General features: G+C 64.8%; 107 protein-coding genes (2 of these 107 running past the window's edge). 63 read left to right on the top strand and 44 right to left on the bottom strand.

Annotated elements, in window-relative coordinates:
• From ACYCVF_RS09435 to ACYCVF_RS09445, 3 genes are all read left to right on the top strand, one after another.
• On the top strand, positions 1-372 hold the 3' portion of the coding sequence (locus ACYCVF_RS09435; protein ID WP_459601908.1) for a cupin domain-containing protein. 141 nt of this gene lie to the left of the window's left edge; the window shows 372 of its 513 coding nt (coding positions 142-513); the start codon falls outside the window, past its left edge; it ends in the stop codon at positions 370-372.
• Positions 373-500: 128 nt separating this feature from the next.
• Positions 501-929: a VOC family protein gene (locus ACYCVF_RS09440; RefSeq protein ID WP_459601910.1), complete on the top strand. Its 429-nt coding sequence runs from the start codon at positions 501-503 to the stop codon at positions 927-929.
• Between the two features lie 35 nt (positions 930-964).
• Positions 965-1453: a VOC family protein gene (locus ACYCVF_RS09445; protein WP_459601912.1), complete on the top strand. Its 489-nt coding sequence runs from the start codon at positions 965-967 to the stop codon at positions 1451-1453.
• Between the two features lie 88 nt (positions 1454-1541).
• Here the strand turns inward: ACYCVF_RS09445 and ACYCVF_RS09450 are convergent, their stop codons facing one another.
• Together ACYCVF_RS09450 and ACYCVF_RS09455 are read right to left on the bottom strand one after the other, a co-directional pair.
• Positions 1542-2693, bottom strand: coding sequence for a hypothetical protein (locus ACYCVF_RS09450; RefSeq protein ID WP_459601914.1), 1152 nt, complete (start codon positions 2691-2693; stop codon positions 1542-1544).
• A 2-nt stretch (positions 2694-2695) separates the two neighbouring features.
• Positions 2696-3397, bottom strand: coding sequence for a FecR family protein (locus ACYCVF_RS09455; protein ID WP_459601916.1), 702 nt, complete (start codon positions 3395-3397; stop codon positions 2696-2698).
• A 51-nt stretch (positions 3398-3448) separates the two neighbouring features.
• Between ACYCVF_RS09455 and ACYCVF_RS09460 the strand changes: the two genes are divergently transcribed.
• Entirely contained in the window at positions 3449-4879 is a 1431-nt protein-coding gene (locus ACYCVF_RS09460) for a phospholipid carrier-dependent glycosyltransferase (protein ID WP_459601918.1), read from the top strand.
• Between the two features lie 58 nt (positions 4880-4937).
• On the opposite strand, the gene ACYCVF_RS09465 is transcribed toward ACYCVF_RS09460, so the two are convergent.
• Positions 4938-5579: an OmpA family protein gene (locus ACYCVF_RS09465; RefSeq protein WP_459601920.1), complete on the bottom strand. Its 642-nt coding sequence runs from the start codon at positions 5577-5579 to the stop codon at positions 4938-4940.
• Between the two features lie 72 nt (positions 5580-5651).
• Here ACYCVF_RS09465 and ACYCVF_RS09470 point away from each other — a divergent pair, with 72 nt between their 5' ends.
• Together ACYCVF_RS09470 and ACYCVF_RS09475 are read left to right on the top strand one after the other, a co-directional pair.
• A complete protein-coding gene (locus ACYCVF_RS09470; protein WP_459601922.1) occupies positions 5652-5876 on the top strand; it encodes a hypothetical protein in 225 nt (74 codons plus the stop codon).
• A 104-nt stretch (positions 5877-5980) separates the two neighbouring features.
• A complete protein-coding gene (locus ACYCVF_RS09475; protein ID WP_459601924.1) occupies positions 5981-7147 on the top strand; it encodes a winged helix-turn-helix domain-containing protein in 1167 nt (388 codons plus the stop codon).
• Between the two features lie 88 nt (positions 7148-7235).
• On the opposite strand, the gene ACYCVF_RS09480 is transcribed toward ACYCVF_RS09475, so the two are convergent.
• The gene (locus tag ACYCVF_RS09480; RefSeq protein ID WP_459601926.1) at positions 7236-7682 is read right to left on the bottom strand and encodes a ribosomal maturation YjgA family protein; all 447 of its coding nucleotides are present in this window, start codon (positions 7680-7682) and stop codon (positions 7236-7238) included.
• Between the two features lie 80 nt (positions 7683-7762).
• On the opposite strand from ACYCVF_RS09480, the gene ACYCVF_RS09485 reads away from it, so the two are divergent.
• From ACYCVF_RS09485 to ACYCVF_RS09530, 10 genes are all read left to right on the top strand, one after another.
• The gene (locus ACYCVF_RS09485) at positions 7763-9109 is read left to right on the top strand and encodes an MFS transporter (protein WP_459601928.1); all 1347 of its coding nucleotides are present in this window, start codon (positions 7763-7765) and stop codon (positions 9107-9109) included.
• Positions 9110-9352: 243 nt separating this feature from the next.
• The gene (locus tag ACYCVF_RS09490) at positions 9353-10459 is read left to right on the top strand and encodes an efflux RND transporter periplasmic adaptor subunit (RefSeq protein WP_459602727.1); all 1107 of its coding nucleotides are present in this window, start codon (positions 9353-9355) and stop codon (positions 10457-10459) included.
• 179 nt (positions 10460-10638) lie between these two features.
• Entirely contained in the window at positions 10639-13776 is a 3138-nt protein-coding gene (locus ACYCVF_RS09495) for an efflux RND transporter permease subunit (protein ID WP_459601930.1), read from the top strand.
• Between the two features lie 34 nt (positions 13777-13810).
• A complete protein-coding gene (locus ACYCVF_RS09500; protein ID WP_459601932.1) occupies positions 13811-14410 on the top strand; it encodes a TetR/AcrR family transcriptional regulator in 600 nt (199 codons plus the stop codon).
• A 135-nt stretch (positions 14411-14545) separates the two neighbouring features.
• Positions 14546-15169: a flavin reductase family protein gene (locus ACYCVF_RS09505; RefSeq protein WP_459601934.1), complete on the top strand. Its 624-nt coding sequence runs from the start codon at positions 14546-14548 to the stop codon at positions 15167-15169.
• 299 nt (positions 15170-15468) lie between these two features.
• Entirely contained in the window at positions 15469-17736 is a 2268-nt protein-coding gene (locus ACYCVF_RS09510) for an acyl-CoA dehydrogenase (protein ID WP_459601936.1), read from the top strand.
• Positions 17736-19019 (top strand): acetyl-CoA C-acetyltransferase, encoded by a 1284-nt coding sequence (locus ACYCVF_RS09515; RefSeq protein WP_459601938.1) that lies wholly within the window; start codon positions 17736-17738, stop codon positions 19017-19019. The genes ACYCVF_RS09510 and ACYCVF_RS09515 overlap by 1 nt, the downstream gene beginning before the upstream one ends.
• 2 nt (positions 19020-19021) lie before the next feature.
• Complete coding sequence (locus ACYCVF_RS09520) at positions 19022-21118, top strand: 3-hydroxyacyl-CoA dehydrogenase NAD-binding domain-containing protein (RefSeq protein WP_459601940.1); 2097 nt, start codon at positions 19022-19024, stop codon at positions 21116-21118.
• Between the two features lie 7 nt (positions 21119-21125).
• Positions 21126-21536, top strand: coding sequence for an acyl-CoA thioesterase (locus ACYCVF_RS09525; protein ID WP_459601942.1), 411 nt, complete (start codon positions 21126-21128; stop codon positions 21534-21536).
• A 222-nt stretch (positions 21537-21758) separates the two neighbouring features.
• Positions 21759-21950: a hypothetical protein gene (locus tag ACYCVF_RS09530; protein WP_024341426.1), complete on the top strand. Its 192-nt coding sequence runs from the start codon at positions 21759-21761 to the stop codon at positions 21948-21950.
• A gap of 202 nt (positions 21951-22152) precedes the next feature.
• Here the strand turns inward: ACYCVF_RS09530 and ACYCVF_RS09535 are convergent, their stop codons facing one another.
• A complete protein-coding gene (locus ACYCVF_RS09535) occupies positions 22153-22596 on the bottom strand; it encodes a nuclear transport factor 2 family protein (RefSeq protein WP_459601944.1) in 444 nt (147 codons plus the stop codon).
• Positions 22597-22750: 154 nt separating this feature from the next.
• On the opposite strand from ACYCVF_RS09535, the gene ACYCVF_RS09540 reads away from it, so the two are divergent.
• Positions 22751-23437 (top strand): HAD family hydrolase, encoded by a 687-nt coding sequence (locus ACYCVF_RS09540; protein WP_459601946.1) that lies wholly within the window; start codon positions 22751-22753, stop codon positions 23435-23437.
• A 93-nt stretch (positions 23438-23530) separates the two neighbouring features.
• Positions 23531-24376: a DeoR/GlpR family DNA-binding transcription regulator gene (locus ACYCVF_RS09545; protein ID WP_459602729.1), complete on the top strand. Its 846-nt coding sequence runs from the start codon at positions 23531-23533 to the stop codon at positions 24374-24376.
• 2 nt (positions 24377-24378) lie between these two features.
• On the opposite strand, the gene ACYCVF_RS09550 is transcribed toward ACYCVF_RS09545, so the two are convergent.
• Positions 24379-24804: a DUF4411 family protein gene (locus tag ACYCVF_RS09550; protein WP_459601948.1), complete on the bottom strand. Its 426-nt coding sequence runs from the start codon at positions 24802-24804 to the stop codon at positions 24379-24381.
• Positions 24801-25082, bottom strand: a complete 282-nt coding sequence (locus tag ACYCVF_RS09555; protein WP_459601950.1) for a type II toxin-antitoxin system Phd/YefM family antitoxin — start codon at positions 25080-25082, stop codon at positions 24801-24803. The genes ACYCVF_RS09550 and ACYCVF_RS09555 overlap by 4 nt, the downstream gene beginning before the upstream one ends.
• Before the next feature lie 229 nt (positions 25083-25311).
• Between ACYCVF_RS09555 and glpD the strand changes: the two genes are divergently transcribed.
• From glpD to ACYCVF_RS09590, 7 genes are all read left to right on the top strand, one after another.
• Entirely contained in the window at positions 25312-26862 is a 1551-nt protein-coding gene (gene glpD / locus ACYCVF_RS09560; protein ID WP_459601952.1) for a glycerol-3-phosphate dehydrogenase, read from the top strand.
• On the top strand, positions 26859-27950 hold the full coding sequence (locus ACYCVF_RS09565; protein WP_459601954.1) for an ABC transporter ATP-binding protein: 1092 nt from the start codon (positions 26859-26861) through the stop codon (positions 27948-27950). The genes glpD and ACYCVF_RS09565 overlap by 4 nt, the downstream gene beginning before the upstream one ends.
• Positions 27951-27962: 12 nt before the next feature.
• On the top strand, positions 27963-29048 hold the full coding sequence (locus tag ACYCVF_RS09570) for an ABC transporter ATP-binding protein (RefSeq protein ID WP_459601956.1): 1086 nt from the start codon (positions 27963-27965) through the stop codon (positions 29046-29048).
• On the top strand, positions 29048-30022 hold the full coding sequence (locus ACYCVF_RS09575) for a carbohydrate ABC transporter permease (RefSeq protein ID WP_459601958.1): 975 nt from the start codon (positions 29048-29050) through the stop codon (positions 30020-30022). Before ACYCVF_RS09570 ends, ACYCVF_RS09575 begins: the two co-directional genes overlap by 1 nt.
• Positions 30022-30828, top strand: coding sequence for a carbohydrate ABC transporter permease (locus ACYCVF_RS09580; protein ID WP_459601960.1), 807 nt, complete (start codon positions 30022-30024; stop codon positions 30826-30828). Before ACYCVF_RS09575 ends, ACYCVF_RS09580 begins: the two co-directional genes overlap by 1 nt.
• 10 nt (positions 30829-30838) lie before the next feature.
• Complete coding sequence (locus ACYCVF_RS09585; RefSeq protein WP_061029026.1) at positions 30839-31168, top strand: DUF2160 domain-containing protein; 330 nt, start codon at positions 30839-30841, stop codon at positions 31166-31168.
• A gap of 130 nt (positions 31169-31298) precedes the next feature.
• Complete coding sequence (locus tag ACYCVF_RS09590) at positions 31299-33041, top strand: ABC transporter substrate-binding protein (RefSeq protein ID WP_459602731.1); 1743 nt, start codon at positions 31299-31301, stop codon at positions 33039-33041.
• A 126-nt stretch (positions 33042-33167) separates the two neighbouring features.
• Here ACYCVF_RS09590 and ACYCVF_RS09595 read toward each other — a convergent pair whose 3' ends face one another.
• The 5 genes from ACYCVF_RS09595 to ACYCVF_RS09615 all read right to left on the bottom strand — a co-directional run bounded on the left by ACYCVF_RS09595 (position 33168) and on the right by ACYCVF_RS09615 (position 39889).
• Positions 33168-34268, bottom strand: a complete 1101-nt coding sequence (locus tag ACYCVF_RS09595) for an alkene reductase (RefSeq protein WP_459601963.1) — start codon at positions 34266-34268, stop codon at positions 33168-33170.
• Between the two features lie 179 nt (positions 34269-34447).
• On the bottom strand, positions 34448-34951 hold the full coding sequence (locus ACYCVF_RS09600; protein ID WP_459601965.1) for a DUF1993 domain-containing protein: 504 nt from the start codon (positions 34949-34951) through the stop codon (positions 34448-34450).
• A gap of 241 nt (positions 34952-35192) precedes the next feature.
• Entirely contained in the window at positions 35193-36488 is a 1296-nt protein-coding gene (locus tag ACYCVF_RS09605) for a lytic murein transglycosylase (RefSeq protein WP_459601967.1), read from the bottom strand.
• Positions 36489-36608: 120 nt separating this feature from the next.
• On the bottom strand, positions 36609-38546 hold the full coding sequence (locus tag ACYCVF_RS09610) for a glycosyltransferase (protein ID WP_459602733.1): 1938 nt from the start codon (positions 38544-38546) through the stop codon (positions 36609-36611).
• Positions 38546-39889, bottom strand: a complete 1344-nt coding sequence (locus ACYCVF_RS09615; protein WP_459601969.1) for an HlyD family secretion protein — start codon at positions 39887-39889, stop codon at positions 38546-38548. The genes ACYCVF_RS09610 and ACYCVF_RS09615 overlap by 1 nt, the downstream gene beginning before the upstream one ends.
• A 286-nt stretch (positions 39890-40175) precedes the next feature.
• Here ACYCVF_RS09615 and htpX point away from each other — a divergent pair, with 286 nt between their 5' ends.
• Both htpX and ACYCVF_RS09625 read left to right on the top strand, forming a co-directional pair.
• A complete protein-coding gene (gene htpX / locus ACYCVF_RS09620; RefSeq protein WP_459601971.1) occupies positions 40176-41123 on the top strand; it encodes a zinc metalloprotease HtpX in 948 nt (315 codons plus the stop codon).
• Positions 41124-41258: 135 nt separating this feature from the next.
• Positions 41259-41900 (top strand): tetratricopeptide repeat protein, encoded by a 642-nt coding sequence (locus ACYCVF_RS09625; protein WP_459601973.1) that lies wholly within the window; start codon positions 41259-41261, stop codon positions 41898-41900.
• A 51-nt stretch (positions 41901-41951) separates the two neighbouring features.
• Here ACYCVF_RS09625 and ACYCVF_RS09630 read toward each other — a convergent pair whose 3' ends face one another.
• Both ACYCVF_RS09630 and ACYCVF_RS09635 read right to left on the bottom strand, forming a co-directional pair.
• Positions 41952-42302: a hypothetical protein gene (locus tag ACYCVF_RS09630; protein ID WP_459601975.1), complete on the bottom strand. Its 351-nt coding sequence runs from the start codon at positions 42300-42302 to the stop codon at positions 41952-41954.
• 164 nt (positions 42303-42466) lie between these two features.
• On the bottom strand, positions 42467-43273 hold the full coding sequence (locus ACYCVF_RS09635) for a hypothetical protein (RefSeq protein ID WP_459601977.1): 807 nt from the start codon (positions 43271-43273) through the stop codon (positions 42467-42469).
• Between the two features lie 228 nt (positions 43274-43501).
• Here ACYCVF_RS09635 and ACYCVF_RS09640 point away from each other — a divergent pair, with 228 nt between their 5' ends.
• Positions 43502-43795: an antibiotic biosynthesis monooxygenase gene (locus ACYCVF_RS09640; RefSeq protein WP_128955371.1), complete on the top strand. Its 294-nt coding sequence runs from the start codon at positions 43502-43504 to the stop codon at positions 43793-43795.
• Between the two features lie 145 nt (positions 43796-43940).
• Here the strand turns inward: ACYCVF_RS09640 and ACYCVF_RS09645 are convergent, their stop codons facing one another.
• Positions 43941-45386, bottom strand: coding sequence for a helix-turn-helix domain-containing protein (locus ACYCVF_RS09645; RefSeq protein ID WP_459601979.1), 1446 nt, complete (start codon positions 45384-45386; stop codon positions 43941-43943).
• Between the two features lie 224 nt (positions 45387-45610).
• Here ACYCVF_RS09645 and ACYCVF_RS09650 point away from each other — a divergent pair, with 224 nt between their 5' ends.
• The 3 genes from ACYCVF_RS09650 (at position 45611) to ACYCVF_RS09660 (ending at position 48229) form a co-directional block, all read left to right on the top strand.
• Positions 45611-47242: an isocitrate lyase gene (locus ACYCVF_RS09650; RefSeq protein WP_459601981.1), complete on the top strand. Its 1632-nt coding sequence runs from the start codon at positions 45611-45613 to the stop codon at positions 47240-47242.
• 30 nt (positions 47243-47272) lie between these two features.
• Positions 47273-47485: a DUF4170 domain-containing protein gene (locus tag ACYCVF_RS09655; RefSeq protein ID WP_027575539.1), complete on the top strand. Its 213-nt coding sequence runs from the start codon at positions 47273-47275 to the stop codon at positions 47483-47485.
• Between the two features lie 192 nt (positions 47486-47677).
• Complete coding sequence (locus ACYCVF_RS09660; RefSeq protein ID WP_459601983.1) at positions 47678-48229, top strand: hypothetical protein; 552 nt, start codon at positions 47678-47680, stop codon at positions 48227-48229.
• Between the two features lie 56 nt (positions 48230-48285).
• Here the strand turns inward: ACYCVF_RS09660 and ACYCVF_RS09665 are convergent, their stop codons facing one another.
• A complete protein-coding gene (locus tag ACYCVF_RS09665; protein WP_459601985.1) occupies positions 48286-49167 on the bottom strand; it encodes a metallophosphoesterase family protein in 882 nt (293 codons plus the stop codon).
• 91 nt (positions 49168-49258) lie between these two features.
• Between ACYCVF_RS09665 and ACYCVF_RS09670 the strand changes: the two genes are divergently transcribed.
• From ACYCVF_RS09670 to ACYCVF_RS09685, 4 genes are read left to right on the top strand one after another with little or no spacing between them, the layout of a single operon-like run.
• Positions 49259-49750 (top strand): NUDIX domain-containing protein, encoded by a 492-nt coding sequence (locus ACYCVF_RS09670; RefSeq protein WP_459601987.1) that lies wholly within the window; start codon positions 49259-49261, stop codon positions 49748-49750.
• Positions 49751-49798: 48 nt separating this feature from the next.
• Complete coding sequence (locus ACYCVF_RS09675; protein WP_459601989.1) at positions 49799-50950, top strand: hypothetical protein; 1152 nt, start codon at positions 49799-49801, stop codon at positions 50948-50950.
• Complete coding sequence (locus tag ACYCVF_RS09680) at positions 50947-51882, top strand: glycosyltransferase family 2 protein (protein WP_459601991.1); 936 nt, start codon at positions 50947-50949, stop codon at positions 51880-51882. Before ACYCVF_RS09675 ends, ACYCVF_RS09680 begins: the two co-directional genes overlap by 4 nt.
• Positions 51883-51939: 57 nt before the next feature.
• Entirely contained in the window at positions 51940-52455 is a 516-nt protein-coding gene (locus ACYCVF_RS09685; RefSeq protein ID WP_459601993.1) for a GNAT family N-acetyltransferase, read from the top strand.
• 53 nt (positions 52456-52508) lie between these two features.
• On the opposite strand, the gene ACYCVF_RS09690 is transcribed toward ACYCVF_RS09685, so the two are convergent.
• The 6 genes from ACYCVF_RS09690 to ACYCVF_RS09715 all read right to left on the bottom strand — a co-directional run bounded on the left by ACYCVF_RS09690 (position 52509) and on the right by ACYCVF_RS09715 (position 62577).
• A complete protein-coding gene (locus tag ACYCVF_RS09690; RefSeq protein ID WP_459601995.1) occupies positions 52509-54887 on the bottom strand; it encodes a TonB-dependent receptor in 2379 nt (792 codons plus the stop codon).
• A gap of 145 nt (positions 54888-55032) precedes the next feature.
• Positions 55033-55449 (bottom strand): DUF2946 family protein, encoded by a 417-nt coding sequence (locus ACYCVF_RS09695; RefSeq protein ID WP_459601997.1) that lies wholly within the window; start codon positions 55447-55449, stop codon positions 55033-55035.
• Between the two features lie 142 nt (positions 55450-55591).
• Positions 55592-57655 carry a hypothetical protein gene (locus ACYCVF_RS09700; RefSeq protein ID WP_459601999.1) on the bottom strand — a complete coding sequence of 688 codons (2064 nt, stop codon included), beginning with the start codon at positions 57653-57655 and terminating at the stop codon, positions 55592-55594.
• A 169-nt stretch (positions 57656-57824) separates the two neighbouring features.
• On the bottom strand, positions 57825-60638 hold the full coding sequence (locus ACYCVF_RS09705) for a DUF4159 domain-containing protein (protein WP_459602001.1): 2814 nt from the start codon (positions 60636-60638) through the stop codon (positions 57825-57827).
• A complete protein-coding gene (locus ACYCVF_RS09710) occupies positions 60635-61579 on the bottom strand; it encodes a DUF58 domain-containing protein (protein ID WP_459602003.1) in 945 nt (314 codons plus the stop codon). Before ACYCVF_RS09710 ends, ACYCVF_RS09705 begins: the two co-directional genes overlap by 4 nt.
• Positions 61579-62577, bottom strand: coding sequence for an AAA family ATPase (locus ACYCVF_RS09715; protein ID WP_459602005.1), 999 nt, complete (start codon positions 62575-62577; stop codon positions 61579-61581). The genes ACYCVF_RS09710 and ACYCVF_RS09715 overlap by 1 nt, the downstream gene beginning before the upstream one ends.
• Positions 62578-62848: 271 nt before the next feature.
• Here ACYCVF_RS09715 and ACYCVF_RS09720 point away from each other — a divergent pair, with 271 nt between their 5' ends.
• Genes ACYCVF_RS09720 through ACYCVF_RS09735 form a run of 4 tightly spaced genes read left to right on the top strand, consistent with a single transcriptional unit; the run spans position 62849 to position 65661 of the window.
• Positions 62849-63460: a DUF1285 domain-containing protein gene (locus tag ACYCVF_RS09720; protein WP_459602007.1), complete on the top strand. Its 612-nt coding sequence runs from the start codon at positions 62849-62851 to the stop codon at positions 63458-63460.
• Positions 63461-63462: 2 nt separating this feature from the next.
• Positions 63463-64134, top strand: coding sequence for a CoA pyrophosphatase (locus ACYCVF_RS09725; protein WP_459602009.1), 672 nt, complete (start codon positions 63463-63465; stop codon positions 64132-64134).
• Positions 64131-64394 (top strand): DUF6111 family protein, encoded by a 264-nt coding sequence (locus tag ACYCVF_RS09730; RefSeq protein ID WP_239621837.1) that lies wholly within the window; start codon positions 64131-64133, stop codon positions 64392-64394. Before ACYCVF_RS09725 ends, ACYCVF_RS09730 begins: the two co-directional genes overlap by 4 nt.
• A 10-nt stretch (positions 64395-64404) precedes the next feature.
• Complete coding sequence (locus ACYCVF_RS09735) at positions 64405-65661, top strand: CCA tRNA nucleotidyltransferase (protein WP_459602011.1); 1257 nt, start codon at positions 64405-64407, stop codon at positions 65659-65661.
• Positions 65662-65744: 83 nt separating this feature from the next.
• Here the strand turns inward: ACYCVF_RS09735 and ACYCVF_RS09740 are convergent, their stop codons facing one another.
• A complete protein-coding gene (locus ACYCVF_RS09740; RefSeq protein WP_459602013.1) occupies positions 65745-66701 on the bottom strand; it encodes a LysR family transcriptional regulator in 957 nt (318 codons plus the stop codon).
• A gap of 119 nt (positions 66702-66820) precedes the next feature.
• Here ACYCVF_RS09740 and ACYCVF_RS09745 point away from each other — a divergent pair, with 119 nt between their 5' ends.
• From ACYCVF_RS09745 to ACYCVF_RS09775, 7 genes are all read left to right on the top strand, one after another.
• Positions 66821-67123: a monooxygenase gene (locus tag ACYCVF_RS09745; RefSeq protein WP_459602015.1), complete on the top strand. Its 303-nt coding sequence runs from the start codon at positions 66821-66823 to the stop codon at positions 67121-67123.
• 11 nt (positions 67124-67134) lie between these two features.
• Positions 67135-67422, top strand: coding sequence for an antibiotic biosynthesis monooxygenase (locus ACYCVF_RS09750; RefSeq protein WP_459602017.1), 288 nt, complete (start codon positions 67135-67137; stop codon positions 67420-67422).
• A 103-nt stretch (positions 67423-67525) separates the two neighbouring features.
• Positions 67526-68296, top strand: a complete 771-nt coding sequence (locus ACYCVF_RS09755) for a TSUP family transporter (protein WP_459602019.1) — start codon at positions 67526-67528, stop codon at positions 68294-68296.
• A 266-nt stretch (positions 68297-68562) separates the two neighbouring features.
• Entirely contained in the window at positions 68563-68901 is a 339-nt protein-coding gene (locus ACYCVF_RS09760; protein WP_459602021.1) for a hypothetical protein, read from the top strand.
• Positions 68902-69556: 655 nt separating this feature from the next.
• Positions 69557-69826, top strand: a complete 270-nt coding sequence (locus ACYCVF_RS09765) for a hypothetical protein (protein WP_459602023.1) — start codon at positions 69557-69559, stop codon at positions 69824-69826.
• Positions 69827-71396: 1570 nt separating this feature from the next.
• The gene (locus ACYCVF_RS09770) at positions 71397-71618 is read left to right on the top strand and encodes a hypothetical protein (RefSeq protein WP_459602025.1); all 222 of its coding nucleotides are present in this window, start codon (positions 71397-71399) and stop codon (positions 71616-71618) included.
• 720 nt (positions 71619-72338) lie between these two features.
• On the top strand, positions 72339-73091 hold the full coding sequence (locus ACYCVF_RS09775; protein WP_459602027.1) for a Crp/Fnr family transcriptional regulator: 753 nt from the start codon (positions 72339-72341) through the stop codon (positions 73089-73091).
• A gap of 32 nt (positions 73092-73123) precedes the next feature.
• Here the strand turns inward: ACYCVF_RS09775 and ACYCVF_RS09780 are convergent, their stop codons facing one another.
• On the bottom strand, positions 73124-73486 hold the full coding sequence (locus ACYCVF_RS09780; protein WP_459602029.1) for a hypothetical protein: 363 nt from the start codon (positions 73484-73486) through the stop codon (positions 73124-73126).
• A gap of 793 nt (positions 73487-74279) precedes the next feature.
• Between ACYCVF_RS09780 and ACYCVF_RS09785 the strand changes: the two genes are divergently transcribed.
• Positions 74280-74993 carry a Crp/Fnr family transcriptional regulator gene (locus ACYCVF_RS09785; RefSeq protein ID WP_459602031.1) on the top strand — a complete coding sequence of 238 codons (714 nt, stop codon included), beginning with the start codon at positions 74280-74282 and terminating at the stop codon, positions 74991-74993.
• Between the two features lie 293 nt (positions 74994-75286).
• Here the strand turns inward: ACYCVF_RS09785 and ACYCVF_RS09790 are convergent, their stop codons facing one another.
• From ACYCVF_RS09790 to ACYCVF_RS09810, 5 genes are all read right to left on the bottom strand, one after another.
• On the bottom strand, positions 75287-75490 hold the full coding sequence (locus ACYCVF_RS09790) for a DUF2158 domain-containing protein (RefSeq protein ID WP_459602033.1): 204 nt from the start codon (positions 75488-75490) through the stop codon (positions 75287-75289).
• Positions 75491-75715: 225 nt separating this feature from the next.
• The gene (locus ACYCVF_RS09795; protein WP_459602035.1) at positions 75716-76582 is read right to left on the bottom strand and encodes an HAD family hydrolase; all 867 of its coding nucleotides are present in this window, start codon (positions 76580-76582) and stop codon (positions 75716-75718) included.
• Positions 76573-77460, bottom strand: a complete 888-nt coding sequence (gene hemF, locus ACYCVF_RS09800) for an oxygen-dependent coproporphyrinogen oxidase (protein WP_459602037.1) — start codon at positions 77458-77460, stop codon at positions 76573-76575. Before hemF ends, ACYCVF_RS09795 begins: the two co-directional genes overlap by 10 nt.
• Positions 77461-77528: 68 nt before the next feature.
• The gene (gene queE / locus ACYCVF_RS09805) at positions 77529-78161 is read right to left on the bottom strand and encodes a 7-carboxy-7-deazaguanine synthase (RefSeq protein ID WP_459602039.1); all 633 of its coding nucleotides are present in this window, start codon (positions 78159-78161) and stop codon (positions 77529-77531) included.
• 19 nt (positions 78162-78180) lie between these two features.
• Positions 78181-78639, bottom strand: a complete 459-nt coding sequence (locus ACYCVF_RS09810) for a tRNA (cytidine(34)-2'-O)-methyltransferase (RefSeq protein ID WP_459602041.1) — start codon at positions 78637-78639, stop codon at positions 78181-78183.
• Between the two features lie 280 nt (positions 78640-78919).
• Here ACYCVF_RS09810 and petA point away from each other — a divergent pair, with 280 nt between their 5' ends.
• The 6 genes from petA (at position 78920) to ACYCVF_RS09840 (ending at position 86081) form a co-directional block, all read left to right on the top strand.
• Positions 78920-79450: a ubiquinol-cytochrome c reductase iron-sulfur subunit gene (petA, locus tag ACYCVF_RS09815; protein ID WP_459602043.1), complete on the top strand. Its 531-nt coding sequence runs from the start codon at positions 78920-78922 to the stop codon at positions 79448-79450.
• Positions 79451-79512: 62 nt separating this feature from the next.
• Positions 79513-81585 carry a cytochrome b/c1 gene (gene fbcH / locus ACYCVF_RS09820; protein WP_459602045.1) on the top strand — a complete coding sequence of 691 codons (2073 nt, stop codon included), beginning with the start codon at positions 79513-79515 and terminating at the stop codon, positions 81583-81585.
• Positions 81586-81803: 218 nt separating this feature from the next.
• Positions 81804-82478, top strand: a complete 675-nt coding sequence (locus tag ACYCVF_RS09825) for a dienelactone hydrolase family protein (RefSeq protein ID WP_459602047.1) — start codon at positions 81804-81806, stop codon at positions 82476-82478.
• Positions 82479-82509: 31 nt separating this feature from the next.
• Positions 82510-83127: a hypothetical protein gene (locus tag ACYCVF_RS09830; RefSeq protein ID WP_459602049.1), complete on the top strand. Its 618-nt coding sequence runs from the start codon at positions 82510-82512 to the stop codon at positions 83125-83127.
• A 245-nt stretch (positions 83128-83372) separates the two neighbouring features.
• Complete coding sequence (locus ACYCVF_RS09835; RefSeq protein WP_459602051.1) at positions 83373-85538, top strand: anthranilate synthase component I; 2166 nt, start codon at positions 83373-83375, stop codon at positions 85536-85538.
• Positions 85539-85547: 9 nt separating this feature from the next.
• Positions 85548-86081: an adenine phosphoribosyltransferase gene (locus ACYCVF_RS09840; protein ID WP_459602053.1), complete on the top strand. Its 534-nt coding sequence runs from the start codon at positions 85548-85550 to the stop codon at positions 86079-86081.
• A 6-nt stretch (positions 86082-86087) separates the two neighbouring features.
• Here the strand turns inward: ACYCVF_RS09840 and ACYCVF_RS09845 are convergent, their stop codons facing one another.
• From ACYCVF_RS09845 to ACYCVF_RS09885, 9 genes are all read right to left on the bottom strand, one after another.
• A complete protein-coding gene (locus ACYCVF_RS09845) occupies positions 86088-86420 on the bottom strand; it encodes a GIY-YIG nuclease family protein (RefSeq protein ID WP_459602055.1) in 333 nt (110 codons plus the stop codon).
• A gap of 87 nt (positions 86421-86507) precedes the next feature.
• The gene (locus tag ACYCVF_RS09850) at positions 86508-87176 is read right to left on the bottom strand and encodes a hypothetical protein (RefSeq protein ID WP_459602057.1); all 669 of its coding nucleotides are present in this window, start codon (positions 87174-87176) and stop codon (positions 86508-86510) included.
• Positions 87177-87236: 60 nt separating this feature from the next.
• Positions 87237-87989 (bottom strand): P-loop NTPase family protein, encoded by a 753-nt coding sequence (locus ACYCVF_RS09855; protein WP_459602059.1) that lies wholly within the window; start codon positions 87987-87989, stop codon positions 87237-87239.
• A gap of 193 nt (positions 87990-88182) precedes the next feature.
• On the bottom strand, positions 88183-89373 hold the full coding sequence (locus ACYCVF_RS09860) for a M48 family metalloprotease (protein WP_459602061.1): 1191 nt from the start codon (positions 89371-89373) through the stop codon (positions 88183-88185).
• Between the two features lie 131 nt (positions 89374-89504).
• Positions 89505-90065, bottom strand: a complete 561-nt coding sequence (locus ACYCVF_RS09865) for a LemA family protein (protein WP_459602063.1) — start codon at positions 90063-90065, stop codon at positions 89505-89507.
• 139 nt (positions 90066-90204) lie between these two features.
• Positions 90205-91182 (bottom strand): small ribosomal subunit Rsm22 family protein, encoded by a 978-nt coding sequence (locus tag ACYCVF_RS09870; protein WP_459602065.1) that lies wholly within the window; start codon positions 91180-91182, stop codon positions 90205-90207.
• 113 nt (positions 91183-91295) lie between these two features.
• Entirely contained in the window at positions 91296-94760 is a 3465-nt protein-coding gene (gene smc, locus ACYCVF_RS09875) for a chromosome segregation protein SMC (RefSeq protein WP_459602067.1), read from the bottom strand.
• A 217-nt stretch (positions 94761-94977) separates the two neighbouring features.
• Positions 94978-95634 carry a DsbA family protein gene (locus ACYCVF_RS09880; RefSeq protein WP_459602069.1) on the bottom strand — a complete coding sequence of 219 codons (657 nt, stop codon included), beginning with the start codon at positions 95632-95634 and terminating at the stop codon, positions 94978-94980.
• A gap of 127 nt (positions 95635-95761) precedes the next feature.
• Positions 95762-96253, bottom strand: a complete 492-nt coding sequence (locus ACYCVF_RS09885) for a DUF721 domain-containing protein (RefSeq protein WP_459602071.1) — start codon at positions 96251-96253, stop codon at positions 95762-95764.
• 157 nt (positions 96254-96410) lie between these two features.
• Between ACYCVF_RS09885 and mutY the strand changes: the two genes are divergently transcribed.
• Together mutY and ACYCVF_RS09895 are read left to right on the top strand one after the other, a co-directional pair.
• Complete coding sequence (mutY, locus tag ACYCVF_RS09890) at positions 96411-97511, top strand: A/G-specific adenine glycosylase (protein ID WP_459602735.1); 1101 nt, start codon at positions 96411-96413, stop codon at positions 97509-97511.
• Between the two features lie 67 nt (positions 97512-97578).
• Positions 97579-97998, top strand: a complete 420-nt coding sequence (locus tag ACYCVF_RS09895; protein ID WP_459602073.1) for a PaaI family thioesterase — start codon at positions 97579-97581, stop codon at positions 97996-97998.
• Positions 97999-98215: 217 nt separating this feature from the next.
• Here ACYCVF_RS09895 and ACYCVF_RS09900 read toward each other — a convergent pair whose 3' ends face one another.
• On the bottom strand, positions 98216-99487 hold the full coding sequence (locus ACYCVF_RS09900) for a flavin-dependent oxidoreductase (protein ID WP_459602075.1): 1272 nt from the start codon (positions 99485-99487) through the stop codon (positions 98216-98218).
• A 128-nt stretch (positions 99488-99615) separates the two neighbouring features.
• Between ACYCVF_RS09900 and ACYCVF_RS09905 the strand changes: the two genes are divergently transcribed.
• A complete protein-coding gene (locus tag ACYCVF_RS09905) occupies positions 99616-100236 on the top strand; it encodes a glutathione S-transferase family protein (protein WP_459602077.1) in 621 nt (206 codons plus the stop codon).
• A gap of 197 nt (positions 100237-100433) precedes the next feature.
• Here ACYCVF_RS09905 and ACYCVF_RS09910 read toward each other — a convergent pair whose 3' ends face one another.
• Complete coding sequence (locus ACYCVF_RS09910) at positions 100434-101351, bottom strand: LysR family transcriptional regulator (protein WP_459602079.1); 918 nt, start codon at positions 101349-101351, stop codon at positions 100434-100436.
• 91 nt (positions 101352-101442) lie between these two features.
• Between ACYCVF_RS09910 and ACYCVF_RS09915 the strand changes: the two genes are divergently transcribed.
• The 5 genes from ACYCVF_RS09915 to ACYCVF_RS09935 all read left to right on the top strand — a co-directional run bounded on the left by ACYCVF_RS09915 (position 101443) and on the right by ACYCVF_RS09935 (position 107595).
• A complete protein-coding gene (locus ACYCVF_RS09915; protein WP_459602081.1) occupies positions 101443-101886 on the top strand; it encodes a nuclear transport factor 2 family protein in 444 nt (147 codons plus the stop codon).
• Between the two features lie 53 nt (positions 101887-101939).
• Positions 101940-102107 (top strand): DUF1127 domain-containing protein, encoded by a 168-nt coding sequence (locus ACYCVF_RS09920; RefSeq protein WP_459602083.1) that lies wholly within the window; start codon positions 101940-101942, stop codon positions 102105-102107.
• 162 nt (positions 102108-102269) lie between these two features.
• Positions 102270-102788 (top strand): biliverdin-producing heme oxygenase, encoded by a 519-nt coding sequence (locus tag ACYCVF_RS09925; RefSeq protein WP_459602737.1) that lies wholly within the window; start codon positions 102270-102272, stop codon positions 102786-102788.
• A complete protein-coding gene (locus tag ACYCVF_RS09930) occupies positions 102785-105331 on the top strand; it encodes an HWE histidine kinase domain-containing protein (RefSeq protein WP_459602085.1) in 2547 nt (848 codons plus the stop codon). Before ACYCVF_RS09925 ends, ACYCVF_RS09930 begins: the two co-directional genes overlap by 4 nt.
• Positions 105332-105585: 254 nt before the next feature.
• Complete coding sequence (locus tag ACYCVF_RS09935; RefSeq protein WP_459602088.1) at positions 105586-107595, top strand: methyl-accepting chemotaxis protein; 2010 nt, start codon at positions 105586-105588, stop codon at positions 107593-107595.
• Positions 107596-107646: 51 nt separating this feature from the next.
• Here ACYCVF_RS09935 and ACYCVF_RS09940 read toward each other — a convergent pair whose 3' ends face one another.
• The 3 genes from ACYCVF_RS09940 to ACYCVF_RS09950 all read right to left on the bottom strand — a co-directional run bounded on the left by ACYCVF_RS09940 (position 107647) and on the right by ACYCVF_RS09950 (position 110098).
• Entirely contained in the window at positions 107647-108327 is a 681-nt protein-coding gene (locus ACYCVF_RS09940) for a glutathione S-transferase family protein (protein WP_459602090.1), read from the bottom strand.
• A 127-nt stretch (positions 108328-108454) separates the two neighbouring features.
• On the bottom strand, positions 108455-108781 hold the full coding sequence (locus ACYCVF_RS09945) for a hypothetical protein (RefSeq protein ID WP_459602092.1): 327 nt from the start codon (positions 108779-108781) through the stop codon (positions 108455-108457).
• Between the two features lie 186 nt (positions 108782-108967).
• Positions 108968-110098, bottom strand: a complete 1131-nt coding sequence (locus ACYCVF_RS09950; protein ID WP_459602094.1) for a DNA methyltransferase — start codon at positions 110096-110098, stop codon at positions 108968-108970.
• Between the two features lie 414 nt (positions 110099-110512).
• On the opposite strand from ACYCVF_RS09950, the gene ypfJ reads away from it, so the two are divergent.
• On the top strand, positions 110513-111454 hold the full coding sequence (gene ypfJ, locus ACYCVF_RS09955) for a KPN_02809 family neutral zinc metallopeptidase (RefSeq protein ID WP_459602096.1): 942 nt from the start codon (positions 110513-110515) through the stop codon (positions 111452-111454).
• A 188-nt stretch (positions 111455-111642) separates the two neighbouring features.
• A complete protein-coding gene (gene moaB / locus ACYCVF_RS09960; protein ID WP_459602098.1) occupies positions 111643-112206 on the top strand; it encodes a molybdenum cofactor biosynthesis protein B in 564 nt (187 codons plus the stop codon).
• A gap of 198 nt (positions 112207-112404) precedes the next feature.
• Here the strand turns inward: moaB and ACYCVF_RS09965 are convergent, their stop codons facing one another.
• Positions 112405-112518 carry the end of a bifunctional helix-turn-helix transcriptional regulator/GNAT family N-acetyltransferase gene (locus tag ACYCVF_RS09965; RefSeq protein ID WP_459602100.1) on the bottom strand. It continues 846 nt past the right edge of the window, so only the last 114 of its 960 coding nucleotides appear in the window; the start codon falls outside the window, past its right edge; the stop codon is at positions 112405-112407.

Here is a 112518-nt window from a genome sequence, read left to right on the forward strand (position 1 = left end):
ATCAATTTCGCGCGCGTCGGCGCGCAGAAATTGTGGGCGGGCACGGTCAGCATCAGGCCGGACGCGAAGACCGGCGCGCATCACCACGGCCATCTCGAAAGCGTCATCTATGTGGTGAAGGGAAAAGCCCGGATGCGCTGGGGCGAGAGCCTGCAATTCACTGCGGAAGCCGGGCCCGGCGATTTCATTTTCGTCCCACCCTACGTGCCGCACCAGGAGATCAATGCCAGCCCCGACGAGGTGCTGGAATGTGTGCTGGTGCGCAGCGACGGCGAGGCGGTCGCGATCAATCTGGACATCGAGCCGGTCGAGAAGCCCGAGACCGTGCTGTGGATCGATCCGGTGCACCGCGATCCGAACGAGAAGAAGTAAGTCGTCGAGGGCACATCGGGGTCGGTGCGACAGAACCCCGCAGATCGGGGTCCAAAAATACTCGGAAGCGGTGTCGGATGGCGGCTTGGCCGTCCGTCCTTGGGCAGAACCCCGCCAAGGAGCTTCCGATGCCCAGGATGATCTTCGTCAATTTGCCGGTCACCGACCTCAAGCGCGCGACTGCCTTCTATGAGGCGATCGGCGCGGTCAAGAATCCGCAGTTCAGCGATGATACGGCGAGCTGCATGGTCTTTTCAGAGACCATTTTCGCCATGCTGCTGACCCACGACAAATTCCGCCAGTTCACGCCGAAGCCGATAGCGGATGCCAAGTCCTCCAACCAGGCGCTGTTCTGCCTGTCCGCGGAAAGTCGCAGCGAGGTCGACGATCTGGTCGGCAAGGCCGAGGCTGCGGGTGGGGTGGCCGATCCCAGCCCAAAGGACGAATACAGCTTCATGTACGGCCGCAGCTTCGAGGATCCCGATGGCCACATGTGGGGCGTAAACTGGATGGACCTCGCGGCCGCGCCTCTCCAGCCCGACATGGCAAACGCCTGATCCGAACCCAGAAGATCTGAAGAGGAGCATTCACGATGTCCAAGCTCGTGCCCTGCATGTGGTTCGACGGCGATGCCGAAGAGGCTGCAAAATTCTACGTCTCGCTGATGCCGAATTCGGAGATCACGCACGTCCAGCGCAACGTTTCCGACGGCCCCTCCGGCAAGGAAGGCTCTGTGCTCGTCGTCGAGTTCACGGTGGCCGGACAGCCGCTGGTCGCGCTCAATGGCGGCATGAAGATGGAGTACACGCATGCGATCTCGCTGATGATCCATTGCGACGACCAGGCGCAGGTCGACAGCGTCTGGAGCGCGTTTCTCGCCCATGGCGGCAAGGAAGAGCAGTGCGGGTGGCTCAGGGATCGCTGGGGCGTGGCCTGGCAGGTGGTGCCGAAAGTGATGTTCGAGTTCCTGTCGAGCCCGGACAAGGCAGCGGCGGCGCGCGCGGTGCAGGCCATGATGAAGATGGTCAAGCTCGACGTGGCCGTCCTGCGCCAGGCGTTCGAGGGCAAGTCGGCGGCGTGAGGCGGATGCTCTAGATTAGCCGTACGATCGGTGTCATCGCCCGGCTTGACCGGGGCATGACACCGGGATGTGAGGTGAGACCTCGCCGCTAATAGTTGATCCGCAGGCCGACGCCGCCGTGGATGGTGTTGCCGACCGGCTGCGGGCCCAGCGTGCCGTTGGCAAAGAGGTCCACGATCCAGCCCTTTTGCACGCGGAAGCCGAGGCGGCCGCCATATTCGAACCAGCCCTGGTTCCCCATGGTTGGCACCACCGTGCCGTTGCCGGTCACGGTCGCGACGATGCCGCTGTGACTGGCAAACGACTGCACCCAGCCGCCATTGATGTTGGTCTCGATGTTGCTGCCGAAGAGGTGTGTCCACTGGCCGCCGATCTTGACGAGGCTGGTGCGGTCGGTGCCGGTCGCGATGCTGGCATCGAATGGGTTGAAGGCTACTGCGCTGTCGGTGTAGCCCGACACGCGTTGCCAGAGCTGCCAGACTTCGATCGAGGCCGCGACCTCGTCGCGTGGCGAGAGGCGACTTATCCAGCCGGCGCGACCGTAGACGGCGTAGTTCGAGGCGTTGGTCGAACTGGTCACGCTCACAGGGCCGAGACTGGTGTCGTAGCTTCGCGTGTAGCGCGCCTTCTCCCATGGCGTCAGGATCGTGCCGACGTCGAAGAACGGGCGCGACGAGCCCCAATCGGTGAAGTCATAGCGTAGCGCGAAAGCGCCGATCGGTGCGCTGGTGATCTCGTAGCCACCGCCTTCGTAGTGCGTGTAGGCGATGCCGGCGAGCAGCGACAGATTGTTGGTCAGCGCCTTGCGGCCATGGATGCCGGCGGAGAACGAGCCGGCCGAGCCGAACGCACTGACGCAGTCGCCGCAATTGACCTGCTCGTTGACGCCGAGCAGCACCGTGCCGAGCACGCGGTTGGTGATCATCTGGTTGAAGCGCTGATTGGCGAGGCCGCCGATCGAATTGCCGCTGGAATCGGCGCCGGTTGGTCCCGCCGGCGGAGGATACGGGCTCGGTGAAGGCGACGGATAGGGGCTCGGCGACGGGGAGGGAGTCGGAGTGGGTGACGGATACGGTGACGGAGAATAGGTCGGGGACGGAGTGGGATTTGGCTCGCACTCGGATCCGCACTCCGACGTCTGTGCAGCCGCCGGGCCGGCATTGAGTGTGACAAGCGCAAACGCCGCAATGGCGGTCAGCGCAGTGGCGAGGATGAGGCGCCTGACGTTGAATTTCGCCATCGTCAACGCCCGCACAGCATGCCGTCGTCCTGGACGGCGGGCGTGATGGTCGGCGAGGCGCTGGCGTACTGGTTGACCGCGCACAGCCCGGCACTCGCGGCGCAGTTGGCGGCAAACGTCCACGGCGGTGTATTGGACTTGGTGATGCTGACCTTGCCGCCGGTCGAGGTGATGATTGCGCTGTCGCCGGGCTGGGTGAGCTGCACGCACTGAGCGCTCTTCGTGCAGACGCTGGCTGCGCCGTCCTGAAGCACTACCACCGAGCGTCCGCGTTGCGAGAGGATGTCGAGCGTGGTGCCGCGCACGCCGATGGTCGCGAGTGGCGTCGTGATCTTGTAGGCAGCCTTGTCGGAGTTGCCGGTGACGAAGCGGAACGCGCCTGTGGTCATCCGGATCGCGACGTCGCGATAGCTGTGCTCGTCGTTGAAGACGGTGCGGTCGAGCTTCAGTGTCGCGCTGGGCCCAAGCGACAGATTGGTGCTGTCGGCCATGACGAAGCGCGCCGCGCTATCGGCGCCGGTGCGCACGGTCTCGTCGCGCAGCATGCTGTCGCCGACGTTGATCGGCGTCGTGCTCGCGGCGACGCGCACCACTTCATTCTGGATCACGACGGCTTGGCCGACGCGTGTCTGCGCTTGCGCGCACGGTGCCGCGCAGAGCGCGGCCGACGACAGGATGGGGAGAAGCCAGAAACGCAAATTCATTTCGCAACCGATCGATGTGTCCCTGATCGTACCGGATCGCGCGCGCTTGCGATGTGGCGGAATTATCACAAGCGGCGCGGGACGTGCGTTATGCTTAGTGACAGTTGCGGCAGAATGCGTTCAATGAAAACGACGATCTTTGTTTTTGTCCGCGGTGACGCAAATTTGCCACGCAAAATATCCCCACAGCAGCCGCTTGAATCGATCGCAGTTCCAAAACTGTCGCGGAGCGCAGTGATCGCTGTCGCGATTTTCCTGGTCGGCCATCTGGCGCTGCTGATCGGCTTGGCGACGCCGGAGAAGTTCGTCTTCGACGAGGTGCATTACGTGCCGGCGGCGCGGCAGATGCTGACGCCTGCGATGTCGCAGCCGATGCTCAATCCGATGCATCCGCCGCTTGCCAAGGAACTGATCGCTGCGTCGATCGCGGCTTTCGGCGACAACGCGCTTGGCTGGCGTTATCCCGCGACATTGTTCGGCGCGCTTGCGGTCGTCGCGATCTATCTGTGCGGCCTCGCGCTGTTCTCCGCGCAAGGGCCGGCGATCGCCGCGGCGCTGATTGCGGCGTTCAACCAGATGCTGTACGTGCAGGCGCGCATCGCAATGCTCGACATTTTTGCGTTGGGCTTCGGCCTGCTTGCGACCGCCGCCTTCATGCATGGCTTTCGACGAGAGCGGCCGCACGCCTTGTTTGCCGCGGCAGGAGCTCTGTTCGGACTTGCTGCAGCCTGCAAATGGAGCGGCCTGTTTCCGCTCGGCGTCTGCATCGTCATCGTCGCGGTGATCCGCCTGATGCAGGGCTGGAACACGCTGTTTGCCGACGCCGCGCCGGACGACTGGTATCGGCCGGCGCTTTGGCCCGGGTTGAAGCTGCATCATATCGCGCTCTGCTTCGCCGTCTTGCCGGCAATGACGTATCTTGCCGCCTTCGTTCCGCTTCACGGAGTGTCGTTGCCGGATTTGATCGAAGCCCAGCGGCGCATCTTTGCCGACAACACCACGACGGCCATTGCCGGTCACACCTATATGAGCAGCTGGCCATCCTGGCCGCTGCTCGCGCGCCCGGTGTGGTTCCTGTTCGACAAGACGGCAGGGGACAACGTCGCTGCGATCGTCTTCCTCGGCAATCCGCTGGTGTTGTGGCCGGCGCTGCTCGCGATTGTCGTCGTGCTGCGCGATTTCATCGTGGCACGCCGCTGGGACGCGTTCCTGATCGCGGCGTTCTATTTCGGTCCGTGGCTCGCCTGGGCGTTGCTGCCGCGTACGCTCGGTTTCATCTACTACTATCTGCCCGCCGCCACCGCGGCGTCCCTTGCGCTGGTCTATGTGCTGCACCGGAAAGGGCTGCCGCGCTGGCTGCTGTGGGCCTATGTCGGGGTCGCCGCGGCCGGCTTTGGCGTCATGCTGCCGATCTCCGCGGCTTTCGTCGGCGTCTCGATGCAGACCTTCAACCGATTGATGCTGTTTCAGAGCTGGATATGACAACGCCGCCTGCCAGGGGAGGGCGGGCGGCGTCGTCTTGCGACGGAATGCCTTCGATCTATTTCGACGCGGTCTTGGTGTCCATGTTCACGACCTGGACGCGGCGGTTGATCGGGTCGGCACCCTTGGCGGCGTCCTTGAGCTTGGTCTCGCCGTATCCGACGGTCACGAGATCGGTGCCGTTGAGGCCGTAATTCTGCACCAGGTACTTCTTGATGGTGTCGGCGCGCCGTTCGGAGAGACCCTGATTGTACTCTTCGCCGCCGGTCGCATCGGTGTGGCCGGCAACCACGAAGGTCGATCCCTTCAGCGCCGGATCGGACAGGGCCTTGCCGAGAGCCTGCACCGAGGCCATCGAGCTCTTGGCGATGTCGGCCGAGTTGTAGTCGAACTGGATCTCCAGATCGATCTTCGGCTTGGTCGCCGCGAGCTCGGCGATCTGCTCGCGCTCGCCGATCGAGAGCGACCGGGTCGAGCGGTTGCGCACGGTGTTGAGGAAGGTCGATTCCTTGGCCTGGGCGGTGGTATCGGCCTGCGGCCCGACGGACAGGCCGCGGGTCAACGGCTTGGGTTTCAGCGCATCCAGGATCTTGTCGGTGGAGATGTTGTTGTCGCCTGCCAGAGCCAGGCCCGCCGTCATCGACAGCGCCGCGGAGAGAGTAATCGCCCTCAGTCCAAAAAACTTATCAAAACGGGTCATTGTCGTATCCTCGCTGTTACGCCTGATGGCGATTTGATGCTGCGAGCCTAGGGTAGGTTCAAAGACGTTGATGTGATCTTTGTCACATTCGGCGGCCTCGCGGCTTCAGCAGCAAAGATGCAGCCCTGTACAGGCGAGGCGATGGGTAAGTCGATGACCGCAATGGGAACCGTGGATTCGCCGGCCAAACAGGCGATGGCCAAGGAAACGGCTTCAGCCAACTCCGAGATGAGCAAAGGCAATATGCGTGACGCCTGCAAGCACTACATGAAGGTGCGGAACATGAGCGCGAAATAGTTTGAACCTTCGTTGACCGGCCGCGCTGTCAGCAGATGGCAGCGCGGTTTTCCTGGCCTTCTCTTGTTTGCCTCAGCGCGAATCCCGTTACATTGCCTCCTGCAATGTCCCGCGCGCCCCAACCAATTCCACTCACCACGACACAAGCCCGGCAGATCTGGCTGCATGCGCAGCGGCTGGACGAACGCACCCCGTTCGGCGATGGCGCGCAGGCCGTGGCCGATGCGGTCGCGCATCTCGGCTATGTGCAGATCGACACCATCAACGTCATCGAACGCTGCCACCACCACATCCTGTTCAGCCGCATTCCGTCCTACCGCCGCGCCGATCTGCGCCAGGCCCAAAGCGACGACAAGAGCGTTTTCGAGTATTGGACGCACGCGCTCTCCTACGTGCCGGCCGCCGACTTCCGCTTCTTCCTGCCCGCGATGCGCGAGCACCGCCGCGAAGGGCACAGATGGTTCGCCTCGGTGAAGCCGGCCGACATGCGCAAAGTGATGCGGCTGCTGCGCGCCGGGCCGCTGACGATCCGAGACATCGAGGATGACGTGCTCGTCGAAAAGGAGCACTTGTGGCAGAGCCGAAAGCCCTCCAAGCGCGCGTTGCAGCTCGCCTTCTATACCGGCGCCGTCACCATCAGCGAGCGCCGGGGCATGCTCAAGACGTACGAGCTGATGACGCGCCATTTCGGTTGGGAGAGGCTGCCGAGGCCGGCGCCGGCAAGGGACGTCACGGCCTATCTGCTCGATCGCGCGCTGCGGGCACAGGGCGTGGTCAGCCTCGATTCGATTTGCCATCTCGACGCGCCGAGCAAGAAGCCGGTCGCGCGCCTGATCGCCTCGCGCGTCCGCCGTGGCGAACTCGTGCCGGTCGCGCTCGAGGGCGCCGGCAAGCAGGAGCATTGGGTCTCGCCCGCAGCGCTGGAGGCGAGCGGCGAGGGGCCTTCGCCCGATCTCGTCCACATCCTCTCGCCCTTCGATCCGCTGATCATCCAGCGCAAGCGCACCAATCTCATCTTCGGCTACAACCATCTGTTCGAGGCCTATGTGCCGAAAGCCAAACGCAAGCTCGGCTATTTCGCGCTGCCGGTGCTTGTCGGCGACGAGATCGTCGCCGCGCTCGACCTCAAGACGGACCGGCAGGCGAACAAGCTCTTGATGCAGAAATGGACCTGGATCGGGGAGGGCAAGAAGACGGCAGGCCGCAAGGAGCTCAAGCGGAAAATCGAGGACGAGCTCGATCGTTTCGAGCGGTTTCAACTGGCGGAGTGAATGTTGCTCGCCACGGTTCCGCTCTCGCATAGACAAATCGTTGCGTGCCACCATTGCCCCGACATGACGCGAAATGGCGGGCGCGGCGCTATGGCGCCTTTGTCCGCCCTCCGAGACGACGCATCGCGACGAGCCGATCGATGCAGATGCCGAGCAAAATCCCAACCGCATAAGCAGCCAGATTCCACAGCGAGAAGATGCGCCCCAGCAGCAGCGCGCCGGCCGTGCTCAGCCGGAACGCATCGAGCCAAGGCGTATGCACCAGCCGTGAGAACTCGACCAAAGCCGCGATCGTCATTGCGATGACTGCGATCCGCGTCCGCGTCTGCCGCGGCAGCAAAGCCGCGACCAGCAGGAACACCATCGTCGCCCACAGGAGCGAGCCGCCATATTTCACCACGAAGGCCGGAAGCCCGAGCGAAAAGCCATACCAGCGCAGCGACAACCCGCACGCAATCACGGCGAGCGCGAGAGCGGCGCGGATCAACGATGTCCGGAGCCGCGCAACAGGTTGATCCGGTTGCGTCCCATGCATTGCTCGCTCCATTGACTCTTTGTCCGCGATGCTCAAAACCGCCACTCAGGCCCTAGAAAAGCAACAACCCGGGGGAAGCCATGAGCCAGACCACCGCCTATGCCGGTTCCGCCGGCGGCGCCAGCAAGAACGTCAGCAAGAGTGAAATCGAGACCTCGACCATCCGCGCCATCTCGTGGCGGCTGATTCCGTTCCTGGTGCTGGCCTACTTCTTCTCCTATCTCGACCGCGTCAATCTTGGCTTCGCCGCGCTCACCATGAACGCGGAGCTGAAGTTCACCCCGCTGATCTTCTCCTGGGGCGCCGGCATTTTCTTCATCGGCTACTTCATCTTCGAGGTGCCGAGCAACCTTGCGCTGGAGAAATTCGGCGCGAGCCGATGGATCGCCCGCATCATGGTGACCTGGGGCATCATCTCGGCGCTGATGGCGGTGGTCAGCGGCGTCACGAGCTTCTACGTCCTGCGCTTCCTGCTCGGCGTCGCCGAGGCCGGCTTCTTCCCCGGCATCATCCTCTATCTCACCTATTGGTATCCGGCCGAATATCGCGCCCGCTTCCTCGCGGCCTTCGCCATCGCGGTGCCGGTCTCGACCGTGATCGGCGCGCCGGTCTCGGGCTTGCTGCTTGGGCTCGACGGCATGATGGGCCTGAAGGGCTGGCAATGGCTATTCATCATCGAGGGGATCCCCTCGGTACTGCTGGGCATCGTCACCTGGTTCTATCTCACCGACAAGCCGGAGAAGGCCGATTGGCTCTCGGCCGAGCAGAAGGCGTGGCTGAAGGCGAAGCTGGATTCCGAGATCGCCATCAAGCAGGCCGCAAAGCATCTCTCGCTTGGCGAGGCGCTGTCCTCGCCGAAGGTGATCGCGCTCAGCCTGATCTATTTCGGCTTCGTCGGCGCGCTCTATGGCATGCAGTTCTGGCTGCCGCAGATCGTCAAGGCGTTCGGCCTCACCAACGCCCAGACCGGCTTCGTCACCGCGATCCCGTATCTGTTCGGCACCATCGCCATGATCCTGTGGGCGCGGCATTCGGACGCCACGCGCGAGCGCGTGATGCATGTGGGCGCACCGCTGCTGCTCACCGCCGTTGCGCTTGCCATCTCCTCCTATCTCACCGATCCCACCCTGACGATGGCGGTGCTGACGGTGGCTGCGATCGGCGTGTTCTGTTGTTTCGGCGTATTCTGGACCCTGCCGACCGCCTGGCTCTCCGGCACCGCGGCTGCCGGCGCCATCGCGCTGATCAACTCGATCGGCAACCTCGCGGGCTTCGGCGGTCCCTACCTGATAGGCTGGGTCAAGGAAGCCACCGGCCAGACCTCGACCGGCCTCCTCGTGCTCGCCGCGCTGCCGCTGATCGCCGGTATTTTGGTGTTTGTCGGCGGCCACGACAGCAAGCACGAGTTCGCGGGGCAGGGGCGGTGAGAGGAGCCTTATCGGTCGGGCAAGGTGCGCTCTTCGCGCGCCGTGCCTACCGTCTCTCCCGCTTTTGGCCGACGTAGCGGGCAGACTTCGCTTCGCCTGCCTTGCGCCAGCACCGTGGTGCGAAAACCAAGGTTCCAATCCACGTGCCGTTAACAATCACGGATTCCTGATGACTGACGAATATTGACTTTCGTCATTGATTATTCGACACTGATCGCAGTCGAGATGCAGGAGTGTCCTTCGATGTTCGTCAGGTCGGTTTTATCCAGCTATTCCAAGCTCTTGGCGGGTGTATCGCTGGCTCTGATGGCCGCTGCACTGGCTGGGTGCAATGACACCGTCGCCGAGAAGGCAGAGCCGCCACGGCCTGTACTGGTCGCGACCGCGCATTATAACGCCGAGACGCCGGAGCGCAGCTTCGTCGGAACGATCAGGCCGCGGATCGAGAGCGATCTTGGCTTTCGTGTCGCCGGCAAGGTCGCCAAGCGCCTGGTGGAGGTCGGACAGACCGTCGAGATCGGCCAGCCACTCGCCATCCTCGACGAGGTCGATCTGAAGCTGCAGGCCGAGCAGGCCGTCGCCGAGCAGACTGCCGCGACCGGCGTGCTGGCCCAGGCCGCCGCCGCCGAGCAGCGCGCCAAGGATTTGAAGGCCAAAGGCTGGACCACCGATGCGCAGCTGGATTCGAGCCGCGCTGCCGCCGACGAGGCCCGTGCGCGTCTGAACCGGGCCGAGCGCTCGGTCGAACTGACCAAGAATTCCCTTTCCTACGCGACGCTCAATGCCGACGCCCGCGGCGTCGTCACCGCAACGCTGATCGAGCCCGGCCAGGTGGTTGCCGCGGGCCAGGCTTCGATCCGTGTCGCCCGCTTTGCCGAGAAGGAAGCGGTCGTCGCGATCCCTGAGACGCTGGTCGGACGCGCCAAAACGGGCGTCGCCAGCGTCACTCTTTGGTCCGAGCCGAACAAGAAATACGCGGCCAAGCTGCGCGAGATCGCGCCGACAGCCGATCCGGCCACGCGGACGTATCTTGCAAAATTCTCGCTGCCCGAGGCCGACGACAAGGTCGCGCTCGGCATGACCGCGACGCTGACGTTGTCGGACGCCGCCACCGAGCGCGTCGCGCGGTTGCCGCTGTCGGCGCTGTTCAATGCAGGCGACAAGCCGTCGTTCTACGTCGTCGACGACAACGGCGCGGTCACGCTGAAGCCGGTCACGGTGAAGTCCTACGAGAGCAACGACGTGATCATCACCGGCGGTGTGGAAGAGGGCGCCAAGATCGTCGCGCTCGGCGTGCAGAAGCTCGATCCGGGCCAGAGGGTGCGGATCGTGTCGTCGCTGTCATTCTAACGTTTTACGAGTTGCCGTCTTTGCGAGGCGAGTTTCGGCCCGAGTGCAAATGCTGGGGCTGAAGCGGCGAAGCGATCCAGAACCTGCCCAGCCCCCTGGATTGCTTCGCTGCCGCGCGATGATTTGTTGAACAGGCTGGCTGTCGTTTTTGGCAATTGGATCGTCATTCGGAGAGAGCGATGAAGCGCTTCAACCTTTCGGCCTGGGCGGTCAGTCATCCGACGCTGGTTCTCTTCCTGATGATCGTGCTCGGCGCCGCCGGCTTCTTCTCCTATACGAAGCTTGGCCGCGCCGAGGATCCGTTCTTCACGGTGAAGGTGGTCAACGTCTCCGTGATCTGGCCGGGTGCGACCGCGCAGGAGATGCAGACCCAGGTCGCCGATCCCATCGAGAAGAAGATCCAGGAACTGCCCTATTTCGAGAAGGTGCAGACCTACTCCAAGCCGGCCTTCACCGCGCTCCAGGTGACCTTCCGCGACAACACGCCGCCGAAGGACGTGCCTTACCTCTTCTACCTCCTGCGCAAGAAGCTGGTCGACGTGCAGGGCCAGTTGCCGTCCGGCATCCTCGGACCCGTGGTCAACGACGAGTTCTCCGACGTCGATTCCATCCTCTACATGATGACCGGCGACGGCGCCGACTATGCCCAGCTCAAGAAGGTCTCGGAAGGCTTCCGCCAGCGTATGCTGAAGGTGCCCGGCGTCACCAAGGTCGACGTCTACGGCAATCAGGACGAGCGCATCTTCGTCGAATTCTCCCACGCCAAGCTCGCCACCCTCGGCATCACGCCGCAGGCGCTGTTCGATTCGCTCGCCAAGCAGAACAACGTGACGCCGGCCGGCACGGTCGAGACCTCCTCGCAGCGTGTGCCGCTGCGCGTCACCGGCGCGCTCGACGGCGCCAAGGCCGTCGCCGAAACGCCGGTCGAGAGCAACGGCCGCGTGTTCCGTCTCGGCGATATCGCCACCGTAACCCATGGCTTCGTCGATCCGCCGAGCTTCGTCGTCCGTCAGGAAGGCAAGCCCGCGATCGGTATCGGCGTCGTCACCGCCAAGGGCGCCAACATCCTCGAGCTCGGCAAGGAGGTCGAGAAAGCGACGGCCGATTTCATGAAGGCCGTGCCGCAGGGCATTGACGTCAAGCTGATCGCCGACCAGCCCAAGGTGGTCGAGCACGCCGTCGGCGAGTTCGTGCGCTCCTTCATGGAGGCGCTCGTCATCGTGCTGTTCGTCTCGTTCCTGGCGCTCGGATGGCGCACCGGCATCGTGGTCGCGCTGTCGGTGCCGCTGGTGCTCGGCATCGTCTTCATCGTCATGAACGCGATGTCGCTCGACCTGCATCGCATTACCCTCGGCGCCCTGATCATCGCGCTCGGCCTGCTCGTCGACGACGCCATCATCGCGGTCGAGATGATGGTGGTGAAGATGGAGCAGGGCTGGGACCGCATGCGCGCGGCGTCCTTTGCCTGGGAATCAACTGCGTTTCCGATGCTCACGGGAACGCTGGTTACGGCCGCTGGCTTCCTCCCCATCGGCTTTGCCAATTCCGCGGTCGGCGAATATGCCGGCAGCATTTTCTGGATCGTGGCGATCGCGCTGGTCGCCTCCTGGTTCGTGGCGGTGATCTTCACGCCCTATATCGGCGTCAAGCTGCTGCCCGATATGAAGGTCGGTCACAACCACGACCCGCACGCGATCTACGAGACCCGCATGTATCGCGGCCTGCGAGCCATCGTGCAGTGGTGCGTCAACCACCGCATCACGGTGGTGGTTGCGACCGTCGGCGTCTTCGTCGCCTCGATCGTCGGCTTCGGCCAAGTGCAGCAACAGTTCTTCCCGCTGTCCGAACGGCCCGAGCTGTTCTTCCAGCTCCGCCTGCCTGAAGGCACCGCCTTCAACGTCACCGAGAAGGCGGTGAAGAAGGCCGAGACGCTGCTCAAGGACGATAAGGACATCGCGACCTATACTTCCTATGTCGGCCAGGGTTCGCCGCGCTTCTGGCTCGGCCTCAATCCGCAGCTCCCGAACGAGGCGTTTGCCGAGATCGTCATCGTCGCCAAGGGTGTCGAGGCGCGCGAGCGCATCAAGGCCAAAATCGAGAATGCGGTCGCCGACGGCATGCTGACCGAAGCTCGCGTGCGCGTCGACCGCTTCAATTTCGGCCCGCCGGTCGGCTTCCCCGTCCAGTTCCGCGTGATCGGCCCCGACGCCAACAAGGTGCGCGAGATCGCCTACCAGGTTCGCGACGTGATGCGGCAGAACAAGAGCGTCAAGGACGTCCAGCTCGACTGGAACGAGCAGTCGCCTTACCTCAAGCTGGTCGTCGACCAGGACCGCGCCCGTGCCATGGGCCTGACTCCCCAGGACGTCTCGCAGGCGCTCTCCATGCTGATCTCGGGCTCGCAGGTCACGACCGTGCGTGACGGCATCGAGAAGGTCGGCGTGGTTGCCCGCGCGGTCCCGTCCGAACGCCTCGACCTCGGCGGTGTCGGTGATCTCACCATCACCTCGCGCAATGGCGTTGCCGTGCCGCTGCAGCAGATCGCCAAGATCGAGTATGCTCATGAAGAACCGATCATGTGGCGGCGCAACCGCGACATGGCGATCACCGTGCGGTCCGACGTCGTCGACGGCGTGCAGGCGCCCGACGTCACGAACCAGATCACGCCGAAGCTGAAGGCGATCCAGGACCATCTCGAGCCGGCCTACCGCATCGAGCCGGGCGGCGCCTTCGAGGAGTCCGCCAAGGGCAACGCCTCGATCTTCATCCTCTTCCCGGTGATGGTGATGGTGATGCTGACGCTGCTGATGATCCAGCTGCAGAGTTTCTCGCGCCTGATCCTGGTGTTCCTGACCGCGCCGCTCGGCATTGTCGGCGCCTCGCTCGGGCTCAACGTGGCGAATGCTCCGTTCGGCTTCGTGGCGCTGCTCGGTCTGATCGCGCTCGCCGGCATGATCATGCGCAACGCGGTCATTCTGGTGGACCAGATCGAGACCGACGTTTCTCATGGCCTGACGCGCCGAGAGGCGATCGTGGAAGCAACCGTCCGCCGCGCCCGGCCCGTGGTGCTGACGGCGCTCGCCGCCATCCTCGCCATGATTCCGCTGTCGCGCTCGGCGTTCTGGGGCCCGATGGCGATCACCATCATGGGCGGCCTGTTCGTTGCGACCTTCCTGACGCTGCTGTATCTGCCGGGCCTCTACGCCTTGTGGTTCAGGAAGAGCCTGGATGAAGCAGGTACCCCCGAACAGCCTGCCGCGCCGCAGCATGGGAGCGATGAGCATTCCGCAATTCCGCTTGCTGAAGCGGCTGAATAAGTGAGATGAAGTGCTGACGGACGAGTCCTGACAAATGACACTGGTTGCGGAACACATCGAAGGCGAGACCCGGGATCGTATTCTCGAGGTGGCAGAGCGGCTGTTCCGCCAGATCGGCTACCAGAAGACCACGGTCGGGGATATCGCCAAGGAGCTCCGGATGAGCCCCGCCAACGTCTATCGCTTCTTCGAATCGAAGAAAGCGATCCATCAGGCGGTGGCCCGCTCGCTCATGGGCGAGGTCGAGCTCGAGGCCCAGCAGATCGTCGCGAAGCCCGGTCCGGTCAAGGAGCGCTTCCGCGAGCTGCTCACCACCATCCACCGCATGAACACCGAGCGCTATGTCGGCGACAGCAAGTTGCACGAGATGGTCGAGATCGCGATGCAGGAGGACTGGCAGGTCTGCGTCAACCATATGGAATGTATCGCCGGCGTGGTCGGCCAGATGATCGCGCAAGGCGTCGCCTCCGGCGAGTTCGAGGCGCCGGACCTGCAGCTGGCTGCGCTGTGTGCCTGCACCGCGATGATGCGCTTCTTCCACCCCCAGATGATCGCCCAGTGTGCCACCAAGCCTGGCCCGACCATCGACCAGATGATCGATTTCGTCATCGCGGGTCTGTCGCCGCGCCACTGACGGCCGCGGGAATTTCTCCTATAACGCCCTTGCCGTCATTCCGGGGAGGTCCGCAGGACCGAACCCGGAATCTCGAGATTCCGCATTCGATGCTTCGCATCGCGCCGGAATGACAGCCAGTGGAGAAGCAAGCGCGTGACCGACAAAGACCTGTACTTCTATGAGCCCTCAAAGGGGCATGGCCTCAAGCACGATCCCTTCAACGCCATCATCGCTCCGCGGCCGATCGGCTGGATCTCCTCCCGCGATACCAGGAGCCACGTCAACCTCGCTCCCTACAGCTTCTTCAACGCGTTCTGTTACGTGCCGCCGATCATCGGCTTCTCCTCCACGAACTGGAAGGACACGGTCGAGAACATGCAGCAGACCGGCGAATTCGTCTGGAATCTCGCCACGGTGGACCTTGCGAAGCAGATGAACGCGACCGCGGCGCATGTCGCCCCCGAGGTCGATGAGTTCGAGGTCGCGGGCGTCACCGCCGTGCCGGGAAAGCTCGTCAACGTGCCGCGGGTGGGTGAGAGCCCCGTCGCGTTCGAGTGCAAGGTGTCCGACATCGTCCGCCTCAAGGGCGCCGACGGCAAGGAGGCCGACGCCTGGCTGACGCTCGGCGAGGTCGTCGCCGTCCACATCGACAAGACCTTGATCAAGGACGGCGTCTACCAGACCGCCGCCGCCCGCCCGATCGTCCGCGCCGGCCGCCGCGGCGATTATTTCGAGATCAAGCCGGAAGACATGTTCGAGATGATCCGGCCGGATTAGGCCGGCGCCACCGCTCTCTCCACGCCGTCATTCCGGGGCGACGCGTAGCGTCGAGCCCGGAATCCATACTCCCGATCGTGGTTATGGATTCCGGGCTCACGCTTCGCGTGCCCGGAATGACGTGGAGAGGCATTCAGCCCAACCCCGATCCGGAACTGCCCCCACGCCCCGGCCGTTATGGCCCTGGGGCGGCCGCCTGGCCGCGTCAATTCGCGTCTTTTTGCTCGCGAAGTGTTCTCTTCCGCCCGCCACTTTCCGCTAAAATGCCTGATCCCCCGCGCCGATGCATGAGGTCTGCCATGAGCTTCCGCCGCGATACCATCACAAAGCCGATCTTTTCCTGGGCGCGGGGCGTGCTGCCGACGATGTCCGACACCGAGCGCGAGGCGCTGGAAGCCGGTGACGTCTGGTGGGACGCCGATCTCTTCACGGGCAACCCTGATTGGTCGAAGCTGCTTGAGATCGCGCCGGCCAGATTGACCGACGAGGAGCAGGCCTTCCTCGACGGTCCCGTCGAGGAGCTGTGCGCCATGCTCGACGAGTGGAGGATCTTCTGGGAATGGCGCGACCTGCCGCAGGACGTCTGGCATTTCGTCAAGCGCGAGAAATTCTTCGGAATGATCATCCCGAAAGAGTTCGGCGGCCTCGGTTTCTCGCCTTACGCGCATTCGGAAGTGGTGCGCAAGATTTCGACGCGCTCGATCGCTGCGGCCGTCACCGTGATGGTGCCTAACTCGCTCGGCCCGGGCGAGCTCCTGATGCGCTTCGGCACCAGGGAGCAGCAGGAGCATTGGCTGCCGCGCCTCGCCGACGGCCGCGACATTCCCTGCTTCGGTCTCACCAGCCCTGAAGCCGGCTCCGACGCCGCCTCGATGATCGACACCGGGATCATCTGCAAGGGCGAGTTCGAGGGCCGCGAGACCGTTGGCCTCAGGCTCAACTGGCACAAGCGCTACATCACGCTTGGTCCGGTCGCGACGCTGCTGGGCCTTGCCTTCAAGGCTTACGACCCGGATCGTCTGGTCGGCGATCAAGAAGAGCTCGGCATCACCGTCGCGCTGATCCCGACCAATCTGCCCGGTGTCGAGATCGGCCAGCGCCATTTGCCGTCGATGCAGGTGTTTCAGAACGGGCCGAATTGGGGACGCGACGTCTTCATCCCGCTCGACTACGTCATCGGCGGCAAGGAGCGGCTGGGCCAGGGCTGGAAGATGCTGATGACGGCGCTTGCCGCCGGACGCGGCATCTCGCTGCCGTCGCTCTCTGCTGCGGGTGCCGCCTATGCCGCGCGCACTACCGGCGCTTACGCCCGCATTCGCGAGCAGTTCGGCATCTCCATCTCCAAGTTCGAAGGTGTCGAGGAGCCGCTCGCGCGCATCGTTGCGACCGCCTACCAGCTCGATGCGGCGCGGCGACTGACCTGCGCGGCGCTGAATGCAGGTGTTCATCCCGCCGTGATCTCCGGCATCATGAAACTGCACGCAACCGAGCGGATGCGTACCGCGATCGACGACGCCATGGATATCCACGGCGGCAAGGCCGTGATCGACGGACCGCAAAACTATCTTGGCAATCTGCACCGCGCCGTCCCGGTCGGCATCACGGTGGAGGGCGCCAACATCCTCACCCGCAATCTCATCGTGTTCGGGCAGGGCGCCATCCGGGCCCATCCCTACCTGCTCGAGGAGATGAATGCGCTCGCCGATTCGGACCGTGAGCGCGGGCTCGCCGCATTCGACAAGGCGTTCTGGAAGCATGTCGGCCATAGTTTCCGGACGCTGTTCCGCGCTCTCGGCCGCAGCTGGACCTTTGGCGCATTCGCGCCGGCGCCCGATGCGGGTGATGCGACGCCATTCTATCGCCAGCTGTCGCGCTACTCGGCGGCCTTTGCCCTATGCGCCGACTTGGCGCTGCTGACGCTCGGCGGCGCGCTCAAGCGCAAGGAGATGCTGTCGGCCCGCTTCGGCGACATCCTCTCCGAGCTGTATCTTCTCTCGGCGGCGCTGAAGCGCTGGCAGGACGAGGGCCGGCAGAAGGAGGATTATGCCGCGCTGGAATGGTGCATGGCGACGGGCTTCCGGACCATCGAGAACCGGCTTGCCGAAATCCTCGCCAATCTGCCGAACCGCTTCGTCGCAGGCTTCCTCAGGCTCGTCGTCCAGCCGTTCGGTGCGCGCGTGCTCGGCCCCTCCGACCGCGTCGTGCACGAATGCGCCGGCATCGTGCTGGAGCCCTCGGCGGCACGCGAGCGCCTCACGGCGGATCTGGCCCATGTCGATGACGACGGCGGCTTTGCCAGGCTCGAGCACGCGTTCAAGCTGGTCGCCAGCACGGACGCCATCGCCAGGCGCCTGCGCGCCGCGCATATGCGCGACTGGAAGGAGGCCGTCGCAAAAGGCGTCATCACGCAAGCCGAGGGCGAGCAACTCGCCGCGGCCCGCGAAGCCGTCACAAAAGTGATCGAGGTCGACGATTTTGCGCCGGAGGCGCTGTCGCCGATTTACAAGAAAGCCGTCAATGTGCATCAGTTCTTCCAGGAACTCGGTGAACAGAGGGCGGCGAGCTGATGGCACGACCGGTTTTCATCGTCGACGGCAGTCGGACGCCGTTTCTGAAAGCGCGTTCGGGGCCAGGTCCGTTCACGCCCGTCGATCTCGCCGTGCAATGCGGCCGGCCGCTTCTGGCGCGCCAGCCGTTTTCGCCCGACAGCTTCGATCAGGTCATCCTCGGTTGCGTCAACGTGATCGCGGATGAGATGAACCCGGCCCGTGTCGCCGCGCTCCGGCTCGGCATGGGCGAGGACATGGTCGCGTTCACGGTGCAGATCAATTGCGGCTCGGGCATGCAGTCGATCGACACCGCCTACCGATACATCCGCGAGGGGCATGCGGACATGGTCCTCGCCGGCGGCACCGAGGCGCTCAGCCACGCGCCGCTGGTCTGGCCGAATTCCGGCGTGCGCTGGTTCGCCGGTCTCGCCACCGCCAAGGGCGTCGCCGCCAAGCTCGCGGCTGCCTTCAAGTTGCGGCCCCGCGATCTCAAGCCGGTCATCGGCCTCGAGCGCGGCCTGACCGATCCCGTCACCGAGCTGAACATGGGCCAGACCGCCGAGGTCGTGGGCCATCTCTTCGGCATCACGCGCGCGCAGTCCGATGCCTATGCCGCCGAGAGCCATCGCCGGCTTGCGCATGCGCAAGGCGCCGGGTTCCTGAAGGGCGAGGTCGAGACCGCGTTCTCCCGCGACGGCAAGTTCTTCGACCATGATGACGGCGTGCGCCCGGACTCCACGGCGGAGACGCTGGCAAAGCTCCGGCCGGTGTTCGAGCGTCCCTGGGGCCAGGTCACCGCAGGCAATTCCTCGCAGATCACCGACGGCGCCTCCTGGGTGATCCTGGCCTCCGACGCCGCGGTCGCAAGACACGGGCTGACTCCGAAGGCCGTCATCGTCGACAGCAACTGGGCCGCGCTCGATCCCAGCATCATGGGGCTAGGTCCGGTGATGTCGGCGACCCCGCTGCTCCAGCGCAACGGCCTCGGCATCAAGGATGTCGAGACCTGGGAATTGAATGAGGCCTTTGCCACGCAGGTGCTCGGCTGTCTGGCCGCCTGGAATGACGACAAATTCTGCCGCGAGATTCTGGGGCTCGATGGTGCCGCCGGCGAGATCGACCGTGACAGGCTCAACGTCGACGGCGGCGCGATCTCGCTCGGCCATCCTGTCGGAACCTCCGGCAACCGTATCGTTCTGCATCTCGTCAACGCGATGAAGCGGCTCGGCACGCGTCGTGGCGTTGCCACCGAATGCATCGGTGGTGGGCTCGGCGGCGCCATGCTGATCGAGGCGGTATGACCATGGATTCCAAGATCATGACCGCCCTCGGCGATCGCGTGCTGGAGCTGGGGCCTCAACCCGCGACCGACAGTCCGTACAAGCACTTCAAGTTGACGCGCGATGCGGATGGCGTCGCCTGGCTGCTGTTCGACCGCGCCGACGCTAGCGCAAACACGCTGTCCTCCGACGTGATGGAGGAGTTCGACGCAGTGCTCGCGGCGATCGAGACCGAGCGTCCGGCCGGCGTCGTGATCCGCTCCGCCAAGCCGTCCGGCTTCATTGCCGGCGCCGACGTCAATGAATTCCGCGGCGCGTCCGATCCCGCCATGGTGGAGACGCGCATCCGCGCCGCGCATGCCGTGGTCGATCATCTGGAAGCCCTGAGGCTGCCGACGGTCGCGGTCATCCACGGCTTCTGCCTCGGCGGCGGGCTGGAGGTCGCGCTCGCCTGCCAGTCGCGTATCGCCATAGAAGGGGCGCGCTTCGGCTTCCCCGAGGTGATGCTCGGCCTGCATCCCGGCCTCGGCGGCACGGCGCGGTTCACCGCGCTGGTCAACCCGACCCAGTCGATGGCGTTGATGCTGACAGGCCGCACCATCGACGCGCGCCGCGCCAAGGCGCTCGGCCTCGTCGATACCGTGACGCAGGAACGCCACGTCCGCGGCGCGGTGAAGGATGCGCTGTTCGGCCGGCTGAAGCGGGCCGGGCCCGGTTTGCTCGCGCGCGCCGCCAATCTCGGTCTGGTGCGTGGGCTCCTTGCGAGACGCATGCGCTCAGAGGCAGCGAAAGCCGCATCCCGCGAGCATTATCCTGCGCCCTATGCGCTGATCGATCTCTGGGAGACCCATGGCGGCAGCAAGGCCGCGATGCTCCGGGCGGAGCAGGCATCCTTCTCCAGATTGATGGTGACGCCGACCGCGCAGAACCTGATCCGCGTCTTCTTCCTGCGCGAGCAGATGAAGAAGGCCGCAGGCAGCGGCAACACGATCAAGCAAGTCCATGTCATCGGCGCCGGCGCCATGGGCGGCGACATCGCCGCCTGGTGTGCGGGGCAGGGGCTGCGCGTCTCGCTCGCCGACATGAAGGCGGAGCCGATCGCGAGCGCGGTCAAGCGCGCAGCCGAGCTCTACGGCAAGATCATCCGCAAGCCGACGGAGGTGCGTGACGCGCTCGACCGCCTCATCCCCGACATGGACGGGGAGGGCGTCCGCAACGCCGACCTCATCATCGAGGCTGTGCCGGAGAAGCTCGAGCTCAAGCAGAAGGTCTATACCGGCCTCGAGCCGCGGATGAAGCCCGGCGCGATCCTTGCGACCAACACGTCGAGCATTCCGCTTCAGGACCTGCGCACCACTCTGGCTCGTCCGGAGCGGCTTGTCGGCCTGCATTTCTTCAATCCGGTGTCGCGGTTGCAGTTGGTCGAGGTCGTCAGCCATGACGGCAACGACCCGCAAGTGCTGAAAGACGCGCTCGGCTTTGTCGGCGCGATCGACCGACTGCCGTTATCGGTGAAGAGCTCGCCCGGCTTCCTCGTCAATCGCGCGTTGACGCCGTACATGCTGGAAGCGATGGTGATGCTGGACGAGAACATCGACCAGCGCCTGATTGACGCCGCCGCCGAGCAGTTCGGCATGCCGATGGGGCCGATCGAGCTCGCCGACCAGGTCGGCCTCGACATCTGCCTCGACGTCGGCGACATGCTGCGCACCAAGTTCGGTGACCTCCTGCCACCCACACCCGCATGGTTACGCGAAAAGGTCGCCAAGGGCGAGCTTGGCCGCAAGACCGGCAAGGGCTTCTACACCTGGAAGAACGGCAAGGCGGAGAAGGCGCCGCTTCCCGAAACAGGCCCGCGCGTCAACGACCAGATGATCGACCGCCTGGTGCTGCCGATGTCCAACGTCTGCATCGCGGCGTTACGCGAAGGCATCGTCGAAGATGCCGATGCGGTCGATGGCGCCATGATCTTCGGCACCGGCTACGCGCCGTTCCGCGGCGGCCCGCTGAATTATGCGCGCATGCGCGGCGTGAATGACGTGATCTCGACGCTGCGGGCGCTGGCCGAGCGATTCGGCGAGCGCTTTGCGCCTGATCCGGGCTGGGACAATTTCAAGTGAGAGCGATATGAGCGAACAAGCTACGACCGGGCCGAGCGGGGATCTCTGCATCCGCACGCTGGCGATGCCGGCCGACACGAACGCCAACGGCGACATCTTCGGCGGTTGGCTCCTGAGCCAGATGGACGTCGGCGGCGGCGTGTTCGCCTCGAAGGCTGCGGGGTCGCGCACCGTGACGGTCGCGATCGAGGCCATGAATTTTCGCAAAGCGGTCTATGTCGGCGATCTCGTCTCGGTCTACGCCAATCTCGTGCGCGTCGGGCGTACCTCGCTGACGGTGCATCTCGAGGCCTGGGCATTGCGGCGCAAGGAGCTTCATCCGTTCCTCGTCACCGACGGCAATTTCACCTACGTCTCGATCGACGACCACGGCCGTCCGCAGGTGATCCAGCGAAACGATCCACCGATCGCGACGTAATCGCGCGCGACGCTCTGCCTCATCTTGCGAGGCGCGGCAAAAGCCGCAACCGCGGCGCGGGTGAGTCATCCTCGTCGCGGCTTTGCCAAGAACCAGTCATAAAACGGATGAGGTCCCGGCGTACTCAATTGCGTGTCGATTCGGGGTGGAAACGGCCTCAAATGCCTGGGAACCTTTGGGTACGAGTGCCGTTATTTGCCCGCACTGAGGGATCCACGGACCATGCCGGACAGCTACATCATCGAAGTCAATTCGCAGACCGCAGGTATCGTCGTTCGCTCTCAAGGAGGCTACTGCTTCTTCGCCTCGTCCCACCGCTTCAACCGTCTCGAAGGCCAGCTCTTCCGCAACGCCCGCGAAGCCGAACGCGCCGCGCGCAAGCTGGTTAACGGCGACGTGAAGGAAGCGGCGTAGTCGTCCAAGGCGAGTTGCGCGGTCGGAATTTTTTGCCGACCGCACCGCTGCCGTTCCCCTCTCTTGCGGAGAAGGTGGCGTGACGCCGGATGAGGGGTTCTGTCGACGCTTTCAAAGCTAGAGTGTCCTTCGACCCTCACCCGTCTCGCCGCTTGCGCGGCGACCCATCTTCTCCCGCAGGTAGGGTAGGTAGCAATTGTGATCACAACTTCGTCGCAGCCCGCGACAGCAGCTTCCATTCGTCGCCCTGCTTCTGCCAGTTCATCAGGATGTGAAGGTTGGTCGATACTTTTTTCCCGTCGGCCGCCATCTCCTGCTCGCCCAACCAGTGGAAACGCACGATCGCTGCAGGTCCGACGACCTTGATGGTGGGGTCTTTGTATTCGATCGACAGGAATTTCGATTTGCCGTCGGTGGCGTTGGCGATGAAGGTTGCCTTGTCCTCGACCTTGCCGCTGGAATGGCTGTAGCTGAGATCGTCCCAGCACAGCGCAGCGAGTGCTTTCGGATCAGCCGCGATCTGGGCAAGGCGGAAGGCCTCGACCTTCTTCGCCACGGCTTCCTCGTCCGCCGAAGCGGCGAGCGCCGGCGTGGCGAACGCAAGCGCGGAGACAGCGAGAGCCAGATCGCGTCGGTTGATCGTCATCGTTTCCTCCTTTTTGATCTTGCGCCGAGTGTTGCAGCCGCGCGTGACTTTGTCGAGTGTCGCATTGTCGTCATGCGGATGCGTGATTGCGCGATCGAGGCTGTATTGATACGTCTCGCGCATCGATGCGTCGCGCATTTGGGAAAGTACGGACATGATCGAGGCCAGCTACGATGCGATGGGCAGGGCGTTGTTGTTCGACATCGACGGCACGCTCGCCGACACCGATCCGCTGCACTTGAAGGCTTTCAACCAGGTGCTCGGCCCTCGCGGCCACGTCTTCGATCACGCCCGCTTCTCCAGGGAGCTGCAAGGTTTCGCCAATGTCGCGATCGGCGAGCGCTTTCTGCCCGACGAGGCGCCGGAACGGCGCGCCCTGATCCTCGATGAGAAGGAGGAGGTGTTCCGCACGCTCGTGGCCGGACAGATCGCACCGCTGCCGGGCCTGATGGCGCTGCTCGACCGGGCGGACAACGCCGGCATCCCCATGGTCGCCGTGACCAATGCGCCGCGCCTCAACGCCGAGCTGCTGCTGTCCGGTCTCGGCATCACGCATCGCTTCAAGGCGCTCGTGATCGGCGCCGAGCTGCCGCACGGCAAGCCGCATCCGCTGCCTTATCAGGAAGGGCTGCGCTTCGTCGGCGCGAGGCCGGAAACGTCGATCGCATTCGAGGATTCCCGCACCGGCGTGCAATCCGCCGCGGCGGCCGGAATTCCAACCGTCGGCATCCGGACCAGCCTCAGCCATGCCGATCTGGTTGCCGCCGGCGCGGTCACTTCTGCCGGCGCCTTCGACGATCCGGCGCTGCTCGCGCGCCTTGCGAACGCCATGGCGTGGTGAGGGCCCCTCATCCATGAACCATGATCAGCGCACGCATTGACCGAAGGCGCGAACCGCCGCACCATGCATCATCCTGATTTTGAGGCCGTTGCCGTGACCGGACTGACCCACCGCCAAGCCGAAATCCTCAACATCGCGCGCGCTTCGGGCCGCGTCATGGTCGAGGAGCTCGCGCGCCGCTTCGAAGTCTCGGCGCAGACCATCCGCAAGGATCTCAACGACCTCTGCGAGCGGAGATCGCTGACCCGCATCCACGGGGGTGCCATCATCGCCTCTGGCGTCGAAAACCTCGCCTATGAGGCGCGCCGCTTCGTTGCCGCGGACGAGAAGAAGGCCATCGGCGCGGCGGCCGCCTCGCTGATCCCGAATGGCTGCTCGCTCTTCATCAACATCGGCACCACGACGGAGGAGGTCGCGAGCGCACTGACCTCGCACGAGGACCTGCTCGTCATCACCAACAATCTCAACGTCGCCATGCTGCTCTATCGCCATCCCCGCATCGAGGTGGTGGTGGCCGGCGGCACGGTGCGGCGCGCCGACGGCGCGGTGGTCGGCTCGACCGCGACGCAGCTGATCGGCCAGTTCAAGGTCGACTATGCCATCATCGGCGCGTCCGCAATCGACGAGGAGGGGGCTTTGCTCGACTTCGACTATCGCGAGGTGCAGGTGGCGCAGGCTATCATTGCCAATGCGCGTAGCGTCATGCTGGTCGCCGATTCCACAAAACTCCGGCGCAGCGCGCCGGTGCGGATCGCTCACATCACCCAGATCCAGACCTTCGTGACCGACCAGGAATTGCCGGAGCGCCTCGCCACCATCTGCCACGGCAAGGGCATCGAAGTGGTGGAAGCGATGAAGGGGGCGGGGGATATGGATGAGGCTCGGGCTGAGACGCAAGATGCAGCGCCCGAAGCCGCGCCGGTGGTTCGGCTGAGATAGGATTACGGGTCCCCCCACGGGTTGATCAGTGTCACGCCGAATGCCGCAAAATCCTTCACGTTCCGCGTGACGAGCGTGAGGTTGTTTGCGAGCGCGGTTGCCGCAAAGAATCCATCCATGACGGACAGCGCGACGCCGCTCCTGCGGCTCTGAGCCATCAGGTCGCCCCAGCGCTCGGCCACCGCGTGGTCGATCGGCAGGATGCGCTCGGCAAAACGCTCCGGCAGATCCTGGGTGAGCCAGGCGGCGAGTGCTGCGCGCCGACGGCCGTCCTCCAGCAATGCGATGTCGCGGCGAAGCTCGGCTATCGAGGCCACGCTGATGAACGCACGATCCTCGTCGATCGTATCGAGCCACGCCAAGACTTTCGGCGAGGGCGCCGGCCGCCGAACCTCGGACAGTACATTGGTGTCGAGCAGCAGGTTCACGGCATCTCGTGGCGCGGTGCGTCGTGCACGCGTTCGAGTCCGAGGTCGGCGCCGCGTAGCGGCGAAGCCAGCAGGAATTCGGCCAGGGTGCCTTTGCGGGCGGTCTTGCGCGCCCATTCCTCGGCGGAAACGATGACGGCATTGGGCTTGCCGTGGCGGGTAATGATTTGGGGGGCGCTTTGGGCACGATCGATCACCTCGGACAGCCGTGCCTTGGCGTTGGCAAGCGTCCACGTGTCGATCGGCGGCGCGTCGGGTGTCGTGCTGTGGTCGGTCATGACGGATAGAACCAGTTTGACTACTGTGACTATATTTTCCCTGGATGGCGATTCAAGAGAGATGTTGCTTCTCGAATGGCCGTCGAGCTGCTCATTCCTTGGCCGGTTGCCACATGAATTGTTCCAGCTTTCACTTCCTTCCTCTTCTCTTTCATCTTGCTTTCGTTTCTTCCTGTGATCTAATCAGAAACGAAAGTAGCTGCTCGAAGGAACGAGCGGTCGCTAGGGGATGCGTCTGTTGGAGCGGATTTTCGACCTCGCCATCATTGGAGGCGGCGTTAACGGCTGCGGCATCGCGCGCGATGCGGTGGGCCGCGGCAACAGTGTTTTCCTGTGCGAAATGAACGATCTGGCGAGCGGGACGTCGTCCTGGTCGACCAAGCTGGTGCATGGCGGCCTGCGCTATCTCGAATATTACGAGTTTCGCCTCGTCCGCGAGGCGCTGATCGAGCGCGAGATCCTCTGGGGCATCGCGCCCCACATCATCCGCCCCTTGCGTTTCGTCCTGCCGCATCACGCCGGACTGCGCCCCGCCTGGTTGCTGCGCTTGGGCCTCTTCCTCTATGACCACATTGGCGGCCGCCACCTGCTGCCTGCGACCCGTTCGATCGATCTCAGGCGCGACGAGGTCGGCAAGCCGCTGATCCCGAATCGCTATGCCCGCGCGTTCGAATATTCCGACTGTTTCGTCGACGACGCCCGCCTCGTCGTGCTCAACGCGCGCGATGCCGCCGACAAGGGCGCCGAGATCCGCACCCGCACCCGCGCCACCGAGATTCGCCAGTCTGGCGGCCTCTGGACCGTCGGCATGATCAATACGCTGACCGGCGCGCGCTCGCAGATCCAGGCGCGCGCGCTGGTCAATGCCGGCGGTCCCTGGGTCGAGGACGTGCTCGGCCGCGGCGCTGGCGTCAATGCGAAGGCAAAAGTCCGCCTGGTGCAGGGCTCGCACATCGTGGTGAAGAAACTCTACGACCACGACCGCGCCTATATGTTCCAGAATGCCGACGGCCGCATCATCTTCGTGATCCCGTACCAGGACGATTTCACGCTGATCGGCACGACGGACCGCGACTACGACGGCGACCCCGCCAAGGTGAAGGCGACGACGGAGGAGATCGAGTATCTCTGCACGGCGGCGAGCGAATACCTGGCGAAGCCGGTGACGCCCAATGAGGTGGTCTGGACCTATTCCGGCGTGCGCCCGCTCTATGACGACGGCGCCAGCGAGGCCAAGGCCGCAACGCGCGACTACGTGTTCGAGCTCGACACGCCCGGCGGCGTGCCGCTGCTGTCGATCTATGGCGGCAAGATCACGACCTATCGGAGGCTCGCCGAAGAGGCCCTGGAACGCCTTGCGCCCTATCTTCGCAGTGCGAAAGCGCGCGAGGGCTGGACGGGAAAATGGCCGCTGCCCGGCGGCGACATGGATGTGTCCGACATTGATGGCCTGATCGCCGAGCTCCAGCGCGGCTATCCATTCCTCGGCCATGAGCATGCAAGGCGGCTCGCGCGCGCCTATGGCACTCGGGCCATCAAGCTGCTGGGCGACGCCAAATCAATGGCCGATCTCGGCCAGGCCTTCGGTGCGACGCTGACCGAGCGCGAGGTCCGCTACCTCATGGCCAATGAATGGGCGGTCACCGCCGAGGACGTGGTCTGGCGCCGTTCCAAGCTCGGCCTGCGACTATCTGCCGACGAGATTGCGGCGCTCGACGACTGGATCAGGACCCATGCCGTGCCGCAAAGTCCCCTGCTGGAAGCGGGAGGACGCTCATGACCGTGACACTCGAACACGTGACCCGGACCGTCGACGGTGTCGAGCACATCCGCGACGTCTCCCTGACCCTCGAGAGCGGCACGCTCAACGTCCTGCTCGGACCGACGCTGTCGGGCAAGACCTCGATCATGCGGCTGCTCGCGGGTCTCGACAAGCCGACCACGGGCAAGGTGCTGGTCAATGGCAAGGACGTCACCGGCGTCGACGTGCGCCAGCGCTCGGTCGCCATGGTCTATCAGCAGTTCATCAACTACCCCTCGCTTACGGTCTACGAGAACATCGCCTCGCCCCTGCGCGTGCAGGGCAAGCCGCGCGATGAGATCGAGGCGCGGGTGGCGGAGGCCGCAAGGCTCCTGCGGCTCGAGCCGTTCCTGAAACGCACGCCGCTCCAGCTCTCCGGCGGCCAGCAGCAGCGCACCGCGATGGCGCGCGCGCTGGTCAAGGGCGCCGATCTCGTGCTGCTCGACGAGCCGCTCGCCAATCTCGACTACAAGCTCCGCGAAGAGTTGCGCACCGAGCTGCCGCGCATCTTCGAGGCCTCCGGGGCGATCTTCGTTTATGCCACAACCGAGCCGACCGAAGCGCTGTTGCTCGGCGGCAATACGGTCTGCATGTGGGAGGGGCAGTCGCTCCAGATCGGCGAGACGCCGAACGTCTACCGCCGTCCGCAGACATTGCGTGTCGCGCAGGTGTTCTCCGATCCGCCGCTCAATCTGGTCGGCATCGAGAAGAAGAGCGGCGCCGTGCAATATGCGGGAGGCATCGCCGCGCCGGCATCCGGCCTCTATTCCTCTCTCGCCGACGGCACCTATCGGGTCGGCTTTCGCGCGCATCAGCTTGCGCTCGCCAACGGCGAGGCCGACCGCCATGCCTTCCATGCCACAGTGACGGTGACGGAGATCACCGGTTCGGAGAGTTTCGTGCATTTGACCCGCGACGGATCGAACTGGGTTGCGGTGCTGCATGGGGTGCATGAATTCGAGCCCGGCCAGACGCTGGATGCCGTGCTCGATCCCAACGACGTCTTCGTGTTCGACGCGGCCGACCGTCTGGTCGCTGCACCCGAACACGTGACGGAAAAGATGTGAGGCAGATGCGCCATGGCTCGCATTGACCTCGTCGATCTCGCCCACTCCTACGGCGGCAATGACGCGCCGCAGGACAGCTTTGCGCTGAAGCCGGTGACCATGACCTGGCGGCAGGGCGGCGCCTATGCGTTGCTCGGTCCCTCAGGCTGCGGCAAGACCACGCTGCTCAACGTCATCTCCGGCATCATCACGCCGTCACGCGGGAAAATCCTGTTCGACGGCAAAGACATCACGCCGCTGTCAACCCAGAAGCGGAATATCGCCCAGGTGTTCCAGTTTCCGGTGATCTACGACACCATGACGGTGGGGCAGAACCTGGCGTTTCCGCTGAAGAATCGCGGCGTACCGAAGGCCGAGATCGACAAGCGCGTCGCCGAGATCGGCCGTCTGCTCGACCTCGAATCCTATCTGAACCGCAAGGCCACGCGCCTCACCGCCGACGCCAAGCAGAAGATCTCGCTCGGCCGCGGCCTCGTCCGCTCCGACGTCGCCGCCGTGCTGTTCGACGAGCCGCTGACGGTGATCGATCCCGAGCTGAAATGGCAGCTCCGCTCCAAGCTGAAGGCGCTGCACCGTGAGCTCGATCTCACGATGATCTACGTCACCCACGACCAGACCGAGGCGCTGACCTTCGCCGACACCGTCGTCGTCATGCACGACGGCCGCGTCGTGCAGAGCGGCACGCCGGCCGAACTGTTCGACAGGCCGGCGCACACCTTCGTCGGCTATTTCATCGGCTCGCCCGGCATGAACATCCTGCCGGCGGAGGTGCGGGGGCGCGAGGCCAAGATCGGCGGCCACGTCATCGCGCTCGATCGCAGCTACGACAGTCTGCCTTCGGGCGCCAAGATCGAGATCGGCGTCCGTCCCGAATTCGTGGAGGTCGTTGCGCCCGCGCCCGGCCTGCTCACCGCGAAGATCGAGCGCATCGACGATCTCGGCCGCATCCGCTTTGCGCGCGTGCGCGTCGGCGACGCGAAGCTGGCCGCGCGCGCGCCGGCGGGCTTCACAAGCGCGGACGGCACTGCCGGCTTGAAATTCGATCCGTCGCACGTGCACGTCTATGCCGACAGCCTTCTGGTGGAGGGAGCCGCCTGATGGACAAGACCGTCAACCAAAAAGCCTGGTTCCTGGTGCTGCCGGTGTTCCTGGTCGTCGCCTTCTCGGCGGTGCTGCCGCTGATGACGGTGGTGAACTATTCGATGCAGGACACCTTCGGCAACAACCAGTTCTTCTGGAACGGCGTCGGCTGGTTCAAGGAACTGCTCGATCCCTCCACCGATCTCGGCGGCCGCTTCCTCGCTTCGCTCGGACGCAATCTGTTCTTCTCGCTGGTGATCCTCGCCATCGAGGTGCCGCTCGGCATCGTCGTCGCACTGTCGATGCCGCGCGAGGGTTGGACGGTTGCCGCCTGCCTCGTGATTCTCGCGCTGCCGCTCCTGATTCCGTGGAACGTGGTCGGCACGATCTGGCAGATCTTCGGCCGGCCCGACATCGGTCTGCTCGGCTATGTCCTCAACGCGATGGGCTTCGATTACAACTACGTCTCCAACGACATCGATGCCTGGGTCACCGTCATCGTGATGGACGTCTGGCACTGGACCAGCCTCGTTGCGTTGCTCTGTTACGCCGGCCTGAAGTCGATTCCTGAGGCCTATTACCAGGCCGCGCAGATCGACGGCGCCTCGCGCTGGGCCGTGTTCAAGGCGATCCAGCTGCCGAAGATGAACCGCGTGTTGCTGATTGCGGTGCTGCTGCGCTTCATGGACAGTTTCATGATCTACACCGAGCCCTTCGTCGTCACCGGCGGCGGACCCGGCAATTCGACGACCTTCGTATCGATCGAGCTCGTCAAGATCGCGCTCGGCCAGTTCGACCTCGGCAAGGCCGCCGCGCTGTCTCTCGTCTACAATCTCATCATCCTGATCGTGTGCTGGATCTTCTACACCGTCATGACCAATGCCGGCGTCGAACGCAAAGTCCAGGCGGCGAGCGAGCCGGCGGTCGCGCCTAAGCCTTCGCCCGGGCTCAAGCCCGTGCCCGCGCTCAAGCCAAAGGAAGGAGTGGCCTGATGCATTCGATCCCCGGCCGCCGCCTCATCATGGGGCTGTTCCTGGTCTTCCTGCTGCTGCCGATCTACTGGCTCGTCAACATGAGCTTCAAGACCAACAGCGAGATCGTCTCGACGATGACGCTGTGGCCGCACACCCCGACGCTCCAGCACTACAAACGCATCTTCACCGACGAGAGCTGGTATTCCGGCTACATCAACTCGCTGACATACGTCGTCCTCAACACCGTCATCTCGATCTCGGTCGCCCTGCCTGCGGCCTACGCGTTCTCGCGCTATCGCTTCCTCGGCGACAAGCACCTGTTCTTCTGGCTGCTGTCGAACCGCATGGCGCCGGCCGCGGTCTATGCGCTGCCGTTCTTCAACCTCTATTCGGCGATCGGCCTGTTCGATACGCCGTGGGCGGTCGCGCTGGCGCACTGTATCTTCAACGTGCCGCTCGCGGTGTGGATCCTCGAAGGCTTCGTCTCCGGCGTGCCGCGCGAGATCGACGAGACCGCATTCCTCGACGGCTATTCCTTCCCGCGCTTCTTCATCAAGATCCTGGTGCCGCTGATCGCGAGCGGCATCGGCGTCGCCGCCTTCTTCTGCTTCATGTTCTCCTGGGTCGAGCTGCTCCTCGCGCGCACGCTGACCTCGGTGTCGGCCAAGCCGATCGCCGCGATCATGACGCGCACGGTATCGGCCGCCGGCATGGACTGGGGTCTGCTCGCCGCCGCCGGTGTGCTCACCATCATTCCGGGCGCGCTGGTGATCTGGTTCGTCCGCAATTACATCGCGCGCGGTTTCGCGCTCGGCCGCGTGTAAGGAGGCAACCATGGAGTCTATCGCATGGATGGCCTGGACGCTGCCGACCGCGATCTTCTTCGTCGCGCTCGCCTGCACCCTGGCCGTGATGACCTGGCTCGCCGCGGTCTATCCCGAGGCCGAGCGCGTCGGCGTGCTGCGCATCCCGACCACGCGCGGCGACCGCCTGTTCATCTCGCTGATTGCGGCCGCCGTCATCCACCTCGCATGGATCGGTCTCGTCGGCACCGACCCTCTCGCCACGCTGCCGATCGGAGAGGAAGGGTTTGAGATCTCGAGCCTGTGGCTCGCAAGTGGAATTTCGCTGGTCACGGCCGCGCTCATCTTCCGCACGGTCTGAAACTCGCGAAGGGACGGCCAGATCCGGGACCAACCCGGGCCTGTATAAAAGTTTGTCGCTGCAACGGAGGAACAACATGCGACAGTTTAGGAGAAGGAAAGGTCCATTGACCAAGAATAGCTTTTTGACCATGTCCAGCGCCGCCGCGCTCGTTGCGGTGTCGCTCGCCGTCTCGGCGCCGGTCCGCGCCGCCGACGACGCCGTGATCCAGAAATGGATCGCGGAATTCCAGCCCTCGACCTTGTCGAAGGAGGACCAGAAGAAGGAGCTGGAGTGGTTCGCAAAGGCCGCCGAGCCCTTCAAGGGCATGGAGATCAACGTCGTCTCCGAGACCATCACGACCCACGAATACGAAGCGCAGACGCTGGCGAAGGCGTTCTCCGAACTCACCGGCATCAAGCTCAAGCACGACCTCATTCAGGAAGGTGACGTCGTCGAGAAGCTCCAGACCCAGATGCAGTCCGGCAAGAACGTTTATGACGGCTGGATCAACGACTCCGACCTGATCGGCACCCATTTCCGCTACGGTCAGACCATCGCGCTGTCGGACTACATGGCCGGCGAGGGCAAGGACGTCACCGATCCGATGCTCGACGTCAACGACTTCATCGGCAAGTCCTTCGGCACCGGGCCGGACGGCAAGCTCTATCAGCTGCCCGACCAGCAGTTCGCCAACCTCTACTGGTTCCGCTACGACTGGTTCACCAACCCGGACTACAAGGCCAAGTTCAAGGCCAAATACGGCTACGAGCTCGGCGTGCCCGTGAACTGGTCCGCCTATGAGGACATCGCCGAGTTCTTCACTAACGACATCAAGGAGATCAACGGCGTCAAGGTCTACGGCCATATGGACTATGGCAAGAAAGACCCCTCGCTCGGATGGCGCTTCACCGACGCCTGGCTGTCGATGGCCGGCAACGGCGACAAGGGCATTCCGAACGGTCTGCCGGTCGACGAGTGGGGCATCCGCATGGAGGGCTGCCGTCCGGTGGGCTCTTCCGTGGAGCGTGGTGGCGACACCAACGGACCGGCGGCGGTCTACTCGATCACCAAATATCTCGAGTGGATGAAGAAGTACGCGCCTCCGCAGGCCCAGGGCATGACCTTCTCCGAGTCCGGTCCCGTGCCGGCTCAGGGCAACATCGCCCAGCAGATGTTCTGGTACACCGCCTTCACCGCCGACATGGTGAAGCCGGGCATCGCCGTGATGAACGCGGACGGTACCCCAAAATGGCGTATGGCTCCGTCACCGCACGGTGCGTACTGGAAGGAAGGCATGAAGCTCGGCTACCAGGACGCCGGTTCGCTCACGCTGCTGAAGTCGACCCCGCCGGATCGCCGCAAGGCGGCCTGGCTTTATCTCCAGTTCATCGTCTCCAAGTCGGTGAGCTTGAAGAAGAGCCATGTCGGTCTCACCTTCGTCCGTGAATCCGACATCTGGGACAAGTCGTTCACCGAGCGTGCGCCGAAGCTCGGCGGCCTGATCGAGTTCTACCGCTCGCCCGCGCGCGTGCAGTGGACCCCGACCGGCAACAACGTGCCCGACTATCCGAAGCTCGCGCAGCTGTGGTGGCAGAACATCGGCGATGCGTCGTCCGGTGCGAAGACCCCGCAGCAGGCGATGGACGCGCTGGCCGCCGCTCAGGACTCCGTGATGGAGCGCCTGGAGAAGTCCGGCGTGCAGGGCGCCTGCGGTCCGAAGCTCCACAAGAAGGAGAAGCCGGAGTACTGGTTCGCCAAGGCGGAGAAGGACGGCACCGTCGCGCCCCAGCGCAAGCTCGCCAACGAGAAGCCGAAGGGCGAAACGGTCGACTACGACACGCTGATCAAGTCGTGGCCGGCGAGCCCGCCCAAGCGCGCGGAAGCGAAGTAAGCGGCGCAGAGCGCATCAAGCGAACGAAAGGCCGGGAGCGATCCCGGCCTTTTTCTCTTTCGAACAGCAACCTGCTACGACAGTTTTGTCGCGGGCTCCTCACAATGACGGAGGAGCGAGCGGAGATCACTCCGCCGGCTCGGCCGCAAGCGTCGGATAGTCGGTATACCCTTTGGCGCCGCCGCCATAGAACGTCGTCTTGTCCCAGTCGTTCAGCGCCGCGCCCTGCTTCAGCCGCTCGACAAGGTCGGGGTTGGAGATGAAAGGCTTGCCGAAGGCGATAAGATCGGCCGCGTTCGCGTCCAGCACCTTGGTGGCGAGATCGAAATCATAGCCGTTGTTGGCGACGTAGGCGCCGGTGAAACGCTTGCGCAGGGACGAATAGTCGAACGGCGCGAAGTCGCGCGGCCCGCCGGTGGCCCCCTCCACGACGTGAAGATAGACCAGCTTGAGCGCGCTGAGACCGTCGACGATGTGATCGAACAGCGGCTGCGGGTTGCTGTCCGCGACGTCGTTGGCCGGCGTCACCGGCGAGATGCGGATGCCGGTGCGATCGGCGCCTGCCTCGGCCGCAACGGCTTTGGAGACTTCCAGCATCAGCCGGGCGCGGTTCTCGATGGAGCCGCCATAGGCATCGGTGCGCTTGTTGGCGCCGTCCTTGGCGAACTGGTCGAGCAGATAGCCGTTGGCGCCGTGGATTTCGACGCCGTCGAAGCCGGCCTCCAGCGCGTTCTTCGCCGCGCGCTTGAAGTCGTCGATGATCCCTGGAATTTCGGAGAGTTCGAGCGCGCGCGGCTCGGAGACGTCGGCAAAACCGCCATTCACAAACGTCTTGCCTTTGGCGCGGATCGCGCTCGGCGCCACAGGGGCTGCGCCATTCGCCTGGAGGTCGACATGCGAGATGCGGCCGACATGCCAGAGCTGGATGAAGATCTTGCCGCCGCGTTCATGCACGCGATCGGTGACCTTGCGCCAGCCGGCGACCTGGTCCTTGGTATAGATGCCGGGCGTGTCCTGATAGCCTTGGCCCTGCTGCGAGACCTGGCTCGCTTCGGTGATCAGGAGCCCCGCGGAGGCCCGCTGCCCGTAGTAATCGGCCGCAAGCGGGCTCGGCACGAACGTGCCGGGCACGGCACGGTTGCGCGTCAGCGGCGCCATCACCAGACGGTTGGCAAGCGTGATGGGGCCGAGCTTGTAGGTCTCGAACAATTTGGTCGAACGGCTCATGGGAAATGCTTCCAGGCGGTGAGAGGTCCCGAACACTTGTGCATCGCGGCATCAGGCGCAAGGGAAGAGCCATACGGAAAGTGCAGGTGAGCTGCGCGACGAGGCCGCCGTAGCATAATTCATGTGCAATTCCGGCCGCGGCAGCAGAATCCCGCCGCCGCGGCCGCGGAATCCGGCAATCAGTTCGTGCCCATGAAATCGCGCTTGCCGATCTCGACGCCGTTGTGGCGCAGGATGCCGTGGGCGGTCGCGGCGTGGAAATAGAAGTTCGGCAGCGAGAACGAGCTCAGGAATTGCTGTCCCTTCAGGGTGATGGATTTGTCCGGTCCGGCGGGGAAGGTGACGTCCTTGGCATCGGCGCCCTCGAACTGCTCGGGCTTGAACGACTTCACATAGTCGATCGTCTTCGCCAGCCGCTGCTTCAGCTCGGCAAAGCTCGTCTCGGTGTCCGGCGTCGAGGGCACCTCGCTGTGTGTCAGCCGCGCGCAGCCCTTGGCGGCGAAATCGCTGACGAGCTGGACCTGCCTCGACAGCGGCAGCATGTCCGGGAACAGGCGCGCGCCGAGCAGGACGCCCGGGTCGATCTTCTTCGCCGCGCAATGCGCCTCGGCTTTGGTGAGCAGCCCGGTTACGCTGTTCAGCATTTGCAGATAGGCGGGGACGACGGCGTCGTAGAATGACATGTGATGCTCGCTTCAATGGTGGGAAATCTCAGGCGAAAGCCTGAGCCACTCACATGGGAGCCTCATGGAAGAATACAATCGCAGAGCGCGGCTTGTGCGATGCGAAAATTCTACGGCGCCATCCTCCCTGTCATCGCCCGGCTTGACCGGGCGATCCAGTACGCCGAGACAGTTTTGGTTGAATCGATAGGCAGCGGCGTACTGGATGCCCCGGTCGAACCGGGGCATGACAGAGGAGGGTTTAGCGGATCGTCGCCTGGGGCTGCGCCTGCGCCGTGCCGCCGCGCATGCGGGCGAGCAGCTCGGCGGTCGGCCAGGAGTCCGCCGGCAGGCCGAACTTGATCTGCATCGCCTTCACCGCAGCGCGGCTCTGCTGGCCGAGCACGCCGTCCACTTTGCCGACATTGAAGCCGGCGCGCACCAGGAGCTGCTGCAATTCCTTCAGCTCGTTGAAGGGCAGCTGCGCGACCGGCGCCGAAGGCTTGCGCATCGGCGCGGCGCCGGCGATGCGCGAGGCGAGATAGCCCGCGGTGGTCGAGTAGATCAGCGAGTTATTCCATTCGGTGTAGGCCGCGAAATTCGGATAGGCCAAGAAGGCCGGGCCAAAGCGGCCCATCGGCAGCAGCACGGACGCTGCGAGATTGTCGTTCGGCAGCGGCCGTCCGTCGGGATAGGTCACGCCCAGCTGCGCCCATGTCGTGCGCGGCTCCCGCACCGTGAGATCGGTCTTGTCCCACGGCAGGTTCGGCGGCACCTTGATCTCCTCCAGCCATGGCTCGCCGCGCCGCCACTTCAGTCCGTTGGCGATGTAATTCGCGGTCGAGCCGATCACGTCGGCTGGCGACCGCAACAGATCGCGCCGTCCGTCGCCGTCATAGTCGACCGCGTAATTGACGTAGTGCACGGGCAGAAATTGCGTCTGCCCGAGCTCGCCGGCCCAGGAGCCGATCATCTCGTCGGGGTGCAGATCGCCGCGGTCGATGACCTTCAGCGCGGCGATGGTCTCGCCCACGAACATCTCGGAGCGGCGGCAGTCATAGGCGAGCGAGACCAGCGACTTCAGCGTCGGCAGATTGCCCATGTTGGCGCCGAAATCGCTCTCGAGGCCCCAGAAGGCGGCAATCACGGCCGGCGGCACGCCAAATTCCTTTTCGGCGCGCGCGAACGCTGCGGCGTATCGCTTGATGTGCTGCTGTCCATTCTGCATGCGATAGGGCGCGGCCATTCGACCGGCGAACTCGGTGAAGAGCTGGCCGAACACGCGTTGGCCGCGGTCGCGGTTGACGATGCCCTGGTCGTAGACGAGATATGGCGAAGCCTCCGCGATCGCGCGCTGCGACACACCTGCGGCCACCGCCTGTTGCTTCACGTCGGCGAGGAAACGATCGAAGCTCGCACCATTGTGGCACGACGCCGCGCGCGGCGATGGTGCCTTGGGCGCTACGGGCCTGGCGGGAGGTGGAAGCATTTGGGCAGAAGTGGTGGCGGTGCACGCGAGAATCGTGACGGCCGCGATCAGAAATCGGGTCTGGACCATAGGAGTTCCGACGGGGAAAGGACAGGCGAGGATTCGCCTGGAGTTTAGGAGAAGTGACGGCCTCAGGCCATCCTTTCCGTGCTCCGCCAGCGCAGGGAATGCGGGTGATGTCGCCTCGGCCTAGCCGAACAGCCGCATCAGCAGCGCTTTTCCGACCGGGAGCGCCCTCACTCCCCGAAAGGCGCGAACATACTCGCCGGCATAGAATGCCCTGATCGCGTGCACGCGCGTATCCATGCTTTCCTCGAACCGCACGGCGAATCCGTCCGCGGTCCGCCGCACCACGAAGGCTGCGATCGGGCGGCCGTAGATCCGGCATTCTATCGTGCTGCCCGGCACCGGCGGATCTGGATCGATCAGGCGCGCGCCCGTGATGGAGATGTCGGCGAGCCGCGCGAGATGTGACCTGCCGTCGTGGCGCAGCAGGACGGTCTCATTGCGGCTGAACCGCTCCGCCTTTCGCTTGCGCGGCTGCTCGATGCAGACGAAGCAGACCACGGTGAGGATGAGCGCGTTGTAGAGGCTCCAGGCCAGGGCCAGTCCGCCATAGGCGATGTTCTCGCCGCGCAGGTGCAGGATGAAGGCATAGGCGATGGCCGCGAGGGTGATGACAAGCGCGCTGCCATAGAGCCGCAGCAGCGGCCATTCGACAAATCGCCTGTTACGGTCGCCGCCTTTCGCGGTGACCTTGAACTTGTGCCCTTTCGGCTTCAACAGGCCGGCCGCCACCGCCTTGAGCACTGAAGGCGCAGCGATGAGCTGCGAGACGTCCGTCATCATCGCGAGCGAGCGGCCGCGCGACAGCCAGGCCATGCTGAGACCATGCCAGACATAGAACGGCAGAAAGAAGCGCAATAGCTCGGTGAGGTCGGCCTGAACCGCCTTGATGCCGAACAGCAGGAACAACCAGGGCACGACGAGGCCCGCCACCTTCGACGCGTACACCGCCGACCAACTCATGAAGGCGTCGGTCAGCGAGAGCCGGTCGATGAAGGACAGCTTCGAGTGCCGCGACAGCGGACCGCTGCGACCGCGCACGATTTGCATCAAGCCAAGGCACCAGCGGGCGCGCTGGGTGATGTATTCCTTCAGCCCCTCCGGCGCGAGCCCGATCGTCAGGCGCTCGTTGAGATAGATCGTGTTGAGGCCGCATTCCTTGAGGCGCAGCGTGACGAGGTAGTCTTCGGTCACCGAATCGGTCGGAAACCCGCCGATCTGCATCAGCCCCGCATAGCGAATGAGAGACGAGGTGCCGCAGCAAAACGCGACGCCCCAGGCGTCCTTGGCCGGCAGCAGGATGTCGAAGAAGAAGCGTTGCTCGTCGGGCCAGACATCGGTCGCGGCGAGGTTGGTCTGGATCGGATCCGGGTTGATGAAGTGCTGCGGCGTCTGCACCACGCCGACCGACCGATCGTCCATGAGCGAGATGGTCCGCGCGAGGAAGTCGGGCCGCGGCACGAAGTCCGCATCGAGAATGGCGACGAATTCCGGCCGCTCCGGCAGCGCGCCGACATGCCTGAGCGCATGGTTGATGTTGCCCGCCTTGGCGTGGAGATTGTCGGGCCGCGTGAGATAGTGGCAGCCGAGCTCGCCCGAAAGGCGCCGCAGCCAGGACCGCCGTCCGTCGTCGAGCACCCAGACGCGGTAGTGGCCGTACGCCATGCCGGTCGCGCCGATGATCGTGCGCTCGAGGATCGACCGTTCCTCGTTGTAAGTGCAGATGAAGACGTCGATCAACGGTGCGCGCGGATCGGTGGCGCGGTCGTCGATCCTCGCTGCCTTCGTGCGGTCGAGCGTCCGGCTCAGGAACAGCAGCGACAAGGCGACTGCGACGAGCGAGGCCGCTTCCAGCAGCAGGAAGGGGTAGCCGACCAGGGCATCGAGGGTCAGATGCGGCGGCGGGAGCGTCGACGTGACACGCCAATGGAGATAACGCAGCAGCAAGGCCACCGACACGATCGTCAGGAACGAGCGCGCCATCGTGCTGTCCCGCCTGAGCAGCGGCACGATCGCCATGAAGGCGCCGAGCGCAATCAGGCCGGGCGTCAACGCCATCATCACGGCGCTGTCTCATGCCGGGCAAATACGACGCGGCCGGTGCGTCCCACGGTGCAGGCGCGGGCCGCGGCATCGCGCGATGCCACGGTCACGCGATAGGGCTCCTTGCTCAGCGCATCCGGATTGATGGCGAGATTGGCGGGCGCACCGGCCGCGCCGGTCAGATTGACCACCGTGCCGAAGATCGGCTCGCCGCCGTCATTCGGCTCGAAGGTCGCGCGATCGCCGAGCTGCAGGCGGTTGTAGACGGCCTCGGTGACGTTGGCGGTGATGACGGTGCCGCTGCAATCGAGCACCTTGAGCAGCGGTTGGCCGGCCTGTACGTCCTCGCCGGGCGAGGTCATCATCTCCCAGACGCGACCCGCGACGGGTGTCGTGATGTTGGCCTCGGACAGATCGGCGAAGCGGACCTCCTCGACGATGATCTCGTTGGCAAGCCAGGCGATGTCGGTGTCGGTGCGGGCGAGATCTGCCTCGAGGTCGCCGGCGCGCTGACGCATCTCCTCTTCGCGCTGCACCGAGCTCGGCCGGTCGTTATAGCTGTCGCCGAGGAACGAGCCGTTCTGCGCCGCAGCGAGTTCGACCCTGCCGGCATCCAGCCGCTTGCGCGCGCCGAGTTCGGTCTGCTGAGACACGGAGAGCTCGCGCGTCAGCCGCGCCAGCTCGACGGTCGAGACATTGCCGGACTTGGCCAGCGACGAGGCGCGTTCGACGGCGGCGCTGGCCTCCTCGCGCCGCGCCGCCGCCGCCTCGATCGAGGTCTGGATCTCGGCGATGCGGGCCTCGAGCTGCAGCACGCGTCCGTCGCGAAATTGCGCAGCCTGCCGCGCCAGGTCTTTTTGCGCGGCCTGCGCCGCGGCAAGCTTGGCGGCAAGACTCGGCCGCTCGTTCTCCAGGCGCGATTTCTGCCGCCTGAGATCGTCGAGCCGGGTGCGATCGCCGCGCGAGTTGACGACGCGCAGGACGACGGTTCCGGCATCCAACTCGGTCTGGTCGGTGACGCGCCGCGCGGCCGCAACGCGCCCGCCGATGGGCGTGCGCAACGTGACGAGGCGGGAATTCAGTACCGCCTCGACGCTCGAATTTTCCCAGATCGCGCGCAGCGGCAGCCAGCCGAACACGGCCACGATGGCGAGCCCGATGGCGATCTTGGCAACGCGCCGCAGATACGGCCAGCGACGCCCGGATTCCGGCGCCGTCTGCCCGTCCGGCGTGTGGCTGGGCTCGTCATTGGCGAACAGCTGCTCGTGCAGCGCCTCCTGCAAGCCTTTTGCGTCGGTCTTCTGGTCAGGGGAGGGGGCAGGTGCAGGATCGACGGAGGCGGCGCGCGAGCGGTCCATCATGACGATCACCTTGCGGACGGAATGTCGACGAGAGGGGGGCAATGCGCCGGAACCGTGCTGCGTGCCGGGTCACCATGGGTTAATCCGAGATTGCGCTTTCCAGGACGCTAAGCGTTCGCGCGTGTTTTGGCGCAAATCCCGGTCAAGCTTTAGCGACGGCCGAAACACTGGTCCTCCGCCGGAGGTCTGCGGCCGGGCGACGCACGAACCTTGCGGTCTCCCGCCGCATTCATACCTCGTGGACGCCGGCCGGAGGTTCGCCCGCGGCCGGTCTCGGGAGACGGCCATGAACTATTTTCGTACCGCAATGCTGCTCGCAGGCCTCACCGCCCTGTTCATGGGCGTGGGCTATCTGATCGGCGGCGCGTCGGGCGCCATGATAGCGCTCGTCATTGCCGCCGCGACCAATCTCTTCACCTACTGGAACTCCGACCGCATGGTGCTCTCGATGTACGGGGCGCATGAGGTCGACCGTTCGACCGCGCCGGAGCTGGTCGGGCTCGTCGCCGAGCTTGCAGGGCGCGCCGGCCTGCCGATGCCACGCGTGTTCGTGATGGACGAGGTGCAGCCCAACGCGTTCGCGACCGGCCGCAACCCCGAGAACGCCGCGGTCGCCGTCACAACCGGCCTGATGAACCAGCTCAGCCGCGAGGAGCTCGCCGGCGTGATCGCGCACGAGCTCGCCCATATTAAGCATCACGACACGCTTCTGATGACCATCACTGCGACCATCGCCGGCGCGATCTCCATGCTTGCCCAGTTCGGCATGTTCTTCGGTGGCAATCGCGAGAACAACAACGGTCTGGGCATCGTCGGCTCGATTCTGATGATGATTCTCGCCCCGCTCGGCGCCATGCTGGTGCAGATGGCGATCAGCCGTACCCGCGAATACGCCGCCGACAATCTCGGCGCGCGAATCGTCGGACAGCCGATGTGGCTGGCCTCGGCGCTGGTGAAGATCGAGGGCGCCGCGCATCAGGTGACGAACTACGAGGCCGAGCGGAATCCAGCGACCGCGCACATGTTCATCATCAATCCGCTGTCGGGCCACGGCGTGGATAATCTGTTCGCGACCCATCCCTCGACGCAAAACCGCGTCGCCGCCCTCCAACAACTTGCGGCCGAGCTCGGCACCCGGGCGGGGCCATCGCTCGGCGCCAACGAGAACTACCCGTCGCGCGGCCCCTGGGGCCGATCGTCCTCGCGCGGCCCTTCACGCGGTCCCTGGGGCTGACGGAACCGGTCAGGATTTGCGTGCGGCTTTGTGATCTGGCGCACATAGGGTCGTTCCGGCCGGTGTTAACACCTCGGCGGGACTACTCCTTCGAAAGGGGATGCGTGGCCGGCGCCTTGCCGGCCGCCGCCGAAGATGACCAGAGCTGCCGTACCATTGCTGATCGTCCTTTGCGTGCTGGTCGGGCTGTCCACGCACATGGTCGTCAATTGCGGCGATGAGGACGATCCCGACATCTGTTCGGCCGTGATCGGCTTCTCGCCGCTGCGCGGCTCCCTGATCGCCTTCGCCTATGAGGGGCGCGGACGGATCGCGCTGCGTCACGGCGACTTCAGGCGGGCGATCGCCGATTTCGACGAGGCCATCCATCTCAATCCCAACCGCGCCTCGCTCTATCGCGACCGGGCGCTGGCGCGCCGGCAGAACGGCGACTTCGAGCTTGCCATCGCCGACTACGACGAGGCGATCGCGCATAATCCCAAGCTCGCCGCACCCTATCACCAGCGTGGTCTCGCGCTTGCCGCCATCGGGGATCTCGATCGCGCCATCCTGAGCTACAACACGGCGGTCCGCCTCGACCCCTCCGATGCGCAGGCGCGCGTCGATCGCGGCCTCGCGTTTCTTGCCCGCGGCCAGGCAGACGACGCCCGCGCAGATTTCGAGGCCGCACTCGCGCTGCCTGCCGGCAAGGACGGCCGCACGAAAGAGACAGCGCGCGCCAAGCTCGCCGAGCTTTCGAATCTCGAACCGACCCGAGTGGCCGCGCCGAGAAGGTGAATGTTCGAGGGCTGTCCTCTTCCCTTCTCCCTTGCAGGAGAGGAGCCACGCCTACTTCGCCTTCTTGGCTTTTGCCTTCGCCTTGGCCGCCTTCTTCGCCGGCTTCTCCTTTGCCGTCTTCTCCGCCTTCACCGCAAGCGGCGTGCTGGCGGCCAGACGCATCGATCGCGCGTAGCTGTCGGCGACGTTGTCGGCCGACATCTGGAGGCGCTTGGCGGCGGCGGTGGCCTGCTCCATGGTGGCCTTGGCCATCATCTTGAAGCGGTCGCTGGTCTCCTTGCCCTTGGCCTTGGCCGCAAGGCCGCTGAAGCGATCCCGCCGCTCCTTGGCGCGGGTCATCAGGCCCGTATGCAGCTGTCTGGCCAGTTGCCGGATCACGACATCCAGGTCGGCGTCCGCCATGTTCTCTCATCCCCTTCGAAAAACGGTATCGATGCGGCGGGACTATGCAGATCGGGCACCGCCTTGGCAATTGCCGCCTCGGCGTCATCCGCAGCTTCCGGCCTCCAAAGCAAAAAGGCCGCGCGGTTCGCGCGGCCCTCTCGCTTGGCTTGGCGCCTTCAGCCTCACTTCAGCGAGGCCACCGGGCCGTTCGATGCCGCCGGCTCGGGATCGAAGCCGAACACGCCGACCAGGTATTTGTAGTAGTCCGGCATCTTCTCCTTGAGCGCCTCGCGCGACTTCGGATCGTGGAATTCGCTCTTTCCAGCCAGGAAGATGCTGGCGGTGACCGCAAAGAACTCCATGGGATTCTTCATCGCATAGGCTTCCTTGGGCAACAGGTCCTTGGACTTGGCCAGGACGTAGTAGGCGATCACGCCCTTGTTGGCGTAGCCGTCTGGCAGCAGCCGCGCGTGATAGGCGTGCAGCAGCTCGTGCAGCAGCACGGCTTCCTTCTCATATCGCATCATGTCGGGGCGCAGCATGATGACGCCGAGGCCCGAATCGACCGCGAGGTCCACGGCATTCGGATTGGTCCAGCGCTGCTTGTTGGGATCCCAGAACGTCAAGGTCCGCGGAGCGGTGCGCTGGATGTTCGGCGTGACCCTGCCGTAGCATGCGGTCGCGGCGCCCTCATCGAGGCAGGCCAGCTCGCTCGCGACGATCGGAACGGTGTGGAAGAAACGCAGCACGCGCGGCGAGAGGCCCACGCCTTCGACCACGTCGATCTGGCTCTTCAGATTCTCGGTGAGCTTGTCGACATCCTTGCGGTCGCGATTCTCCGAGATGTCGAACATGTAGCCGCGATAGCTCTGGAAGCCCGGCGGCAAGGCCTGCGCGGCCTCGCCGGACGCGTCGAGCGGTCCGGCACTGGATGGATTGGCAAAGAGCGCGCCGACGATGGTCGCGGTCAGCAGCAACGCAATGCGCATCATGAACCCCCTGATGTCACTTCGCCCGGCACGATCGGCCGCCCTTGTTTGCGAAAAGTGAGTGCGGCGAGACTAAGGCACCGATGTTGAGGGCTGCTTAATCGTCGGTTGTGGATCGCGAGGGCGGATTAGGATCGGGTTAACCAAGCGTGGATTGGCGGCGCGCTTCGGCGTAACATCCCGTCCGGGGGATTCAGGCCCTCACATCAGTAGCCGGAGGAGGATGCCATGTATGCCGCCATCCGTCAGGCCAAGGCGAAAAGCGGGAGCGCAGAGGAGCTGGCGCGCCGCATCAAGGACGGCGCCGTTCCAATCATCAGCGACGTCGAGGGCTTTCGCGCCTATTACGTCGTCTATGCCGGCGACGACACGGTCACCGCGATCTCGATCTTCGACAAGTTCGAGCAGGCCGAGGAGGCGAACAAGCGTGCCATCGCCTGGATCGAGAAGGATCTGGGACCGCTGCTGGCAGGCCATGCGAGCGCGGCAGCGGGGCCGGTGATCGTGCATACGCTGGCGTGAGGCGCTGCTGGTGATAGTGGCGAGCAGCGAGCGCATATTCGGTCGTCATGCCCTGGCTTGTCCCGGGCATCCACGTCTTTCCTCGTGCGCCGAAACGCGTGGATGGCCGGGTCAAGCCCGGCCATGACGAAGGAGAGAGTGTCGCTCACAGCTCCCGCGCATTCGAGAACGCGAACGAGCTCACGCGCCGCGTCGTCTCGTCCAGGATCAGCGTGCGCGTGATCGGGGGCTCGGCGCGCTGGGCGCAGTTCTCGCGCTCGCAGAGGCGGCAGTTGACGCCGATCGGCGTGCCCTCGGTCTTCTCAAGGTCCATGCCGGCAGCATAAGTCAGGCGGGCGGCGTGGCGAATCTCGCAGCCGAGGCCGATGGCGAAGCGCGGCTGCGGCAGCGGGTGCGGCGCCACGGGCCGGCGCACCATCTGCGCGATCGAGAAATAGCGTGTTCCGTCGGGTAGCTCGATCACCTGCCTGAGCATGCGGTCTGGCGTATCGAAGGTCGAGTGCACGTTCCACAGCGGGCAGGTGCCGCCGAATTTCGAGAACGGGAAGGTGCCCGACGAGAAGCGCTTCGAGACGTTGCCGGCATTGTCGACGCGCAAGAGGAAGAACGGAATGCCTCGCGCATTCGGCCGTTGCAGGGTGGTGAGGCGATGGCAGACCTGCTCGAAGCCGGAATTGAAGCGCTGCGCCAGCACGTGGATGTCGTAATTGAGCGCCTCGGCGGCGGCGAGGAATGCGGGATAAGGCATCATCACGGCTGCCGCGAAGTAATTGCCCAGCGTGATCCGGAACAGGCGACGCGGCGTATCGTCCAGCGGACCGGCGCGGCCGATGATGGTCTCCAGATGTTGCGTGCATTCGCCAAGCCCGAGCTGGAAGGCGAGCTGGAATGCGCGCCCGGGCGCGTCGACCAACTCGGAGATCAGCAGCTGGCGCCGGTGGCGGTCGAAACGCCGAAGCGTCTCGCGCATCACGTCCACGGGCATGATGCGGGTCTGGATCGAATGCTTTTCGCGCAAGCGCGCGGCGAGCGCCGCGTAGAGCCCTTCAGCGGGCACGTTCAGTTCGTCGCGCAGATTTTCCGCAGCCTGCTCCAACTCCGGGAAATAGTTGCGGTTGGCCTCGATCAGCTCGCGTACGCGCTCGACGGGGTTGGCCTCGTAGCGCGTGCCGACATCGCGGTCGGCCATCTGCGCGGCGGCCAGTGTCTCGCCCTGGCGGGCCTCGGTGTAGGCGGCATAGAGCCGCTGTAGGGCATGGGTGACGCCAGGGCAGAGCTCGGCGAGGTCGCGCAGCTCCTGCTTGGGCACGTCGATCTGACGGAACAAGGGATCCGAGAAGATCTCGTTGAGCTCGGCAAAGAAGCGGTCCTCGTCGGCGGTAGCGAGGTCACGCAAATCGAGGTCATAGGTCTCGGCCAGCCGCAGCAGGATCTGCGCCGTCACCGGGCGCTGGTTGCGCTCGATGAGGTTGACGTAGCTTGGCGAGATTCCAAGCCCCTCGGCGATCTGGGTCTGCGACAGCCCCAATTGCTGCCGGATCCGCCGGAAGCGGGGACCGACGAAGAGTTTCTTGCCGGACTCGGCGGGCATGTCTCAGATCTCCAGACTCATCAAGGTCAGCTTTGCTTACCTATAATTTACAAAATTTACAAAATTACATCTATTACACGTTCAGATGTTACATGACATCACCATTCAAAAACAAGGCATCTATACGAAGTTTCTGTTTTCGCGTTTAGCTCCTGACACGCATCTCGCAATGCACTGTCAAGAATGTCGATGGCGTCGCCATTGTCAGCGAAAGGATCAGGTTCATGAACTACCAGCCCCGTGGCATCAGCCCCCTTCTGCGTCCGGCCTCCTATCAGAGCGAGGTCGAGGCAGCCCAGGCGCTCCTTGCGACCCAGCCGACCTGGAACGGGGTGACGGCCGAGGCGGTCGCGCGCATGCGCCTGCAGAACCGCTTCAAGACCGGTCTCGACGTCGCCCGCTACACCGCGGCCCTGATGCGAGCCGACATGGCCGCCTATGACGGCGACCCGACCAAGTACACCCAGTCGCTCGGCTGCTGGCACGGCTTCATCGCCCAGCAGAAGCTGATCTCGGTCAAGAAGCATTTCGGCAAGACCGATCGCACCTACCTCTATCTCTCCGGCTGGATGATCGCTGCCCTGCGCTCCGAGTTCGGCCCGCTGCCCGACCAGTCGATGCACGAGAAGACCTCGGTGCCTGCGCTGATCGAGGAGCTCTACACCTTCCTGCGTCAGGCCGACTCCCGCGAGCTCAACGACATCTTCCGCAGCCTCGACAAGGCGCGCAAGGAAGGCGACAAGACGCGCGAGAAGGAGCTGATCGAGAAGATCGACAACTTCCAGACCCATGTCGTGCCCGTCATCGCCGACATCGATGCCGGCTTCGGCAATGCCGAGGCGACCTATCTGCTCGCCAAGAAGATGATCGAGGCGGGCGCCTGCGCGCTGCAGATCGAGAATCAGGTCTCGGACGAGAAGCAGTGCGGCCACCAGGACGGCAAGGTCACCGTGCCGCATGAGGTTTTCCTGGCGAAGATCCGTGCCTGCCGCCACGCCTTCCTCGAACTCGGCGTCGAAGACGGCGTCGTCGTGACCCGCACCGACTCGCTCGGTGCCGGCCTGACGCAGCAGATCGCCGTCAGCCACAAGCCCGGCGACATCGGCGACCAGTACAACAGCTTCCTGGATTGCGAGGAAGTCACGGCGGAGAACGCCCGGAACGGCGACGTCATCATCAACCGCAACGGCAAGATGATGCGTCCGAAGCGGCTGCCCTCCAACCTCTACCAGTTCCGCCCGGGCACCGGCGAAGACCGTTGCGTGCTGGACTGCATCACCTCGCTGCAGAACGGCGCCGACCTGCTCTGGATCGAGACGGAGAAGCCGCATATCGAGCAGATCGCGAAGATGGTCGACCGCATCCGCAAGGTGGTTCCGAACGCCAAGCTGGCCTACAACAACTCGCCCTCGTTCAACTGGACCCTCAACTTCCGCTGGCAGGTCTTCGACGCCTGGAAGGAGGCCGGCAAGGACGTCAGCAAGTACAGCCGTGCCGAGCTGATGAAGGCGGAGTACGACGATACGCCGCTGGCGCAGGAAGCCGACGAGCGCATCCGCACCTTCCAGGCGGATTCAGCCAAGCGCGCCGGCATCTTCCACCACCTGATCACGCTGCCGACCTATCACACGGCGGCACTGTCCACCGACAATCTCGCCCGCGAGTATTTTGGCGAGCAGGGCATGCTCGGCTACGTCAAGAACGTCCAGCGCGCCGAGATCCGTCAGGGCATTGCCTGCGTGAGGCACCAGAACATGGCCGGCTCCGACATCGGCGACGACCACAAGGAGTACTTCGCCGGCGAGGCGGCCCTGAAGGCGGGCGGCGCCCATAACACCATGAACCAGTTCGGCTAACGCACAACGCAGTTCAAGAGGAGACTGACAATGACCAAAGGCAGCAATTTCTGGGTGATCGGCGGCGAGTTCGGTTCGATGAACTTCCACAAGCTCGTGGAAGGCTCGGCCCAGGTCAAAGGTCCGTTCAAGTCCCGCAAGGAAGCCGAGGACTGCTGGCGCGAGGTGTCGGAGGAGAGCCGTCACAAGGCCGGCGTCCGCTTCTCGATCGTGGAAGAACCGCAGCGCGCTCCGGCAGCCTGACCCGCTGCCGGCCTGAACCAAGAAGACGTCCAAGGACGGATGGTCCCATCCAGGCCCTGCCTGGGTGGGATCGTCTGTTTTTGGTACAGGTGAAACGGCTGTGGGTGCTGTAAGTATCTGGAATTGTGGGGCCTTTGCGGAGAGGGTGGTTGCTGATAGGTTAATGGAGGAAAGTCGAGGACGAGGCCGACAATGTCAGAGCCCGAGACCAGCGGGACCCATCCCGGCCAACCGCGCCCGGTGCGGCTGCGCGATGCGCTGCTGCGCGCGCGGATCGAGGCTGCCGACCGGACCGGCGTCGTCGTCGATCTCAGGGACGCCGAGGTGGCGCGGCTCGAGATCCTCAACGATGCGCTCGATCCCCTGTTCGCGCAGGTGCCTGACAAGGTCGATCTGTTCGACCGTGGCATCAGCCAGGGCGATACGCCGAGACTCTGGATCGACGTCGTCGCCCACATCGTGATGGGGCGCGACAAGCGGATGTACCGCTTCGTCCAGGACACCCGCTTCGGCCGCATCGTCCTCGCCGAATCGCACGACACCGCCGTGATCGTCGAAGCCGTGACCGACTATGTCGCGCGCCGCATGGTCGAGCGCGAGCGCGCGATGGTGGTCCCGCCACCACAAGCCCCGGCCGCCGCGCCGCCGCGCCGCTCGCGCCTGTGGCCGTTCGTGTTCGGCTTCGTGCTCGGCGCCGCCGCGTTGTTCGGCCTCGCCGTGGTCGCGGTCTTGCGGAGCTGGTGAGCAACTGCCCTGTCATTCCGGGGCATGCGAAGCATGAACCCGGAATGACTACGTTCTCAAATCAGCCGCACATGCTTGATCTGCCCGATCTGAAATCCAGCGCCGAGGCTGCGCACCGTCTGGTCGCAACGCCAGCCGGCATTGTCCTTCTCGATCCTGAACAGATTATATGCCGCGGCCGGATAGCGCCCGTGCGCGAGCGCGGAGGCCGAGGGCACGCCGACCGCCGGAATGTTGCCGTTGGGGCCTTCGACCCACATCGTCGAATGAATGTGGTCGTGCCCATGCAGGATCAGCTCGACGCCGTGGCGCTTGAGCAGCGCCAGCAGAGCGGCCGCATCCGTCATTCGCTTCTGCCGCGCGCTGGACTTCAGCGGATGATGCACCAGCAGCACCCGGAAGACGTCCTCGGCCGCGAGCCGCTCGAGGATCTCCTCGAGCGAGGCGAGTTGATCGCGTCCGAGCGTGCCCGTCGCCATCAGCGGCAGGGTCGGCACCGCCGTGGACAGGCTGATCAGCGCGAGCGGCCCGCGCCGGCGCAGATTCGGAAAGCCGATGCGGCCGTCGTCGCCAGCAAGATAGGACGCAAACGTCTCGCCGAAGCGATGAAAGGTGGCGCGGACATAGGCGTCGTGATTGCCGGGAATCGCGGTCACGTGGTCGGGCGGGCCGACGCTCTCGAGCCACGCCAGGGCGGGAGCGAACTCCGCCTCCAGCGCGAGGTTGACGAGGTCGCCCGTCACCGCGATGTGGTCCGGCGCCTGCGCCTGCATGTCGGCGACGAGCGCGTCGAGCACCTCGCGGCGCTGGTATTTGTGACGGTTGCGCGCCCAGTTGACGTAGCCGAGCACGCGCTTGCCCGCGAGCTCGATCAGCCGCGGCTTCGGCAGAGGCGGTAGATGCGGGTCGGACAGATGGGCGAGCGTGAAGGGGGCCATGGCGCGCGATTGCCTCGCTATTGCTCCGCTGTAATGGCAAGGTCGCGCCCGACGTGCAAGCAGGCGTGAAACGGGGCGCCAGGGAAGCCTGATGGGTGAACGTCTGAATCGTGTCCGACGCAAAGCCGAGCCGCTGCTGCGGCGGATCCTCCACGTCTATTTCCTCATGGTCCGCGGCATGACGCTCGGCGTCCGCGCCGTGGTGCTGGATCCCGAGAATCGAGTCTTCCTGGTCAGGCACAGCTACGTCAGCGGCTGGTATCTGCCCGGCGGCGGCGTCGACTTCGGCGAGACCATGGAGGAGGCGCTGCGGCGCGAGCTCAAGGAGGAGGGCGACATCGATCTCACCGGAGATGCCGTGCTGCACGGCGTCTTCCTCAACAGCCACGTCTCGCGCCGCGACCACGTCGCGGTCTACGTGGTCAGGCAGTTCAGCCAAGAGGGCCTGCCCCCGCCCAACCGCGAGATCGCCGAATGCGGGTTCTTCGCGATCGCGGCGCTGCCCGAGGGCACCACGCCCGGCACGCGGCTGCGGATCGCGGAAGTGATGAACGGCAAGCCCCCGATCGCGACGTGGCGCTGAGCGCGGCCTGTGCTAGTAACCGGCTCGACAAGCCCCACGGAAAACCGGATGAAGATTGCCAAACTCGCTTTCGGCCTGATCTGTCTTGCCATCCTCGCCAGCAACATCGTCACGATGTCGCGCTGGAGCGAGGCGCGCGGGGTCTATGACGACATCTGCTATCTCCGGCAGGCCCATCTCTTCCAGCGCTTGGGCATCGGCGGGTTCAACACCAATGCTGCCCTGGACTACGACCATTATTTCGAAGGCAAGATGAAGCAGATTGCCTTCGCCGAATGGCAGGACCCGGTCCGCTGGCCGTGCCACAATCCGATGCCGAGCGGCAAGGTCGTGATGCAATATCCGCCGGGCACCGGATTCCTGCTGGCGCTGTTTCCCGAAGGCCACCAGGTGGTGCCGCTCTACATTGCCGCGAGCCTGATCGTCTGCGGCCTTGCGCTGTCAGGGATTGCCATGGCACGTACGTCGCCCTCGATCGCAGGGGCGGGCCTGTTCGGCGCGCTCGCCGTCTATCTCATGATCAACCCGGCGAAGGCGAGCTATTCGGTCGCGCCGACCATGGCGGTGTGCGCGCTCGCCGGCTTCCTGACGGCGCTGTGGCTGACCAGGGACAGGCGCAGCGTGCTGCTGATTGCGCTGATTGGCCTTCTGCTCGGGGCATCCGTCAATTTCAGGTTGCCGAATGCGCTGCTCGCGGCCGGCTATTGCCTGTTCCTGGCCGGCGCCTTCCTGTGGTCGCGCACGCTTGCCGATTTCGTGCGGGGCCTCGGCTTCGGCCTCGGTGCGCTCGTTGGCATGACGCCCACATTGATCGCCCAGGCCATCAACGCCGGCAGCCCGCTGGCGACGACCTATGGCAGTGCCGACGTGGTCCCGCCGGCCTTCGATCCCGCCGTTCTCGGTCAATATCTGCGCGACATGCAGTTCGTGCTCATCGTGCTGGCGCTCGGCTCCGCGGCATGGCTGTTGCTCAGGGGTGAGGGGAGCGTGCGGCAGGTTGCGCTCGTCGTCGGCGGCAATCTCGCGGTCAACCTCGTGTTCTTCCTCAGCCACCCGATCTTCACGCCCTATTACATCCTGCCGATTGCGATGCTGTCGCTGTGGACCGCCTCTTTCGCCTGGCTGATGCGGCCGGAGCAGGCACGGCAGGCTGCCCCGCACGGGCGCGAGCCTGCAAGCTTCGGAGCGCCGGCGCGATGACCCCAGCGCAACTTCGCATCGCGGTGCTGGTGCCCTGCTACAACGAGGAGGCGGCGGTCGCGACCGTCGTCGCCGATTTCCGCAAGGTGCTGCCATCGGCGGAGATCTACGTCTACGACAACAATTCGCGCGACCGGACCGCCGCAGTTGCGCGCGAAGCCGGCGCCATCGTGCGCAGCGAGCGTCGTCAGGGCAAGGGTCACGTCGTGCGCCGCATGTTCGCGGACGTCGAGGCCGACGTCTATGTGCTGGTCGATGGCGACGCCACCTACGATGCGCCCAGTGCCCCGGGCATGATCGACAGGCTGCTCGATGATCGTCTCGACATGGTCGTCGGCCTTCGCGTCGGTCAAGTCCAGGCCGCCTACCGGCTCGGCCACCGCACCGGCAACCGCATGCTGACCGGCTTCCTGTCGTCGACCTTCGGGCATGCCTTCAAGGACATCCTGTCCGGCTACCGCGTGTTCTCGCGCCGCTTCGTCAAATCCTTTCCCGTCCTCTCCGATGGCTTCGAGATCGAGACCGAGCTCGCGGTCTATGCGCTGGAATTGTCGCTGCCGGTCGCCGAGGTCGAGACGCCCTATTACGCGCGGCCCGAAGGCTCGTTCTCGAAGCTCAACACCTGGCGCGACGGCTTTCGCATCCTCGGCACCATGCTCAAGCTGTACCGTTCGGAGCGGCCGTTGCGATTCTTCACGGGAATCGGAATCGTGCTGGCGCTGGTCTCGGTGATCCTGGCGATCCCGATCGTGATCACCTTCATCGAGACCGGCCTCGTGCCGCGCCTGCCGACCGCCGTGCTGTCGATGGGCCTGATGATCATGGCCCTGCTGTCGGTCTCGTCCGGGCTCGTGCTCGACACGGTCACGCGGGGACGGCGGGAGATGAAGATGCTGGCCTACCTGTCCCGGCCTGCGCTGAAACGGGACTGACGTGGGTGCCGCGCCCCATGGACCTCAGCATTCGCAGATGCTACTCCGCCGGCTGACATGACCGATCTCTCACTGACCATCCTTCCCGAGGCCGCCGGCGACGCTCAGGCGATCGAGCGGCTGCACGAACGTACCTTCGGTCCCGGCCGCTTCGTGCTGAGCGCCTACCGGATTCGCGAGCACGTCGACCATCTGCTCGAACTGTCCTTCACCGCGCGTATCGGCACCCTGCTGGTCGGCTCCGTCAGGCAACTGCCGATCCTGATCGGTGACACGCCCGCGCTGCTGCTCGGGCCGCTCACGGTCGAGCCGCCGTTCCGCGGCCGCGGCGTCGGCCGTCTGTTGATGGAGCGCGCTTTGAAGGACGCGAAGGCGAAGGGTCATCGCCTCGTAGTGCTGGTCGGCGACGAGCCCTACTACAGCCGCATCGGCTTCAAGCCGGTCCCCAAGGGCCGCGTCACCATGCCCGGCCCGGTCGACGCCGCCCGTATCCTGGTGTTCGAGCTCGTCGACGGCGCCTTCGAGGGCGTGTCGGGCCCGGTCGGTCCCGACTGGAGCAAGGCGCGGGGGTAGGCACTCGCAAAGGCGGTGTGTGCCGGGGTCTTTAGGCCCGACACAAGCGACGCTCAGAACTTGAAGTTCGCGAACGCCCGCACGCCGATGCCGGGCAACAGCACCTGATCCTTGTTGAAGGAGACGGCATTGCGGATGTTCTCGTTCAGCAGGTTGTTGCCGACGAGCCCAACATGCATCTCGCGCGCGCCGAACCAGCTTTGATCGAGCTTCGTCCTGTAGCTGACCTCGGCCTTCAGCAGGTTGTAGCCGGGCGTCGACGTCTCCGCGATCGATGCGATGTCGTTTTGCGCGAACGCGTGCAGCAGGTTGATCCGGGTAAACCAGTCGGCGTCACGATAGTACACACCACCGCCCAGCCGCTGGGGCGGAATGCGTGGCACGTTGGTGCCGTCGTCGAAGGTCGCGCGCACGATGTCGTATTGACCCTCGATGCCCCAGATCCCGTTCCAAACCGGCATTACGTCGTACTGGAATTGGAATTCGCCGCCACGAAATGTCGCGTCGCGCTGCGAATAGACCGCCTGATTCAGTTCGAGGCCCGCGCCAGGCTGGCAAACGCCATCCTCACACGTGTTGCCGGTCAGGCGCCGGTAGATAAAACCGTTGAACTTGGTGTAGTAGCCGGTGACTTCGAAGCGAAGCGGCCCTACCGCCCGTCGCAGTCCCGCCTCGACCGACTTGGCGGTCTCGATGCCGAGATTGGGATTGCCTATGTCGAAAGTGGTGGTGGCATCGTGGCCGCCGCGCGAAAACAATTCCGCCGGTTTCGGCGCACGTTCGACATATTGGCCGGTGATGCTCGCGACCAGATCCCAAGGAAGGTCGTGGATCAGGCCGATGCTCCCGCTCACCGGCGTGAAGTTGCGGTTGACCGCCGATGCGGGGCCGATCGCGGCCGGATCGACAGTGAGGTCGAACACATCGGGGACGAAGGCTGGCGCCGTTCCGCTCAACCTTGCGCTCTCGACGCGCCCGGCGATCTGAGCCTTGGTGGCCTCGCTGAACTTGAACTCGTTGAAGATGTACCCGGCGACCTTTGTGTTCTTGTTCGGATCGAATAGTCCGTTGATCGGACTACCTGGGTCGTCCGGACTCGGCGCGGTTAGCTTCTGGTGCGACGCCTGAACGCCCACAGCGGTGGTCAGCGCAGCAAAGCGGACGTCGAACGGCGCAAGTTGGACCTCGACGCGGCCTTCCTGTTCTTTGTTGGTGAAGGTTTGTCTCACGCCGAGGGAGGTGAGATCGGCAGAGTCGGCGAGCCCGACCTCATCGTGCTTATAGTCGGTGGCCCCAGCCCAGAACCGGATCGCATCGATCGCCGCAGCGTCCGGCCGATACTCACCTTTTGTCGTGAACTTTGTTTGTCGTCCGTCGATCCGCGTCAGGAACTCGCTGCCTTCGATACCGGGAATGTGGTAGAGCGCGTTGTGCTGAGTGATCGCCGCGCCAACGTAGCCGCCATCGAAGATGTAGGAGCCGCCGACAGATCCGCCGTAGGCCTGCGATGCCGAATTCGGCTGGCGTCCGTTGAACGGCAGCGTCGGGTCGGTCAAGAACGGGTAGCTCGGGATGTTGTAGTCGCCGGCCTTGCGGCCAAAGGCATCGGCATGGACGGCAAAGTTACCCCCGCCGGCGTCGATCAGCATGGCGCCTTCGACCCCGCGATCGACCGACGTCACTGCCGTCCGCGTTTCCGCGGTGATGCAACCCGGCGATCCGACGTTTGCCAGCGGCGCCTTGGTCGGGAGTCCGTAAGTCGGAAAGGGCGCCGTGCAGGACGGCAAGGCATCCGGAATTCGATTGTTGGTTGCGCTGACCACGCCGCCGATCGCGGTGGAGCCGTAGCGTAGCGTCGCCGGTCCGCGGATGACCTCCACCTGGTTGGTTGCCAGCGGATCAATCGGCACGAAGTGATCCTCGCCGAGATCGGACGCGCCGTTGCTGCCCGTTCCGTTCTCGACGATGCCGACACGGTTGGTGTCGAGGCCGCGAATGATAGGGCGGCTGGACGCGCCGGGCGCGTATTCAGAGCCGGTGATGCCCGGCTTCGAGAACAGGAGGTCGCCGAGCGTGCCGCCGCCGTTGCGGCGAATCTCCTCGTTCGGCACCACGGTGACGGTCGCGAACTGATCGGTCACAACAGGCAGCACGCCTTGCTGAGGCGCGGTAGGCACCGGGGCTGCCGGCACTTGTTCAGCCGTTTGCCCGGGGTTGCGCACCCGCGCGGTCCGCGTGCCGCGGCCCGGATTGCGCGACGGCACCGCGGCTCTGCGTACGATCGGGCTCGGCGCCGTCACGGTGACGGCGGGGATCTCCGTCGATGATTTGTCTTGTGCTGGCTCTTGAGCGAAGGCGGGCGTGGCGGCGGCACCGAGCAGGAGCAGACTTGCTCCGCCAAGACGCTGCGCGCGTCGCAATTGAAATGACATGGTCCTGATTCCAGTCAGGTGCCGTCCGGACGAAGGTCTGCTGATCGGAGGCGGCCTGCCGTCGCGGTGCGACGGAATTCGACTTCAACTTCTCCCGGCCATTCGTCTGAAAGCGGCGAGGCCGGGCGTGATCAAGCGATGGAAGTCAGGACGCGGGAGGAGCGCGGGGCTGGAACGCCTTGCCCGTCGATTTCAGATGGATGAATTCGGCATCAAGGGAGCGTCGGAGCAGTTCGATTGCCTGCGGCAGCAGCAGCACCGGCGGCGTTGCCGATACGGCGGTACCCGCCATCGCGATGACGGCGCAGATGGCACAACTGTCTTCGCCCTGATGCTCGCGGTCGGGTCCTGCCGGCGATTGCTTCTGGACCGCGGCGCGGTCGATCGCAGCAACGCCCTTGGCGCTGTCCCTGGCGCCATCGGTCTGCTGGAGCGAGGATGGAGCGAGGGGCGCAGCCTGGACGAACCAGTGGCTGTGGCCGAACGTGAGCGCGAACTGCACCAGCAGCGCGAACAACGCGAGCCGGGCGCCGTGCCTGATATTCGACCGGAACCACTTCATCTGGAAACGCCACCCCCACAACGGGGCGCCAATCTCACGACGCCACGATGTTATAGTGTAACATCGCCCGATCGGTCAGGGGATGTCAACGGCGGGCGGATCGGTGCATGCAGACCACCGACCCGATGTGTCGTTCCAGCAACTAGCGTCCCTCGCGGACCCAGGTCGCGGCGAAGGCGCCGAGCAGCAGCAACAGGCCGACCAGTCCGGCGAAGATCGGCAGCACGCCGACGCCCTTCACCACGCTGGCGTCGCGCATCCGCACGCCCATCCAGCCGTCGCCGTGGAGGACGCCCACCGAGCGCACCGGCAGGATGCGCGGCAGCTCGACGCTCGTGCCGTCGACTACGCGCACGGCATTGCCGCCAGTGGCCTGGGTCAGCGGCTTCAGGGCCTCGGTGGTGGAGGTGACTTCCGAAAACTCCCTCGGATTGGTCGGGCCGACATTGATCAGCGCCTTCAGCGTGCCGTCGGTGGCCTGCCACAGGCCGAGCTCGTTCGCCGGCAGGCTGGCGCGCCACTCGCCGGGATCGGCAGACGCCAAGGTCACATCGTGCGACACGCCCGATGGCGAGGTCACGCTCACCGGCTGGACGCTGTCCGCCATGGTCTGACGCACCACGACGAGGTCCTTGCCCTGCACCTGGAGGCGCAGCGCTTCTTCATCCAGATCCGGCTGCTTCATCAGCCAGTGCGACGTCCGCCGGAGCAGGTCGAGATGCGGCCCGCCGCCCTCATAGCCGCGCGCCCACAGCCAGATGTGGTCGGAGAGCAGCAGCGCGACGCGTCCCTCGCCGAAGCGCGACAGGAACAGCAGCGGCTTGCCGTCGACGCCGGTCATGACAGGCGGATTGACCGCGTTGCGCGTGTCGACCGTGCGGAAGAAGCGACTCCAGCGCGGCGGCTCGGATCCCGAGCCCTCCAGGCCCCGCGTGACGGGATGGCGTTTGCCGACCTCGGACAGATGCGCATAGAACGGCTTTTCGGTCACGCCGACCGGCTCGGCCGGCAGCACCGAATCCAGCGGCGTGCGCCAGATGCTGGTGTTGGAGGCGTAGTCGGGACCGGCGGACACCAGCACGGCGCCGCCGCCGCGCACATAGCGCGCGATGTTGTCGAAATAGGCGATCGGCAGCACGCCCTGCCGGGCGTAGCGGTCGAAGATGATCAGCTGGAATTCGTTGATCTTCTGCTGGAACAATTCGCGGGTTGGAAACGCGATCAGCGACAATTCGTTGATCGGCGTGCCGTCCTGCTTCTCCGGCGGCCGCAGAATGGTGAAATGCACGAGGTCGACGCTGGCGTCGGACTTCAAGAGGTTGCGCCAGGTGCGCTCCCCCGAATGCGGCTCGCCCGAGACCAGCAGCACGCGCAGCTTGTCGCGCACGCCGTCAATGGCGACGACCGCCCGGTTGTTCACCGGCGTCAATTCGCGTTCGAGCGGCGAGGCTTCGATCTCGACGATGTTCGGGCCGGCGTGCTTGATATCGACGTCGACGCTGGCGGCCTGACCGCTCGACAGCGTGCGCTCATTGATGACCTCGCCGTCGCGGCGGACCGTGACCTTGGCGCGCTCGCCGGACACGCCCTGGTCGTCGAGCCGGTAGCTGATGGTCTGGGTCTGCCCGACGATGCCGAAGCGCGGCGCCGCCGTGATCGCGATGCGGCGGTCGCGCTCGTCCTTCTGTCCGGTGATCAGCGCGTGCACCGGCGCCTGGAAGCCGAGCCCGGCGGCGTTCGCCGGGATGTCGTGCACGCGGCCGTCGGTGATCAGGAAGGCGCCGGCGACGCGGTCGACCGGCACGTCCGCCAATGCGGAGGCGAGGGCGCCGAACAGTTTCGTGCCGTCAGTCTCGCCGTCGGCTTGTCCGGCATCGACGACGCGAACTTCGAGGCCTTTGATCTTCTTCAGGCTGTCGACCAGCGCCTCCTGGGCCTGGGCTGCCTCACGATTGCGGTTGCCGAAATTCTGGCTCGGGCTCTTGTCGACGACGACGGCCGCGACCGAAGTGAGGGGATCGCGGTCCTCGCGGGTGAAGGAGGGATTGGCGAGCGCCAGCAGGAACAGCGCGAGCGCGGCCACGCGCACGGCGGCGCCGCGCGCGCGTGCAAGCAGCAGCACCAGCGCGATGACGACGATCGCTGCGAGCGCGAGCCACAGGACGATCGTAGGTACAAGCGGCGTGAACGCGATGCCGTAATTCATGAGGCGGACCTATCAACGTCATTCCGGGGCGATGCGGAGCATCGAACTCCGGTGCGCAATTGCGTACCTGAGAATCTCGAGATTCCCCGGTGCGCAATGCGCACCTGCGGTCTGGCCCTACGGACGATCCCGGAATGACGGGGCGTGTGGTTCAAGCTCGTGAGGCGCATCATTGTCCCAGCCGTTCGATCAACGCCGGAGCGTGCACCTGGTCGGCCTTGTAGTTGCCGGTCAGCGTGTACATCACGATGTTGGCACCCGCGCGGTAGGCGAATTCGCGCTGGCGGGCGTCGCCGCCGGTCACCGGCAGCATGGCTTGTCCGTCGGGCCGCACGGCCCAGGCGCCGGCGAGATCGTTCGATGTGATGATGATCGGCGAGACGCCGTCGCCGCCGCGCGCCGGCCGCTGCGCACTGTCCTCGTCGTCTTCGCGCGGCAAGGTCTCGACCCAGGTCTGGCCGGCCGTGAAGCGGCCGGGGAAGTCGCGCAGCAGATAGAAGGTCTTGGTCAGCACGTGCTCGCGCGGCACCGGCTCGAGCTCGGGCACGTCGAGCGAGGAGAGTATCTCGCGCAGCGTCTGCATGCCCGGCGTCTGCGACGCCCCGTTCGCGCCGGGCGGTGCCTCGATCGCGTCGCGGGTGTCGAACAGCACGGTGCCGCCCTGCTTCATGTAGGCGTCGATCTTGTTGATGGCGTCCTGCGGCGGCTTCGGCGCGCCCGGTACGATCGGCCAGTAGATCAGCGGGAAGAAGGCGAGCTCGTCGCGCGCGGGATCGATGCCGACGGGATCGCCGGCCTCGAGCGCGGTGCGCTGGGCCAGGAACAGCGTCAGCCCGTTCATGCCCGCTTTGACGATGGAATCGACGTCGGCATTGCCCGTCACGACATAGGCGAGGCGGGTCTGCGACACCGCCTTCATCGCGAACTCGTCCGCGGCGCCGTCGGCGCGCGCCGGCGTCGGCGCAAACGACATCAGGCCTGCGAGCACCAGGGCGAACACGATCATGGCCGGCGCAGCGCGGCGGCGCAGCAGCGCGGCAATCCCGCCGCCGAGCACCGCGACGATGATGGCGTCGATCAGGAACAGCGCGAGCGCCGTCGACAGTAGCCAGCCGCGCAAGTCGCGCGGCTCGGAATTGGTGTAAGTGGCGTGCCGGGCGCGCAGGCTGGCGGTATTCAGGGCCGCGATGCGGTCGGCGGCAGCAAGCGTGTTCACGGCAAGCGGTCCTTCTGCCGGACCATAGAAGCCCGGCGGATGATCGGGTGTGGCGCGGTCGCGATAGTCCGCGGGCAGCGGCTTTGCGGTCGCCGGCGGCGGGCCGAACGCGCCGAAACCGTCGAGGATGTGCAGCGGCGCCACCGTCTCGGCGGTCGCTTCGCTGGCGACGCCGGCGCCGGGCTTGGCGGTGTAGCCGGACATGTCGACGACCCGCCGCAGCATTTCGACGAAGATGCCCGACATCGGCAGGTCCGACCAGCGCATGTCGGCGCTGACATGGAACAGGCTGACGAGGCCCTTGCCGCGATGCTCGCCGGTCACCAGCGGCGTGCCGTCTTCCAGCGAGGCCCAGCTCTTGGTGGCGAGCACCGCGTCTGGCTCTGCCAGCACCTGGCGGCTCACGGTGACGTCCTTGGGGACCGCGACGCCGGCAAACGGACCGTCGGCCGCGAACGAGGCGAGATGCTGCGGCTTCTCCCAGGTCAGGCTGCCGCCCAGCGTGCGGCCGCCCTTGCGCAGCTTGACGGGCACGAGGTCATCCTCGGCCTGCGCCAGCCTGGGCCCTGCGAACCGCACCAGCACGCCACCCTGGTCGATCCAGGCATTGAGCCGCTCGCGGACTTCGGGGGCGATGGTGCCGACATCTGCCAGGATGATCATCGGCAGCTTCTGGTCGAGGAACTGGGTGATGCCCTGCTGCGGCGAGCCCTTGTCGGCGAGCCGTACGTCGGCGAACGGCGCCAGCGCGCGCGTGAGATAGAAGGTCGGCGCCAGCAGCGGCTGCGCCGTCTCGCTCGTCGAGCCCGAGATGATGCCGATGGCGCGGCGGCGCCAGCGCTTGTCGAGCAGTTGCACCGCGCCGGCGGAGCGTTCGCCGGATATTTCGAGCCGGCTGATATCGTTGCGCAGCTCGACCGGGAGATCGAACGCGGCTTCGGTTTCCTTGTCCTGCGGGCCGAACGAATAGCGGGCTTCTCCGATCGGCGAGGCCTTCTGGTCGAGCGCGCGTACGGTGCCGGCCGCGATGCCGCCGTCGGTGCGCAGCACCTTCACCGTCATCTTCGCCGCAGCGTTCTCGGCCGCGACCAACGCCAGCGGCGAGGAGGTGCCGCCTTGGAATATGGTCAGGCTGCGATCGCCGATGGTCTTGCCGAGGCCCTGCACGAAGTCCTCGCCGCGGCCGGTGTCGACGCCGTCGGACAGCCAGGCGATCTCGCAGTCGCCGGTGACTTTGAGGAAGCGGTCGACTGCGGCCAGCGTCTCGACGCGATCGATCGAATGGGGCTTCGGCGAAAGTTGCCGCAGCGCGACGCGCGCCGCACCCGCCGGCATCAGGGTGATGTCGCGGTTCGGTTCGGACAGCGGCACCAGCGCAACGGCACGGCGATCGTTGTCGGCGTTTGCGATCAGCTCGTCGGCGGTCCGGATCCTGACGTCCCAGTGCGACGCGGCGCTCCAGCCGTCGTCGAACATGATCATCAGCGGCGCCTTGCTGCCGGCGGCGCCTGTTTGCGGATTCCAGATCGGGCCCGCGGCAGCGAAGATCACCAGCGCGGCGGCGAGCAGGCGCAACGCCGTCAGCCACCACGGGGTCCGCGAAGGCGTCTCTTCCCTGGGTGCGATGTCGAACAGCAGGCGTGTCGGCGGAAACTCGATGCGGCGCGGCCGCGGCGGCATCACGCGCAAGAGCCACCACAGCACGGGCAGGCTGACGAGGCCGATCAGGAGCAGCGGTTGCGTGAAGGCGAGCGGCAATCCCATCATGCGGCCGGCCCCGCCTTGATCGTCGTGGTGCGGGCACCCGACTTGCTCACCTGCATGCCGGCATGCAGGAACAACAGCAGCTCCGCGGCGGAGCGGTCGGTCGCGTGGGTCGTGAACAGCCAGTCCAGCTTGTTGGTCTCGGCGCGGATCTGGTCGCGGTGAAGCGCGAGCCGCGCGGTATAGTCCTGCGCCCAGCTCTCGGCGCGGCCGGCGGTGATCACGCCCAAGCCTTCGGGCTCGACGAACTCGACGCGGCCGGAATAGGGGAAGCTTTCCTCGGCGGGATCGACGACCTGGACCATGGTGCCATGTGCGCCGGAGCCGGAGAGTCCCGCCAGCGTCGTCCTGATCTCCGAGATAGGCGACCAAAAATCCGACAGCACGATCGTCTCGGCGAGCGCCGAGGGCACGAAGGACGGCGGCAGGCTCAGGCGGTCGGCATCGTCATGCAGCATCGCCTGCGCCATCTTGTCGATCACGCTGCGGCTCGCGGTCGGCCCCATCAGCCCGGGAATGCCGACGCGCTCGCCGCCGGAGACGAGCAGCTCGGCCAGCGCAAAGGCGACGATCAGCGTCCGCTCGAGCTTGGATTCGCGCGCGGTCTTCGAGGCGAACGCCATCGAGGGCGAGCGGTCGGGCCAGATCCAGACCGTGTGCGAGGCTTCCCACTCGAGCTCGCGGACATAAAGATGGTCGTCACGCGCCGAGCGGCGCCAGTCGACATTCTGTGACGGCTCGCCCGAGACGAAGCGGCGGTACTGCCAGAAGTTCTCGCCGGCGCCGGCGCGGCGCCTTCCATGCAGGCCGTGGATGACGTTGGCGGCGATGCGGCGGGCCTCGAGCACCAGGCGCGGCAGCGAAGCGGCGAGCGTGCGGCTTTCGCCATCGGCACGTCGGATCGCCAGTGTCTCCTTCGCTGCGTGCCCGTTCTCCGCTGCCATCAACCGATCCGTGTCTTCAATTGCCGGATCACGTCCGGAATCGTGCGACCTTCGGCGCGCGCCTGGAACGTCAGCGCCATGCGGTGCTTCAGCACGGGTTCGGCAAGATCGAGCACGTCGTCGACCGAGGGCGCGAGGCGTCCGTCGATGAGCGCACGGGCGCGCACCGCCAGCATCAGCGATTGGCTGGCGCGCGGGCCGGGTCCCCAGGCGATGAACTTGCCGGCTTCGCCGGCGTCCGGACCGGGCCGGGCCGAGCGCACCAGCGACAGAATCGCCTCCACCACGGAATCGCCGACCGGCAGGCGCCGGATCAGCCGCTGCGCGGTGATCAGCGCCTCCGCGGACATCGAACCCCTGGCCAGCGTCTCCTCCGCGCCGGTGGTCTCGAACAGGATGCGGCGCTCCGCATCGCGGTCGGGATAGTCGACGTCGATCTCCATCAGGAAGCGGTCGAGCTGGGCTTCGGGCAGCGGGTAGGTGCCTTCCTGCTCCAGCGGGTTCTGCGTCGCGAGCACGTGGAACGGCTTGGGAAGATCGTGCCGCGCGCCGGCGACGGTGATGTGCTGCTCCTGCATCGCCTGCAAGAGCGCCGACTGGGTGCGCGGGCTGGCGCGGTTGATCTCGTCGGCCATCAGCAGCTGCGCGAACACGGGACCGGCAATGAAACGGAAGGCGCGCTTGCCCGCGGTGCTCTCATCCAGCACCTCGGCGCCGAGAATGTCCGACGGCATCAAATCGGGGGTGAACTGGATGCGCTTGGCATCGAGACCGAGGGTGACGCCGAGCGTCTCGACCAGCTTGGTCTTGGCAAGGCCGGGCACGCCGATCAGGAGCGCATGGCCGCCGGAGAGGATGGTGACCAGCGTGTTCTCGATCACGCGATCCTGGCCGAAGATGACGGAGGCGATCGCGTCCTTGGCCGCGCGAATCTGGCTCGACACCTGTTCGGCCGAACGGACGATCCCGTCCTCGAGTTTCTCGACACTCTCCGCCATTCGCTCGCTCCTTCAGCCTGCCACGCGGCTTGCTTGCATCGTCACGTCGGGTCATCACGTCAGGTCATCACATCATGTCATGGGCCCTATGCTAGACTTGCAGGAAGGCCATGTATTCGTTGAATTAACCTATCCCCACCTTATCGGCTTCGGGGTATGTACGGCATCACGAAGTGGCGACCTCCACACCGGACTATTCCGGATGGAACCGCGCACCCGAGTACAACGTAGACCTGCACCAATCGTGCCAATCACAAAGTCAGGGCAAACCATGGCGAACCAAGGGCAGAGCGCCGATCGCGGTCTCGAGGGGCTGACTGCGGCCGCCAAAAGCGCTGCCGATGCCGAAGGCGTCAAAAAGGGTCTGCCTCCGGTGCATCTGTGGAATCCGCCGTTTTGCGGCGATCTCGACCTCAGAATCGCGTCCGATGGTACGTGGTTCTATCTGGGGACGCCAATCGGGCGTCCTGCCTTGGTCCGCCTGTTCTCGACCATCCTCAAGCGCGAGGGTGACAAGCATTTCCTGGTCACGCCGGTGGAGAAGGTCGGCATCCGCGTCGATGATGCGCCGTTCATGGCGGTCGAGATGCAGAAGGACAGCGAGGGCCATCATCGCGTGCTGCGCTTCCGCACCAATGTCGATGACTGGGTCACCTGCGATGCCGCGCACCGGCTGCGTTTCGAGCAGGCGCAGGATGGCGGGCTGACGCCGTACTTGCACGTCCGCGCCGATCTCTGGGCCAAGGTCACGAGGGCGCTCTATTACGATCTGGTTGACATGGGTGAGGAGCGGATGATCGATGGCCAGTCGATGTTCGGTGTCGAGTCGGCCGGCGAATTCTTCGCCATGGCGGATGCGGAGCAGGTGAGGGCCGCGCTTTGAATTTGAACAAGCCTATCCTGACGAACGAGCCCGTCGCGATGGGAGCCGAGGAGTTCTTCGCCCGCTCCAGGACGAAGCTCGGCTTTGACGTGCCGCCGGGCCTCTACGATCCGAACATCATCCCCGCCTCGGGCGATCCCGGCACCGACAAGATGCTCGAGATCATCGCTCGCGAGCAGCCGGTGCGGCCGGCGGCGGTCCTGATCGCGGTGGTGGACCATCCCGAGCCCACCATCCTGCTGACGCAGCGCTCGGCCCATCTCAACGACCATGCCGGCCAGATCGCGTTTCCCGGCGGCAAGATCGACGCGACCGATTCCTCGCCGCTGGATGCGGCGCTGCGCGAGGCCGAGGAGGAGGTCGGGTTGTCCAGGGACTTCGTCGAGCCGCTGGGCTATCTCGATCTCTACGGCACCGGCTTCGGCTTCCGCATCCTGCCGACGGTCGCCAGGGTCAGGCCGGGCTTTCAGCTCACCATCAACCGTTCCGAGGTTGATGATGCGTTCGAGGTGCCGCTATCCTTCCTGATGAACCCGGTGAACCACCAGGTGCACAGCAAGGAATTCCGCGGCATGGAGCGGTCCTATTACGCGATGCCGTTCGCGGAGCGCTACATCTGGGGCGCGACCGCCGGAATGCTGCGTGTGCTTTATGAACGGATCTATTCATCATGATCCGGACGATTCTGACCGAGATCGGAATCTTCCTCATCCCCTTCGCCGTCTATGCGCTGTTTCTGGCCGCAACGCGGTCCGGCCTGTTCGCGCGATCCTCCTGGCCGGTCGCGATCGTCGCGCGCCTTGCGCTGGTGGCGATCGTGCTTGTCATCGCGGGCTTGATCGGCCTTGCGCATTTCTCCGGCGCGCCGCCGGATTCGACCTACGTTCCCGCCCATGTCGAGAACGGCAAGCTCGTGCCGGGCACGGAAAAATAGGGGCCGACCGATGAGCGCGGAGCCGTTGCTTGCCCATGCGCCCTGGCTGACCGCAGGCGGGACCGCGCGTGTCCTGGAACTGCTCGGCACTGACGGCGAGGAGGCGCGTGTGGTTGGCGGCGCCGTCCGCAATGCGCTGCTCGGTCTGTTGCCCGGCGACATCGACATCGCGACCACGGCGCTGCCGGACGAGGTGATGAGGCGCGCCAGGGCGGCCGGCATCAAGAGCGTGCCGACCGGCATCGACCACGGCACCGTCACGCTGGTGATCGACGGGCATCCCTATGAGGTCACGACGCTGCGCGAAGACACCGAGACCTTCGGCCGCAAGGCCAGAGTCGCGTTCGGCCGCGACTGGGTGAAGGATGCCGAGCGACGCGACTTCACCATGAACGGCTTGTCGGCCGATGCGAGCGGTGCCGTCTTCGATTATGTCGGCGGCATCGCCGATGCGAGAGCGCGGCGCGTGCGCTTCATCGGCGATCCCGACCAGCGCATCGCCGAGGATTATTTGCGCATCCTGCGCTTCTTCCGGATTCACGCCGCCTTCGGTGCCGGCGAGCCCGACCGCGATGGCTATCTCGCCTGCATCCGGGGCCGCGCGGGCCTGGCGAGCCTCTCGGCCGAACGGGTGCGCATGGAGATGCTGAAATTACTGGTGGCCGGCGGTGCAGCCGCGGCCGTGCTGGCCATGGCCGAGGGCGGATTGCTGCAGGCGCTGATCGGCGGCGTCGCCTACACCGGCCCCCTTGCGACGATGATCGCGATCGAGCGCGAACTCGGCCTCGCGCCAAGCAGCACGCGACGCCTGGCCGCGCTGTCGGTTGCAGTACCCGAAGACGCCAAGCGCGTTGCCGCGCGCTTGCGGCTCTCCAATGCCGAAACCAAGGCGCTGGATTCGATGGGCCATCGCTGGTGGCGCTTTGCCAGCAAGGACGAAGCCAATGCACGGCGATTGCTCTACCGGCTCGGTGCCGAGCGCTATCTCGATCGCGTGTTGCTGGGCTGGGCGAGGCACGGCGGCGACGTCACCTCATCGCGCTGGCGGGCGCTTGCCGAGCTGCCGCAGCGCTGGACCGCGCCGAAATTCCCGCTGAAGGCCGCCGATTTCATCGCACGTGGTCTCGCGGAAGGACCCGCGCTCGGACATGTGTTGACGCTCGCCGAGGATGCCTGGCTTGCGGCGGATCTTCCGCTGGAGCAGGCCGCGCTCGATTCCATCGCCGATCAAGCCGTCGCACGCATCAGCCGCGATCAGAAGACGTAACCTTTGGTGCCGAGCCTCGCAGTACTGATGATCGCGGTCTCCAGGATCTTCGCCGACGCCAGCCGGATGGGCGGCTGGTCCAGCTAGGCCGATCGTCTTCCCGCACGCATGATGCTTCGGTCTTCCGCCCGGGGCGCCCACGGGTCCCCCGAGGGATCATCACCGAGGCTCTCTGCAAGAAAGTCGATGAAGAGGCGGAGCCGGCTCGGGACGAAACGCCGATGCGGATACAGGACGTGCACGCCGAGGCTGCCCCAGTCGCAATCCTCCAGGATCGGGACCAGCAGTCCCGCCTCGATGTCCTTGCCGCAGACGAATGACGGAAGCCACGAGACGCCAAGCCCCGCCACCGCCGCCTTGCGCAACGTATCGGCGCTGGTCGAGGCGAGCCGGGCGGTCATTCTGACCTTGCCGTGCATCTCACGCCGCCGCCAGGTCCAATCGAGACGAGGCGCGGGCTGCGAGAAGGTCAGCGCGGGCAAGGCCGAGAGCATCTCGGGCGTGGCGGGAACGCCGTGTCGGGCCAGGAAGTCCGCGCTTGCCACGACGCGAAAGTGGGTCGTCGCGAGCTTGCGTCCTATCAGCGCGGTGTCGAGCGACGGGGCGACCCGGATCGCCATGTCAAAGCCTTCTTGCACGAGATCCACCGGGCGGTTCGTCAGGTCGGCGACGACGGCAATGCCGGGATGCCGCGACATGAAATCGACGAGCAGCGGCGCCAGGTGGTCCTGGCCGAGTTCGACCGGCGCCGTCACGCGGAGCGTCCCACGCGACTCCCGGTTCTCCGCCCCCACGGTGCCTTCCGCCTCGTCGACGGCTTCGAGGATCGCGAGCACCTTCTCGAGATAGAGTTGCCCCTCCGCCGTCGGCCGGACCGACCGGGTGGTTCTGTCCAGAAGCCGGGCTCCGGTGCGCTCCTCGAGGTGACCGACGTGCTTGGCCACCATCGCGGCCGACATCGCGCAGGCACGGGCCGCCGCGTTGAAGCCGCCGAGCTCAACCACCCGCACGAAAACACGCATGCTGCTCAGCGTATCCATGGCCTATCCCACACTCCCAGTCAGCATCGAACCTACCAAACGGTGAATTCTCGCAAGCGTGTCGTCGACATAGACCGCTGCGCGCGCCCGATCGGGCCGTTGCGAACAAGAGGTACCACATGACGACATTGCTGCAATTCGACTTCGCGTTTGATGGGCCGTGGGGCGAAGATCTTGAAATCGCCTGCCGCGATCTTGCGGACGACATCGCGGCCCAGCCAGGGCTCATCTGGAAGCTCTGGGGCGAGAACCGCAGCACGGGACGCTCGGGGGGCGTCTATTTGTTCGAGACGCCGGAAGCCGCCGCTGCCTATGTGATCAAGCATCGGCCGCGTCTCGCCGCCTTTGGCGTGGCCGATCCAGCCATCTCGTCCTTCAGCCTCAACCTGCCGCTGTCTCGCACGACGCGCGCGCCGCTCTGAGAGGGCAAGCGATGTACACGACCATTGCCGAAGTCGAGATCGAGGATCTCGCGCGCTTTCTTTCCATTTTCGCAACGGACGGCAGGAGCAAGCGGGAGGCGCATGGGAGCCTCGGGGCCGAAGTGCTGTTCGCATCGGATGGCTCGGACAGGGTCATTGTCCTGATCGACTGGCGGGACGAAGCGGCCTGCGACGCCTTTCGATCCGACGCCTCGGTGCCCCCGACGATGACCAAAGGCGGCGCCAAGGGGCGCCCGCGGTTCACCCCGGTCATCAGGGCGGGCCGGTTCGCCGCATGACGCCGGACGCGGCAGCCAGTTCGCCTGCCGCGTGCCTCGCTGGCGTTGCCTTGCCGCGGATTCTCAACTAGACGAGGCCGCAAATCAGCCGCGATCAGAACAATTGACCATCGTCTCAGGCTTCGCCGACATCTCGCTTCTGCAGCTCCTGCTGGTCGCGATGATGGCGTTGTTTGCTTCGGTCATCGGCGGTCTCGCCGGTTACGGCACCGGCGCCCTGATGCCCTTGGTGCTGGTGCCGCTGGTCGGTGCCGAGCCGGTGGTGCCGATCATCGCGATCTCCGCGATCTTCACCAATCTCAGCCGCGCGATCGCTTACTTGCGCTACGCCGACCGTCGCCGCGCACTGATCGTGCTCGCCTGTGCGGCGCTCACCACGGCGCTCGGCGCCTACGGCTACACGCGGCTGACCAATGCGGGCGCCGCGCTGGTGATCGGCACCATGCTGATCCTGAGCGTGCCGCTGCGCCGCGTGCTCCGCCGCCGAAGGGTGCGGATCGGCGACACCGGCCTTGCGGCCGGCTCCGTCGGCTACGGCGTTCTGGTCGGCGGCACCTCCGGCTCCGGCGTGATCCTGCTGTCGCTGCTGATGGCCGCGGGGCTCGAAGGCGCCGCCGTGATCGCCACCGACGCGATGATCTCGCTCGGCACCGGCCTCATTAAGATCTTAGTGTTCGGCCTCGCCGGCGCGGTGACGGCGCAGGTGCTCGCCTTCGCGCTGCTGATCGGAGCAATTGCGATCCCCGGAGCATTTGTCGCAAAAGCCTTCGTCGAGCGGATGCCGGTGCACATCCACACCGCGATCCTCGACGCTGCCGTCGTCGCCGGCGGAGTTGTGATGATCTCGGCTGCCGCGCGGCAGCTCATCGCCTAGAGGGCGCCGGTTCGGTACGGTCGCGCGAGGATCGGATCAGTCTCCCTCATACAGCCGGATGCCAGGGGCTGTACGCGTAAGCCCTTTCCCCCGGGCAAGCACACCTGCGCGGAGCACTTTTCCGCGGTGATGAGTTCGGGCGGCGGACGGGGCAGCCGGTTCCAGGTCTGCAATCGAGCGGATCTCACCGGGTTGGCTCTTGCCGCGATTGTTCTCGCGGCCCGGCTTCATAGGTGGTATCTTGTTGCCTCAAGGGAGCTAGCGCCATGCAAAGATATGTCGCGCGGGCAAACATAGATCATTACCTCGGTCTTCTGTACCGCCATGATCTCAGTCCTCACAATCGGAGCGTTGTCACGATGTTGCTCGTGGCTGAGGGCGAAAAGCTTGGTTTCGACGTTGCGGATCTGGAATTTGCCGAGCTCAGGGCTGCGAGTTGCCACGACAGGCTGACGCGCTCCAAAGCGCTCCGCGATGCCTGCGTTTTCGGAACCTCGGAACGGGGACACGCGGACGGCGCGCTCATCAACGTCGAGAATGTGCAAACTCAACTTGAAGATATCTGCCACCGCTTGCGCGCTGGAATGACGTCGTCTCGCAGATAGCGTCTGCCTTGCGTCACGGCAGCGTTTGGTCACCTGAAAACTGGCATGTGATCTCGATCAACGACACGCCATCACGCTGCGCAACTGGTTCGCTCGTTCACCGGAAGCGAGGAGGCGTCGCAATCGGCGATCGGCCAAGATTGGCCTCGCTAGTTCGGGAGAGGAGTGGTACACAGCCGACATCACCGCACGCTACGTGGCTGTTATCGGTGACTGAGAGCTTTGCGTGCTCCCGCCTCAAATCTAGCGAAGGCGGTCAGATGTCAGGTCCCAACCAATTCGACATTCGTGAGTGGCTCGTACCACCCTTGTTGGTACCGATCTTCCTCGCAGTGCTGATCGCGGTCGTCGCTGTTCTGTGAAGTAGGCCCGTTCATCGCCATACGCCAAGGAGGCTCGGGTGGCGGTGTTGCAGCCAATTCGAGCCGGGACAGGAGCCGACATTGGCAAATACGGCAATCATCAGGGATGCCTACGGGGTTCCTGCAGTTTTCGTTGGTTCGAAAACGGGGCGGGACGACGCTCCCTTTGTCTTCGTGAGGGTCGGAGACGAGGAACGCCGGATGCGTTGGGCCGAATGGGATGCCCTTCCGGCCTGGACCGGCGCGCGTCCCGCTTGGGCGAACAGGACCAAGTAGCGATGGAGTGTTCCAGCATGATGGTTCGAACCGGCACATGGAGTGCGGTGCTTTTGCTGGCATTGGCACTGGGCACATCCACGCCAGAAGCTTTTGCCGCGGAGCCGAACTGCCGTTCGATCGAAAGCGCCAACGCGCGCCTCTCCTGCTACGATGCGGCATTCCCTCCAAGAACAGGGAAGCCTGCCGAAGCCGGCATGGACCTGTCGTCACGCGACAAGGATCCATTTCTCGCGGAAGAAACCAGAACCGCCGCGAAGCTGAAGAATATTTGCCGCGGTTGCTGAGTGACACCGACCGCGGCGTGCTCCTGAACGTCGTGCTCCAGTTCAGAGGGCCATCCGATGACGAAAGAAAATGCCAGAGGTGGCCGAGTGGTCCGACAGCGAAAGCGTGCCATTCACCTGGCCGGTGCGGTATTGGACGACAGGGCCGACAGTTCCGCGAGTTCCAGGGACCAATCGACGAGAAAACGGCGCCTGCTTGATGGGCCGAAGGAATTCAGGACGGTCCGCGTCGATCGCTCGAACGAGACTTCAAGCGACGAGGATTGATCCAGCGAGCGGCAAATCTTGTCTCGTCTGAGCCGATGTAATGAACTTCCTCATGCCACGCGGCGACTAATCCTTATCGGGATTTTACTCTCACCCTCCCGGGGCTGGTAACCCGCCGCCTGCGCTTTATTTGAAGCGGGCGGCGTTTTTGCGCGTGGCAGGCGAGCAGCCGAGCAGCCTTGATCCTTTGCGAAATGTCCGACGAAATCGAAAACGTCCAAAGCGCGACCGGATATGCGCGACAACGGGTCAAGCCGGCGTTTTTCTGTCATTTGCGTCAGGTTTCGATCTCGTAGGTCTGTCCGGTAGCGGACATGGCTGCTATCATGCGTCGATCATCGCCCGGCGCATGGCAACTGTCGATGACTAAGAGCACGTTGGCTCCCGCCTGGTCACAAGGTGAGGTAATGGCAGATGACCGAAGCAGACAGGTCGCATGCGCCTCCGGCAAATGGCCCGCAGTGTCCCTCTTGCTACCTGCCACTCGGGGAGCGGGCAGTCTATGTGCTGTTCGATGCGAATACAGACCGAAACGTTCGCCTATTCCAATGCAAGAATTGTCGCAAGCACGTTTGGGACGACGAGGCGGCTTGAGATTGCTCGAGTTCGTATTGCAGACGCGCCAGTCGGCAGTGCCGTTTTATGGGGAATTTGTGAATGCGACATTGTCTGATGACAGGACGTGAAGCTGCTGGTGAACGAGCTGCGATCGAGGCCCGACTCGTAGCCATAGACAAAGTCCTTGAGGCGTTGCTGCAGGTGAAGATGGCCGCAACGGAGTGGCGAATTGAAGTGAGCCCGCCGCACGGTCGAGTCACTGCCCGACTTTGCCTGCCCCGCGATCGACGAGCTTCAGATCGTTGGCGGCGTCGCAAAGTGTGAAAACGGTCAGGCTGGATTGGCCTGATGACATCCAGGAAGGTATTGTTGCGAGACACAAGTCAAAGGCCAGTTCTTTTGACCCTTGGAACGACGAAGAAGCCGACAGTCGAATAAGGCCCCTCGGTTGGTGACCTCTTCAGGTCCCGAGGCTTTATGTAATGGTGCCGTATTCCGTCTCTGTCGGTGTCCGGCATCGCAAGTGCGGACATATCGGTATCGGGATTCGACAAGTCCATTGCCGGGGCTGGAAAGCCGCTGCCTGCGTTTCATTCAAGCGGGCGCGTTCTTCATCACTAAAGCCGCGATCGACCCCAACGCTCAGGGGCTGGAGACAAGCGTTGGGGCCGTCGCGCGGCTGAGCGGCGACCAGCCGCGCATCAGTCAAACCCCAGTTTGAGGTTTTGTCTGTTCGGTCCCGAACATGCTGATCGCATCTCTGGTGTCATCCGATTTCGGACGCCTGCCTTTCGGCATGCGGCCTGTTTCCGCGCGGCGATCGGTTTCGAAAATTGCGGTGGCCTTGGTTTGTGAAACCAACACGATTGGTGTCACCACGAATCCTTATGCCCTGTATCAGTCATACTGCAAAAGCGGCCGCATCTCGGACTGCACTCCGGCATGTCCGATGACTGCTGAAGCATGATCTCGAAAGGTGCGCCGCGGTCTGTGGGGATCTGAAGCCGCATCAGTATGTTCAGTCAGGATTGGCACTGGCTTTCCTTTGTCAGGAGGCGCACACTCACGACATCACCGCGCAGTCCTAGGCATTTATCGGTGATGAGAACGCCACATGCGCTCCCGCCCTCCTTCCTCCGGACAGGAGCCAGCGCAATGCAGCAGCCGGGCCGCCGCAAGCAAACTACTTCTCTCGAAGAACGATTCGTCGAAGAAGTGAAACGTCTTCGCGCAAGAGCTGAATCGCTTACAGCCTGCATTCGGCCCGGACGGGCAGCAAGCCAAGTCCGACAGGCCGAAATCGCCATTCATGTTGACCGGTGGCTGCGGTCACCAGGCCTGCGAGCTCCGACATGACGGGGCGTGCGCGAATTGGCGTGACGAGACTGGTCGACTTCCGGACCAGATGGGCAAACAAGAGCGATAGGGCCATCAACGCCGTCCTGAGCCATTTCTGGAGCAGGCTCAACCCGGACGCGACCACGTTAAAGAAGCAGAGTAAAGTCCCCACAATCAAGAAGCGCGTGTAACGCCGGCGCCGTGATTGCGTGGAAGCGATCGGACGTTCACCTGATAGTTCGGTACTTTGCGCACTATATTAAGTCTCTTATCGCGAGGAGCGTGCTCTCGGAACGTAGATGTAACCCCCTCGCGGAAGTCGACCCGACCGATCGGGCGGAATGCTGCGATGTTTCAACCTGGGTTCGCCCACGCCAACGAGCTTTTGTCCTCCTTGCCAGTCGACCAGCTCGACCGGCTCCTGCCCTATCTGATGCCGGAATTCATGCCCTCGGGTACGGTGCTGATGGAGGCGGGCGGCGAAGTCGACTTCGTCTACTTCCCCCACAGTGGCATGGTCTCCTTACTCGACGTTCTGGCCGACGGCCGAGCCATTGAAACCGAAACAGTGGGACGGGAGGGGGCCTTAGGCGCCATGGCGGGGCTGGGGTCGCCCATTTCGCTGGCGCGAGTCATCGTGCAGATGCGCATTGAGACCAGCAAGATACCCGTCAAGCGCTTTCAACAAATCGCAGGTGACAGCGAAGCTATTCGGGCGCTCTGTATTCATCACAACGATGTGCTTCTGTCCAAGGCCAGGATTACTGCTGCCTGCAATGCAGTGCACGAAATCGAAGCGCGCTTTTGCCGCTGGATCCTGCAAACGGTCGATCACGACGGCGGCGATGTTGCGGAACTGACGCAAGAGTTTCTCGCCGAGATGCTCGGTGTGCGTCGATCATCGGTCACTGAAGTTGCCGGAAAAGTACAGCGAGCGGGAGCAATCGTCTATTCCCGAGGAACAATAAGGATAAAGGACCGACCGAAACTGGAGGCGATGTCCTGCGATTGTTATACGCGGCAGAAGGAGCACGGCTTGATACTGGCCCGGTCCTACATCGCGCGGCAAAAGGCGCGCGGGCTGGCCAGTGCACGACTCTAGTTACTTTGCAGTTTCACGGCAACGCACCCGGTTCAACCTCTTGCCTCGTCGGCATCTGAGACAATTGGTCTTCGGTCTTCCAGCTCCTCGTCGAGTTGGCGAGCTCGCTGCTCTATGGCATCGGCGATTGCGAGAAGAGCCTTCTTCTTGCGAGAATTGGCGGTCTCGGCAGCCAATTGGCGAGTGCGGAGAATCTTGCCCTGAATCGCTGCAAGCGCGGTAATGCTATCGCTCATGGCATTGCTGCCTTTCCGTGAGCTTTGAAAAACATTGAACAATATGGTCGTTTGACTGGAAACGAATTGGTCCTTGACGTTGGTACTCGCAAATGTCGTTCGATCTTTAGAAAGGGCGTTCTCCGATTTCGCTGACAGGCATTGGATGTTATGATCCACTTGAGGCCTTGTCAGCCTTTGTTAAGTCAGCGGCTCAACTCAGGCTACGTTCAGAGGCCGGTTCGCCCTGGGGGCGCGCGGGCCGTTTCATCGCGAAATCTCCGACGATACCGTGATCACTTGATCGCATTTGTTGCATTCGAACGAGCGAACGTTGAGTCCTTTCGGACCGGTCGTAATTCCAACAAGGCTGGCCAGATCTCGGCACTTCGGGCAGCGCGGAGCATCGATACGGGAGTGATGCAGACCGGAGTTTTCGGGCATGTGCTAAGTCCTGCGGTCAGGCGGGAGCACGACACTCTCTGTCACCGTTAGGGCCTGATGAAGGACGGTGATGCCAGCTTTATAGCGCAAATGTCCGGTATATGACACAGGAACCGCGTTGCGAGGATCGGCTTTCGCGGGCAACGGTCGGCGGTCGATCGAATCTCGGGGGATACTCTACCTCCTTTGCCAGGAGTCTTCCGCGCGATCAGTTTTCGCTTGAAATGGTATCGCTGCATCGAGGTGCGCCATTGCGATCGGAGACCGCAGCGCCGTCGGCGTTTTCATCGCCGACATCTCCGCAGAATGCCTCTATATGTCAGATACCGTGCATAGAGCGCGAATTGTGCGGATGACCTTGTCGTTTGCTGCTTCGTTTCAAGCCTTTTGATTGCGCTGACATATGACGGCTATCGGACGGACAAGCGCGACGAAACTTTCGATAATGCGTCTTCCCGCCGGAACGTGCCCTCGGAGCGTGACCATCCCCCTGCGGAAGGCGGCCTGTCCGATCAGGCAGGATGCCACCGTGTCGAAGAACAATGGAGGCCGCTCGTTGGACGCGGCCAACGTGATACTGTCCTCGTTACCGCATGATCAATTCGAGATGCTCCTGCCCTACATGACGCGGGAGACGTTCGAGCAAGGCGTCGTCCTGGTCGAGGCCGGCGATGAGATCGATTTCGTCTACTTTCCTCACAAAGGGGTGGTGTCGCTGCTGTCAGTCTTGAAGGACGGTCGCGCCGTTGAGATCGCAACAGCCGGACAAGAAGGCGTCGTCGGCGCGATGGCAGGTCTCGGCTTTCTAACCTCGTTGGTCCGCGTCGTCGTACAGCTCCCGCTCGAGGCGACCAGGGTACCGGCGAGCCGCTTTCGAAAGGCGGCCGCCCGCTCCGACGTCATGCGGAGTCTTTGTCTGCGCTACAACGAATCTCTCTTTTCTCAGACCAGGATCACCGCAGCCTGTAACGCCGTCCACCTCATCGAAGCTCGATTTTGCCGCTGGCTGCTGCAGACCTCGAATCGCGCGGGCACGAAGACCGTCAATCTGACGCAGGAGCTGATGGCTGAATTGATGGGAGTGCGGCGTACCTCGATCACCGAGGTCGCGAGTAAGCTGCAAGCAGCCGGTGTCGTTCACTATTCTCGCGGGGTGATCAACATTCTCGACGCAACCGCATTGGAGAAATTGTCTTGCGAGTGCTATTCATTGCAACTGGATCATTCTGAAGCACTGCGGTGATCGCATTCCGCCGAACGTGCCGAGAATCGAAGCTTCCAAATCCACACGGCCTGACGGCATCACGCTGGGGATGATGTTCAATCGGACGAGATGACGGTCCATGCGTCCATTTGCTGCGGTGATCGGCCGTCTCCGTCGGCTTTGCGGACAGCCCAAGTGCGATGATCGCAACTGACTAACACCCTCTGCGACCTCCAACGAAGTCCTCGACTGCGCTGCTCCTGGCAGAGAAGCGGACAATCGGGAGCGCTGGAGCGGAGCACTTTCTGACGAGGATGCGGTGTCAGTCGTGCCTATTCGTCCTCGTCTTCGTCCTCATCCTCATCTTCCTCGTCTTCTTCCACCTGCACGAGCACGGCCAGCGGCAACGTCTCGCGGAACAGGTCGCCTTCCATGCCCATCCACAGGCACAAGGCCTCGTTCTGCTTCACCTCCGCGACGGTCAGCGGCTGCCCGCCGGACTTCAGCATCACGATATCGCCGGCTTTCAGATCCATGGATTGTCCTTTCGGTTGATCGACGGCCACCAGGCTAACAGGCCGTCATGACAGGCCGATCACGCGCGCTTGCGAACCGGAAACCTGCGCCTCAGCTGTGCGCTCGTTCGTGATCGGCTGATCCGGCAGGCGCGGGATGTCCAAATAGCCGATGGCATCGCGAAGGGCGGAACGTGACACACGAAGCCGGTAAGGCGGATGTCGGCACGTCCCGCAATGATGGCATCATGCGCCTGTTTTGCCCGACGAGTCAAAGCCGTTTCGTATAATCCGCAAGTCCTTGATATTGCTGCACCCGGCTACTGTGCATGGGGTTGTTTTCGATGTTTCATGTTGTGCCTGGTCAGGCAGCAACTCGCCGAGCGAGCGGATGATGCGATCGGGCCTGACCGTCGAGCCTTCGGGCAGGCCGTCGCCGTGCACGTCGATCCAGATCGAGTAGATGCCGAGGCGCTGTGGCGTCACGACCTCCCATTCGAGATTGTCGCCGATCATCCAGGTGTCCTTGGCGGTGACGCCGAGCGCCTCCATGGCGTGCAGATAGGCGCGCTCCTCAGGCTTGCCGAAGCCGTGCTCGCCTTCGATCTGGATGTGGTGGAAGCGATGCGCCAGCTCGAAGCGCTCGACCTTGGCGCGTTGGGTGTCGGCGGCACCGTTGGTCACCAGTGCCAGCTTGATGCCGAGCGCCTTCAGCTGGTCGATCGCTTCGTGCGCGCCGGGGAAGACGAACATCTCCTCCTCGCGATAGGCGGTGAAGCGGTCGGCGAGGCGAATGGCGAGATCGTCGGGCAGGGCCCGGTGGCCGGCGGCCGCGAGCGCGGCAAAGCCGCCCTTGACGGTCAGATGCCGCGCCTCGGCGAGCTTGAGTCGCCAAGCTGCTTCCGCGTTCGCCCAGAAGTTTCGCGCGAACGCCAGCACCGCGGTTGCGACCTGAGCCGGCGGCAGCGGTGCAAGCTCCTCGGCGAACTCGTTCGCGATAGTGTTCCAGGCGATCTCGGGCCGGCCATAGGCCGACAGGATGGTGTCGTCCATGTCGATCAGCATGGCGCGCGGGAGCGGTCTCGGTGCCGCCTTCATCGTCGTCATGGCCATTTCACCTCCGGCGGCAGCGACGACAGGATCGAGTCCACATTGCCGCCGGTCTTGAGTCCGAAGATGGTGCCGCGGTCGTAGAGCAGGTTGAACTCGACGTAGCGCCCACGCCGGATCAGTTGCTCCTCGCGATCCTCCGCGGTCCAGCTCGTCGCGAAATTGCGCCGCACGATCTCGGGATAGATCCTCAGGAAGGCGCGGCCGACGTCCTGGGTGAAGGCGAGGTCGGCGTCCCAGTCGCCGCTGTCGTGCCAGTCGTAGAAGATGCCGCCGATGCCGCGGGCCTCTTTCCGGTGCGGCAGGTAGAAATATTCGTCGCACCATTTCTTGTACTTGTCGTAATCGGCAACGCCGTTCGGCTGCGCGCAGGCCTGCTTCATCGCGGCATGGAAGGCCGTGGTGTCGGCATCGTCCTGCGTCCGCCTTCGGTCGAGCACCGGCGTGAGGTCGGCGCCGCCGCCGAACCAGGCTTTTGTGGTGACGACGAAACGCGTGTTCATGTGCACGGCGGGGACGTGCGGATTGCGCAGATGCGCGATCAGCGAGATGCCGGAGGCCCAGAATTTCGGATCGTCCGCGGCGCCGGGTATCTGTGCGCGAAACTCTGGCGCGAACTCGCCATGCACCGTCGAGCAGTGCACGCCGACCTTCTCGAACAGGCGGCCACGCATCATCGACATCACGCCGCCACCGCCGGCCGCGCCGGTATGATCGGTGCGCTGCCAGGGCGTGCGCTTGAAGCGGCCGGCTTCGCCCGGATACAGGCTGGGCGGTGCGTCGTCTTCGAGCCGCTCGAAGCTCGCGCAGATGTCGTCGCGTAATCGCTCGAACCAGGCGCGGGCACGGGCCTTGCGATCGTCGGTCAAGCTCGGGTTCATAGAGGATGCCACTCCGTCAATCTCGCGGTCCGCAATGGGTGCAGCTCTCGTTGCAACGGTCACGGGTCCTATCTGATGCCGAGCGATTTGTGCGTCTGCACGCTGAGCCGCCATTGCGGATGGCGCAGGCAATAGTCGATCGCGCGTGCGGTGTTCTCGATCACCTCGGGCCCGTCCATCGGCTGCAGCGAGAAGCGCTCGAAGGGGAGATGCTCGAAGGTTTCGGGCGCGGCCAGCGGCTGCGGATAGACCAGCTTCAATTCGTGGCCCTGGCGCAGCACCAGTTCGCTGCCGGCCTTGGGGCTGACGCAGATCCAGTCGAGCCCGTCCGGAGCGGCAATCGTGCCGTTGGTCTCGACCCCGACCTCGAAGCCGCGGGCGTGGAGCGCGTCGATCAGTGCGGCGTCGACCTGGAGCAGCGGTTCGCCGCCTGTCAGCACCACGTAGCGGTTGTCGGCCGTTCCACGCCATTGCGCGGCGACGATGTCGGCGAGTTCGGCGGCCGTGCCATAGCGGCCGCCGAGGGTGCCATCCGTGCCGACGAAATCCGTGTCGCAGAATTGGCAGGTCGCCTCGCCGCGGTCCGCCTCGCGGCCGCTCCAGAGGTTGCAGCCGGCGAAACGGCAGAACACCGACGCGCGCCCGGCATGGGCGCCTTCGCCTTGCAGGGTCAGGAAGATCTCCTTGACCGCGTAACTCACTCGTCTCTCCTCAACCTTGTCAAACTTGCGGGTTCCGGATCTGCCGCAGCGCCTCGCCGGCCGCCATCGCTGCACTCATCGCCACGTTGAGCGACCGCAGCCCCGCCTTGACCGGGATCACCAGCCGCGCATCTGCAGCCTCGACCACCGCGTCGGTGACGCCGGCGCTCTCGCGCCCGAATAGCAGGATGTCCGACTTCTGGTAATGGAAATCGCGGTAATCGGTGGCGGCCTTGGTGGTGAAGAGGAGCAGGCGGTAACCGTGGACCGCGCGCCAGTCCTGGAATGTCGCCCATGAGTCGTGGCGGGTGATGCTGACGTGGTCGAGGTAATCCATTCCCGCCCGGCGGAAATGCCGGTCAGAGACGGGGAAGCCGGCCGGTTCGATGATATGGGCAGCCAGTCCCAAGCAAGCGCACAGCCTGAGAATCGTGCCGGTGTTCTGGGGGATGTCAGGCTGAAAAAGCGCGATCTGCATGGGCGGTAGCGGGTCGGGTTGCGGGCGCAAAATGTCTCAATAAAACATCGCCCGCCCGGGAATTCGTGCATTGCACGCTCCCACGCCGTTAGCGGGCTTGCGCTCGCCCGGCAAGGGTGCCAATAGAACGATTCTGGACTGCTGTTTTCCCCATTTTGGGCGTGAGCTAGCAAAGTTCTGCCGCCGCGGGGGGCCGCGGGCGCCGGCAGCCTTTCCGGGGACCTCATGGGCGCCCCCTGGAGCGGTTCCACCGGTCGCATAAGAAGAAAGGGTTGGAATCGTGACGACAGCGTCTTCGGCGGACCATCCGACACGCCGTGATTTCTTATTCGTTGCAACCGGGTCAGCTGCAGCAGTAGGGGGCGCGGCTGCGCTCTGGCCCTTCATCTCCCAAATGAATCCGGATGCCTCGACCATCGCCGCCGGTGCGCCGATCGAGGTCGATCTCAGCCCGATCGCCGAGGGTCAGGACATCAAGGTGTTCTGGCGCGGCAAGCCGATCTACATCAGCCACCGCACCAAGAAGCAGATCGACGAGGCGCGCGCCGTGAACGTTGCGAGCCTGCCCGATCCGCAGACCGACGACGCCCGCGTCAAGTCCGGTCACGAGCAATGGCTGGTCGTCATCGGTATCTGCACCCATCTGGGCTGCATCCCGATCGCTCATGAAGGCAGCTACGACGGGTTCTTCTGCCCCTGCCATGGTTCGGTGTACGATACGTCCGGTCGCATCCGCCAGGGCCCTGCGCCCACGAACCTGGCAGTGCCGCCGTACCAGTTCGTTTCCGACACCAAAATCCAGATCGGCTGAGCCTCGGACTCTCGTCCGAAGCTTCGCGCCGTCTCGTCGTACTATTTCCTCAGGATCGCATCATGAGCGGACCATCCGACTACCAGCCGAGCAATCCGGCCCTGCAATGGATCGAGCGGCGCCTGCCGATCTTTGGTCTCATGCACTCTTCCTTCGTCGCCTATCCCACCCCGCGCAACCTGAACTATTGGTGGACCTTCGGCGCCATCCTCTCCTTCATGCTCGGGATGCAGATCCTGACCGGCGTGATCCTGGCGATGCACTACACGCCGCATGCCGATCTCGCCTTCAAGTCGGTCGAACTGATCGTCCGTGACGTGAACTACGGCTGGCTGCTGCGCAACATGCACGCGGTCGGCGCCTCGATGTTCTTCGTCGCCGTCTACGTCCATATGTTCCGCGGCCTCTATTACGGGTCGTACAAGGAGCCCCGCGAGGTGCTGTGGATCCTCGGCGTCATCATCTACCTCCTGATGATGGCGACGGGCTTCATGGGCTATGTGCTGCCCTGGGGCCAGATGAGCTTCTGGGGCGCTACCGTCATCACCAACCTGTTCTCCGCCGTTCCCTATGTCGGCGAGAGCATCGTGACGCTGTTGTGGGGCGGCTATTCGGTCGGCAACCCGACGCTGAATCGCTTCTTCTCGCTGCACTATTTGCTGCCGTTCCTGATCGCTGGCGTCGTGGTGCTGCACGTCTGGGCGCTGCACGTCGCCGGCCAGAACAATCCTGACGGCGTCGAGCCGAAGACCGAGAAGGACACGGTGCCGTTCACGCCGCACGCGACCATCAAGGACATGTTCGGCGTCGCCTGCTTCCTGATGCTCTACGCCTGGTTCATCTTCTACATGCCGAACTATCTCGGCGACGCCGACAATTATATTCCGGCGAACCCGGGCGTGACGCCGCCGCACATCGTGCCGGAATGGTATTATCTGCCGTTCTACGCGATCCTGCGCTCGATTCCGGACAAGCTCGCGGGTGTCATCGCGATGTTCGGGGCGATCATCATCCTGTGCTTCCTGCCCTGGCTCGATGCCGCCAAGACGAAGTCGTCGAAGTACCGTCCGCTCGCCAAGCAGTTCTTCTGGATCTTCGTCGCGGTCTGCATCCTGCTCGGCTATCTCGGTGCGCAGCCGCCGGAAGGCATCTACGTCGTTGCCGGCCGGGTCCTCACGTTCTGCTACTTCGCCTACTTCCTGATCGTGCTGCCGCTGCTCGCGCGCATCGAGAAGCCGCGGCCGGTGCCGAACTCGATCTCGGATGCCGTCCTGGCCAAGACCGGCAGCAGGTCGACACCGATGGTCTCGACCGCTATCGTGCTGGCGCTCGCCGGTTCATTGTTCGCGGGCTCGATCGACAGCGCGAAAGCGTCTGAAGGCAGCGATAGGCCGCCGGGCAACGCATGGTCCTTCTCGGGCCCTTTCGGTAAGTTCGACCGGGGCGCGCTGCAGCGCGGCCTGAAGGTCTACAAGGAGGTCTGCGCCAGCTGCCACGGCCTGTCCTATGTCGCCTTCCGCAACCTCGCCGAGCCCGGCGGGCCCGGCTATTCGGTGGCGCAGGCGGCGGCCTTCGCTTCGGAGTACAAGGTTAAGGACGGCCCGAACGATGCGGGCGACATGTTCGAGCGTGCGGGCCGGCCGGCCGACTATTTCCCCTCGCCATTTCCGAACGAGCAGGCCGCGCGTGCCGCGAACGGAGGGGCGGCGCCGCCCGACCTGTCTCTGATCACCAAGGCTCGCTCCTACAAGCGCGGCTTCCCCTGGTTCATCTTCGACTTCTTCACACAGTACCAGGAGCAGGGCCCAGACTACGTCACGGCGCTGCTCCAGGGCTATGAGGACAAGGTGCCCGAGGGCGTGACCATTCCGGAAGGCTCCTACTACAACAAGTACTTCCCGGGGCACGCCATCAAGATGCCGAAGCCGATCAGCGACGGCCAGGTGACCTATGACGACGGCTCGCCGACCACGGTCGCGCAATACGCGAAGGACGTCACCACGTTCCTGATGTGGACCGCCGAGCCGCACATGGAAGCGCGCAAGCGCCTCGGCTTCCAGGTGTTCATTTTCCTGATCATCTTCGCCGGCCTGATGTACTTCACCAAGAAGAAGGTCTGGGCCGACTCGCACTGAGCGCCGCGAGGTACACGAGAAATGAAGAAGCCCCCGCAAGGGGGCTTTTTGTTGGCTCAACTCTCCGTCATTCCGAGGCGATGCGGAAGCATCGATCCCGGAAACTCGGATTCCGGGTTCGCACTCCGTGCGCCCCGGAATGACGAGAGTGTGGATTGCGTCCTCCCCTGCGACCCGCCAAAATACTGCCAACCGCTCCCCAATCACCGGAGGACATCATGGGAACCGCCATCACCTTCAAGCGACCGGACGGCAAGGACGCTTCGGGCTATCTCGCCAACGCGGCGCGCGGCAACGCACCGGGCGTGGTCGTGATCCAGGAATGGTGGGGGCTGTCGGACCAGATCAAGGGCCTGTGCGACCGCTTCGCGCTCGCCGGTTTTGATGCGCTGGCGCCCGATCTCTACAAGGGCAAGGTCGTGCCCTATCACGACACCGATTCCGCCAACAAGGAAATGAACTCCCTCGACTTCATGGACGCCACGACGCAGACGGTGCGTGGCGCCGCGCAATATCTTGCGCGCAACGGCGCCAAGGTCGGCCTGACCGGCTTCTGCCTCGGCGGCGCGGTCACCATCATCGGCGCGACCAAGATCCCGGAGCTCGCGGCCGGCGTCGTGTTCTACGGCATCCCGCCCGAGCAGGCGGCCAAGCCTGCCGACGTCAAGATCCCGCTCCAGGCCCACTTCGCAGAAAAAGACGATTGGTGCACGCCGGAGCTGGTCAATGGCTTCGAAAAGGCGATGAAGGCCGCCGGCAAGTCGCTGGAGCTGTTCCGCTATGACGCCGAGCACGCCTTCGTCAACGAGCAGCGCCAGGCCGTGCACGACCGCGAAGCCGCCGAGCTCGCCTGGGGCAGGGCGACGGAGTTTTTCAGGAAGCATCTGGGGTAGGAGCGGAGCGATCGATCAGGGGCAGCGAAGTATGTCGGCATCGTCTCTCACGCGCGGCCTCCTCGGCCTGATCGTTTGGTCGATGGCCGGCGCTGCTAGCGTCATCGCGTTGACGACCGCTCCGGCCACAGCACAGCAGGCATTCGTCACGCTGAACGGCGACCTCAAGAAGGAGGCCTGGTGGGTCATTGCGGATTTCCATCCATTCACGACCGAGATCCGCGGCATCCCCGCGAACCAGATCCGCAAGAACTGGTGCAAGGCGACTGAATTCCGCACCGACCTGATCCCGAGGGAGCTGCTGTTCGAGAATGGTGCCGATGTGATGAAGGGCGCCGGCATGTCCTTTGCCATCGAAGGGCGATTCGATGGCGCGGCGACGAGGCAAATCGCCGTGGTCGGCGTCTTTCAGGAGTGTGCGGGACCGAAGGGCAGGTTCATGCTGATCCTCGATCATCCCGACGGCGAGAAGCCGAAGGTCCGCTTTGTCGACGCCATACGTACGAACCGACAGTTCGCGGCCCTTGCGAAGGGCAAGGGTGGCACGCTGGTCCTTTGGGAGTGCATGGAATGCGACGGCTATTCTGTCCTCAAATGGGATCGGAAGAAGAACAGGTTCGGCTGGGTGCCCCAGACTGAGCAGCCGTAGCGACGCAGCGCGTCCCAGCCGCAAGGTCATCGAGGCGCCCAACCCTTGACGCCGTCCCCGCGCCATGGTGAGTATCCGCCCATGAGCACCGCCCTCCGCCCAGCCCGTCTTTGGTGGCGCACCTCCTGAAGAGGTGGCCGGTGCGATTTTCCTTTCCCAAATCGTCTGAGGTCGCCAACGCAGTGCGGCGGCCTGATCGTTTGTCCTGTGTGGCGTTCCCTCGGCAAGTTTCGTAAGAGGACCCCATGAACAGGACCGTCTTTGCCCTTCCGGCCCGAAGCGACTATGTCACCCGCGCTGGTCTTGCGATCACGCGCGTGGCCGAGCAGTTCACCGGCGGCGCAAGCCGGCTTGACGATCTCGTCAGCCTGCTCGACCGCCGCCGCGGCGTGGTGCTGTCCTCGGGCACGACGGTGCCGGGCCGCTACGAGAGCTTCGACCTCGGCTTCTCCGATCCGCCGCTGAAGCTCGAGACCGTCGGGGTCAATTTCAGGCTGGAAGCGCTGAACGCGCGCGGTCAGGTGCTGATCGCCTTCCTCGGCGACGTCCTGCGGGAGCCATGCGTGGTGATCTCCGAGAAGAGCGTTTCGCACCTGTCCGGCCATATCATCCGCGGCGACGCGCCGGTCGAGGAGGATCAGCGCACCCGGCGCGCCAGCGTGATGTCGCTGGTACGCGATATCGTCGCCGCCTTCTCCGCCAATGACGACGGGTTGCTGGGGCTGTTCGGTGCCTTCGCCTACGATCTCGTCTTCCAGATCGAGGACCTCGTGCAGAAGCGGCCGCGCGAGCAGGACCAGCGCGACATCGTGCTTTATGTGCCCGATCGCCTGCTCGCCTATGACCGCGCCACCGGCCGCGGCGTGGTGCTCACTTACGATTTCGCCTGGAAGGGCACCTCGACCGAAGGCCTGCCGCGCGAGACCGCCGACAGCCCCTATCTCAAGACGCCCCGTCAGGGTTTCGCCGACCACGGGCCCGGCGAATATCAGGCCACCGTCGAGACCGCGCGTGCGGCCTTCGCGCGCGGCGATCTGTTCGAGGCGGTGCCGGGGCAGCTCTTCGCCGAGCCCTGCGACCGCTCGCCGGCCGAAGTTTTCCAGCGTCTTTGCGTCATCAACCCGTCGCCCTACGGCGCGCTGATGAATCTCGGCGAGGGCGAGTTTCTCGTCTCCGCCTCCCCGGAGATGTTCGTGCGCTCGGACGGGCGCCGTGTCGAGACCTGCCCGATCTCGGGCACGATCGCGCGCGGCACCGACGCGATCGGCGACGCCGAGCAGATCCGCCAGCTCCTGAACTCGGAGAAAGACGAGTTCGAGCTCAACATGTGCACCGATGTCGACCGCAACGACAAGGCGCGCGTCTGCGTGCCCGGCACCATCAAGGTGCTGGCGCGGCGGCAGATCGAGACTTACTCGAAGCTGTTCCACACCGTCGATCACGTCGAGGGCATGTTGCGCCCCGGCTTCGACGCACTCGACGCGTTCCTCACCCATGCCTGGGCCGTCACCGTCACCGGCGCGCCAAAACTCTGGGCGATGCAGTTCGTCGAGGATCACGAGCGCTCGCCGCGGCGCTGGTATGCCGGTGCGATCGGCGCGGTGAACTTCGACGGCAGCATCAACACCGGCCTCACCATCCGTACCATCCGCATGAAGGACGGCCTGGCCGAGGTGCGCGTGGGCGCGACCTGCCTCTTCGACTCGGATCCTGCCGCGGAAGATCGCGAATGCCAGGTCAAGGCCGCCGCGCTGTTTCAGGCGCTGCGCGGAGATCCGCCAAAGCCGCTGTCGACCTTCGCGCCAGATGCGACCGGCTCGGGCAAGCAGGTCCTGCTGATTGATCACGACGACAGTTTCGTCCACATGCTGGCCGATTACTTCCGCCAGGTCGGCGCCAGCGTCACCGTGGTCCGCTATGTGCATGCGCTCGACATGCTCAAGCAGAAGAGGTGGGACTTGCTGGTGCTGTCGCCCGGTCCCGGGCGCCCCGAGGATTTTGCGATCAGGAAGACCATCGACGCGGCGCTGGAGAAGAAGCTGCCGGTGTTCGGGGTCTGCCTCGGCGTGCAGGCGATCGGCGAATATTTCGGCGGCGAGCTCGGGCAGCTCACCCATCCCGCCCATGGCCGGCCCTCGCGGGTGCAGGTGCGCGGCGGGCGCCTGATGCGCAACCTGCCGAACGAGATCGTCATCGGCCGCTATCATTCGCTCTATGTCGAGCGCGACAGCATGCCGGAGGTCTTGTCCGTCACCGCCAGCACCGAGGACGGCGTCGCCATGGCGCTCGAGCACAAGACCCTGCCGGTCGCCGGCGTGCAATTCCATCCGGAATCGCTGATGTCGCTCGGCGGCGAGGTGGGCTTGCGAATTGTCGAGAATGCGTTCCGGCTCGATGCGCCGGTCAATTGAGAGGCACGAATGACCTTTGATCTGAAGGGGAGCGTCCGCACCATCCCCGACTATCCCAAGCCGGGGATCATGTTCCGCGACATCACGACCCTGCTCGCGGATGCGCGCGCCTTCCGCCGTGCCGTCGACGAGCTGGTCAATCCCTGGGCCGGCAACAAGATCGACAAGGTCGCCGGCATGGAAGCGCGCGGCTTCATCATCGGCGGCGCGGTTGCGCACCAGCTCTCGGCCGGTTTCGTGCCGATCCGCAAGAAAGGCAAGCTGCCGCACACCACCGTGCGGATCGCGTACTCTCTCGAATACGGCATCGACGAGATGGAGATGCATGTCGACGCCATCTCGCCCGGCGAGCGCGTCATCCTGGTCGACGACCTCATCGCCACCGGCGGCACCGCGGAAGGCGCGGTGAAGCTGTTGCGCCAGATCGGCGCCAACGTGGTTGCGGCCTGTTTCATCATCGACCTGCCCGAGCTCGGCGGCGCCGCCAAGCTGCGCGCCATGGACGTGCCGGTGCGCACGCTGATGACGTTCGAGGGGCACTGAGAGCGTTCAGATCGCCTCGGCCTTCAGCTCGCCCCGCCAGTGCAGCATGCGCTCCTTCAGGAGCGCATTCCTGACATAGGCACTCTCCTCATCCTCCAGCCGCTCGCATTCGCCGAACGTCAGGCCCGCCTCGCCGTGCGCGTTCCAGGCGGCCTGAAGGCTGCGGCAGGTGTGGTTGCCCTGGCGCAGCGAGAACCAGATGCGGTTCTGGATCGTTTCGAGGTTCGGCGCTTGGCCGACCCAGGCCTCGCTTGAGGCCGCGCAGCGGACGACGAAGATGCCCGCAACGGTCTTCCGCTCCTTATAGGCGGCGATGGCTGCTTTCCGGTCGATGCTCACGGGGAAGACCTCGTTGAAGAACGCAATGGGCGTTCTCCATAAACGCGGTCTGGCGCGCAGTCAATAATACCCGGGTAAAATTTCTGCCTAGGACCGCTGCAGGATCAGGCTGAGCTCGAGTTCGCGGAAGGCGAGATAGTTGCGCCGAATCCACTGGTGCAGCTCGGTCGACGAGTCCTTCTCCTGGCGCAGATAGCCGGTGAAGGAGAAGTTCAGCCGGTCGATATAGGTCTTGAGGAAGCCGGGCAGCGCGGGCAGGCGGAACAGCCGTCCGCTGGCCATCGCGGGCGGCAGCTCTCCGCGCATGACGTACTCATTGTCCACCGTGATCAGGTTCATCCGCGGAATCTGCCCGCGCAGCATCTCGTGGGCGCGAGCCGAGACGCGGTCGGCGTCGGCGACGAACAGGATCTGTGGCGCCACGTGGCGGCGCGCCGCCTCCTTCAGGAGGCCGATCTCGTCGGTCATCTTGAAGAATTCGTCGAAGGCGTGGAAGCCGAGGTCGATCACCTTGGCAACGCCGTCATCGAGGATGACGCGGTCCATCAGCTGCATTTTACCGTAGGTGTCGATCACGTCGGCGGTTTCGGTCACCTTCGGCAGATAGTCGAGCAGCGACGGCTCCTTCAGGTTGACGTCGAAGGCCGCGACGTTGCCGTTCTTGAGCAGCAGGAATTCGCTCAGGAGCCGCGCCAGCAGGGTCTTGCCGACCTGCGGGCGGGGCGAACAGATGATGTAGACAGGTGTCGCGGGCATCGACAGCTATATCAGGCCAACTCACCGCCCAATCCAGCCGTATCAGCCCGGGCTTCGCAACTATTTTTCGCTGTTGCGGGTCACGGGCTTCGAGCCGACGATGTCGGTCAGCCGGATGCGGTCGAACTCGCTCCAGACGTTCGCAAGCCAGTGCCGGACATAGCCGCGCAGCACGAAGGAGTAGTTCGCGGCTTCGTCGTTGATGCCCTTGTTGGCAACGAATTTCAGGAACGGGACGGAAGAGACCTCGACCTGCTCATAAGCCATTTCGTTGAGCTTTGGGATGGTCAGCTCGGTCGCGTCCTTGATGCGGTGGAAGTAGGAATTGTAGGTCGCCTGGTCCCACTGGAAGAACTGGGTGTCGTTGATGAAGTTCTTCACCAGGAAATATTTCGCGCCGCCCATGAAGCCCGCGGTCTCGGCGATCTCGTCCAGCGACGCAATCGAGGGCCCCAGGATGTGGAACACCGCAAACGTGATCTGGCCGGCCTTGGCGGCGTCGAGGAAGCCGATGTCGCGCAGCGAGGCCAGGGCCGGCGAGAGCAGGCCGGCCCGAACGTCGATCACGGTCACCGACGGGCTCGTCGCATTGAGCGTGTCGAAGATCTTCATCTGGTCGGCCGTCGTCGTCATGTCGACGATCTCGGTGATGTCGGGGTGGAAGCGCTTCAGGGTTCCGCGCGGCGACTCCGTGTCGAAGGCGCGCGTCGGCACGTTGTTGGCGGAAAAATAATCGAGCAGAGTGCGCGACACCGTGGTCTTGCCGACCCCGCCCTTGTCCGCGCCCACCACAACCACTGCCGGCTTTGCCATTGCTGTCCCCTAACGCGCCCTCCGATCGCGCCTCGCAATCGGCCGGGCCCAAATCGATGTCCCGAGTCTGCTGTTGGGCGCGAACATGGCAGAAACAAGGGAGAATTCAATTCCGCAGGCCCCAGTTGCGGCAATTCCCGAAGTTTTTCCCGATTACTGTGAAACCCGCTACGGAGCGCGCCGATCGCGTGGCTCAGTGGCGGCCCCACGGTCCCATCGGATTACCTGCCGGGGATCCCGAGGGGCTTGCTGTCGGTACGGGCGGCGGACCAGCGGGGCTGCCTGCGTCGCTCCACGGCCCATGCGGCGGCGGCTGGGCATCCTGCGGGTCGGTCTGCGCCGCGGGCTCTTCCATCTCTTCAGTGAGGTCCGGCAGCGGGCCGGGATCACGGCCGCCGGCGAACTTGACCAGCGCGTCCACTCGGGACTGCACCGACGGGTGGGTGGCGAACAGATCGGCGAAGCCCTCGCGCGGATTGTCGACGCAGAGCTCCATGACGGCCGAGGTCGCGCCCGGCAGCTCGCCGCGGCCCTCGATCTTGCGCAGCGCCGAGATCATGGCATCGGGGTCCTTCGTCAGCTCGACCGAGCCGGCGTCGGCGAGGTATTCGCGCGACCGCGACAACGCGAGCTTGACCACCTGCGACAACAGCCAGGCCAGCACGATGAGCACGATCGCGATGATGATGACGATCACCGCCCCTCCGCCGGAGCTCTTGCTGTCGCTCGATGACGAGGAGGAGCCCGACGACCGCGAGCCGCCGGAGCCGGAGCTCCAGTTCAGATTCGTGAACAGGCGGAAAAACAACTCGCCGAAGAAGCCGACGACGCCGGCGATGATGACGGCGACCACCATGAGCTGCACGTCGCCGTTCTTGATGTGGGTCAGCTCGTGGCCCAGCACCGCCTCGATCTCGTTGTCGTTCAGCGCGTCGAGGAGGCCGGTGGTGACGGTGATGGAGTATTGCCGCGGATTGAGGCCGGTCGCGAATGCGTTCAGCGCCGGGCTCTCCATGATCTTCAGCTTCGGCATGGTGATGCCGCGCGAGATGCAGAGGTTTTCGAGCAGGTTGTAGAGCTGCGGCTGCTCCTGACGGGTGACGTCGTGGCCGCCGGTCACGGCATCGATCATCGACTGGTGGAAGAAATAGGCGATCGCGATCCAGGCGATCGCCGCAACGGTCGCGAAGGGTGCGGCCTTGAGCAGGTCCGCGAAAGCACGGCTCAGATAGTAGGCGACCGTCCCATTGCCGTTGATGACGACCTCGGCGACCAACGCGCCGGCATAGACCAGCACGTAGACCAGCATGAACAGGCCCGCGAGCAGCAGCATCGAACGAAACTTGTTCGAGGCGATGTGCGTGTAGAGACCATACGCGGCCATGACGCGCCTCAGTCAGTGTGTCCGTCGTTCCGGGGCACGCCGAAGGCGTGAACCCGGAATCTCGAGATTCCGGGTTCGTCGCTTTGCGACGCCCCGGAATGACTGAGAAAAACAATGGACATGTCAGACGATCAGAACTTCACCTGCGGCGTCGCCTCGACCTCGGTGCGGCTCGCGCCGAGATCGAAGAAGTCCTTCCTGGTGAAGCCGAGCATGCCGGCGAACAGCGCAGCCGGCAGTTGCTGGATGCCGGTGTTGTATTCCTGGACCGCGTTGTTGAAGAAGCGGCGGCTCGCCGCGATCTTGTTCTCAAGGTCGGAAAGCTCGGATGCGAGCTGCTGGAAATTGGCGTTGGCCTTGAGGTCGGGATAGGCCTCCGACAGCGCGATCAGCCGGCCGAGCGCGCCGGAGAGCTGGTTCTCGGCGGCGGACACCTGCGCCGGCCCCTGCGCCGACATCGCCGAGTTGCGTGCCTTGATGACGTCGTCGAGCGTGCCGCGCTCATGCGACGCGTAGCCTTTCACCGTCTCGACCAGGTTCGGGATCAGGTCGTGACGCTGCTTGAGCTGCACGTCGATGTCGGCAAAGGCCTGGCTGACGCGCTGGCTCAGCGCCACCAGGCGGTTGTAGGCGCTGAAGGCGAACAGCGCGAGGACGACGATGACGCCGAGAACGATCCAGCCGGTCGACATGCAGAACTCCTGAAGGGGAAGAAGGCGGGCGCTAGTCTAGACCAAATTGGCGCAAGGCGAGAGCCCCGGCGCGAAAGGGGAGGTTAGACTTGGTCGGACAAGGAGGCATCCGAGTTCAAGGCGAAAGCCCTGAACGAGGTTAACTTTCCGCAACGACGGCGTCGCCCCAGCGCCAGCGGCGGGCACTTGCATAGGCGGCCTTATCGCGGCGAGGCACTTTCGCGAACTCGACACCGTCCTCTGCACAGAGCTTCGCCGTGACCCCGACCTTGCCGACCTCCGGCGGCGCCAGCACGCGCGCGGCGCGCGTGGCGGGCGCTGTGCGAGTCAGGGCTACGTAGATGAAGCGCTCGTCCTCGAACGGCACGTCGGCACCCTTGATCTGGCGATGCGCCTGCGAGCGCGGCAGACGCTGGCTGAAATGGCACCAGTCGGGTGGGATGAGAGGGCAGGCCTTTTCGTGCGGGCACGGCGCGACGACGTGGGCACCCAGCGCGATCAGGTGCTGGCGCAGCGCCAGGATGCGCGCGTAGCCGGCGGGCGTGCCGGGTTCGATCACGACCAGCGCGTGGCGCGCCTTGGCCCACATGGCTTGCGCGAGCTTGCGCTGATCGGCCTCACTGAGCTCGCCGATGACGTAGCTGGCGAGAACGAGATCGGCTGGCGAGACCTCGGCGAGATTGCTGCCGGCATCGCCCGGCAGACAGCGGCACGCCGTCAGGCGCGAGCTGTCGCGCGCCAGTTCGAGCGCGAGCCGGCTCAGCGTGGCGTTGGCATCGAGCAGGGTGAAGTCCTGCAGCGAGGGGAAGGCTTCCGCCGCGGCCCAGCTCGCGGTGCCCGGCCCCGCGCCGACGTCGAGCAGTGTTTCCGGAGCGAAGTCCGGCGCAATCTTGGTTAGTGCATTCAGGCTCGCGGCCACCGCCGCGTAGGTCGCCGGCATACGTGCGAGCGCGTAGGCCAGCGCATCGGCTTCCGACCTGATCGAGCCGGAGCCGCCGCCCGCGCGATAGGTGGTCGAGATTTTCTGTGACCGTTGTGCCGCATCGGTGCGGGAAAAGCCCTGAAGCTTGGCGTCGAGGGCGGCCTTCAGTTCGGCGGGGAGGGTGGGAGCGATCATGTTGTCCCACCGTCATCCCGGGCCGCGCGAAGCGCGAACCCGGGATCTGGAGATTGTCGCGCGAGATTCCAGGTTCGATGCTGCGCATCGCCCCGGAATGACGGTCAATCTTCTCACGCCACGTTCTGGTCGAGGATGTCCACCGCTTCGGACAGGCTCACCGACACCAGCTGCGAGACGCCGCGCTCGGCCATGGTGACGCCGAACAGGCGGTTCATCCGCGCCATCGTGATCGGGTTGTGCGTGATGATGATGAAGCGCGTGTCGGTCGAGCCGGTCATCTCGTGCAGCAGGTTGCAGTACCGTTCGACGTTGTGGTCGTCGAGCGGCGCGTCGACTTCGTCCAGCACGCAGATCGGCGAGGGGTTGGTGAGGAACACCGCAAAGATCAGCGCCATGGCGGTCAGCGCCTGCTCGCCACCCGAGAGCAGCGACAGCGTCTGCGGTTTCTTGCCCGGCGGCTTGGCGATGATTTCGAGGCCGGCTTCCAGCGGGTCGTCGCTCTCGATCAGGTGCAGCGCGGCCTCGCCGCCGCCGAACAGCTCGACGAACAGGCGCTTGAAGTGGTTGTTGACGACCTCGAACGAGGTCAGGAGCCGCTCGCGCGCCTCCTTGTTGAGGCTCTGGATGCCCTGGCGCAGCCGCTTGATGGCTTCGACGAGGTCGTCGCGCTCGGTGACGAGGCCGTTATGCTGGGTCTCGACCTCGCGCAGCTCTTCCTCGGCGCGCAGGTTGACTGCTCCGAGGCGCTCGCGGTCGCGGCGCATCTTCTCAAGGTCTTCCTCGATGTCGCGCAGCGGCGGAAGCTCGGCGCCGGGCTCGATCTCGGCGAGGCCGGCAACGGCCTGCGGCTCGACCTCGAGCATGTCGCGGATCTCGCGCTCGACGTCCTCGAGCCGGCGCCGCGCACCTTCCATGCGCTCCTCGGCGCGAGCGGTGGCCTCGCGGGCGCTGGACAGTGCTTCGAGCGTCAGCTTCGCGACACGGTCGGTCTCCGCCATCGCGGTCTCCGCGGTGGCGAGTGCGTCGGCAGCCATGCGGCGGTCGTTCTCGGCGTACTCGATCTCGGTGATCAGCGCGCTGCGCTTCTCGGCGAACACGGCCGGCGCGTTCTCGAGCTCGCTGCGCTCGATCGAAAGCTCGGCGATGCGGGCCTGGATGGTGTCGATATGGGAGGCCGCGCTCTCCTTGCGGTTCTGCCACTCGGTGCGTTCGGCAAGGATCGCCTGCACGCGGCGGTCGGCGAGTTCGGCCTCGCGCGCCAGGGCCTGCGCCTCGGCGCGAACCTGGGCGGCCATGCGGCGATGGCCTTCGATGTCGCTGCGGACGGCGGCGAGCCGAGTCTCGGTGTCCTCGCTCGACGGCAGCTCACTGATGCCGGCTTCGGCGTATTCGTAGGCGGCCTCGGCTTCGGCGCGGTCGGCGGCGAGACGGCTGTGCGCTTCCGACAGTGTCGCCTTGCGTGCGGCGTGCCGGCTGATCTCGCGCTCGGCGGTGGCGTGCCGCTCGCGCGCGACGTTCAGCTCGCGCTGCGCTGCGCGCCATGCTTCGCGCGACGCGCCTTCCGTGCTGGCCGCCATCTGCAGCTCGGATTCGGCATTCTCCAGCGCCTGACGCTTGATCTGGGCGTCGATGCGGGCCTGCTCCAGCTCGTTCTCGATGTCGACGAGGCGGGCGCGCTCGGCAAGCCGTCGGGCGGCCCCGGTCGGCGCGTGAGCGGCGGCGACAAAGCCGTCCCAGCGCCAGACGTCGCCTTCAGGCGAGACCAGCCGCTGGCCAGTCTTGAGCTGCGAGACCAGCTCGGCGCCGCGCTCGCGCGGCACCACGCCGATCTGCGCCAGGCGGCGTGCGAGTTCAGCCGGAGCCTGGACATGGTTGGCGAGCGGCACTGCGCCCTCGGGCAGCGCCGGATCGCCTTCGGTGTGTCCGACATTGGTCCAGCGCATCGGCGCGGAGGGATCGATCGGTGCATCGAGATCGTCGCCGAGGGCGGCGCCGATCGCCTTTTCAAAACCCTTGTCGACGGTGATGCCGTCGATGATCGGCGGCCACAAATTCTTGGTCTCGCCGTTGACGATCTTGGAGATCGTACGCGCCTCGGTCTCGAGCCGCTGCACGCGCTTGTCGGCTTCGACCAGCGGCGCGCGCGAGGATTCCAGCGTCTGGCGCGCGGCGACATGGGCGGCTTCGCTCGCCTGCGCGGCGGCTTCCGATGCGGCCAGCGTCTCCTCGGCGGTCTCGACCAGAGCGGTCAGCTCGTCGAGATCGCCGAAGCCGCCGGTCTCCCGGGCGAGCTTCTGCTCTTCCGCGGCGACGCTCGCGATCTCCTGGTCCAGCCGGGCGAGCTTGTCGCGGTGGGTGCGGACATTGGCCTCGAGCTGGTTGCGCTTGGCGGTGAGGTCGGCGAGCGCGGTGGTGAGCTCGGCGAAGCGCTGCTCGGTTTCGGTCAGCACCGCCTCGGCCTCGGCGACGCGCTCGTCGACGCCGGAACGCTTTTCGACGCGCGACTTGATCTCTTCCTTGAGCTCGGCGTCTTCGGTGTCGAGCCGCTGCAGCGCGACGTCGGCGTCCATGGTCTGCTGCTGGGCGCGGGAGATGTCGCCTTCGAATTGCGCGAGGCGCCGCTCGAGCTCGGTGACGCGCTCCTTGGCGCGCTCTTCCTCGCGGTCGAGCAATTCGCGGGCATTGGTCAGGCGCTGAAGCCCGGCTGCGGCGCGCGCCTCGGCGTCACGCAGCGCCGGCATGTCGGCGGCGCGGATGGCCTGGATGCGGGCGGCTTCGGCCTGGTGCTGGGTCCGCTCGGCCATCTCGCGGACGGCGAGATCATGGGTCTGACCGGACTCGTTGACGTCGGCATGGGCGCTGATCCAGCGCAGGTGATACAGCGTGGCCTCGGCCTTGCGGACCTTGGCGGCGACCTCGCGATAGCGCACGGCCTGGCGGGCTTGCTTCTTCAGGCCTTCCATCTGGCCGGACAGCTGGCCGATCACGTCCTCGACGCGGGTGAGATTGGTTTCGGCTGCCTTGAGCCGCAGCTCGGCCTCGTGGCGGCGGGCGTGCAGGCCGGCGACACCGGCTGCGTCCTCCAGCACGCGGCGGCGCTGTTCCGGCTTGGCCTGGATGATCTCGCCGATCTTGCCCTGGTGGACGAGGGCGGGCGAGCGCGCGCCGGTGGCGGCATCCGCGAACAGGATCTGCACGTCGCGGGCGCGCACGTCGCGGCCGTTGATGCGATAGACCGAGCCGGCCTCACGCTCGATGCGGCGGGAGATTTCGAGCATCTGGCTGTCGTTCATCGCCGCCGGCGCGGTGCGATCGGCATTGTCGATCGTCATCGTCACTTCGGCATGGTTGCGCGCGGGGCGGTTGCCGGAGCCGGCGAAGATCACCGCGTCCATGTCGGCGGCGCGCAGCGATTTGTACGAGGTCTCGCCCATCGCCCAGCGCAGCGCCTCGACGAGATTCGACTTGCCGCAGCCGTTGGGGCCGACCACGCCGGTCAGGCCGGGCTCGATGACGAAGTCCGTGGGCTCGACGAAGGACTTGAAACCGTGAAGGCGCAGGCGGGTGATTTTCATAAGCACGCATCTCTGTTGGCAGGCGCGAATCCCCCTGCCGGGACAATACCATGGAAGGCAATGTCGCTGTCTGGGTGAGTCGCGCGAGGCGGCTCATGCGGCTGGACAATGGCCGCGGTGCGCCGCGAGGGCAACCGGCGAAAGCCGCTTTTCCCAAGGGATTTACGCCGGGAAAGATACGGCTTTGGATGCGCGAATCAGGATTGCTGCGTGCGAATCAGCTCTTCAGCAGCGGATTGATCTTCTTGGCGAACTCCTCGAACGAGGTCTCGCCCTTGATCTTCTCGCCGTTGATGAAGAACGTCGGCGTGGAGTCCACCTTCAACACGTCGCTGGCGTATTTCTGGTCGGCGGCGATCTTGTCGAGCAGCGCCTGGTCCTTCAGGCAGGCCTCGACCTGCTGCTGGGTAAGGCCGGCCTGCTTGCCGATCCGCGTCAGGGTCTCGGTGGTGTTCTTCATCACCCAGTCGTTCTGCTGGCGGAACAGCATGTCGGTGACCGCGAAATATTTCGGCGCATCGTCCTTGGCGATGCAGCGCGACAGCATCGAGCCGGCCGCCGCTTTGATGTCGAGCGGGAACTCGCGGAAGATGTAACGCACCTTGCCGGTGTCGATGTATTCCTTCTTGATCTTGGGGAACACCTGCTCGTTGAAGGTCGCGCAATGCGGGCAGGTCATCGAGGCGTATTCAGTGATGGTGACGGCGGCATCGTTCGGGCCGAGCGCCATGTCGGGCAGCGACACCGGCTTGGCCACATCGGCGGCCGACTGTGCCATGGCTTCGGAGACGAGGCGCAGCGGCGAGAGCCCGGCGAGCGCGGCAATCCCTGTCAGCGACAGCATCGTGGTGAAGGCGCGGCGGGTGATGATCAAGGTCGGCTCCCGGAATTGGCAAGGTTCGTCCGAGGTTCCCGCTCGGACGGCCTGTCGCTAGCTTGAAACGTCGATTGAGGCAATGGCGAGCCGCACGGAGGGGTCCAGTTTGGCAGCGGAATGAGGCTCAATTTCGCTTGATGGCGGCCCCGAGCCGGGCCAGCGCCGACTTGAGCTGTTCATCTTCGATCTCGCCCAGGCGCTCCGCCACCTCGGCGACGCTCGTGGGGTCCGGGGGGGTTGGTCGCGCCCTCCGCCGGGGCCGCGAGAGGGGGGCTTGCCGGAAGGCCAGCTTGCCGACCGCGCTCCAGCCGAAGAAGCGGTTGACCCGTTCCAGGATGACGTCGGCAGAGTGCTGGATCTCCAGCGCCATCGGTCCCTCGACCCGCAGCACCAGGGTCGCCGGCTCCTGCGGCTGTCCTTCCACCGGGCGCGGCCATTGCATCTTGAGTGGCTCGGCATGAGCCGCGATTTCCGGCCCTGCGATCTGCGCCCACCGCGTCACCAGCTCGCGCGCTGCAAAGCCCTGCTTGGCATAGGCATCGGCAAAGACGTCGTCGAGCAGGATGCCGAGCGGCTTGGCGCTGATAGGGCCGGGCTTGGGAGGGAATTTGGACATGGGCCCTTATAGCACCGTGCGCGAGGCGTCAGGTACTGCTGCCGGCATGGACAGGCTTGTGCCGGCCATCCGTCTTGCCGCGAAGAAAGACGTGGATGCCCGCGACAAGCGCGGCCATGACGTGGAGAGATTGGTCCCGCGCCGTTACAGTGCCAGTATGCCCCTCAAGTCGGCCCGCAAAGCGAAATCGGAACCAGCGCAACCGGAACGCTTGGCTCGACCGCTGGCGCTCCTCCAATGGTACGACCGGCACCGCCGGCGCCTGCCCTGGCGCGCGGCGCCCGGAGAGACATCGGACCCTTACCGCGTCTGGCTGTCGGAAATCATGCTCCAGCAGACCACGGTGAAGGCGGTCGGGCCTTACTTCGAAAAATTCGTCGCGCGCTGGCCGGATGTCACGGCCCTGGGCCGGGCCTCTCTCGACGACGTGCTGCGGATGTGGGCCGGGCTCGGCTACTATTCGCGTGCACGCAACCTCTACGCCTGTGCGGTCGCGGTGACGCGCGAGCATGGCGGCGTGTTTCCCGACACGGAGGAGGGGCTGCGCGCGCTGCCTGGCATCGGCCCGTATACGGCAGCGGCGATCGCCGCGATCGCGTTCGACCGTCGCACCATGCCGGTTGACGGCAATATCGAGCGCGTGGTGTCGCGCCTGTTCGCCATCGAGGAAGCATTGCCGCAGGCCAAGCCGCGGATCCAGCAGTTGGCCGCGACGCTTCTCGGAGACTCCCGTGCAGGCGACAGCGCGCAGGCGCTCATGGATCTCGGCGCCTCGATCTGTACGCCGAAAAATCCGGCCTGCTCGTTATGTCCGCTGAACGAGGATTGCACGGCGCGCCTGCAGGGCACGCAGGAGACCTTTCCGCGCAAGGCGCCCAAGAAGAGCGGAACGTTGCGGCGCGGAGCGGCCTTCGTCGTCACACGCGGCGAGGAGCTGCTGGTCCGCAGCCGGCCCGAAAAGGGCCTGCTCGGCGGCATGACCGAAGTGCCCGGCTCGGACTGGCTCGCCGGCCAGGACGACGCGGCGGCGAAGCTGCAGGCGCCGGCGCTGAAGGGGCTATCGCGCTGGCAGCGCAAGATGGGCGTCGTCACCCACGTCTTCACACATTTTCCGCTGGAGCTGGTGGTGTACACGGCGAGGGCCGCAGCCCGCACCCGCGCGCCCGAGGGCATGCGCTGGGTGCCGGTCGCCACCCTTGCGGACGAGGCGCTGCCCAATGTCATGCGCAAGGTGATTGCGCATGGATTGGGTCTCTAGGATCCATCCTGCTGACACCGGGCTGTCAGCAGGCTTGCGCTATTCAGGGCGGGCAACGGAGGTTCACATGGTCAAGACTGCGCTGGACAACTTTCGAAGGCCGCCCTGCGCCGAGCTGTTGGGCTGGCGCCTGCTCGACGCCCGCCCGCAGGAGGGCTGGATCAAGCTTGGCTTCGAGGGCAAGCCGGAGTTCTGCAATCCGGCGGGTTTCATCCAGGGCGGGATGCTCTCGGCCATGCTCGACGACACCATGGGCCCGGCCGTCCTGGTGATGAGCGAGGGCCGGCTCTACACCACCACCATCAGCATGACCGTGAACTTCCTCAGCCCCGCAAAGCCCGGTCCGATCGTCGGCGAGGCGAAGGTGACACAGCTCGGCAAGACGATTGCGTTTGTCGAGGCCAAGCTGATGGCGGAGGACGGCACCGTGCTGGCGACGGCCAGCGCGAGCGAGCGGCTGCTGGAGGCGGCGAGGGTGGTGCGATGAGTAGTCTAGCCGCGCACTCCGCTTTCCTTCTCCCCTTGTGGGAGAAGGTGGCGCGAAGCGCCGGATGAGGGGTTTCTATCAGCGAGTTCAAACGAGAGTTGGACTCGCGGAGACACACCCCTCACCCAGGTGACTTTGCGTCTACCGGCGTCGCTGCCCTCTCCCACAGGGGGCGAGGGCACATCAATGTGCACAAGTCCGAGAAGAGTCAGGAAGCTCACGCGCGCACGCCCGCGCTCACGATCGGCGGCTTCGCATTCAGCGCCTCCACCTGGAAGCCCGCCACGCGCTTGTAGTTGGCGGCGATGTCTTCCAGCTCCTTCTGCGACAGCACATCCGTCACGACCTTGTAACCATCCGGCGCGCGCTCCTCGACGAGCTGCATCACCTGCTCGGGCCCGTTCTTGCGGTTGAGCAGGACGAGGTCCGTGGTCGCGGGCCGCCGCTCGGCCTCATAGGCGAGCAGCGCGGCATGCGTCGGGCCATGCGCCAGGATCTCGCGCGCGATGACGCGGGCGTCGAGGATCGCCTGCGAGGCGCCATTCGATCCGATCGGATACATGGGATGCGCGGCATCCCCCATCAGCGTGACGCGGCCGAAGGTCCACTGCGACACCGGATCGCGATCGACCAGCGGATATTCATAGGCGTGCGGGCAGTTCTTGATCAGGCCGGGCACGTCGAGCCAGTCGAACGTCCAGCTTTCGAACCAGGGCAAGAACTCCTCCAGCCGCGCGGTGCGGTTATAGTCCTCGCGCCGCCATTGATAGGTCGGCGGCATGTGCCGCTCGGCGACCCAGTTGATCAGATGGTTGCCCGCCGCATCCGCCTCCTTCGAGATCGGGTAGCAGACGAATTTCAGGATCTCGTGCCCAGCCATGATCATGGTGCGGCCAGTGAGGAAGGCCTTTGCGGGCGTGACGCCGCGCCAGAGGATGCGGCCGTTCCAGATCGGCGGGCCTTCGCCCGGATAGAGCTTCTCGCGCACGGCGGAATGGATGCCGTCGGCGGCAATCAGAATCGTGCCGTCGTAGGTCCCGGCGGCTTTGCCGGTCGCCTTGTCGATGAAATCGGCGCGCACGCCATCCGCCGTCTCGGTCCAGCCGGTCAGGTGATGGCTGGTGAGGATGTTCTCGCGGCCGAGCCGTTCGACTGCGGCGTCGAGCAGGATCTGCTGGAGGGTGCCGCGATGGATCGAGAATTGCGGCCATTTGTACCCGGCCTCGAGCCCGCGCGGCTCGCTCCAGATCGGCTTGCCGTGCTTGGAGAAGTAGGCGAGTTCGCGGGTCCGCACGCCGCTGGCGTCCAGCTTGTCCAGCAGGCCGAGCTCGATCAACTCGCGCACCGCATGCGGCAGCACGTTGATGCCGACGCCGAGCGGCTTCAACTCGGCGACGCTTTCGAACACCTTTGCGGGAACGCCGATCTGGTGCAGGCTGAGCGCAAGCGTCAACCCGCCGATGCCGCCACCGGCGATGAGTACCGTCATGACAAACCCCTCCCTGTCGCAGGCGTCTTGGCACAGGCGGGCGGCGGTGGGCAACTGCGAAGAGGATATCCTGCTATGGACCTGAAGGCCGGCAGCCGTTAACTTCCGGCTTTCCCATGAGGTCCGACATGCTCAAGCTCTACTACGCCACCGGCACCTGCGCACTCGCCACCTATATCACCCTCGAGGAGGCCGGCGCCGACTACACGGCCGAACGGCTGAGCTTCAAGGATAACCAGCAGAACAGCCCGGACTATATCGCCATCAACCCGAAGGGCCGCGTCCCGGCGCTGGTGACCGACCGCGGTGTCCTGACCGAGACGCCGGCGATGCTGGCCTATATCGCGCAGATGTTCCCCAAGGCGAAGCTCGCGCCGCTCGACGATCCCTTCGACTTCGCCCAGGTGCAATCGTTCAACTCCTATCTCTGCTCGACCGTCCATATCAACCACGCCCACAAGATGCGCGGCGCGCGCTGGGCGACCGAAGAGAGTTCGTTTGCCGACATGAAGGCAATGGTCCCGAAGACCATGGCCACCTGCTTCAAACTCATCGAGCAGAACATGTTTCGGGGACCCTGGGTGATGGGCGAGCAGTTCACGATCTGCGATCCCTATCTCTACACGCTCTCGAACTGGCTCGAAGGCGACAGCGTCGACATCAATGCGACGCCGAAGATCGCGGACCACTTCAAGCGCATGTCGGATCGGGCCGCCGTGCGCAAGGTGATGGAAGCGCAGAAGGCGTAAGGTTCGGCGTCATATTCCTCCGGTCGTCCCGGACAAGCGCGCGTAGCGAGTGCTGATCCGGGACCCACACCGCGGGATCTCTCGACTGCGATTGGTGGAAGTCCCGAATGACGTCTTCGCCAAACGTCTCCCTGTATGGGGTCCCGGATCTGCGTTTCGCTTGTCCGGGACGACACCGGATGTTTTGAAGCCACATCCTAGCCAGCGCGGCCCTTCTCCAGCTCCCGTCCCGTCTCCAGCATCAGCCGCCGCAGCCAGATCGAGCCGGGGTCCATCTGCGCGCGGGTCGGATGAAACATGAATTGCTCGTCGATCCCGGGGTCGAGCGGCGGCGTCACCGTGGCGAGGCCGAACTGCCGCGAGAGCGCCACGATCAGCCGGCGCGGCACGAAGGCGACGAGGTCGGTGCGGGCGGCGACGTGCAGCGCCTCGAGATAGCCTGACACCACCAGCGAGATATGCCGCTCGATGCCTTTGCTGCGCAGCCAGGTGTCGATCAAATCCTCATTGCTGCCGCGAATGATCACGCCGACATGGCGCGCGGCCAGGAACGTCTCGCGCCGCTTCAGCTTCGCGGCCATCGGATGACCGCGGCGTACCGCCAATGCGTCGCCGTCGGTATAGAGCAGCTGGCGGTGAAAGCCCTTGAAGGCATTGCCGATCGAGATCACGAGATCGATGGTGCGGGCGAATTCGGCGTTGAAGATTGCAGGTCCTCGCCATGGCACGATTTCGATGCGGACGTTGGGCGCAGCGCGCGTCACTTTTTCCATAAACGGCGGCATCAGCAGCTCCACCGCGAGATCCGGCATCATCAGGCGGAATTGCCGCTCGCTGCGCGCCGCGTCGAAATCCTCCGGCACGAACAACCCGCGGACCTGGTCGAGCGCGTGGGCCAGCGGTGCGCGGAGCGCCTCGGCCCGCGGGGTCAGCTCCATCCGTGCGCCGGTGCGCACCAGGAGCGGATCGCCGAAGATGTCGCGCAGGCGCTGCAGCGCATGGCTCGCCGCCGGCTGCGACAGCCCGATCCGAATGGCGGCGCGGCTGACATTGGCTTCGCGCAGCAAGGCGTCGAGCGCGGTCAGCAGGTTGAGATCGAGTGCGTTCAAATTCATGAAATGAATAGATATCATATCTGCTATCGATTTGAAGAATTCAGGTTCTGCGTCGATGATCCTCCTGTTCTCAGCACAAGGAGATGCCGCCATGACCACGACCGCCAACAAGAGACTGATGCAGGAGATCTTTGCCGCCGCGGCCGATCCCGATCCGGCCGCGCGGGACCGAGCCCTGTTCGCCGCCAGCCTTGCCGACGACGCCAAATGGGTCGTGACCGGGCAATATTCCTGGTCGCGCACCTTCGCAGGGAGGGAGGCGATCCTCAACGACCTGCACGGCTATGTCCGCAGCCGCCTGCGCGATCGCACACGTACAATCGCCCACCGCTTCATCGCCGATGGCGACATCGTCGTCGTCGAGGCCAAGGGCGACAGCGTCACGCCGGACGGTGTGCGTTACGACAACGACTATTGTCTCGTGTTTCGTCTGGAGGACGGCAAGATCAAGGAGATCCGGGAATATTGCGACTCAGTCCTGACCGAAAAGGCGCTCGGTCCTTTTCCGCAGGCTCCGGTGAGGGCCGTGAGCTGACTGGACTGAGCCGCGTCGCCTCCGCCGGCGGATACCATCAGGCAGCACCGACGATGGTGGTGCGGGCCTGGCGGGCGGTGGTCGACTTGATCCGTATCAGGCGCGAACGGTCCCGAGCCCGGGATCGACTCGCTGCCATGACCGAGCGGGAACTTCTGGACCTGGGGATGACACGATCGGAGATCGCTTACGAGCTGCACAAGCCCCGCCCGCGAAGGTAGGACGCGGCCAATGCCGGCGGAACTTTCGGGTTTCGCCGGTGTTTCATTCGCTTCCGGGGCAATTGCGCCCCGGCATCGTGCGTGCTTGGGAATTTCATGCTGGCTGGGGTTTCTAACGTTTCGATACAGGTTAACCGCAGCTTCCCCGGACTCCGCGAGCGACTGAGAGATGCGACTGCGGACGCGCACCGGGAACTCGATGCACGGCTTTCATCGTTCGATCTCACCGTCATGACGGGCTATCGCCGCTTTCTTCGAGCCAGCGCCGGCGCGCTGCTTCCGCTCGAAGCTGCGCTCGAGCAGGCAGGCGTCTCCCGGATGTTTCCGGACTGGCCGGAGCGGTCGCGTCGTGCCGCGATCGCAGCCGATCTCGGACGCCTCGGCAGCGCCGCGCAATCCATCGTGCTCGTGCCGCCGCTGACGCGCGGTGGTGTGCTCGGCACGATGTACGTGCTGGAGGGCTCGCGGCTCGGAGCCAAGTATCTGCTGAAGCAGGTTGCGGATGTGGACGATCCGCGCATCAATGAGGCGATCAGCTATCTCAGCCATGGTGCAGGCAAGCGGCTCTGGCAGAGCTTCCTGTCGAAGCTTCAATGCGAAGAGGCTTGCGACGACGCTGAGGTGATTCAGGCGGCACGCGCCGCCTTCGCCGCATTCGAGCAGGCGGCAGACTGCGCATGAACGAAGCCGTCAATCTCACCAATTGCGATCGCGAGCCGATCCACGTTCCCGGCAGCGTTCAGCCGTTCGGTTTCCTTCTGGCTGTGCTCTCGGACTTCACGATCTGCATGGCCTCGGACAATGTCGGCAGCTTCCTCAGCTTTGACGTTGCCGACCTGCTGCAACGGCCATTGTCGAGCGTGATCTCGGAGGCGACCGTCCAGACGATCCGCAGCCGTGTCGATCATCTCGCAGGGCCGGATGCGACCGAACGTCTGTTCGGTGTCGAGCTCCAGGCCGGCAAGCCGCTTTACGATCTGTCGATCCATTTCTCGGGCGCCTATCTCGTGGTGGAAGCGGAGCCGAGCGTCCACGAGCCCGGCATCAATTCCGGCGAGCTCGTGCGCTTGATGCTCGAACGAATCCGCAAGACGCGCGGCATGGCCGATCTCGCGCGGGAAGCGGCGCGCCAGCTCAAGGTGCTGACCGGTTTCGACCGCGTCATGGTCTATCAGTTTCACCCGGACGGATCGGGCGAGGTGATCGCCGAGACCGCGGAGGCGGGACTCGAATCCTTCCTCGGCCTGCGTTATCCGGCATCCGACATTCCGCGGCAGGCCCGCGCCCTCTATCAGCGCAACTGGCTGCGCATCATCGCCGACGTCAATGCCGTGCCGGCGGCGCTGGTGTCCACGGCCACGCACAATGCCGGGCTGCTCGACCTCTCGATGAGCGTGCTGCGCTCGGTGTCTCCGATCCACATCGAATATCTGCGCAACATGGGTGTCGCCGCCTCGATGTCGGTGTCGATCCTGCGCGACGGCAAGCTGTGGGGTCTGTTTGCCTGCCATCACTATTCGCCGCGCTACATCTCGTTCGACAAACGCACCGCATCCGAGCTGTTCGGGCAGATGTTCTCGTGGATCGTGGAGGGCCGCGAGCGCGAGAGCGACGTTGCCTACGAGGCTCGTGCTCAACAGATCCAGGAACGGCTGATCGAGACCGCGGCGTCGCACGAGCATAGCCGGCGCGCGATCGTCGATTTCGTCGGCGACTACCGGAAAATGATCGATTGCGACGGCGTCGCAGTGTGGTCCGACAACGGGATCACGCTCCAGGGCGAGACGCCTACCGAGGACGAGGTCAAGGACCTGGTGGCCTTCATCAACCGGACCTCGCCGGGTCGCATTTTCGCCAGCGCCCAGATTGCTCAGGTCTATGCCGCCGGTCAGGCCTTTCGCGACCGCGCGGCGGGCTTTCTCGCCATCCCGATTTCGAGGACGCCGCGCGACTGCCTGATCTTCTTCCGGCGCGAGGTCCTCCAGTCCGTGAAATGGGCCGGGGATCCCAACAAAGTCTACGATGAAGGCCCCAATGGTCCTCGGCTGACGCCGCGCAAGAGCTTCGAACTCTGGCAGGAGACGGTGGCTGGACAGTCGAAGCCGTGGTCGGCGTCGGACATCCGCATTGCCGAGAGCCTGCGCGTCACCCTGCTCGAGGTCATCCTGCAACTGTCGGACCTCGCCGCGCGCGAGCGACGCGGCGCCCAGGAGCGGCAGGAGCTGATGATCGCCGAACTCAACCATCGCGTTCGCAACATCCTGAGCCTGGTCCGCGCCCTGGTGGCGCAGAGCAAGGACACCGCGACGGGCGTGGAGGAATTCGCCAGCGTTCTCGGCGGTCGAATCCAGGCTTTGGCGCGCGCGCATGATCAGATCACCAACCTCAATTGGGCGCCGGTCGCGCTCCGGACGCTGGTCGAATCCGAGGCGGGCGCCTATCTCGGCGCGCGTGCCGACCGCGTCAAGGTGGGCGGGCCTGACGTCGCGCTCGATCCCAGGGCTTTCGCGACACTGGCGCTCGTCGTGCACGAGATGATGACCAATTCCGCCAAATACGGAGCGCTCGCCGATTCCACCGGCAACGTCGAGGTGGTCTGGCGGCTCGATCCCTCATCGAGCCTCGTCATCGAGTGGAAGGAGAGCGGCGGTCCGCCGGTGCAGCCGCCGTCAAGGCGCGGCTTCGGTACCACCATCATCGAACGCTCGGTGCCGTTCGATCTCAAGGGTGATGCCGAAATCCGTTTCGACCTTCTGGGTGTGCAGGCGAAGTTCGTCATTCCGCCCAATTTCGTCCAGCTCGTGCCATCCATCGGAACCGCCACCATGCGCATCGAGGAACAGCAATCAGCCCGACCCAGGCTCTCCGAGACCGCGCTGATCGTCGAAGACAACCTGATCATCGCCATGGCCGCGGAGGTGATCCTGCTCGACCTCGGCGCCCGCCACGTCGACACCGCCGCGAGCGTCGACCAGGCGCTGCGCTCGATCGAGCGCACCCGGCCAAGCTTTGCGCTACTCGACCTCAACCTCGGCAACGAGAGCAGCATCAAGGTGGCGCAGAAGCTGAGGGAGATCGGCGTGCCCTTCATCTTCGCGACCGGCTATGGCGAGCGTGCGCCAATCCCCGTCGAGCTGGCTTCGGCGCCGGTGATCCAGAAGCCCTACACGCTGGAAGTGGTCGAGAACGCACTCGGCAAATTGCAGCAGGTCGGCGCCCGGTAACGTTTGCGTATCGCGTTCGACATGCCGCTGCGCAATGCTGCGGGACGTTGCAAGGCTGCCGATAAAATCAGCAGATTTTGTACCGGCCGATCGAGCCGCGCGAACAATTTGAAGGTTCAATTAACGAGTGTCCCCCATGGTGTCGCAGTGCAGCGTGGGTCGCCAGGACGCGACGTGCGGCTGCCAGAGTGGCCGTAGCGATCGCCGGAGTTGTTCGGCCCCTCGAATTCAATGCATCTGGGTGGACAATGGGAATGCCGAAATTTCGTTTGCGGATCAGGGGACGCCTGTACGCAGGTTTCATGGCCCTGGTGGCGGTCGGTCTCGTGATGGCAGTGGTTGCCGTCTGGAATCTGCGGGAGGTGCAGGATCAGGTCGCGAGACAATCAGCGCTCTCGGACAGCACGGCGCGGGTGCTGGAAATATCGGCCCATTTGCAGGCGATCCAGCGGGCCAATTTGCGCTACGTCTACGACGCCAACGAGCCCGCGATGAAAGAGGCGCAAGAGCGGGAAACTGCGGCGACGGAGCTGTTGCGAGCCGGCGTGAACGGGGCGCTCTCCGAGGAGCGGCGAACGCTCTATAACGGCCTCATCGACGACATAGCCAAAATGCGACGTCTGCGTGACAATCTCGGGGATGCCGTCAACGAGGCGAGAACGGGCAAGGCGACGCTGCTACCCAGTGGCGAAGAGCTGGCCGTCAAGATGGGCAAGCTGGTCGATACGGCCCGCGCAGCCGTTGACGAAGACACCGCAGCCCTGGTGGCAGACCTCGAATCCAGGATCCTTCTCGTTCGGATCGCAAACTGGCGCTTCCTGGCCGTACGCGACATCCAGGGGCCTGCGAATTTCAGGGCGAGCGTGGACAGGGCATCGCAAAGGCTCGTGGCGATCGAAAAGAGCCCGCAGGCGGCGGAGTTGCGCGCCACACTCACGCCGGTGAAGACCTCGCTCGGAATCTACAGATCGGCGTTCGAGACGACCTCCGCCGCGATGCTTCAGGCGGACGAGATCTACCACAAGAACCTCGCGCCCCTGATCGTCGACAGCATCGGCAAGCTCAAGGCCGCGGAAACGACCCTGAAGAAGGACTACCGGGACTCGCGCAGCAATGCCGAAGCCGTGATCGCCGGCACGACCACCGTTCAGGAGATAGCCGGCGGGATCGCCATTTTGTTCGGCGGCATCGTCGCCTTCCTGATCGCCCGCAGCATCGTCGGTCCCCTGACCTCGATGACGCATGCGATGGGGCGGCTTGCCGGCGGCAATCTCGCGGTCGAGATTCCCGGCCGCGGCAGGGCCGACGAGATCGGCGACATGGCCAAGGCGATCCAGGTGTTCAAGGACAACATGATCGAGACCGAGCGAATGCGCGCGGAGCAGGCCGAGCTCGAGGCGCGGCAGGCCGAGAATCGCAAGAAGGACATGGTCAGGCTCGCCGATCAGTTCGAGCAGGCGGTCGGAGAGATCGTCAACACGGTGTCGGCGGCCTCGAGCGAGCTCGAAGCCTCCGCAGGCACACTGACCACGACCGCCGCGCGGGCCCAGGACCTCTCGACCGAGGTCGCCAGCGCTTCGCAGGAGGCCTCGGCCAATGTGCAGGCTGTCGCCTCTGCTACCGAGGAGCTCTCCTCGTCGGTAACCGAGATCGCCCGCCAAGTGCAGGAATCCGCCCGCATCGCCACGGAGGCGGTCGGTCAGGCGAGCAGGACCAATGCGCGCGTCGGCGCGCTCTCCAAGGCCGCCGCCCGGATCGGCGACGTGGTCGAGCTGATCAGCACCATCGCCGGTCAGACCAACCTGCTGGCGCTGAACGCCACCATCGAGGCGGCCCGCGCGGGCGAAGCCGGCCGCGGCTTTGCGGTGGTCGCCTCGGAAGTGAAGGCGCTCGCCGAGCAGACTGCGAAGGCCACCGGCGAGATCGCCCAACAGGTCTCCGGCATCCAGGCCGCGACGGAGGAGTCGGTCGGCTCGATCAGGGAGATCAGCAACACCATCGAGCGGCTGTCGGAGATTTCGTCGACGGTTGCCGCCGCCGTGGAGGAGCAGGGCGCGGCGACGCAGGAGATCTCCCGCAACGTCCAGCAGGCTGCCCAGGGCACGCAGCTCGTGTCGTCCAACATCGGCGACGTGCAGCGCGGTGCCTCCGAGACCGGCTCGGCCTCCTCGCAGGTGCTTTCGGCGGCGCGCTCGCTCTCGGCCGATAGCAACCGCCTCAAGCTCGAAGTGGCCAAGTTCCTGAACTCGGTCCACGCTGCCTGAGTCATCAAACGCGAAAGGCCACGCGCATGCGCGTGGCCTCGAAGGGCGCGATCAGGCCACCTTGGTCGCCATGTGCTTGAACATGTTGCTGCGTGCTTCGTCGTCCATCTCGGCCTTGAAGGTGAACTTGTCCTTCAGCGCGATGGCGCGCGCCGCCGCGGGACGCGCCGAGATCTCGTCGACGAGCCGCTTCACATTCGGATAACGCGCGAAAGCATCGTCACCCAGCTTGAACGGCACCATCCGCGCCCAGCCCCACAGCGCCATGTCGACGATCGAATAGCTGTCGCCGGCCATGTAGCGGCGGCCTTCGAGGTGAGCGTCGAGAATCCTGTAGTGGCGATCGGTCTCGTACTGGTAGCGGTTATGGGCGTAGTCGTGGCTCTGCTCCTTCGGCGCGAAATGCTTGAAGTGCACGGCCTGACCCGAATACGGCCCGACGCCCGTCGCCACGAACATCAGCCAGGACAGCAATTCGGCGCGGTTCGAGGGCAGGAACTTGCCGGTCTTCTCGGCGAGATAGAGCAGGATCGCGTTCGAGTCGAACACGATGGTGCCGTTGTCGTCGATGGCCGGCACCTTGCCGTTCGGATTGATCTTCAGAAACTCCGGCGTGAATTGCTCGCCCTTGCGGGTGTCGATCTTCACCGGCTCGAAGGCCAGTCCGGACTCCTCCAGAAACAGCGCAACCTTGGTCGGGTTCGGCGATCCGTTGAAATAGAATTTGAGCATCGAGCATCTCCCCGGTGACTGTTGTGCGCGCGGACGCGGCGTGGGTTAGTCGGACCTTGTCTTGCCTGAATCCGTTGCGGGAGAGCAACCGGCGAGTTTGCCGGGCGGTATCTGCGCGGTACGCAGGTCAAGCGGCGTAACAAAGGCCGATGGCCGCCGTAATGACCATCGCCGCGCCAACGGCTTCCAGCCGCAGTCCCAGCCGCGCGGCCAGATGCATGTCGGAAGCCCGGGCCGTGCGCTCCGGTCCGCGGGCATAGCCGTGAACGATGACGTCGTGGTTGAAATCGTCGTGCGCCTCGTTGCTGCTGGCGAGCCCGACGCAGATCACGAGCACGCCGAACAGGGCGAGGCCGAAAAATCCCAACAGCGCGATCAGGAACATCGGAAACATGCCGACCAGGAAGATCGGCAGCAGCGGCACCAGCAGCAATGTCTCGGACTGTCGTCGCATGGGAGCCGGCCCGGTCGGTGCGGGACTGATCGGGCGAATCTAGTCCTCAAGGAGGCGGCTTTCAACCGCGTCGTCATTCCGGGGCGCGCCACTTGGCGCGAGCCCGGAATCCATTGGACGACATGTGCTGAGGTTGGATGGATTCCGGGTTCTCGCTTCGCGAGCCCCGGAATGACGGAGAAGAGGCTACTCCGCCGCCATGCCGGCGCGGATCTCGGCACGCAGTTCGTCGATCAGCTTGAGGCCCTTCTTGGTTTCGACGTGCCAGAAGGTCCAGCCGTTGCAGGCCTGCGCGCCTTGCGCCACGGCGCCGATTCGGTGGATCGAGCCGACCTTGTCGCCGAACATGATGGCGCCATCGGCGCGCACCAGCGCACCGAGCTTCTTCTTGGCGTCGAACAGTTTCGTGCCGGGCATGATCATGCCGCGCTCGATCAGCTCCGAGAATGCCACCCGTGGCGCTTCGCGCGCCGTCATGAACGGGGCGAGGCTCGCCTCGGGCAACGGCTCCACCGCGGCGATGCGCGCTTCGGCCGCCTTGGCGTAGGTCTTGTCGCGCTCGAAGCCGATATAGGAACGGCCGAGGCGCTTTGCGACCGCACCGGTCGTGCCGGTGCCGTTGAAGGGATCGATCACGAGATCGCCGGGCTTGGATGACGACAGTAGCACGCGCGCAAGCAGGCCTTCCGGCTTCTGCGTCGGATGCACCTTCTTGCCGTCCGCGCCCTTGAGGCGTTCCTCGCCGGTGCAGAGCGGGATCAGCCAGTCGGATCTTGCCTGCACGTCCTCGTTGGCGGCCTTCAGCGCCTCGTAGTTGAACGTATAGCCCTTGGCCTTCTCGTCGCGCGCGGCCCAGATCATGGTCTCGTGCGCGTTGGTGAACCGGCGGCCGCGGAAATTCGGCATCGGATTGGTCTTGCGCCAGACGATGTCGTTCAGGAGCCAGAAGCCGAGGTCCTGCATGATCGCGCCGACGCGGAAGATGTTGTGATAGGAGCCGATCACCCAGATCGTCGCCGACGGCTTCATCGCGCGGCGGGCGGCGAGCAGCCAGGCACGGGTGAAATCGTCATAGGCCGCAAACGAATCGAACTTGTCCCAGTCGTCGTCGACGGCATCGACATGGGATTCATCGGGACGCTTGAGATCGCCCTTGAGCTGGAGATTGTAGGGTGGGTCGGCGAACACGAGGTCGACCGAACCAGCCTGAAGCTTCGACATCTCGGCGACGCAATCGCCGAGAATGATGCGATGCGACGGGGACTCAAAATTTGTGCGGGGCGCCCTTGCAGACGCCCCGCGACGCGACTCTACCATGACTCAAGAACTCTGACTCAGGCGACGCTGTCGGCGACGCGGGACCAAACAACCGACTGGCCGTTACATTGAAGGGGCAAAGTAAAAATCGACTTAACCCGCTGTTTTTGTGAGCAGGCCTTGCGTCGTCGTTCGTGCGCGCGTCGCTGCGCGCATTTGCCGTATATTGCAGTGTATTTCGCCTTTGCTTGCGCTGCGGCAGCAATCGTGGCTGCATAAAGGCTGCAAATTCCTCTCGGAAAAAATTGCTCGACCCTCGGAAAAAATTGCTGGCATCGACATGCTGTCGCACTAGGCAATTTTTGCCGGCCACGATATTGATGAAATCAACGGAAATTTTACGTGTGTGGCGCGTTGAGCTTTCGCGCCCATGCGCCGTCGAAACTGAATCAGGACCCCCAAGGGAAAGCCGCCATGCGTTACGATGACTTCCGCCGCAGCGACGACATCGAGGATCGTCGCGACGAAGGTGGCGGCTTTGGCGGCGGCGGCGGAGGCGGGTTCGGCCTGCCGATGGGCGGCGGCGGGCTCGGCATCGGCACCATCATCATCCTCGGCCTGGTCGGCTACGCCTTTGGCATCGACCCCCGCATCCTGATCGGCGGCGCAGAGATCCTCACCGGCGGCGGCCATGCGCCGACCTATCAGACTGATCGGCAGGCGTCCTCCGGCAAGCGCGGCGCGCCGACCGACGAGATGGGGAGCATGATTTCCGGCATCCTCGGCGAGATCGACGATCGCTGGACCGAAATCTTCCAGGCCAGCGGCCAGTCCTATACCGGTCCGAAGATCGTGTTGTTCCGCAACGCCACCAATGGAGGCCGCTGCGGCATGGCGCAATCGGCGATGGGGCCGTTCTATTGTCCGCCGGATCGCACCATCTTCCTCGACACTTCGTTCTTCCGCGAGGTCGAGACGCGCTTTCGCGGCTGCTCCGGCAAGTCGGCATGCAGTTTCACCACCGCCTACATCATCGCGCACGAGGTCGGCCATCACATCCAGAACCTGCTCGGCATCATTCCGCGCGTGACGCGGCTGCAGCAGCAGGCCGGCTCCAAGGCCGAGGCCAATGCGCTCCAGGTGAAGGTCGAGTTGCAGGCCGACTGCCTCTCCGGCGTCTGGGTCAATCGCGAGGCGAAGAAGCGTCCGAACTTCCTGGAGCCCGGCGACATCGAGGCTGCGCTGACCACGGCGAGCGCGATCGGCGATGATACGCTGCAGCGCCAGTCGACGGGCCGCGTCGTGCCGGATTCCTTCACCCACGGCTCGGCGGCGCAACGCAAGCAATGGTTCATGACCGGCTACCAGCAGGGCACGGTGCAGGCCTGCAACACGTTCGGCGCGGGAGCGTTATGACGGAGATCTCGTGCCCCGGACGCTGCGCAGCACCATAAGCGCGTTTACGCGCGTCTTCGACACGCTATGGTGATGCGCTAAAGAGCCGGGGCCGACCTTGCTGGCGCCTCCAGGGGTCCAAAAGTATGGGTCCCGGCGCTGCACCGCTTCGCGCTGCATCGCGTCCGGTGACACAAGAGGAAAGCCCAATGGCCTCCATGGACGAGACAAAGCAGTTCATCCCGCTCAACATCGCGGTGCTCACCGTGTCGGACACGCGTGCGCTGGCCGACGACAAGTCCGGCCAGACGCTGGCCGATCGTCTCACCGCCGCCGGCCATCATCTCGCCGCGCGCGAGATCGTCACCGACGACGTCGAGGCGATCCGCGCCGTGATCCGCCGCTGGATTGCAGATAGCGGCGTCGACGTCGTCATCACCACCGGAGGCACCGGTTTCACCGGACGCGACGTCACGCCCGAGGCGATCGAGCCCCTGTTCGAGAAGCGCATGGACGGCTTCTCGATCGCGTTCCACATGCTGAGCCACGCCAAGATCGGCGCGTCGACGATCCAGAGTCGCGCCACCGCCGGCGTGGCGGGCGCCACCTACATCTTCTGCCTGCCGGGTTCGCCCGGCGCCTGCCGCGACGGCTGGGACGGCATCCTTGCGGCTCAACTCGACTATCGGACGCGTCCCTGCAATTTCGTCGAGATCATGCCGCGCCTGGACGAGCATTTGCGACGGCCCAAGGCGCAGGGCGCGACGGTGTAGGTGCGGACGATGATGCTTTCTTCCCTTCTCCCCTTGCGGAGAAGGTGGCGCAAAGCGCCGGATGAGGGGTATCTATCCGCACGGAGTGCTCGGAGACATACCCCTCACCCAGCTGAGTTCGCGTCTACCAGCGTCGCTGCCCTCTCCCGCAAGGGGCGAGGGCACATTCATGCGCGCATCTCGTTTGTTGCGAAATAATCAGAGATCGCGCTCCCACGTCTCCCCGACCAGATCGGCACCGAAGCTGTGGTGCTTCTCTTCCTTCACGAGCTTGAAACCAGCACTTTGATAGATGCCGCGCGCAGCCACCAG

It is taken from the genome of Bradyrhizobium cedriense, assembly GCF_054602315.1.

Excerpts from the sequence above, each read along its gene's own strand:
- ACYCVF_RS09440 (WP_459601910.1), top strand. The coding sequence starts at position 501 with ATGCCCAGGATGATCTTCGTCAATTTGCCGGTCACCGACCTCAAGCGC.
- ACYCVF_RS09445 (WP_459601912.1), top strand. The coding sequence starts at position 965 with ATGTCCAAGCTCGTGCCCTGCATGTGGTTCGACGGCGATGCCGAAGAG.
- ACYCVF_RS09450 (WP_459601914.1), bottom strand. The coding sequence starts at position 2,693 with ATGGCGAAATTCAACGTCAGGCGCCTCATCCTCGCCACTGCGCTGACC.
- ACYCVF_RS09455 (WP_459601916.1), bottom strand. The coding sequence starts at position 3,397 with ATGAATTTGCGTTTCTGGCTTCTCCCCATCCTGTCGTCGGCCGCGCTC.
- ACYCVF_RS09460 (WP_459601918.1), top strand. The coding sequence starts at position 3,449 with ATGTGGCGGAATTATCACAAGCGGCGCGGGACGTGCGTTATGCTTAGT.
- ACYCVF_RS09465 (WP_459601920.1), bottom strand. The coding sequence starts at position 5,579 with ATGACCCGTTTTGATAAGTTTTTTGGACTGAGGGCGATTACTCTCTCC.
- ACYCVF_RS09475 (WP_459601924.1), top strand. The coding sequence starts at position 5,981 with ATGTCCCGCGCGCCCCAACCAATTCCACTCACCACGACACAAGCCCGG.
- ACYCVF_RS09480 (WP_459601926.1), bottom strand. The coding sequence starts at position 7,682 with ATGCATGGGACGCAACCGGATCAACCTGTTGCGCGGCTCCGGACATCG.
- ACYCVF_RS09485 (WP_459601928.1), top strand. The coding sequence starts at position 7,763 with ATGAGCCAGACCACCGCCTATGCCGGTTCCGCCGGCGGCGCCAGCAAG.
- ACYCVF_RS09490 (WP_459602727.1), top strand. The coding sequence starts at position 9,353 with ATGTTCGTCAGGTCGGTTTTATCCAGCTATTCCAAGCTCTTGGCGGGT.
- ACYCVF_RS09495 (WP_459601930.1), top strand. The coding sequence starts at position 10,639 with ATGAAGCGCTTCAACCTTTCGGCCTGGGCGGTCAGTCATCCGACGCTG.
- ACYCVF_RS09500 (WP_459601932.1), top strand. The coding sequence starts at position 13,811 with ATGACACTGGTTGCGGAACACATCGAAGGCGAGACCCGGGATCGTATT.
- ACYCVF_RS09510 (WP_459601936.1), top strand. The coding sequence starts at position 15,469 with ATGAGCTTCCGCCGCGATACCATCACAAAGCCGATCTTTTCCTGGGCG.
- ACYCVF_RS09515 (WP_459601938.1), top strand. The coding sequence starts at position 17,736 with ATGGCACGACCGGTTTTCATCGTCGACGGCAGTCGGACGCCGTTTCTG.
- ACYCVF_RS09520 (WP_459601940.1), top strand. The coding sequence starts at position 19,022 with ATGGATTCCAAGATCATGACCGCCCTCGGCGATCGCGTGCTGGAGCTG.
- ACYCVF_RS09525 (WP_459601942.1), top strand. The coding sequence starts at position 21,126 with ATGAGCGAACAAGCTACGACCGGGCCGAGCGGGGATCTCTGCATCCGC.
- ACYCVF_RS09530 (WP_024341426.1), top strand. The coding sequence starts at position 21,759 with ATGCCGGACAGCTACATCATCGAAGTCAATTCGCAGACCGCAGGTATC.
- ACYCVF_RS09535 (WP_459601944.1), bottom strand. The coding sequence starts at position 22,596 with ATGACGATCAACCGACGCGATCTGGCTCTCGCTGTCTCCGCGCTTGCG.
- ACYCVF_RS09540 (WP_459601946.1), top strand. The coding sequence starts at position 22,751 with ATGATCGAGGCCAGCTACGATGCGATGGGCAGGGCGTTGTTGTTCGAC.
- ACYCVF_RS09555 (WP_459601950.1), bottom strand. The coding sequence starts at position 25,082 with ATGACCGACCACAGCACGACACCCGACGCGCCGCCGATCGACACGTGG.
- glpD (WP_459601952.1), top strand. The coding sequence starts at position 25,312 with ATGCGTCTGTTGGAGCGGATTTTCGACCTCGCCATCATTGGAGGCGGC.
- ACYCVF_RS09565 (WP_459601954.1), top strand. The coding sequence starts at position 26,859 with ATGACCGTGACACTCGAACACGTGACCCGGACCGTCGACGGTGTCGAG.
- ACYCVF_RS09570 (WP_459601956.1), top strand. The coding sequence starts at position 27,963 with ATGGCTCGCATTGACCTCGTCGATCTCGCCCACTCCTACGGCGGCAAT.
- ACYCVF_RS09575 (WP_459601958.1), top strand. The coding sequence starts at position 29,048 with ATGGACAAGACCGTCAACCAAAAAGCCTGGTTCCTGGTGCTGCCGGTG.
- ACYCVF_RS09580 (WP_459601960.1), top strand. The coding sequence starts at position 30,022 with ATGCATTCGATCCCCGGCCGCCGCCTCATCATGGGGCTGTTCCTGGTC.
- ACYCVF_RS09585 (WP_061029026.1), top strand. The coding sequence starts at position 30,839 with ATGGAGTCTATCGCATGGATGGCCTGGACGCTGCCGACCGCGATCTTC.
- ACYCVF_RS09590 (WP_459602731.1), top strand. The coding sequence starts at position 31,299 with ATGTCCAGCGCCGCCGCGCTCGTTGCGGTGTCGCTCGCCGTCTCGGCG.
- ACYCVF_RS09595 (WP_459601963.1), bottom strand. The coding sequence starts at position 34,268 with ATGAGCCGTTCGACCAAATTGTTCGAGACCTACAAGCTCGGCCCCATC.
- ACYCVF_RS09600 (WP_459601965.1), bottom strand. The coding sequence starts at position 34,951 with ATGTCATTCTACGACGCCGTCGTCCCCGCCTATCTGCAAATGCTGAAC.
- ACYCVF_RS09605 (WP_459601967.1), bottom strand. The coding sequence starts at position 36,488 with ATGGTCCAGACCCGATTTCTGATCGCGGCCGTCACGATTCTCGCGTGC.
- ACYCVF_RS09610 (WP_459602733.1), bottom strand. The coding sequence starts at position 38,546 with ATGATGGCGTTGACGCCCGGCCTGATTGCGCTCGGCGCCTTCATGGCG.
- ACYCVF_RS09615 (WP_459601969.1), bottom strand. The coding sequence starts at position 39,889 with ATGATGGACCGCTCGCGCGCCGCCTCCGTCGATCCTGCACCTGCCCCC.
- htpX (WP_459601971.1), top strand. The coding sequence starts at position 40,176 with ATGAACTATTTTCGTACCGCAATGCTGCTCGCAGGCCTCACCGCCCTG.
- ACYCVF_RS09625 (WP_459601973.1), top strand. The coding sequence starts at position 41,259 with ATGACCAGAGCTGCCGTACCATTGCTGATCGTCCTTTGCGTGCTGGTC.
- ACYCVF_RS09630 (WP_459601975.1), bottom strand. The coding sequence starts at position 42,302 with ATGGCGGACGCCGACCTGGATGTCGTGATCCGGCAACTGGCCAGACAG.
- ACYCVF_RS09635 (WP_459601977.1), bottom strand. The coding sequence starts at position 43,273 with ATGCGCATTGCGTTGCTGCTGACCGCGACCATCGTCGGCGCGCTCTTT.
- ACYCVF_RS09640 (WP_128955371.1), top strand. The coding sequence starts at position 43,502 with ATGTATGCCGCCATCCGTCAGGCCAAGGCGAAAAGCGGGAGCGCAGAG.
- ACYCVF_RS09645 (WP_459601979.1), bottom strand. The coding sequence starts at position 45,386 with ATGCCCGCCGAGTCCGGCAAGAAACTCTTCGTCGGTCCCCGCTTCCGG.
- ACYCVF_RS09650 (WP_459601981.1), top strand. The coding sequence starts at position 45,611 with ATGAACTACCAGCCCCGTGGCATCAGCCCCCTTCTGCGTCCGGCCTCC.
- ACYCVF_RS09655 (WP_027575539.1), top strand. The coding sequence starts at position 47,273 with ATGACCAAAGGCAGCAATTTCTGGGTGATCGGCGGCGAGTTCGGTTCG.
- ACYCVF_RS09660 (WP_459601983.1), top strand. The coding sequence starts at position 47,678 with ATGTCAGAGCCCGAGACCAGCGGGACCCATCCCGGCCAACCGCGCCCG.
- ACYCVF_RS09665 (WP_459601985.1), bottom strand. The coding sequence starts at position 49,167 with ATGGCCCCCTTCACGCTCGCCCATCTGTCCGACCCGCATCTACCGCCT.
- ACYCVF_RS09670 (WP_459601987.1), top strand. The coding sequence starts at position 49,259 with ATGGGTGAACGTCTGAATCGTGTCCGACGCAAAGCCGAGCCGCTGCTG.
- ACYCVF_RS09675 (WP_459601989.1), top strand. The coding sequence starts at position 49,799 with ATGAAGATTGCCAAACTCGCTTTCGGCCTGATCTGTCTTGCCATCCTC.
- ACYCVF_RS09680 (WP_459601991.1), top strand. The coding sequence starts at position 50,947 with ATGACCCCAGCGCAACTTCGCATCGCGGTGCTGGTGCCCTGCTACAAC.
- ACYCVF_RS09685 (WP_459601993.1), top strand. The coding sequence starts at position 51,940 with ATGACCGATCTCTCACTGACCATCCTTCCCGAGGCCGCCGGCGACGCT.
- ACYCVF_RS09690 (WP_459601995.1), bottom strand. The coding sequence starts at position 54,887 with ATGTCATTTCAATTGCGACGCGCGCAGCGTCTTGGCGGAGCAAGTCTG.
- ACYCVF_RS09695 (WP_459601997.1), bottom strand. The coding sequence starts at position 55,449 with ATGAAGTGGTTCCGGTCGAATATCAGGCACGGCGCCCGGCTCGCGTTG.
- ACYCVF_RS09700 (WP_459601999.1), bottom strand. The coding sequence starts at position 57,655 with ATGAATTACGGCATCGCGTTCACGCCGCTTGTACCTACGATCGTCCTG.
- ACYCVF_RS09705 (WP_459602001.1), bottom strand. The coding sequence starts at position 60,638 with ATGATGGGATTGCCGCTCGCCTTCACGCAACCGCTGCTCCTGATCGGC.
- ACYCVF_RS09710 (WP_459602003.1), bottom strand. The coding sequence starts at position 61,579 with ATGGCAGCGGAGAACGGGCACGCAGCGAAGGAGACACTGGCGATCCGA.
- ACYCVF_RS09715 (WP_459602005.1), bottom strand. The coding sequence starts at position 62,577 with ATGGCGGAGAGTGTCGAGAAACTCGAGGACGGGATCGTCCGTTCGGCC.
- ACYCVF_RS09720 (WP_459602007.1), top strand. The coding sequence starts at position 62,849 with ATGGCGAACCAAGGGCAGAGCGCCGATCGCGGTCTCGAGGGGCTGACT.
- ACYCVF_RS09730 (WP_239621837.1), top strand. The coding sequence starts at position 64,131 with ATGATCCGGACGATTCTGACCGAGATCGGAATCTTCCTCATCCCCTTC.
- ACYCVF_RS09735 (WP_459602011.1), top strand. The coding sequence starts at position 64,405 with ATGAGCGCGGAGCCGTTGCTTGCCCATGCGCCCTGGCTGACCGCAGGC.
- ACYCVF_RS09740 (WP_459602013.1), bottom strand. The coding sequence starts at position 66,701 with ATGGATACGCTGAGCAGCATGCGTGTTTTCGTGCGGGTGGTTGAGCTC.
- ACYCVF_RS09745 (WP_459602015.1), top strand. The coding sequence starts at position 66,821 with ATGACGACATTGCTGCAATTCGACTTCGCGTTTGATGGGCCGTGGGGC.
- ACYCVF_RS09750 (WP_459602017.1), top strand. The coding sequence starts at position 67,135 with ATGTACACGACCATTGCCGAAGTCGAGATCGAGGATCTCGCGCGCTTT.
- ACYCVF_RS09760 (WP_459602021.1), top strand. The coding sequence starts at position 68,563 with ATGCAAAGATATGTCGCGCGGGCAAACATAGATCATTACCTCGGTCTT.
- ACYCVF_RS09765 (WP_459602023.1), top strand. The coding sequence starts at position 69,557 with ATGATGGTTCGAACCGGCACATGGAGTGCGGTGCTTTTGCTGGCATTG.
- ACYCVF_RS09770 (WP_459602025.1), top strand. The coding sequence starts at position 71,397 with ATGCTGATCGCATCTCTGGTGTCATCCGATTTCGGACGCCTGCCTTTC.
- ACYCVF_RS09775 (WP_459602027.1), top strand. The coding sequence starts at position 72,339 with ATGTTTCAACCTGGGTTCGCCCACGCCAACGAGCTTTTGTCCTCCTTG.
- ACYCVF_RS09790 (WP_459602033.1), bottom strand. The coding sequence starts at position 75,490 with ATGGATCTGAAAGCCGGCGATATCGTGATGCTGAAGTCCGGCGGGCAG.
- ACYCVF_RS09795 (WP_459602035.1), bottom strand. The coding sequence starts at position 76,582 with ATGGCCATGACGACGATGAAGGCGGCACCGAGACCGCTCCCGCGCGCC.
- hemF (WP_459602037.1), bottom strand. The coding sequence starts at position 77,460 with ATGAACCCGAGCTTGACCGACGATCGCAAGGCCCGTGCCCGCGCCTGG.
- ACYCVF_RS09810 (WP_459602041.1), bottom strand. The coding sequence starts at position 78,639 with ATGCAGATCGCGCTTTTTCAGCCTGACATCCCCCAGAACACCGGCACG.
- fbcH (WP_459602045.1), top strand. The coding sequence starts at position 79,513 with ATGAGCGGACCATCCGACTACCAGCCGAGCAATCCGGCCCTGCAATGG.
- ACYCVF_RS09825 (WP_459602047.1), top strand. The coding sequence starts at position 81,804 with ATGGGAACCGCCATCACCTTCAAGCGACCGGACGGCAAGGACGCTTCG.
- ACYCVF_RS09830 (WP_459602049.1), top strand. The coding sequence starts at position 82,510 with ATGTCGGCATCGTCTCTCACGCGCGGCCTCCTCGGCCTGATCGTTTGG.
- ACYCVF_RS09835 (WP_459602051.1), top strand. The coding sequence starts at position 83,373 with ATGAACAGGACCGTCTTTGCCCTTCCGGCCCGAAGCGACTATGTCACC.
- ACYCVF_RS09840 (WP_459602053.1), top strand. The coding sequence starts at position 85,548 with ATGACCTTTGATCTGAAGGGGAGCGTCCGCACCATCCCCGACTATCCC.
- ACYCVF_RS09850 (WP_459602057.1), bottom strand. The coding sequence starts at position 87,176 with ATGCCCGCGACACCTGTCTACATCATCTGTTCGCCCCGCCCGCAGGTC.
- ACYCVF_RS09855 (WP_459602059.1), bottom strand. The coding sequence starts at position 87,989 with ATGGCAAAGCCGGCAGTGGTTGTGGTGGGCGCGGACAAGGGCGGGGTC.
- ACYCVF_RS09860 (WP_459602061.1), bottom strand. The coding sequence starts at position 89,373 with ATGGCCGCGTATGGTCTCTACACGCACATCGCCTCGAACAAGTTTCGT.
- ACYCVF_RS09865 (WP_459602063.1), bottom strand. The coding sequence starts at position 90,065 with ATGTCGACCGGCTGGATCGTTCTCGGCGTCATCGTCGTCCTCGCGCTG.
- ACYCVF_RS09870 (WP_459602065.1), bottom strand. The coding sequence starts at position 91,182 with ATGATCGCTCCCACCCTCCCCGCCGAACTGAAGGCCGCCCTCGACGCC.
- smc (WP_459602067.1), bottom strand. The coding sequence starts at position 94,760 with ATGAAAATCACCCGCCTGCGCCTTCACGGTTTCAAGTCCTTCGTCGAG.
- ACYCVF_RS09885 (WP_459602071.1), bottom strand. The coding sequence starts at position 96,253 with ATGTCCAAATTCCCTCCCAAGCCCGGCCCTATCAGCGCCAAGCCGCTC.
- mutY (WP_459602735.1), top strand. The coding sequence starts at position 96,411 with ATGCCCCTCAAGTCGGCCCGCAAAGCGAAATCGGAACCAGCGCAACCG.
- ACYCVF_RS09895 (WP_459602073.1), top strand. The coding sequence starts at position 97,579 with ATGGTCAAGACTGCGCTGGACAACTTTCGAAGGCCGCCCTGCGCCGAG.
- ACYCVF_RS09900 (WP_459602075.1), bottom strand. The coding sequence starts at position 99,487 with ATGACGGTACTCATCGCCGGTGGCGGCATCGGCGGGTTGACGCTTGCG.
- ACYCVF_RS09905 (WP_459602077.1), top strand. The coding sequence starts at position 99,616 with ATGCTCAAGCTCTACTACGCCACCGGCACCTGCGCACTCGCCACCTAT.
- ACYCVF_RS09910 (WP_459602079.1), bottom strand. The coding sequence starts at position 101,351 with ATGAATTTGAACGCACTCGATCTCAACCTGCTGACCGCGCTCGACGCC.
- ACYCVF_RS09915 (WP_459602081.1), top strand. The coding sequence starts at position 101,443 with ATGACCACGACCGCCAACAAGAGACTGATGCAGGAGATCTTTGCCGCC.
- ACYCVF_RS09920 (WP_459602083.1), top strand. The coding sequence starts at position 101,940 with ATGGTGGTGCGGGCCTGGCGGGCGGTGGTCGACTTGATCCGTATCAGG.
- ACYCVF_RS09930 (WP_459602085.1), top strand. The coding sequence starts at position 102,785 with ATGAACGAAGCCGTCAATCTCACCAATTGCGATCGCGAGCCGATCCAC.
- ACYCVF_RS09935 (WP_459602088.1), top strand. The coding sequence starts at position 105,586 with ATGCCGAAATTTCGTTTGCGGATCAGGGGACGCCTGTACGCAGGTTTC.
- ACYCVF_RS09940 (WP_459602090.1), bottom strand. The coding sequence starts at position 108,327 with ATGCTCAAATTCTATTTCAACGGATCGCCGAACCCGACCAAGGTTGCG.
- ACYCVF_RS09945 (WP_459602092.1), bottom strand. The coding sequence starts at position 108,781 with ATGCGACGACAGTCCGAGACATTGCTGCTGGTGCCGCTGCTGCCGATC.
- ACYCVF_RS09950 (WP_459602094.1), bottom strand. The coding sequence starts at position 110,098 with ATGGTAGAGTCGCGTCGCGGGGCGTCTGCAAGGGCGCCCCGCACAAAT.
- ypfJ (WP_459602096.1), top strand. The coding sequence starts at position 110,513 with ATGCGTTACGATGACTTCCGCCGCAGCGACGACATCGAGGATCGTCGC.
- moaB (WP_459602098.1), top strand. The coding sequence starts at position 111,643 with ATGGCCTCCATGGACGAGACAAAGCAGTTCATCCCGCTCAACATCGCG.